This window comes from Shinella curvata, assembly GCF_022899935.1.
In the GTDB taxonomy this organism is placed as follows: domain Bacteria; phylum Pseudomonadota; class Alphaproteobacteria; order Rhizobiales; family Rhizobiaceae; genus Shinella; species Shinella curvata.
The window spans coordinates 285,870-399,337 of record NZ_JALJCJ010000005.1 but is presented as its reverse complement, the minus strand read 5'-3'; the positions used below and the strand labels follow the sequence as shown (position 1 = coordinate 399,337).

Sequence of the window (113,468 nt, the reverse complement as noted above, 5' to 3'; positions counted from 1 at the left end):
GCCTCGATCGCCATTGCCGGCGTGCTGCTGGGCACGGGCACCGGCCGCCAGGTTGCCGGGTCGGCGCTGAAGCTCGGTAGTCTCGCGGCGATCGCCGGCCTCGGCTACCAGGCCTACAAGAATTACAAGGCCGGGCAGGATCCGGTCGACACGACGCAGGCCGGCACACCCGAGCTTCTGCCTCCGCCGACCGATTCCGGTTTCCACCCCGAAGCCGTCAGCACGGATTTCGCGCTCATCCTCGTGCGCGCCATGATTGCTGCCTCGCGCGCCGATGGTCATATCGACGATGCCGAGCGTGCGCGCATCATGGACAAGCTCAAGGTTTCCGGCCTTGGCGCGGATGCCGCGCAGTTCCTGGAAGACGAGCTTGCCAATCCGATCGACCTCGACGCTATCGTTGCTGCGGCCTCGACAGAAGAACAGCGCGTCGAACTCTACACGGCATCGCGCCTTGCCATCGAGCCGAAGACGCGCGCCGAGCGTGGCTATCTCGATCTGCTCGCCGGGCGCCTTGGTCTTGCCGACGCGCTGGTCGATCATATCGAGGCAACGGTTTCCGCCGCCACGGTCTGAGCATTCGGGGAGCGGCCGAACGCCGCTCCCCGCTTTCCACATTGCTTCGCGCCGTGCGCTGTTCTATCCCTTCGGCAAGACCGAAGGAGGATTTTTCATGCGCGATCTCACGGATTGGAAAGGGTGCCCGCCGCCGGCACCCGTGGTGCTCGAAGGGCGCTATGTGCGCCTGGAGCCCTATGATCGTGCAAAACACCTTCAGCCTCTCTGGGATACCTTTGGCGGTATGCAGATCAATCCGCTGCTGCGCTATTTCGCCCAGGCTGATTTCACCGGCATCGAGGGTTTCGATGCATGGTCGGAAGCCGTCATCAAATCGGGCTGGGTGCGGGAAGTGATCGTAGACAAGGCGAGCGGCAAGCCTGTCGGCATGGCGCATTACATGCGGCCGGATCCGGCAAACGGCGTCGTCGAAATCGGTGGCATTGCCCATGGCGGGGGCATGTCGCGCTCGCCGCTTTCCACCGAGGCGCAGTACCTGCTTGCCAAGCACGTCTTCGAGGACCTCGGTTACCGTCGCTATGAATGGAAATGCCACAACGGGAACGAGCCGAGCAAGCGCACGGCTGCCCGCTTGGGCTTCAGCTTCGAGGGGGTTTTCCGCCAGCACATGCTTTCCAAGGGGGAGAACCGCGATACCGCATGGTTCTCGATCATCGATGGCGAGTGGCCCATCGTCGCCAAGGCGTTCGACGCCTGGCTGTCGCCCGATAATTTCGACGCCGACGGACAGCAGAAGCGCAAGCTGGAAGACATCCGCGCCGAGATCACCAAGGCGGACGCGACATGAGCGAGGAAAGCAAGGGAAAGTCTGCCGCGCTTGCGGCACTGGTCATTCTCATCGGCACGGGCGTGGTGTTCTACTTCCTGCCGCGCGTCATGATCGCGATCGGCGGCTTCTCGCCGTGGCTTGCCGGTCTGTTCGGCGCGTTGCTGGTGCTCGGTTTCTTCCTGCTGTTCTGGCTGCGTGCCCGCTACCAGCGCAACCGCGGCAACTAGATCTGCAGCGAAGCGCCGAGCAGCAATAGCCCCAGGACCATGACCATCAGTGCACCGCCGATCTCGATGGCGGTGCCGACGCGGGCGGCGGCCGAGCCGTTGCCGGCAAAGCGCAGAGCCGCCCCCTTCGCCGTGACGGCAAGCGTGGCCAGCGTCGAGACGGTAATGGCCGTGCCGATCGACATGGCGAGGACGGCAAGAACACCGCCGAAGTAGAGGCCGTTGAGGAGCGCGAAGCTCAAGACGATCAGCGCCCCCGAGCAGGGGCGAAGGCCGACGGCCACGATGGCCGACCAGGCTTCACGCAGCGCAAAACGGTCGCCCTTCAACAGAGCGGGATCCGGCGCATGGGCGTGCCCGCATGTCGAACAAACCTCTCCGGCATGATGGTGGTGAACATGGCCATGATGGTCGCGCGTGCCATGCACCTCGACGGCCTGTGCGCCAAGCGCCGAAGCGCGGCGTTCGGCGGGTCGCAGTTTCTTGAAGAGCAGCCAGGCGCCGAAGAGGGCGATGAGGGCATAGCTGCCCGTTTCGAGCGCGCGTGTGGCGTCGGTCATCGACACCGTGGTGCCGCGCAGGAAGAGATAGGCCGCTCCGACGAGCAGGATCGCCACGATGCCCTGCAGGATGGAGGAGAGGAAGGAAAGAAGCACGCCCCGTTTAAGCTCCACCTCATTGGCGAGCATGTAGGAGGAAATGACCGCCTTGCCATGGCCGGGACCTGCGGCATGGAAGACACCATAGGCGAAGGACAGGCCGACAAGCGTCGAGGCCGCCCATGGGGTCTCGCGCATGTCCTTCAGCGCACCCGTCATCAGACGGTAAAAACCCTGCTGCTGGGCATTGATCCAGCCGAAGAGGCTGCCGAATGTGCCTGATGTGTTGAAGCCCGGTTCCGCAGAGCCGATGCCGAGCGGGGAGGCGGCATGGGCGAGGCCCGCCGTGATGACAACGGCTGCGGTCAGCGTGAGGAGCGCAAGCGTGCGGTTGCGGGTCAGCATGTCATCTCCAGGCGAGTGGCGAAGAGCTTCGTCATGTCGGTGCCGGACGGGTCGTTGAAGAAGGCGTCGGTCAGGCTGTCCTGGTTCTGCGCCAGCACCTCGTCGGCATCGGGCCGGACGACGGCGCGCTTGCAGGCGGAAAACCTGTCGCCGACGGCGACAAGATCGTCATCCGAGGCGAAGTCCATAGACGCGTACATGGTCGGGTCATAGACGCCGAAGGTGAGCTTGCCCTTGAGCGGCATGGCTTCGCCGGGCTTAACGGTGAAGAACATCAGGAGCTGGCCGTCCTTATAATCGACATTGATGGCGTCGGGCTTGGCGACCTTCACGGTTTTTCCGTCCTCGGTGATCGACGTGTAGTAGTCGAATTCCTCCAGCGATTCGAGCACCGTCCTGCCGACCTCTGCGAGTTCGTCGGGGTCTAGCTGCGCGTTGCTGTTCTTGTCGAAATCCATCACGACGCTGGCGGAAAACATTTCGTCGAAGCGCCAGACATTGCGTAACTCGCTGACCGTGCCGTCCTCGCCGGCAACCACTTCCAGCCGCGCCTCCGCGAAAATATGCGGATGAGCAAACGCCGCAGCGGGGGCGAAAAGGGCGGCGCCTGCGGCGAGAAGAGGGAGGAATCGCATCAGTTTCAAGCCTCTTGCAGCATGGAAGCGGGCGTGTTGGAGTCGACTGTTTGAATGGGGTTGAAATGGGTCGGAATTGGGACCTTGTCAGGCCTCGATACCGGGATGGCGGCGAAACCACGCATGCAGAAAATCGACGAAGGTACGCACCTTCGCCGGCAGGTAGCGCCGGTGCGGATAGATCGCGTAGATGCCGCGGTCGGTCGGAAGATACTCCTCGAGGATCGAGACGATGCGGCCGGAATCCAGACAGGAACGGGCGATGAAGGCGGGCACCGAAGCGACGCCGAGACCGCTGGCCGCCGCCCGCACGGCGGCTGTCGGGCTGTTCACCTCGATATGCCCGCTGACCGGAACGGAAAAGCCGCCACCCTTTTCGTCGATGAAGCGCCAGTTGCTGTGCGACTTGCCATTGGTATCTATGATGCAGGGCAGGCGGGCGAGATCGCTCGGGTGGTTGATGGGGCCGACCCGGTCGAGAAACTCCTGGCTGACGCACATCTTCAGATAAAAATCGCCGATCTTGCGGGCGATGAGCGCCGAATCCTCGAGGCGCGTGATGCGCACGGCAACGTCGAAGCCTTCCTCGACCAGATCCACGAAGCGGTCGTCGGAAACGATTTCAAGCGAGAGTTCCGGATGTTCCTTGCCGAAATCGATCAGCGACTGGCCGATATCGGCATCGACGAAGGTGCGTGGAGCCGAAACCTTCAGCTTGCCGCGCAGGTCGGTGTTCTTCTCGCGCACGAGATCAGCGAGATTGTCGATTTCCTTGAGGATGTCGGAAGCGGTGCGGTAATAGGTGTGGCCGGGCTCGGTCATCGAGAACTGGCGGGTGGTGCGATTGAGCAGCAGTGCGCCGAGTTCGTCTTCGAGTTCGCGCACATATTTGGACAGAAGCGCCTTCGACCGGCCGGTCTTGCGTGATGCTGCGGAAAAGCCTTCGGCGTCGACGACGTCGATGAAGGCCCGGATTCGGGTCAGTGTATCCATGTGTCCCCACTCGAATGGTGCGCGGCAAAGGCCTGTTTTCAGGGTTGCCGCGCTTGCCTGGCGTCTCGGTGGCCTGGCGTAGAAAAGGAATGCGACGAAAACCAGTTCCGCGAATGTCGTGGCTTGGAGAATATTTTCAATAGCACGCCGCAAAAAACCTCTTGATTACGACAGCGATTCTTCTTATCTCACCCCTGCCCAAAGTCGCACGTGCCTGTGGGTGTCCGCCGACCCTCGATTTGGTGAGGAACTCGGTAAGGTACCTGGAACTAACCCCTCCAGTCGTTTCTCCGGCCAACCGGAAGAGCGAGGACATCTTGAAGCAACGACGGTGCGGGCCTTTCTGGTGTCTGCCGGCTTTCCAACAGCCGGGGTTACTGAAGAGGCACACCTTCATTGCCGGACGTGCGGTCGGGTTCTCCCACCAATCAATGGCAGACAAAGCGAATTGAAGCCTAGGCGGGCTTCGGTTCATCGTTCGCGCATGATGCGCATGCTTGGTTCCGGGGTCTCCACCGGCTGGTTCCATCGCATGCACGCATCTGCCCTTTGTCCTCTGGGATTGTTCCCGGAGCAACCTGGATATGGGGAATACCGAGATGGCTTCTGCACGTATTATCGACTTCCTGAACACCCGACGTCCCGACGGTCCGTGCCTCGTGGTCGATCTCGATGTCGTGCGCGACAATTTCAAGGCGTTCCGCCACGCGCTGCCCGACAGCTCGATCTATTATGCCGTCAAGGCCAACCCGGCGCCGGAAGTCCTGCGCCTGCTCGCCTCCATGGGCTCCAACTTCGATTGCGCGTCCGTCGCTGAAATCGAAATGGCGCTCGACGCCGGCGCGACCCCGTCGCGCATTTCATTCGGCAACACGATCAAGAAGGAACGCGACGTTGCCAAGGCGCATGCGCTCGGCGTTTCGCTCTTCGCCGTCGACAGCCATGAGGAAGTCGAGAAGATCGGCCGTGCCGCTCCGGGTGCCCGCGTGTTCTGCCGCGTCCTGACGGATGGCGAAGGTGCCGAATGGCCGCTGTCGCGCAAGTTCGGCTGCGTGCCGCAGATGGCTGTCGACGTGCTCGTCTACGCTCACCAGAACGGTCTCGTCTCCTACGGCGTGTCGTTCCACGTCGGCTCGCAGATGACGAAGGTTGATGCCTGGGATTCGGCTCTTGCCGATGCCAAGCGCGTCTTCGTGCAGCTGAAGAAGCAGGGCATCGAGCTCAAGATGGTCAATATGGGTGGCGGCTTCCCGACGAAGTACCTGCGCGACGTGCCCTCGGCCGAAGCCTATGGCAAGGCGATCTTCGGCGCGCTGAAGAAGCACTTCGGCAACCAGATCCCGGAAACCATCATCGAGCCGGGCCGCGGCATGGTCGGCAATGCGGGTGTCATCAAGGCGGAAGTCGTTCTCGTCTCGAAGAAGTCCGACAACGACAACCATCGCTGGGTCTTCCTCGACATCGGCAAGTTCGGCGGTCTCGCCGAAACCATGGACGAGGCGATCCGCTACCCGATCCGCACTGCGCGCGATCAGGACGAAATGGAGCCCTGCGTGCTCGCCGGCCCGACCTGCGATTCGGCCGACGTGATGTACGAAAAGAACATGTATCCGCTGCCGATCACGCTTTCGATCGGCGACGAGGTTCTGATCGAGGGCACCGGTGCCTACACGACGACCTACTCGGCCGTCGCCTTCAACGGCTTCGAGCCGCTCAAGGCCTACGTCATCTGAAAGTGGTTTCACGCGGGACATCCGCGTGAAACAGATCGCTTCCAGATTGCCTTCGCCTGCCCTTGACGGGGCAGGCATTCATCCATGTCCGGGAGGCCGCTCGTGGCGGCCATTAAGTGCGGGAGGCCGGGATGGCCACTGTTCTTGACTCTGTTCGCGCGTTTTTCGCGCAGGCCGTCTTCACCATCGACCAGGAAAACGCTGGCGATATCGTCGCGCGCGAGCGCCTGCTTGACCGCGTCATGGGCGAGGCCCGCTTCCGCAAGTCGTCGGAAAAGATCCGCCGCGGCCGCCTGCCGGCCGAAGGCCTGGCGTTGGTTGCGCGTGATCCGCATGGCCATGTCATCGGTACGGTTCGTCTGTGGAATATCGAGGCGGGCGTGGATGCCGATGGCAATGCGGTATCCGCCCTTCTTCTCGGTCCGCTCGCCGTCGATTGCGCGCACGAGGGCAAGGGTATCGGTGGCGCGCTGATGCGGGCGGCCCTTACCGAGGCGCGGGATCTGGGCCACGGTGCGGTGCTGCTCGTTGGCGACCCCGAATACTATGAACGTTTCGGCTTCTTTGCCGACAAGGCGCAGCACCTCGTCATGCCCGGCCCGTTCGAGCGTCGCCGTTTTCTGGCGTTGGAACTGAGGGAAGGATGGCTTTCCGGTGCGGCCGGCGTCCTCGTCGCAAGCGGCCGTCGCCTGGTGTCGGACCAGCGCAAGGCCGCGTGAGCCTCGGTATCGATCCGCCACCCTTTTGATGCTTGTCATTGTTTTGATTGGGCAATCGTCAATTCTTATGCACATTTTGGGGAGGCCGGGATTTTGTCCGGCCTCTTTTGATTCATCTCAAACGACACCGTGCGGTGCCGCTCCATAGTCGCCTCGCAAACACGAGTCGTGACGATGGAGAGATGGCATGAAGAAGAGTGGCGTGGTGCTGGGCGCGGTTGTCCTGGGTCTGGCGGCCTGTGGTGGCCCGGCGCTGGCGGCGGATCTTGAAGAGCGCATGGCGCCGCCGGAGGCGGCGGTGGATTTCGCCACGCAAAGCCCGTGGCAGGTTCGCGTGCGTGGTCTTGGCGTGATCACCAGCGACAAGGGGTTCGTCGATGGTATCGCCGGTTCCGGTCTGTCCTATTCGGATACGGTGGTTCCCGAGCTCGATATCTCCTATTTCTTCACCGACAACATCGCGGCCGAGCTCATTTTGGGCACGACCTATGCGAATATCGAAGGGGATGGGTCGATCGCCGGTCTCGGCAAGGTGGGCAAGACCTGGCTGCTGCCGCCGACCGTGACATTGCAGTATCATTTCACCGATTTCGGCGCCTTCAAACCCTATGTCGGCGCAGGTGTGAACTACACGCTGTTCTATAACCAGTCCGGATCCGGCGCCTTCACCAATCTCGACGTGAAAAACAAGTTTGGCGCGGCCCTGCAGGTCGGCTTCGACTACATGCTGGACAAACACTGGGGCGTGAACTTCGACGTGAAGAAACTCTTCCTCGAGCCCGAATGGAAGGTCGATTTCAACGGCGCGCCGCTCACGGGCAAGGCGAAATTGAACCCTTGGCTCGTGGGCGCTGGCGTCACCTATCGTTTCTGAGCAAAGACGAAGCCCGCTCCGGCAGGGGCGGGCTTCAGCCTGCCGCGCGGCGATAGAAGGCAAGCGAACCTGCAAGTGCGAGCAGGGCACCGCCGCAGATCCGGTCGAGCCATACGGCGCCTGATGTTTTCAGCATGCGTACCGCCTGCGCACCGAGCGTGGCATAGGCGAACATCACGACGAAATCGATGGCCGCGAAGACCAGGGCGAGCAGCATGTATTGTTCGGCTTGCGGAGCCGCGGGATCGATGAACTGCGGCAGGAAGGCAGAGAAGAAAAGATAGCCCTTGGGATTGGTGACCGCGACGAGAAGGCTCTTGGCGAAGATGGGGCCCGGTGCGCCGACACTCGGGCTTGCATTGTCAAGCGCCTTGCCAAGCGAGCCATTGGCGCGCAGCATCTGCACACCGAGAAAGGCGAGATAGCCTGCGCCCAGCCATTTGACGACGGAGAACCAGAATTCGGAGGCTGCCAGCAGCGCGCCTAATCCGAGTGCGACCGCGCCGATCAGTACGAAATCCGACAGAACGGCGCCGATCATGCCGGGAAGCGCCCGTCGGATGCCATAACGCGAGCCATTGGTGAGTGCGAGAAGTACGGTCGGGCCTGGCGTGGCAATGCCGATGAAGGCGACGGCGGCGAAGGCGATGAGGGTGACGGACGTCATGGCGGTTCCTCCCAGCACTTGCTCCCACGCCTGCGGCCGCCATGCAAGGTGGGATTTGACGAAACGAGAGGGAAGGCCTATATGCGGGGCAGGGTGAGAGCCCCCGCCGTCCGCGAGCGCAAGCTTTGGTGAAGTCTCTCGTTTTCAAAAATCGGTCTTCCAGCTTTTGGCATGCGAACCGGTGGCAATGCGGGCTCCCTCCGAAATGACGCATGCAACGACTGGAGTTCCGACATGCGTTCGACATCGACGCCCCTGCCATCCCTTGATGCCCTGAAAGATCAGGCGAAGCGTTTGCGTGCACGCTTTGCCGCCGACGGTGACGCGGTTTCCCATTCGCGCGCGCTCGAACTGATCGCCGCGCAATACGGTTATCGCGACTGGAACACGTTACACGCGGCCGCAGGCAACCGGCCGCCGTTCAATCCCTGGATGCTGGGCTCGCGTGTGCGTGGCCATTATCTGGGGCAGCCCTTCGATGCGCGGATACTCGGCGTACAGGCGCTGACCAGCCAGCCCGGCCGCTACCGCATGACCCTGCATTTCGACGAACCTGTGGATGTGGTGACCTTCGACAGCTTTTCCGCTTTCCGCCAGCGCGTGAACTGCACCGTCGACGAGACGGGACGCACCGCAGACAAGACCTCGGATGGACGGCCGCATCTGGAACTGGAGTGGTGAGCCGTCAGAACGAGCCCATGATCCTCGCCGCAAGGCCGTCGACTTTAAAATCGGCGGCCTCGTCGCTTTCGCGGCGCACGAGACGGCTGTATTCCAGTGCCAGCGTGGCGTCCTTGGCGAGCGTGTAGCTCAATGTTGCCGTCGCGGTTTTCGTCCGCGTGCGGTAGTCGTAATAGAGCCAGTCGCTATAGGCGTGCTCGTAGGCGAGCGTCAGCTTCAGCTTCTCCGTCAATGCCTTTTCAAGCGAGAGACCGATCGTACGGACGTCCTCGCCCAGCGCATCGTCGATATCGGCGAGCTGGATGTCGCGCCCGACCTTCGCCTTCAATACGGCTTCGCGTGGCAGCTGCCACCCGGCCTCACCCTTCAGGAAGGGGCGCAGGCGCTGCACGCTCTTGCCGAGATTGGCGCTTGCGACCCCGACCACGCCGGCCTCTGCCAGCAGCGTGAGGTTTCCGAAAACGCGGCCATAGGCGAGCGAGCCGCGCAGCGTCTCGGCGGGAAACCGCCCGAAAGTCTTTTGCTCGGACCGGTCGATGTGGTTGGTGCGGTATTGCAGCATCGCTCCCACTTCGCCGCCGAAGAGCGGGCGGATATGACCTGCCGTCAGGTCATAGAGCCGGTTGCCGGCTTCGAGCTGCGTGGGGCGCAGGCCAGCCAGGGTGAAATGCGCTCGTCCGCGGTCCAGACTGGAAAGCGAAGCGGTGATATGGCTGTTGCCGCCATTGTGCTTGACGGTAACGCCGATGCTTCCCGCAGCCGCGATATCGGCCTTGCGATAGCCGATCAGCAGGCCCGGCAAGGCAAGGAAGATATCACCAGAGCGCCGGTGCTCGATGCCGCCCTTGATGGTCAGCTTGATGGCCTCGCCGATGTCCCTGGTAAGTCCGAGCTCTACCCCTGCCGTGCTTTGGCTTGCGAAGGGATATTTCGCCACACGCTGCACACTTGCTGCAAGCCCATAGGCGAGCTGGGCATCTTCCAGCGCAAGCGAACCCCGCAACCCCACCTTCGCTTCGCCGAAAACGGTCGAAAGTGTCGTCGGGTCTTTAAAAATATTCGAGGACCAGCCGCTACCGATGCTGTAATCTATGGTTGAATCGGCATTTGCCTGGTTGTGTTGAGCCAGGAGAAACGCCGCGCAGGCCAGGCCTTGAAGAGAACGCATCGGAAACCGCCATTGTCCGTTAATGGAACAGAATCCTACGGTTGCATGGTTAAAAATTCTCTCAATGGTTGATTTTCGCGTCGTTGATGCAATTTTTCATACTAAAAGTTGTATGCGGTCAGGAATCGTTAAACTTGTCTTTGTTATGGTTAACTCTTTGCTATGACTGCCAAATCCGGTTGAGTAAATCGCGGCTTATATTACCTTTGATTGTGCATCAACAAGGTGCACAACCGAAGGAGAGAGACCATGAACAAGACCCGCATCATCGCAATCGCTGCCGTCATTGCTCTCGCCGGTGCCGGCCAGGCATCCGCCGGGGGCCTGCTCGGCCTCGGCATTCTCGGCAACAAGACCGGCGGCATCGTCATTGCCCCGAGCGTTGGCGTTGGTGTCGGCGATATCCTCACCGACAATGACGGCAACACGATCCTGAACGGCGTTCTCAACAACAACCTGAACGGCACCCTGTCGGGTGTGCTCAATGGCAACGTTCTCGGCATCCTCAGCGGTGGCGGCAGCAACTGCGGCTGCAAGAAGCGCAATCACTGACCGCACCATCCCCGCCCTTGCGGTCGGTGGGCCCGGGAGAGCGCCGCTCTTCCGGGCTTGCTCTATTCCAGGTTCAGTTGCCAGGAAATGCCGAAGCGATCCTGCACCCAGGTGAACAGGCGGCTGAAACCGTAATTATCGACCGGCATCAGGTCCGCACCGTCGGTTCCAAGGGCCGCGTGCAGTTCCCGCAGGCGGGTTTCCGACTCGCATTCGACGAAGAAGGAAAAGGACGGCGTGAAGGTGAAGCCATGCGCAGCCGGACTGTCGATGCATATGACAGCCTGGCGGCCAAGGTTGAAGCGGGCGCGGAAGACGGAGCCCTCCTTACCGGCCTCGCCCGGTCCGTAGCGCTGGATGTCCTCGATACGGCTGTCCGGGAAAAGGCCGGTATAGAAGGTCATCGCCTCCTCGGCGCGACCTTCGAACATCAGGAACGGGGTGATCGATGAGACCATGACAACCTCCTTCAGGGAGGCGGCATTATCCGGCGATGTCGATCACACCGCAATCGCCGGCTTCGCTGGCAAAGGCAATAAGCTTGCCGCTCTTGCTCCAGGCCATGGACGTCACCGCACCCTTGCCGGGGCGGCGCAACAGCACTTCACGGCTGTCGGCGAAGCGGGCGGCGAGCACCATGCCGTCGGAATAGCCGATGGCGACGACCTCTTCGGCCGGGTGGCAGGCGACGGCCGTGACCATGACATCGGCGCGGGTGCCGAGTTCCAGCGGCGGTTTGCCCATCGGGCCATCCTTGGCCGAGAAGGGCCAGACGATAGCGGCCGGCGCGCCCGAAGAGGCGAGCCATTTGCCCTTGGCGGACCAGGAAAGCGACTTCACCTTGGCGGGATAGCCGGTCATGCGCATGTGGCGTGTATCGGCGCCCACCTTGGTGTCGAGTTTCCAGCCGTGCAGGGCGTTTTCCTGCATGCTGGTCACGACGAAGCGGCCGTCCGGTGAGAAGGTGACGCCGGTATGGGCCCCCTTCCACTCGAGATCGACCGGCTGACCGGCCATCGCCACCCAATGCAGCGAGACGCCGTTATAGCGCGCGATGCCAAGCCGCAACCCCTTGGGCGCGAAGGCGATACCTTCCACCGAACGGGTCTCGGTGAATTCCTTGATCGTGCCATCGGCGAGACGCACGCGCGCCGTGCGCCCCTCGGCAAAACCCACCGCGCCCTGCGGGCCGGGCGCCACGACGGAGATCCACTTGCGCGGCACCTCGGCGATGAGCGTCACGCTGCCATCGGCGGCGATACGCTGCACCTTGCCGTCCTCGCCGCCTGTTATCAGCGTGTCGTTCGCCTCGTCGCGCACGCAGGCCAGCAACCCGTCATGCGCCTCCTTGACCTTCTGGCCATGATCGAGGCGGTGCACCGCGCCGGTGGCGGAGGCGAAGAACGGCACATCGCCGAGAAAGGCGGCCGCGACGACGTGGCCGTCGAGATCAAGAGGCGCGACTGTCGGCATCAGTAGTTTTCTTTCTTGCGCATGACGTTGTTCGAAAACCGCTGCACACTTTTCGGCGTCATGCTTTTTGCGCCTCGCAGGCCTTGAACGAACGTTCGATCTTCTCGCGATCGAGGTCGCGGCCGATGAAGACGAGGCGGCTTTCACGCTTCTCGCCGTCCTTCCAGGCGCGCTGATGGTCGCCTTCGACGATCATGTGCACGCCCTGCACGACATAGCGCTCCTCGTCGCCGGCAAAGGCGATGATGCCCTTCAGGCGCAGGATGTTGGGGCCCTCCGTCTGAGTGATTTTCTGGATCCACTGGAAGAAGCGGTCCGGATTCATCTCGCCGCCGCGCAGCGAGATCGACTGCACCGTCACGTCATGGATCGGCGAGACGCCGTGATCATGGTTGTGATCGTGATGATGGTCATGATCATGGTGGTGATCGTGGTCGTGATGATGATGATGATCGTGATCACGGTGGTGGTGATCATGGCCATGATGATGGTGGTCGTGGCCGCAATCGGGACCGCAGACATGGTCCGGATGATCGTGGTCGAGGAAATGCGGATCGTTTTCGAGCGCCCGTTCCAGGTTGAACGCGCCCTGGTCGAGAACCTTGGTGAGGTCGATCTCCGAACGGGTGGTGCGGTGTATTCGGGCGGACGGGTTGATGACGCGCACCGTCGCCTCGATTCTCGCCAGTTCCTCGGGGCTGACGAGATCCGTCTTGTTGATCAGCACGACATCGGCGAAGGCGATCTGATCCTCGGCCTCACGGCTGTCCTTCAGGCGCAGCGGCAGATGCTTGGCATCCACGAGAGCCACGACTGCGTCGAGTTCGGTCTTCTGGCGCACATCGTCGTCCATGAAGAAGGTCTGGGCGACCGGCACCGGATCGGCAAGGCCCGTCGTTTCGACGATGATGGCGTCGAAGCGGCCGGGGCGGCGCATCAGGCCTTCCACCACGCGGATCAGGTCGCCGCGCACGGTGCAGCAGATGCAGCCGTTGTTCATTTCGTAGATTTCCTCATCGGATTCCACGATGAGGTCATTGTCGATGCCGATCTCGCCGAACTCGTTGACGATAACGGCGTATTTCTTGCCGTGGTTGCCGGTGAGGATGCGGTTCAGGAGCGTCGTCTTGCCGGCGCCGAGATAACCGGTAAGCACGGTGACGGGAATGGGCTTGGGGAGGGCTGTTTCGGTCATGGGAACCTCGAACAAGGACGGGGACGCCTGAAAGCGTCCGGTTGGGTCTGATATAGGAGATCGGATGGGCCAGCGCAAATGCCGGATGCGGCTATAAAAGGGACTTTGCGTCGAAGGCAGCGACATCCTCGAGAAGCCCGACAAGGCCGTGCACGGCATGGGCGATGAGCCGTTCGCCCTTTTCCGCCGTCGCCGCGCTGGCATCACCCGCTACGCCTTTGGGGTTGAGATCGGCCATTTTCCATCCGAAGGCATGCGGGCCATAGGCGCGCAAATGTCCGAAACGGGCGGCGAATTCCGACTGGCGCGAGCCGAAACGCTCGGCCTTGGTCATATCGACCACGTCGGGCTGAAGCGCCAGCATGACGGAGGTCTCGATATCGCCGCCATGGATGTCGATGGCCTTGTCTTCGGGCGAGATCCAGCCCTCCGGCTGGCCGAAGCGCGTCCAGGCGGTGGCGACGACGAGCATGCCGAACTGCACGCGTGCCTCCGTCGCCACGATGGTCATCAGAGGCGAATTGCCGCCATGGGCGTTAAGCAGCACGAGCTTGCGGATGCCGAAGCGGTTGAGGTCTTCCGCGATGCGCAGCCAGCGGTCGATCGCCTCGGCGTAGCCCAGGGAACGCGTGCCCGGCACATCGAGGTGTTCGGGCGAATAACCGACGGGTTCCACAGGCAGGATCGTGACGGGCAGGTGTGCCGGCAGCACGGTCGACAGCCGTTCTGCAATGCCCTCCACAATCAGCGTATCGGTTTCGAGCGGAAGGTGCGGGCCATGGCCCTCATGGGCGCCAAGCGGCAGGACCGCGATCCAGTCGGCCCGATCCTGCGCCGTCAGCATCGGGTCGTTTTCGGTCCATCGCATCGCGGGATGCGCCCTGGAGCGGGACATGTCGATCCTCCCTTGCCGCCAGCCTTCTTCCTCTGTCATACAGAGCCGGGCCCGTGATGCAAGGCGTATCGGGGCGCGGTGCAGGAGGCGATGGATGGGCAAGAAGCACAAGGACGGCAAGGACGGAAAGAAGAGCAAGAAGAAGAAATCGCACGAGGATGTTTCCGGTGCGGGGCTTGCTGCCGCCGTCGTCAATGCCGCCCGGTCCATGCGCACCGTGCTTTCTCGCAACCTTCTCGCCACCGGGCTCTATGCCGGACAGGACGGCGTGATCCTCGCGCTTTCGCAGGAGGGCGGGCTGACGGCGGGCTCTCTCGCCACCCGTCTCGGGGTCAAGGCGCCGACCATGACCCGTACGATCGGACGGCTGGAAGCCCAGGGGTTCGTCGAGCGGCGTCCCGACGAGACGGACGGGCGGCTGACGGTGGTGCATCTGACCGAGGCGGGCAGGGCCTCCATCGACCATATTTCCGAAGCCGGCCGGCTCAGCGAACGTCAGGCGGCCGAGGGGCTCAGTGAGAAGGACGTGCGCCATCTCCTCAAGCTGCTTCGCCTCATGGATGAAAATCTCCATGTCTCCGTGTCAGATGCGCTTGATAGTGCCGCAAAGCCTGTTGCCGACGAGATTTAAACTGTTTAAATAAACTGTTTTAAAGATCGTTGCTGCGGGAGGGGTCGTGGCGCAGAAAATCAAGCTTTCCACCATCGCGGATACGCTCGGCGTTTCCACAGCGACGGTATCGCTTGCGCTGAGAGACAGTCCGCTCGTCGCCGCCGCGACGCGGGACCGGATCAAGGAGCAGGCGCGGGCGCTCGGCTATATCTACAACCGCCGGGCCGCCAGCCTGCGCACTTCCCGCTCCGGCATTATCGGCGTCGTGGTGCATGACATCATGAACCCGTTCTACGCGGAAATCCTGAAGTCGATCGAAAGCGAGCTCGATCGCGACCGTCAGACCTTCATCCTGTCCAATCACTACGATTCCGTCGAAAAGCAGCGCAATTTCATCGAGACGCTTTTGCAGCTCGGCGGCGACGGCGTCATCATGTCGCCGGCCATCGGCACGCCGCCGGAGGATATCCAGCTTGCCGAGGACAACGGCATGCCGGCGATCCTGATCGCACGTTCCATCGACGGGCTCGACGTGCCGATCTTCCGCGGCGATGACAGCTACGGCATTTCGCTGGCGACGAACCATCTTATCGGGCTTGGTCACCGAACCATTGCGATGGTCGGCGGCACGGACCAGACATCGACCGGTCGCGATCGCTATCAGGGTTATGTCAACGCGCTGCGCAAGGCCAATATCGAGGTCGATCCGAGCTTGCGCATTCCCGGCCCCCGCACCAAGCAGGGCGGTTTCGAGGCGGCGGTGCATTTCCTGTCGCTGCCGCAAAAGCCGACGGCGGCCGTCTGCTGGAACGATCTCGTCGCCATCGGCCTGATGAACGGCATCGCCCGGGCCGGCCTCGTGCCCGGCCGCGACGTCTCCGTCACCGGCTATGACGACCTCGAGGAGGCGGCGATCGCGACGCCGGCGCTCACCACGGTCTGGAACGGTCAGTCGGAGGTCGGCCGCAACGCCGCCCGCGCGCTGCTCGACAAGCTCTCGGGCAGCCACGAGCCTGACGGAATCCATCTCATCAAGCCGGAAATGCGCATCCGGCAATCCACCGGACCGCTGAAGCCGCATCCCGAAGGCTGAGGTCATCAAGGCCAGCGAGGTTTCCCATGTCGGCAAAGACACGCATTCTCGTGCCCGGAGCCATCCGCGAACGGGTGCTGGAACGGTTGCAGGAGCGGTTCGACGTGGTGCGGATCGAGCGGGCCGACCCGTCGCTGATTACCCGCGCGGAGGCGGCGGACATTTTCGGGGCCGCCGTATCCGGGCGCTTCGATGCCGCGCTGATCGAGCACCTTCCGGCATTGGAAATCATCGCGAGCTTCGGTGTCGGCTATGATGGCGTCGACGTCTCCGCTGCCGCGGCGCGCGGCGTCGCCGTCACCAACACGCCCGATGTCCTGAACGACGAGGTGGCCGACACCGCCATCGGCCTGCTGCTCAACACGGTACGCCGACTTCCGCAGGCCGAGATGTGGCTGCGGGAAGGGCGCTGGGTCCGCGAAGGCGCCTTTCCGCTGACACCGCTCAGCCTGCGCGGCCGCAAAGCCGGCATCTACGGCCTTGGCCGTATCGGCCTTGCGATAGCCGAGCGGCTGAAGGGTTTTGGCGTCGAGATCGCCTATCACACGCGCCGTCCGCGTGCCGATGTGCCCTATACCTATTATCCCTCGCTGACGGAACTGGCCGAGGCGGTCGACACCTTGATCGCCATCGTACCGAAGACACCGGAGACACACCGGACCATCGACGCGACGGTGCTGCGGTCGCTTGGGCCTCAGGGTGTGCTGATCAATGTCGGACGTGGCTGGACGGTCGACGAGGATGCGCTCGCTGCGGCTTTGAAGGATGGTGTCATCGCTGCCGCCGGCCTCGACGTGTTTTACGACGAGCCGCATGTGCCGCAGGCGCTGCTCGACCTGCCGAATGTCTCGCTGCTACCGCATGTCGCCTCGGCATCCGTTGCGACACGCGATGCGATGGCCGATCTCGTGGCGGACAATCTCCATGCCTGGTTCGACACGGGGGCGGCGCTGACCCCAGTGCCGGAGACACCCTTTACGCGAAAAACCGGGTAGGCGCTGGAAAGCCTTCGTTAACCCTTCGGCAAGTTTGCCGGCGCATGATCTCTCCGACGAGTCGTTGCTGAAGGAGAGTGCCATGAAGACGCTGATGATGGTTGCCGTAGCCGGTGTAGCCTCGTTCGGCCTCTGGAGCGTCGCCGTGCATGACGCGCCGCAGCTCGATCCGGTCGTGTCGAACTCGATCTCCCCGCGGGTCGCCAACCATGCCTATACGATCTCGAACGTCGTCGCGAACACGGCCTGTCTTGCCGAACGCGGCACGCGGATTTCCGGCCGCAGCGAGCGCTTTTCGGCAGGCGCGGATTGTGATGCGGTCTGGCCGGGTCTGTCGACAGCGCGGACCTGGATCGACAATGGCGACGGCACGGTGGTCGTCGCCGATGCGCGCGGGGAGCCGATCCTGACGGTCGTCGACGGCGACGGGATCGCCTATGAGACGGTGGAGCCCGCCGACGCCATGGTCACGATGATTTCGGCGGACTGACTGTCTATTCCGCAGCCGTCTGATGCAGGCGGCCCTGCTTGGCGGCGGCATAGTCGCGCACGGCTTCGCCAAAGGCGGCGAAGAGGCTGTTCGACGGCTGGTCGGAACCGACCCAGTACTCCGGATGCCATTGTACGCCGACCGCAAAGGCCTTTGCGCCGATGACGGAGACGGCCTCGATCGTACCGTCCTCAGCGACAGCCTCCACGGCAAGACGCGGCGCCTTGTCGGAAATGGCCTGGCGGTGCAGCGAGTTCACCTGCACCTCGCCCGCGCCGACGATGCCGGCAAGGCAGCTGCCCTCCTTGACCTTCACCGTCTGGCGGATGCCGTAGGCGACGTCGAGAACGGTCGTATCCGGCTTGCGATGGTCCCATACGCCCGGCTGATCCTGGATCTCGTTGGCGAGCGTGCCGCCAAGCACGACGTTCAGCTCCTGGATGCCGCGGCAGATGGCGAGCAGCGGAATGCCCCGCTCGAGCGCCCGCTGGATGAGCGGCAGGCTGGTCGCGTCGCGTGCCCGGTCATAGGGACCTTCCGCGTCGGTGGCTTCCTTGCCGTAGAGCGAGGGGTGCACATTGGTGCGCGAGCCGCTGACGAGAAGCCCGTCCACCCTGTCGAGAATACCGTCGAAATCGTTGTCGGCTTCGAGTGCCGGAACAAGGAAGACGGTGACGTCGGCGCCCTTCACGGCGGCGCGGACATACTGGTTCGGGGTGGCCTGCCAGACGTTGCCTTCGATTTCCCTGATATCGGCGGGAATGGCGACGACGGGTTTCGACATGATGGGCTCCAAAAAAGAAATACCAAAACAGGATTTGCTATCAAATCCCACGTCAGTCAATTCCCCCTTTCAGGCGAAATGACGACGAAACCGCCGAAAGAGGCGGTACGGAGTCTAGGCGCGCACTGCGGAACTAACAAGATTTGATGATATGTAATGTGCAGGCTGTTAACCACGCAATTGCAAACAGCGATTGCAGGCTTCAGAATTCTTTGCGGCGAGTTCACGCAATACTGTGTCGCCTTGGAGTCAGGAAGTTGCGCGTATGGCCTATGATAAGTTGAGTCGGAAGCCAGGAATTGCCGCTTCCTGCAATATTGGGTTGAATGGCTCTTCCCTCGGTTGAGCAAGCGTGCAACAATGCCCCGGGATACCCTCGTTATTGGGTAATTTCCCGAAATCATTCATTAAATGTTGGCCGGTAACCCTCACTCGTCATAGGGAGTGCCGAGTCCATGAAGGATAAGGGTCAAAACACACTGCCAGCTGATGTGTATCTTTCGTTCGTCAGCTCGTTGTACGGGAACCGCCAGACCCTTTTCGTGGGCATGATTTCGCATGTCATCACGTTCTCCTTCGTTTACGCCAAGACCGCCGATCCTTTCTTCCTCGCCTGCAGCGCGCTCGTCGTGCTCGTCTGGTCGCTGCGTGCGATGGGCATGCGCCGCTTCGACCGCGTGGATACCGCGTCTCTCGACATGGATGGCATTCGTTACTGGGAGAACTGGTACAATGCCGGCGCCGTCGGCACGACGCTCGTGCTCGGTTCCGCCTGCGGCTACAGCCTGCTCTTCAGTCGCGACAGCTTTGCCGAACTCGCCTCCATCTCGGTGACGCTCGCCACCATGGTCTCCGTCGTCGGACGCAATTACGGTTCACGGCGAGCGGTGGACTACATCACGCTGTCGGCCTGTATTCCGATGGTGCTCGGCTTCCTCGGTCTGGGAGATTTCTACCATGCGGTGCTGGCCGTCCTTATTCTGCCCTTCATCCTGACGACGCGCATGATGGCGAACGGCGTGCGTGCGTTCCTCTACGAGAACGTGCTTGCCGCCCGCAAGATCGCGACGATCGCCGATCGCTTCGACACGGCGCTGAACAACATGCCGCATGGCCTGTTCATGCTGGATGCCGATCATCGCATCCTGGTCGCGAACCGCCGCGCCTGCGAGCTCCTGCATCTCGGCAGCCAGGAACGGCTGAAGGATTGTCATCTCGACGTCGTCCTGCGGTTTGGCGTGCGCAACACGTTCTTCAATGCCGATCAGAGCAAGGCGATCCTGCGCCAGCTCGACGAGCTCCTGAAAGGGGAGCGTTCGCGGGCACTCGTGCAGGTGACGGATGGGCTCTATCTGGAGTTCACGGCCTCCACGCGGGAGAACGGCGGCGCTGTGCTGATCTTCGAAGACGTCACGGCGCGGGTTCGGGCAGAAAACAAGATCCTGCACATGGTGCGCTACGACAGCCTCACCGGCCTGCCGAACCGCACCTATTTCGCCGATCTCGTGCAGGATTCGCTTGCCGAGCGCAAGAAGCCCGGCACGGTCGGCTTCATGGTGCTCGATGTCGACGACTTCAAGCATGTCAACGACATGAAGGGGCACGTCACCGGCGACCGGTTGCTCTGCGCCATCGCCGAGCGCGTGCGCCGCCTTGCCGGCGAAAAGGTGCTGGCCGCCCATCTGATGGGCGACGAATTCATTCTGTTCTTCCCCAACGAGAACAATCGCCGTGACCTCGAAACGCGCATGCGTCGTGTCCACGAACAGCTGCGTGGGGCCTATGCCGTCGATGGCATGACGCTCCAGGTTTCGTTCTCCGCCGGTGGCGTTACCGTGCCGAGTGCGGATTTCCGGTTGGAGGAAATGCAGATCCGCGCCGACCTGGCGTTGTTCGAGACCAAGTCGCGTGCCAAGGGCGGCTTCACCCTGTTCGAACAGGAGATGGACGCACGTTATGTCGACCGGCAGAAGCTGAAGGACGACCTGCGCAAGGCACTCACCGAAAACGCGCTGTCGGTCGCCTATCAGCCGATGTTCGTGCCCGACGGCTCGCGCATCGAATGCTGCGAGGCCCTGTCGCGCTGGACGCATCCGGAACGCGGCCCCGTTGCGCCGAACGTCTTCATCCAGATCGCCGAGGAAATCGGCATTGTCTCCGACATCACCCGCTTCATGATCATGCGGGCCTGTGCCGACTGCGCGACCTGGCCGGCGCATATGAGCGTTTCGGTCAATCTTTCGGTCCAGGACCTGCGCGGAACCGGCATCATCGATCTCGTCGCCGAGGCGCTGGAGGCCTCCGGTCTCGAGCCGCACCGGCTGCATCTTGAGGTCACCGAAAGCTGCCTGATGGAAGAGCCCGTCAAGGTGCAGGCGATCCTGCAGGAACTGCGCGCCCGTGGCATCACCATTGCCATCGACGATTTCGGCACGGGGTATTCGAGCCTCAGCTATCTCGACCAGCTGCCGCTGGATCTCATCAAGATCGACCGGTCCTTCGTGCGCAATATCGGCGAGGATGCGCGGCGCTTCAAACTGCTGCGCGGCACGGTTAACCTGTCGCGGGAGCTTGGCCTTCGCATCGTCATCGAAGGTGTCGAGACACAGGAGCAACTGGCGCTCATCAACAAGTATGAGTGTGCCGATCTCGTGCAGGGTTACGTCTTCGCGGCGCCCATGTCGCTTGGGGCGTTGCGTGATCTCTACGAAAGCCTCGGCGGCACGCCGGGCGATTCTCGCCGCCGCGGTCGCCGCGTCGCCTGATTTTCCTCGATTTTTCCAACAATGAACGCAATCGATACTTTATATCATCATCTTCAAAATTAGCGTTAACCATCTATTAAGGTTAATGAATGGTATTTTACACAAATTGTCGTATATCGACGATTGTGATGATGGCAGCGCGGTGGCTGCCTGATTTCAATCGGGGATGTGCGCGCAATGGCGAGCGTGGATACGGCGACCAATCGTTTTTCGGACAAGCTTCTGGAACTGCTCGACCGGGTGGAATACCGCCGGGTGGAAACGGGCGAGGACATGGAAGAGGTCGCGCGCATCCGCTTCAAGGCCTACAAGATGGCCGACATCCTGCCGCTCAAGGGCAACACGCTGATCGATGACATCGACTTCGACAGCCACGCCTATGTCTTCGGCATCTATTATGAAGAGCGCCTGATCTCGACGGTGCGTCTGCACCATGTGACGCCGGAGCACCGCGTCAGCTCATCGGGCTCGATCTTCCCGAAGGAGATCAATGCATTCCTGGATGCCGGCATGTCGCTGATCGATCCGGTGCGCCTTGCCGCCGATCCGCTGGTTCTGCGCGAGATGCCGGCGATCCCGTATCTGACGCTGCGCATCGCCACCATGGCGACGGATTATTTCGCCGTCGACCGCTGCCTGCAGCTCGTCAAGCCGCAGCATGCTGCCTTCTACAAGCGCGTCTTCGATGCCGACACGATCGTCGAGCCGCAGAAGGATTGCGGTGATTACAACATCGATCTCACGCTGATGGCGACCCGCACCAAGGAAACGCTGCCGCCGCTTTACAAGCGCTTCCCCTTCTTCAAGTCAGAAGCCTATGAACGCCGCATGATGTTTGCGCGTGGCGGCGACATGCCGTTCAGCCCGTTGACCGTGCGACCGACTGCGCGGCGCGCCCATTTTGGCCATGGCCAAATCGAGATTTCGGGCAACGCCTACGCCGGTTGATGCTTGTGCAATGATGTCGCTGACAGGCCGGTTTCTCAAGAAACCGGCCTGTTCTGTTTCGGAAACGATACAGGTGTAAAACGACCTCCGCCCTTGCCGTTGCGCTTTGCCCGTCCATTGTGTATGGCCTGAAAGACGCAGCGCTTACGCGCTTGAGGGAAAGCCGGGCCGTTATGGCGCCGGGAAAGTTTAAGCGCTCATCGGATGGAGAGTTCCGGCTGGCGGGTGCAGGTGCTTAGGAGAGGTACTATGGCTGAACATCATTCCGGACCGGTCGAAATGGGCGCTCCGATGGATTATCCCGAGCACGAGAAGACCTACAATCTGTTCGTCAACGGCGCCAAGTACGGCACGCTGTTCTGCGTCGCCCTGTTGGTCGCCATGGCCGCCGGTTTCTTCACCGGCGCCGGCTTCTTCAGCGCGCTTCTGCTGCTCATCATTCTCAACGTTCTGGGCTTCATCGTCCTTCGTTGATCTGAACATCTGCATTTGATTTTGCAGTTTGTCGCGGCGCCATCCGGCGCCGTGATCCTACACGGCCAGTCTCGGGGGGAGGACCACGGTTTGAGTCAGTGTGTTTTTATAGCACGGGAAAGTGATGCAGCGGAGGGCCGCGTCGCGGGTTCCGTTGAAACAGTCAAGAAAATGAAGAGCCTGGGGCTCGACGTGCTCGTCGAGACCGGCGCGGGCCTCCGGTCCCGGATCCTGGATGCCGATTATGAGGCCGCCGGGGCGCGTATCGTGGGGGCGGGCGAGGCGAATGCCGCCGACGTCGTCCTGAAGGTGCGAAGGCCGACATCGGCTGAGATCGCCACCTACAAATCCGGCGCCATCGTCATCGCCACGATGGATCCCTACGGCAATGAGGCCGCCATCGCCGAGATGGCCAATGCCGGTCTCACCACCTTCGCCATGGAGTTGATGCCGCGCATCACGCGAGCCCAGTCGATGGACATCCTGTCCTCGCAGGCCAACCTTGCCGGCTATCAGGCCGTCATCGACGCGGCCCATGAATTCGACCGCGCCATGCCGATGATGATGACCGCAGCCGGCACCGTTCCGGCTGCCAAGGTCTTCGTCATGGGGGCGGGCGTTGCCGGTCTTCAGGCCATCGCCACCGCCCGTCGCCTTGGTGCTGCCGTCTCCGCAACGGACGTGCGCCCGGCCGCCAAGGAGCAGGTTGCCTCGCTTGGCGCGAAGTTCATCGCCGTCGAGGACGACGAGTTCAAGGCCGCCGAAACCGCCGGCGGCTATGCGAAAGAGATGTCGAAAGAATATCAGGCGAAGCAGGCGGCCCTCGTGGCCGAGCATATCGCCAAACAGGACATCGTCATTACGACGGCGCTCATTCCCGGCCGTCCGGCGCCGCGTCTCGTGACGCGTCAGATGCTGTCGGCCATGCGCACCGGCTCCGTCGTCGTCGACCTCGCGGTCGAGCGTGGTGGCAATATCGAGGGCTCTGAACCCGGCAAGGTCGCCGAAGTCGAAGGCGTCAGGGTCATCGGCTATCTTAACGTGGCGGGCCGCATCGCGGCTTCCGCATCTGCTCTCTACGCCAAGAACCTCATCACCTTCCTCGAGACCATGGTCGACAAGGAAACGAAATCGGTTTCGGTCAATGTCGAGGATGAACTCGTCAAGGCGACGATGCTGACCAACGGCGGCGCCGTGGTGCATCCGAACTTCGGCGGCTCTGTTCAGCAAGGGGAGGGTAAGTGATGGCGAACGAACTTCTCGACAAGGCAATCACCGATCTCGAACGTGCTGTCGAAGCCGTTCGCGCGGCGTCCGAATATGTGCCGGATGCGGCCGCAGCCGCAGCCCATGGCGTTTCCGGCGGTGCGATCGATCCCTTCGTCTTCCGTCTGGCGATCTTCGTGCTGTCGATCTTCGTCGGCTACTACGTCGTCTGGTCGGTGACGCCGGCGCTGCATACGCCGCTGATGGCCGTCACCAACGCGATTTCTTCCGTTATCGTGGTCGGTGCGCTGCTCGCCGTCGGTATCTCGCTCTCGGGTGTGGCGACCGGATTCGGCTTCGTTGCGCTCATCCTCGCCTCCGTCAACATCTTTGGCGGCTTCCTCGTCACCCAGCGCATGCTGGCGATGTACAAGAAAAAAGAGAAGTGAGGGCGGCCCGATGAACGCAAACTTTGCAGCCTTCCTCTACCTCGTTTCCGGGGTCCTCTTCATCATGGCCTTGCGCGGCCTGTCGCATCCGACGACCAGCCGCCGCGGCAACATGCTCGGCATGATCGGCATGGGCATCGCCATCGGCACGACGCTGCTTCTGGCAACGCCGTCCTTCGGCGGCCTCGTGCTCATCGTGCTCGGGCTTGCCATCGGTGGTGGTGCCGGCGCCTACATCGCCCGTTCGATCCCGATGACCTCGATGCCGCAGCTCGTCGCTGGCTTCCACTCGCTCGTCGGCCTTGCCGCCGTGCTGGTCGCCGCTGCCGCGCTCTACTCGCCTGTGTCCTTCGGCATCGGCCAGGTGGGCGAAATCCACGGCCAGGCGCTCGTCGAAATGGCGCTCGGTGCCGCCATCGGTGCGATCACCTTCACCGGCTCGATCATCGCATTCCTGAAGCTCGACGGGCGCATGTCCGGCAAGCCGATCATGCTGCCCTACCGGCATGTCATCAACATCGTGCTGCTTGCCGCGATCGTCTTCTTCATCGTCGGCCTGACGCTGTCGGAAAGCCATTTTGACTTCTGGCTGATCGTCGTGCTGGCGCTGGCGCTCGGCGTGCTGCTCATCGTGCCGATCGGTGGCGCCGACATGCCCGTCGTCGTCTCCATGCTCAATTCATATTCGGGTTGGGCTGCGGCCGGCATCGGCTTCACGCTCGGCAACCTCGCGCTCATCATCACCGGCGCACTTGTCGGTTCCTCGGGTGCGATTCTGTCCTACATCATGTGCAAGGGCATGAACCGCTCCTTCATCTCGGTCATCCTGGGCGGCTTCGGCGGCGATAGCGGTGCCGCGGCGAGCGACGATGGCGTGCAGCGCACGGTCAAGCAGGGTTCGGCCGATGACGCTGCCTTCCTGATGGCGAACGCCTCCAAGGTCATCATCGTGCCGGGCTACGGCATGGCGGTGGCGCAGGCGCAGCATGCGGTTCGCGAATTGGCCGATGCGCTGAAGAAGAACGGCGTCGAGGTGAAATACGCGATCCACCCGGTCGCCGGCCGTATGCCCGGCCATATGAACGTGCTGCTCGCCGAGGCGAACGTGCCCTATGACGAAGTGTTCGAGCTTGAGGACATCAACTCGGAATTCGCCCAGGCCGATGTCGCCTATGTTATTGGCGCCAACGACGTGACGAACCCGGCGGCGCGCGACGGCAAGTCCTCGCCGATCTACGGCATGCCGATTCTCGATGTCGACAAGGCCAAGACCTGCCTCTTCGTCAAGCGTTCGCTCGGCTCCGGCTATGCCGGCATCGACAACACGCTGTTCTACAAGGACGGCACGATGATGCTGCTCGGAGACGCAAAGAAGATGACGGACGATATCGTCAAGGCCATGAACCATTAAGGCATAACCGACGCCGCAGCATCGCTTCGGCGTCGGGTCAGGCAAAACGGAATGCTCCGAAATGAAAAAAAGCCCGCGAGACGATCGCGGGCTTTTTTATGTACGTTCATCGCGCCTGATATCAGCTCGGCTGGGCGCCGCCCTTTGCGCGCGCGAGGCCGGCCTTGGCCGGGGCATAGTTCGGGTCGAGGCGGAGCGCCTGCGCATAGGACTTCGACGCCTTGTTCATCTCGCCACGGCGCTCATAGATCAGCGCCTGGTTCGCCCAGGATTCGGAAAGCTTGCCGTCGAGATTGATGGCAGTGTTGAAATCCTGGAATGCGTTGTCGTCGTCGCCCTTCGCGGCATAGGAAATGCCGCGGCCGTTATAGGGCTCGGCCGAGTTCGGCGAGAGCGAGATCGCCCGCGAGAAGTCCTCGATCGCCTTGTCGTGCTGGCGGCGTGCCTGATAGATCAGGCCGCGATTGTGATAGGCACGCGGATCGGTCGTATCGAGTTCGATCGCCTTGTTGAAATCGCGGAAGGCTTCGTCGAGACGGCCGGCCTGACGGTAGAGATTGCCGCGGCCGATATAGGCGACGTCGTAGCTCGGGTTGATCTGCAGCGCCGTGTTGTAGTCAGCGGCTGCCTGCGCCTGGTCGCCCATGCTGCGCTCGACGAGCGCGCGGTTGGCATAAGCCTGGTAGAAACGCGGCTTGAGTTCGATGGCGCGGTTAAAGTCTTCCAGTGCCCGGCGATGCTCGCCGGCGCGGCCATAGGCCGAGCCGCGCACGTTGTAGGCTTCCGGATCCTGCGGATTGGCGGAAATCACGGCGGAGAGCGAGGAGATGTTCTCCTGCGAACCCTGGGCGCGCTCGACCTTCAGGACGTCCGTCGAAGTGGTCGACTGGCACCCTGTCAGGAGAAGTGCCAGCGATGTGGCGGCGACGGCGGCCATCAGGGGGCGGCGCAAACGGGCGGTCGCGGAGGGGAGACGATTGGTCGGGAACCCGGTCGATGCAGCCATGTCCAAGTGCTAATCCTCAAAATGGGCTTCTTCCACGCTTCATGCGTGAAGAATACGCTACAGCCTTGAAAGCAACTCAGGCAAGAGTGTAGCGGCATTGCCCGGAATTGCACGGGAAGTCTTTCACTTCGGTGAAAGCTTCCCGGTCACATGAAAAAAGGCGGCGGCGAAATGTTCGCCCCCGCCCGGTCTTGCATCCGAAAGCGTCGAAATGACGTCCGATTAACGGGCGCCCGGACGGCCGCTGACGAGGCCTTCGCGCTGGGCGCGCTTGCGGGCCAGCTTGCGAACGCGACGAACGGCTTCAGCCTTTTCACGTGCACGCTTCTCAGACGGCTTTTCGAAATAGTCGCGCATCTTCATTTCACGGAAAATGCCTTCACGCTGCATCTTCTTCTTGAGAGCGCGGAGAGCCTGATCAACGTTGTTATCGCGGACAAGTACCTGCACGAGAATCCCGTTCCTTTGGTTTTGTAAGCCTGCGAGCAGAGGTCGCCAGGCAAATAGATTGCGTTCGCTCAGCCCGCAGGCTGGCAATTGGGGCGTCCGATATCAGATGCGGGTAGGGAAGTCCAGCCCGAAGCGCCGCCTGTTAAGGATATTTGAGCTGAAGGCCCGCAGGCCGGGTGCATAGGGGTGCTGATCTGTCTTGTCTGTGCTTTGAAGGCAAACATCAAACACGCGACACCGGTCATGTCGCATGTGGTACAAGGTGCGCCTGAATGCGTCGCAAAGGATACGGCGAAAGACGTCAGGATTTGCTTTCTATCGGGGCAGGAAACAGCCGGCTGCGGCCGGCGAGCGTTTGAGGATACGGGATGCGCAAATATTCGGTTTTCGCCGTGGCCCGAGAGGCGATGCGTGGCCACAAGGGATGGGAGGCACAATGGACCTCGCCCGAGCCGCGCAAGGAATACGACGTGATCATCGTCGGCGGCGGCGGTCACGGTCTGGGTGCGGCCTACTATCTCGCCAAGGAGCACGGCATCACCAATATCGCCGTGATCGAGAAGGGCTGGCTCGGCGGCGGCAATACCGGCCGCAACACGACGATCATCCGCTCGAACTATCTCTATGATGAGAGCATGGACATCTACGAGCATTCCCTGAAGCTCTGGGAAGGCTTGAGCCAGGATCTCAACTACAACGTCATGTACTCGCCGCGTGGCGTGATGATGTTGTCGCACAATGTGCACGACAAACAGTCCTTCCAGCGCCACGTCCATGCCAACCGCCTCTACGGCATCGACAACGAATGGCTGACGCCGCAGCAGGCGAAGGAGTTCGTGCCGGTTCTCGATATCTCGGCCTCCGCCCGTTACCCGATCAACGGTGCCGCCCTGCAGCGCCGCGGCGGCACGGCCCGCCACGACGCCGTTGCCTGGGGGTATGCCCGTGCGGCCTCCGATCGCGGCGTGCATGTCATCCAGAACTGCGAAGTGAAGGGCATCCGTCGCGGCCCCGATGGTGCGGTCACCGGTGTGGAGACGTCGAAGGGTTTCATCGGCGCCAAGAAGGTCGCCGTCTCGGCCTCCGGCCATAACTCGGTCATCCTCTCGATGGCTGACGTCAAGCTGCCGCTGCACTCCGTTCCGCTCCAGGCGCTCGTGTCCGAGCCGATGAAGCCGATCTTTCCCTGCGTGGTCATGTCCAATTCGGTACATGCCTATATCTCGCAGTCGGACAAGGGCGAGCTCGTCATCGGCGCGGGTACGGACCAGTACAACTCGTATTCCCAGACCGGCGGCCTGCAGATCATCACGCACACGCTCGACGCCATCTGCGAGCTCTTCCCGATGTTCCGCCGCGTCAAGATGATGCGCCAGTGGGGCGGCATCACCGACAACACGCCGGACCGTTCGGCGATCCAGGGCGTGACGCCGGTCAAGAACCTCTTCGTCAATTGCGGCTGGGGCACCGGCGGCTTCAAGGCGACGCCGGGTTCGGCCCATCTGTTCGCGCATCTGATCGCCAAGGGCGAGCCGCATCGGCTGGCCGCCGGCCTGACGCTCGACCGCTTCCGCACCGGCCGCCTCATCGACGAGGCAGCTGCGGCGGCCGTGGCACACTGATGAATGGCGCGCTCGTCGCCGGATTTCTGATGGCGGCCGGCGTCATGCCGGTCGGAAACGTCTTCCCCGAGGCCGGGGACTTCCGTTTCCAGAAAATCCGCAAGGCGGCGAGCGAGACGAACTGGCCCTTCATCGCAGAGAGCGGCTTGTTGGGGTGTACGAAGATACTTGGCGCACGGTCGGTCTATTTCGTTCCCGACGAAACCGACATGAACCGCGCCTTTCTTCTCGACGTCGACATCTTTGCGATGAGCATGGTCAATTTTGGAGTGACAGACATTCTGGCCCCCTATGACGATACCGAGCAACTCATTCACCGGATTGCTCCTTTCTTCACGATGGGCCAGCGACTTTGCGATCAGGACCCCGGCACGCTCGTGACGGAACCAGAGCTTTAAACAGGTAGGAAAAAATGCTGCTGATCTACTGCCCCTACTGCGAGGAAGAGCGCTCCGAGCTCGAATTCCGCCACGGCGGCGACGCGCACGTCGCCCGGCCGACCAATATGGCCGACATCTCTGACGAAGAGTTCCAGGAGTTCTTCTTCCTGCGCGACAATCCGAAGGGCCTGATCTTCGAACGCTGGCGCCACATCCATGGCTGCGGCCGCTTCTTCAATGCGGCGCGCGATACGGTGAGCGACAAGTTCTACAGGAGCTACAAGGCCGGTGAACCGAAGCCGGATATTCCCGGCGTGACCACCGCCACCGAGAAAACCGTCGAAACCTATGAAGCCACGGAAGGAACCGCGAAATGAGCGGCGCCAATCGCATTGCCGGTCAGGGCCGCCTGACGCCCGCCAAGACGGCACGTTTCACCTTCGACGGAAAGACCATCGATGCGCTTGAGGGCGATACCGTCGCCTCCGCGCTGCTCGCCAACGGCGTGCATCTCGTCGGCCGTTCGTTCAAGTATCACCGCCCGCGCGGCATTCTTTCGGCTGGTCCGGAAGAGCCGAACGCGCTGATCGACGTCTCCCGCGACGCTGCCCGCCGCCAGCCGAACGTGCGTGCGCCGGTGCAGGAAGTCTTCGACGGCATGAAGGTGGAATCGCAGAACCGTTGGCCGTCGCTCGCCTTCGACATCGGCGGTATCAACAACCTGATGTCGCCGTTCTTCGCCGCCGGCTTCTACTACAAGACCTTCATGTGGCCGAAGGCCGCCTGGGAAAAGGTCTACGAGCCCTTCATCCGCAAGGCCGCCGGTCTCGGTGTTTCGCCGACGGAAGAGGATCCTGACCATTACGCCAGCCGCTACGCCTATTGCGACGTACTGGTTGCCGGTGCCGGTGTAGCCGGTCTTTCCGCAGCCCTTGCCGCCGCTGAAGCTGGCGCTCGCGTCATTCTCGTCGACGAGCAGCCGGAAGTCGGCGGTGCACTGCACTACGACCTGTCGGTGAAGATCGATGGCCAGAACGGCTATGACTGGGCGCAGGCGACCGCCGCAAAGCTGAAGGCGATGGAGAACGTCACCGTTCTTACCCGCACGACTGCGTTCGGCTACTACAACCACAATTTCGTCGGCCTGGTCGAACGCGTCACCGATCACCTCACCAGGCCCGACAAGAAGCTGCCGCGCGAGCGTTTGTGGCAGGTCCGTGCCAAACGCGTCGTGTTGGCGACGGGTTCGATCGAGCGCCACATGGTGTTCGCCAACAACGACCGTCCGGGCATCATGCTCGCCTCGGCCGCGCGCACCTATCTCAACCATTTCGGCGTCGCCGTCGGCCGCAAGGTCGGCGTCTATACGGCGAGCGATTCTGCCTATGAAGCGGCCTTCGACCTGAAGCGGGCCGGGGTCACCATCGCCGCCATCGTCGATAACCGCGAAAAGCCCGGCGATGCCGTGCTGACGGAAGCCCGCAAGCTCGGCATCGAGGTTCTGACCGGTCACTCGGTCATCGACACCAAGGGCAAGCTTCGCGTCTCCTCGATCTCGGTCGCCCGCAATGGTGGCGGTTCGGCACGCTCGATCCCGGTCGATGCGCTGTTGATGTCCGCCGGCTGGACGCCCTCCGTCCACCTGTTCTCGCAGTCGCGCGGCAAGGTGGCCTATGACGCCGCCTCCGGCCGCTTTCTGCCGGGCACCTATGCGCAGGATTGCCTTTCGGTCGGTTCGTGCAACGGCACGGACGGCCTGCAGGCCACCATCGAGGAATCGCTGGCGGCCGGCGAGCTGATGGCGCGCGCCACCGGCAATGAAGGCGGCAGCAAGGTCGAGCTTCGCGGCGAAAACGCCTTCGAATGGACCGGTGGCATGGCGGGTGCGGCCGAGGGCGCTGGCGTCGATACGACGGTCAAGGCCTTTGTCGACTTCCAGAACGACGTCTGTGCCAAGGACATCCGCCTCGCCGTGCGCGAAGGCATGCACTCGATCGAACACATCAAGCGCTTCACCACCAATGGCATGGCGACGGACCAGGGCAAGCTGTCCAACATCCACGGCCTCGCCATCGCATCCGAAGTGCTGAACCGCGAGATCCCGAAGATCGGCCTCACCACCTTCCGTGCGCCCTATACGCCGGTCACTTTCGGTGCGCTGATCAGCCATTCACGCGGCGAACTGTTCGACCCGGCCCGCAAGACGCCGATGCACGCCTGGGAAGAAGCGCATGGCGCCGTCTTCGAAGACGTCGGCAACTGGAAGCGCGCCTGGTACTATCCGCGTTCGGGCGAGACGATGCACGATGCGGTCAACCGCGAGTGCCGCACGGTGCGTAACGCTGCCGGCCTGTTCGATGCCTCGACGCTCGGCAAGATCGAAGTCGTCGGCCCCGATGCCGCCGAGTTCCTGAACCTGATGTACACCAATGCCTGGGACACGCTGAAGCCTGGCCGCTGCCGCTACGGCATCATGCTGCGCGAAGACGGCTTCGTCTATGATGACGGCGTCGTCGGTCGCCTGGCGGAAGATCGTTTCCATGTGACCACCACGACGGGCGGTGCGCCGCGCGTCATGAACCATATGGAAGACTATCTCCAGACGGAATTCCCGCATCTCAAGGTCTGGCTGACCTCGACCACCGAACAGTGGGCGGTGATCGCGGTGCAGGGCCCGAAGGCGCGCGAAATCCTCGCGCCGCTGGTCGAAGGCATCGACATCTCGAACGAAGCCTTCCCGCATATGAGTGTTCGCGAAGGCAAGATCTGCGGCGTGCCGACCAGGCTCTTCCGCATGTCCTTCACCGGTGAAGCGGGTTACGAAGTCAATGTGCCCGCCGATTACGGCCAGGCCGTGTGGGAAGCCATCTGGGCCCGTGCCGAACCGCTCGGTGCCTGCGCCTATGGCACTGAGACCATGCACGTGCTGCGCGCTGAAAAGGGCTACATCATCGTCGGCCAGGATACGGACGGCACGGTGACCCCGCATGATGCGAGCCTGAGCTGGGCCGTCTCCAAGAAGAAGACGGATTTCGTCGGCATCCGCGGCCTGAAGCGTCCCGATCTCGTCAAGGAAGGCCGCAAACAGCTTGTCGGCCTGCTGACGAAGGACCCGAATGTGGTTCTGGAGGAGGGCGCGCAGATCGTCGCCGATCCGAACGAGCCCAAGCCGATGAAGATGCTCGGCCATGTGACCTCGTCCTACTGGTCGGAAAACTGCGGCCGGTCGATTGCCATGGCGCTCGTCGCCGGTGGTCAGGCGCGTCTCGGCCAGACGCTCTACGTGCCGATGCCCGACCGCACGATTGCGGTCGAGGTCAGTGAAATGGTCTTTGTGGACAAGGAAGGAGGACGCCTCAATGGCTGATCAAGCTCTTCGCAAGGCGCCGCTCGCCGGCCGTCATGGTGGTTCCTCCGGTGCGCGCGTTACGCCCGCCGGCCCCGCAACCCGCCTGGCGCTGCGCGCCGGTTCGGATGCCATCGGCACGTTGTCGCTGGCCTTCGGTCTCGAACTGCCGCAGCGCCCGAAAACCTCGGCCTCCGTCACCGGCCGTCACGCGCTCTGGCTTGGCCCGGACGAATGGCTGCTGATCGACGAGAATGGCGCGGACCTGTTGGGCATCGCCTCGGGCGTCTCTGCGCTGCATTCGGCGACCGACGTTTCCCACCGCAACACGACGATCCTCGTCTCCGGTCCTGACGCTGCGGCCGCCATCGCCGCGGCCTGCCCGCTTGATCTCGGCACCTCGGTCTTCCCGGTGGGTGCCGCGGCCCGCACCGTTCTTGGCAAGATCGAGATCGTGCTGCTGCGCACGGGGAAAGAGGATTACCGCGTCGAATGCTGGCGCTCGTTCTCGCCCTATGCCTTCGGCATGCTGGTCGAAGGCGCGGAAGACGCCGGTCTCTGATCTCAGAGAAAGCGGTAGAAAAACAGGGCTGTCTCCCGCGTGCCGGGGGACAGCCCTTCGTATAGGTGCCGGTCGAAGCCGCCGAGGGTAAAACCCTGGCGCAGATAGAAGCGGCAGGCTGCGACATTATTCGTCTGTGTTTCCAGCCGGATGCCGAGCAGGGCTTTTTCGCCTGCCCACTGGATGGCTTGCTGCATCAGCCGTTGCGCTGCACCCGTGCCGCGCCATTCGGCATCCACGGCGATATCGTCGATGAGGGCGAAGCGGTTCCAACCCACAGACAGCGCCAGATAGCCGACGGGTGTCTCATCGCCGAGAATGACGAACAACGCCTCGTCTTCGGCGGACAAGGTCTCCTCCAACTCCGCCGGATCGAAGCCGTAGCTCTTGGGATAGGGTTCGACCGGCCGCGCATGCGCCAGCCAGTCGCCCTTGTAGGGCGGCATGGCCTCGCGCGTCACGAGGAAGGAAAAGTCGCAGGCCTGAAGGACCGGCAGGTCCTCGGCCGCGGCAGGACGGACCTTCACACGTCCTCCGGTCGATCCTTGGGATCGAACTGGATGATGGTAATCCAGTCGGCCGTCAGTGCCGGCTTGGTCTCGTCCTCGATTTCGACGGATACGTCATAGCGGATCGTCACCATGCCGGCGCCCCTGAAGCGGGCTTCGGCGAGCACGAAACGGCCGCGCACACGCGCCCCGCTCTTCACCGGCGCCATGAAGCGCACTTTCTCGAAGCCGTAATTGATGCCCATCGTCTGCTCGATGATGCGCGGCACGCAATCGTAGTTCATCGCCGACAGCAGGGAGAGCGTCAGGAAACCATGGGCGATCGTGCCACCGAACGGGGTTTCGGCAGCGGCGCGCACCGGGTCGGTATGGATGAACTGATGGTCTTCCGTCGCCACGGCGAAGCGGTCGATCATGGTCTGGTCGACGGTAAACCAGCGCGACAGGCCGAGTTCCGTGGCGACGAGGGCGGAAATATCTTTCAGATGTATGTCTGCGGGCATAGGGCTTTCCTGCCGTTCGATTCGCGGCCTTTCTACGAAGACGTTTTGTCCGGGCAATGAATTTCAGTATTTTTCGACAAAAATCTCGACGCTGCGGGGAAAAAGCAGGCCGACGGGCGGTTGGTTGACGGAAATGAGGCTTACCCAGCCATGCCCTTCGGAGGGCGGCAGAGCCAGCGCCTGCTCACCGTGCGTGCGGTTGATGGCGATTGCGAGGCGGACGCTCTGTTGCTGTTGAAGATCCGCCGTCCTGAAAAGGGCCAGCAGCGTGCCGTTGAAGGGGGCTTCCCAGTCGGCGACGCTCATCGGGTGGCCGGAAAGTGTGAGCCATTCCACATCGCCGTCCCGCAGAAATGCGGTTTCGGAAAGGGCGGGAAACCGCTTGCGGATCGTCGACAGCATGGCCGCGTGTTCGATCAAGCCATCATCCAGCCGGTCCCAGTGCATCCAGGTGATCGCATTGTCCTGGCAATAGGCATTGTTGTTGCCGCCCTGGCTGCGGCCGCCCTCGTCGCCGGCCGTCAGCATGATGGTGCCGCGCGAGAGGAAGAGGCTGGAGATGAGGGCCTTCACATCGGCGCGGCGGGCAGAGAGCACGGCGCCATCGGTCGTGGCGCCCTCCGCACCGTTGTTCCAGGAGTGGTTCTCGTTGTGGCCGTCCCGATTGTCCTCGCCGTTTGCGCCGTTGTGCTTCACGGTGTGGGAGACGAGATCCATCAGGGTGAAACCGTCATGGGCAGCGAGGAAGTTGACGCTGCGCGTCTCCTCCCCGCCGTGACGCGAGAAGATATCCGATGAGCCGGCGAAGGCGGTGACGAAGGCGCCGAGGCGGTGGCTGTCGCCGCGCCAGAAGGTTCTGGTGTCGTCGCGGTAGCGGTCGTTCCATTCCAGGAAGGGCGTGGGGAAATTGCCGAGCTGGTAACCGCCGGGGCCGATGTCCCAGGGTTCGGCGATCAGCACGCGGTCTTTCAGCAGGGGATCGGCGCAAATTTCCGACAGCAGGGCCGAGCCGGCGGAAAAGCCGTCCGCCTCGCGACCGAGAATGGTGGCGAGGTCGAAGCGGAAGCCGTCGACGCCGGCATGGCGCACGAAATGGCGCAGGCTGTCGAGCACGAGCTGGCGCACGACCGGGTGTTCGCCGGCAATGGTGTTGCCGCAGCCGGTATCGTTGATCAGCTCGCCGGGCCGGTCCGGCACGTGGCGGTAATAGGTGAGGTTGTCGAGGCCGCGCATGGAGAGCGTGGCACCATGGCGGTCGCTTTCGCCGGAATGGTTGAAGACGAGATCAAGGATCACGCCGATGTTCTCGGCACGCAAGGCTGCGACCGTGTCAGCCAGTTCCTTCATGCCGCCGGGCACGAGGCGCGGGTCGAGCGCCATCAGGGCGATCGGATTATAGCCCCAGCTGTTGGAAAGGCCGAGCGGCGGCAGGTGGCGCTCGTCGATCCAGGCGGTGATGGGCATCAGTTCGACGGCATCGACGCCGAGGCGTTTCAGATGGGCGAGCACGGCGGGATGGGCCAGCGCGGCGACAGTGCCACGCATCGCCTCGGGCACCTCGGGATGAAGCATGGTGAAGCTGCGTACGGCGACCTCGTAGACGAAGCCACCGGGGCGGAAGATCGGCGGCTCTATCGCGACGGGCCGGTCCCTGACGACGACCGCCTTCGGCACGATATCCGCCGTGTCGATGCTAAAGACGGCAAGGCGGCCATCGTGCCGGAAGGCGCGGTCCAGTTGCTTGGCATAGGGATCGACCAGCAGCTTCGCGGGGTCGAACCACAGGCCATGGTCCGGCGAATAGATGCCGTCGGCGCGAAAACCGTAGCGCGTGCCCTCCGTGGCGCCTTCGACGAAGACCCGGTGGAAGCCGCTTTCGTCTCGCCCCATGGCGAGACGGGCGAGTTCCTTGGCGCCGTCATTGTCGAATAGGCAGAGTTCGACGCGGGCGGCATCGCGGGAATAGACCGCGAATTCCACCCCGTCCCCGGAGAGCGTGGCGCCCGGTGCGAAGGAGGGGGCGGTGATGGTCATGTCAGGTGATCACCGTTGGTTCATTGCGGCCGGTTCGTGTCTTGATGCCGGCGATCTCGTCGGCAACGGCGATGAGATCGGCCAGCGCCTCCTGCGTGTCGATGGCGTGGCGCGCGGCATCGGGCTCGAAGCGTTCGATATAGACGCGCAGCGTCGCGCCGGACGTGCCGGTGCCGGAGAGGCGGAAGACGACGCGGGAGCCGCCGACGAAGAGGATGCGGATGCCCTGGTTCTTGCTGACGGATTGATCGACCGGGTCGTTATAGGCGAAATCGTCCGCGGTCTCGACGATGAGCGCGCCGAAGGACTTGCCGGGCAGCGTGGCGAGCTGATCGCGCAGGTTGGCCATCAGGCCGTTCGCCGCTTCGGTGTCGACTTCCTCGTAATCGTGGCGGGAATAGTAGTTGCGGCCATAGGTCGCCCAGTGCTGCTCGACGATGGCAAGCGTGCTTTCCTTGCGCACCGCGAGGATGTTCAGCCAGAGCAGCACGGCCCAGAGACCGTCCTTCTCGCGCACATGGTTGGAACCGGTGCCCGCACTTTCCTCGCCGCAGATCGTCGCGAGGCCGGCGTCGAGCAGGTTTCCGAAGAACTTCCAGCCGGTCGGCGTCTCGTAGATGCCGATGCCAAGTTTCTTGGCGACGCGGTCGGCCGCACCCGAGGTCGGCATGGAGCGGGCGATGCCGGCAAGGCCCTTGGCGTAGCCGGGCGCCAGATGGGCGTTGGCGGCAAGCATCGCCAGGCTATCGGAGGGGGTGACGAAGATGCCCTTGCCGATGATCAGGTTGCGGTCGCCGTCGCCGTCGGAGGCAGCACCGAAATCCGGCGCATCATCGGCCATCATCGTCTCGTAGAGCGCGCGGGCATGCACGAGGTTAGGATCAGGATGGTGGCCGCCGAAGTCCGGCAACGGCATGAAGTTGAGGACCGAGCCCTTGGCGGCGCCGAGGCGGTTTTCCAGGATCTCCTTGGCATAGGGGCCGGTGACGGCGCTCATCGCGTCGAAGACGATGCGGAAGCCGCCGGCCAGATGCTGGCGGATCGCGTCGAAATCGAACAGGCTTTCCATCAGTTCGGTATAGTCGGCGACGGGATCGATGACCGTGACCGTCATGCCCTCGATCTCATGGCTGCCTTCCAGGTCGAGATTGAGATCGCTGGCATCGGATATCTTGTAGCTGTCGATGGTGTTTGTGCGCGCAAAGATCGCGTCGGTGATCTTTTCCGGTGCCGGGCCGCCATTGCCGATATTGTACTTGATACCGAAGTCTTCCGTCGGGCCGCCCGGATTGTGGCTGGCCGAGAGAACGATGCCGCCGAAGGCCTTGTATTGGCGGATGACGTTCGATGCGGCGGGCGTCGAAAGAATGCCGCCGCGGCCGACCAGCACGTGGCCGAAGCCGTTGGCGGCCGCCATCTTGATGGCGAGCTGGATGACTTCGCGATTGTAGAAACGGCCGTCGCCACCGATGACCAGCGTCTGGCCCGCAAAGCCTTCCAGGCTGTCGAAAATCGACTGGATGAAGTTCTCCGCGTAATTCTTCTGCTGGAAGACGGGGACCTTCTTGCGCAGGCCCGACGTGCCGGGCTTCTGGTCGCTATAGGGCGTGGTCGAGACGGTCTTGATGGTCATTGCTTACACTCGCGAAAGAAGGCTGGAATAGAGGTCGGCGTAGCGCGCGGCGCTGTTTTCCCAGGAAACGTCTGACTTCATGCCCTGGTTCTGGATGCGACCCCAGATTTTCGGTTCGTTATAGGCTTTGAACACCCGGCGTAGTGCCTGGCGTAGCCCGTCGGCATTGATGGGCGTGAACTGGAAGCCCGTGGCGACGCGGGCGGAAAGGGCCGCCTCGTTGGCGTCGATGACGGTGTCGGCAAGGCCGCCGGTGCGTGCGACGACGGGAATGCAGCCGTAACGCAGGCCATAGAGCTGGGTCAGGCCGCAGGGCTCGAAGCGTGACGGGATGAGGATGGCGTCGCTGCCGGCCTGCATGAGGTGGGACAGCGGCTCGTTATAGCCGATGACGATGCCGATGCGGCCGCGATGGCGCGAGGCGGCGGCCAGCAGAGCGCCTTCCAGCGCCTGGTCTCCGGAGCCGAGTACGGCAAGCTTGCCGCCCTGTTCGACGATCCAGTCGGCGATTTCCGCAATCAGATCGATACCCTTCTGCCAGGTCAGCCGGCTGATGACGCAGAAGATCGGGCCGGTGTCGTCCTCCAGGCTGAAGCGCTCGGCGACGGCCTGCCGGTTGACGGAACGCTGCTTCAGCGAGCCGGCGGCATAGGGGCGGGCAATGTTGGCGTCGGTCTCCGGGTTCCAGACGGCGGTGTCGATGCCGTTGACGATGCCGACGAGATCGGTTCCGCGGGCATTGATCAGGCCCTCGAGGCCCATGCCGTATTCCGCCGTCATGATTTCGTGCGCGTAGGTCGGGCTGACCGTGGTGATCGACCAGGCGGTGCGCAGCCCGCCCTTGAGGTAGCCGACATCGCCGTAATATTCGAGCCCGTCCATGGTGAAGGCCTCGGGCGGCAGCGCAAGCCCCTCGAAGACATCGGCGCCGAACTGGCCCTGGAAAGCGAGGTTGTGCACCGTGAGGACCGTGGGAATGTGCTGCAATCCGGTATAGCGCATGTAGACGGCGGTCATCGCCGCCTGCCAATCATGCGCATGCACAATATCCGGCCGCCAGTCGGGCAGCAGGCCGCGGGCGATTTCGGCGCCCGCGAAGGAGAGCGCGGCAAAGCGCCGCCAGTTGTCGGTGAAATCCTTGCCTGTGGCATCCACATACGGACCGCCCGGCCGGTCGTAATAGGCCGGCGCGTCGAGCACGAGGATATCGAGGCCCTCATGCGTGGCAGCGAGAATGCGTGCGGGTTCGCCGAGCAGGTCGTCGAAACCGGCGACCACCTCGACCTTGCCGAGCCGCTGCATGACCGCGGGATAGCCGGGCATGAGCGTGCGCATATGCATGCCATGCCCGGCAAGCGCGATCGGCAGCGCGCCGGCGACGTCGGCGAGGCCTCCCGTCTTGATGAGCGGGAATACTTCGGATGCCACCGAAAGGATGTTCATGACCCGGCTAGAGCTCCAGCTTGTCGATCATCGGTTGGGTGATGAGGCAGATGCCGTTTTCCGAGCGGCGGAAGCGGCGGGCATCGAGCTCCGGATCCTCGCCGACGACAAGGCCTTCGGGGATGATCACGCGGCTGTCGATGACGACGTTCTTGAGATTGGCATGGCGGCCGATCATGACATTCGGCAGCACGACGGCCCCTTCCAGGCGGGAATAGGAATTCGCCCTGACCCCGGTGAACAGCATGCTGCGGTTCAGCGAGGCGCCGGAGATGATGCAATCGCCCGAGACAAGCGAGGAGATTGCCGACCCGCGGCGGTTCTCGTCGTCATGCACGAATTTGGCTGGCGGCTTGATCTCCGCAAAGGTCCAGATCGGCCAGGAACTGTCGTAGATATCGAGTTCCGGGGTGATGTGGGTCAGGTCGATATTGGCCTGCCAGTAGGCGTCGATCGTGCCGACATCGCGCCAGTAGGCTTCGCGCTCGAAATTCGAGCGCACGCAGGATGCGTTGAAGCGGTGGGCGACGGCTTTGCCGTTCTGCACGATGTAGGGAATGATGTCCTTGCCGAAGTCGCGGCTCGACGTCGGGTCGGCCGCGTCACGGCGCAAAAGGTCCATCAGGAATTTGGTGTGGAAGACGTAGATGCCCATGGAGGCAAGCGCCATGTCGGGATTGCCGGGGATACCAGGCGGATCGGCCGGCTTTTCCACGAAGGCGATGATCTGGTCCTTGTCATCGACATGCATGACGCCGAAGCCGGTCGCTTCCATGCGCGGCACTTCCAGGCAGCCGATCGTCACCTGCGCACCGGAATCCACGTGCTGCTGGAGCATCAGCTCGTAGTCCATCTTGTAGATATGGTCGCCGGCCAGGATGACCATGTATTCGACGCCGTAATCCTCGATGATATCGATGTTCTGGTAGACGGCGTCGGCGGTGCCTTCGTACCACTGCGTCTCCGAGACGCGCTGGGAGGCGGGGAGGATGTCGAAGCTCTCGTTGCGTTCGGGGCGGAAGAAATTCCAGCCGCGCTGCATGTGGCGGATCAGCGAGTGCGCCTTGTACTGGGTGGCGACGCCGATGCGGCGGATACCGGAGTTGAGTGCATTGGAGAGTGCGAAGTCGATGATGCGCGCCTTGCCGCCGAAATGCACGGCCGGCTTTGCGCGCCGGTCGGTCAGTTCCTTGAGGCGGCTGCCGCGTCCGCCAGCGAGAACATAGGCCATCGCGTCACGGGCGAGGGGTTGAATGCGCTTTTGCTCCATAGGGTCTCCTCCCGATTGTCTTTTGTCTCACACGGTTCCAGCGACATCGTTGCGTGTTTTCGCTGGAACCGCTCCGTCACGCATCCAGCTCAAGCATCAATGTCGCCAGGGGCGGCAGCGTGATGTTGGCTGTAATTCTTCCATCGGCGTGTTTTTTTGCCTGAACGGCACCGCCATTCCCCTTGCCGCTGCCGCCGTAGATCTCGGCGTCGGTATTCAATATTTCACGCCACCGGCCCTCGACCGGCAACGGCACCCCGTAGTTCTCGCGGTAAACAGGGGTAAAATTGGTGACGACGGCGATCGGCTTTTCGCCGGGCGCCTTGCGCAGCCAGGCGAAGACCGAGTTCTCGCGGTCGTCGGCAATCAGCCATTCGAAGCCGTCGCCCTCGCAGTCACGCGCATGCAGCGCAGCCTTGCGGCGATAGGTGCCGTTCAGGTCGCGCACCAGCCGGCGCATGCCTTCGTGCAGCGGGTACTCGAGCAGGTTCCAGTCGAGCGACTTGGCCTCGCTCCATTCCTGCCACTGGGCGAACTCCTGCCCCATGAACAGCAGTTTCTTCCCCGGATAGCCCCACATGAAACCGTAATAGGCGCGCAGGTTGGCGAACTTCTGCCAGTCGTCGCCGGCCATTTTGGCAATCAGCGAGCCCTTGCCGTGCACGACCTCGTCATGGCTGAGCGGCAGCACGAAGTTTTCCGTGAAGGCGTAAAGCAGGCCGAAGGTCATGTCGTTGTGGTGGAACTTGCGGTGCACCGGCTCGCGCGACAGATATTGCAGCGTGTCGTGCATGAAGCCCATGTTCCACTTGAAACCGAAGCCGAGGCCGCCATCGTGCACGGGCGCCGAGACCTTCGGCCAGGAGGTGGATTCCTCGGCGATCGTCAGGATGCCGGGATGGGCGGCATAAACCCGGCTGTTCATCGATTGCAGGAAGCGCACCGCCTCGAGGTTCTCGTTGCCGCCATATTCGTTCGGCACCCATTCGCCGTGTTTGCGCGAATAGTCGAGGTAGAGCATCGAGGCGACCGCATCGACGCGCAGGCCGTCGAGATGGAATTTCTCCGACCAGTAGAGCGCGTTGTTGATGAGGTAGGACAGAACCTCGGCACGGCCGAAATTGTAGATCGCGGTGTTCCAGTCGGGGTGAAACCCCTGGCGCGGATCCTCGTGCTCGTAGAGCGCGGTGCCGTCGAATTTTCCGAGGCCATGGGCGTCGGTCGGGAAATGCGCCGGTACCCAGTCGAGGATGACGCCTATGCCGACCTTGTGGCAACCGTTGACGAAGCGGGCGAAGCCGTCGGGCTCGCCGAAGCGGGCGGTCGGCGCATAAAGGCCGGTCGTCTGGTAGCCCCAGGACGGATCGAAAGGGAATTCGGAGATCGGCAGGAACTCGATATGGGAAAAGCCCATGTCGACGCAGTAGGGGATCAACCGGTCGGCGAGCTCGTCCCAGGTGAGGAAGTCGCCGCTGTCGTTACGTTGCCAGGAGCCGGCATGGACCTCGTAGATGGAGATCGGCTGGCGGCGGGCATCGGTGGTCGCCCAATGCTGCAGATGCGCCTCGTCTTCCCATTTCTGGTTAATCGGACCCGTCGTCATCGAGGCATTGTTGGGGCGCAGCTCCGAGCGGCGCGCGAACGGGTCGGCCTTCAGCGGCAGGACTTCGCCGTCGATGCCGACGATCTCGTATTTGTAGGCGTGGCCCGCGGTGATGCCGGGGAGAAAAATCTCCCAGATGCCGGTATCGCGGCGAAGGCGCATTGCATTGCGCCGTCCGTCCCATTCGTTGAAGTTGCCGACGACGGAGACGCGCTTGGCATTCGGCGCCCAGACGGCGAAGTGGAACCCCTCGATGCCGTCGAGCGCCATCGGGTGGGCGCCCAGCTTGTCGAACAGGCGCAGGTGCGAGCCCTCGCGGATGTAATAGTCGTCCATCGGCCCAAGCACCGGGCCGAAGCTGTAGGGATCGATCACCACCCACTCGCCGTCCGCATTGCGGGCGCGGTAGCGGATCGGCTGCAGTTTCTTGACTGAAATCTCGCCGGCGAAGATGCCGGCCTCGTGCAGTTGCTTGAGATCGCCGATGGCCTTGCCGGCGAGTGTCTCGGCCGTCACTTCGGCTGCACCCGGCAGAAAGCAGCGGGCGATGTACTTGTCGCCGGTCGCGTGAAGACCCAGCACTGCGAACGGGTCCCAGTGCCGGCTTTCCAAGATCGCGTCGATGTCCGCCTTCGCCAGAAGATCTGACGGTTGTTCCGTCGTGCCTTTGTTTGGCGGTGCGGTCATCAGGCCCTCCAGATTTCCTTGGCGTATTGGCGAATGGTGCGGTCGGAGGAGAACCAGCCCATGCGGGCAGTGTTCCGGATGGTTTTCGAATACCAGGCGGTTTTGTCCGTCCAAATGCCATCGACCTGGCGCTGGGCCTTGGCATAGGCGTCGAAATCGGCCGCCACCATGAACCAGTCGTGATTATAGATGCCATCGACCAGGCCGGCGAAACGGTTGCGGTCATCGGGCGAGAAGACGCCGGACGAGATCGCGGCGAGCGCCTGCGACAATTCCTTCGACTGCTCGATGATGGCGCGGGGATTGTGTCCCTCGGAGCGCACCTTAGACACTTCCTCCGCCGTCATGCCGAAGATCACGATGTTCTCTTCGCCGACATGATCGCGCATCTCGACATTGGCCCCGTCGAGCGTGCCGATGGTCAGCGCGCCGTTCAACGCGAACTTCATGTTACCCGTGCCGGAGGCTTCCATGCCGGCGGTCGAGATCTGCTCGGAAAGGTCGGCGGCGGGAACCATGATCTCGGCAAGCGACACGTTGTAGTTCGGCACGAAGACCACCTTGAGCAGGCCGCGCACGGAAGGATCATTGTTGATCACGCGCGCCACGTCGTTGGCGAGTTTGATGATCAGCTTGGCATTGTGGTAGCTCGGCGCCGCCTTGCCCGCGAAGAGTTTGACACGGGGGACCCAGTCCAGTTCGGGGTGCGAGCGGATTTGGTCATAGAGCGCCACGGCCTCGATGATGTTGAGGAGCTGGCGCTTGTATTCATGGATGCGCTTGATCTGGATGTCGAACATCGCCGAAGGGTCGATGCGCACGCCCATGCGGCTGCCGACAAGATTGGCAAGACGGTTCTTGTTCTCCCGCTTGATCGCGGCAAAACGCGTCTGGAAATCCTTGTCGTCGGCAAAGGCGTCGAGCGCGCTCAGCGCCTCGGCGTCGTCCATGAAGCCTTCGCCGATGGCTTCGCGGATGAGGTTGAACAGACCCGGATTGCACTGCATCAGCCAGCGGCGCGGCGTGATGCCATTCGTCTTGTTGTTGATACGGTCCGGGTAGAGCCTGTGCAGGTCGGCGAAGACCGTTTCCTTCATCAGCTCTGTATGCAGCGCCGACACGCCGTTGATCGAATGGGAGCCGACGAAGGCGAGATTGCCCATGCGCACGCGCCGTTCGCCCGATTCCTCGATCAGCGAGATGTTGCGGATGCGCTCGTCCTCGATGCCTTTTTCCTTGCGGGCCTCGATAAGGATCTTTGCGTTGATCGCGTAGACGATCTGCATGTGGCGGGGCAGCAGCCGCTCGAACAGCGGCACGGACCAGCTTTCCAGCGCCTCGGGAAGAAGCGTGTGATTGGTGTAGGAGAAGGTGCGGCGACCGATATCCCAGGCGACGTCGAAATCCAGTCCGTGTACGTCCGTCAGGAGACGCACGAGTTCGGCGACGGAGACGGCGGGGTGCGTGTCGTTGAGCTGGATCGCGACGGCATCCGGCAGGGACGTGAAATCAGGATACTGCTGGAGATGACGGCGCAGGATGTCCTGCAGCGAGGCGGAGCAGAAGAAGAATTCCTGGCGCAGGCGCAGTTCCTGGCCAGCGGGCGTTGCATCGGCCGGGTAGAGAACGCGTGTCAGACTTTCCGCCCTGTTGCTTTCCTTCAGCGCGCCGATGTGGTCGCCGGCATTGAACGCTTCGAGCAGGATCGGATCGATCGGGTTTGCCGCCCACAGGCGCAACGTGTTGACGCGCTTGGCGCGCCAGCCGACGGCGGGCGTGTCATAGGCCGTCGCGATGACGCGCTCGGCCGGCTTCCAGACGAAGCGCTGCTTGTCCTCACCGATATTGATCGTCTCGACGCCGCCGCCGAAGCCGATTTCGTAGGAGCTTTCGCGGCGCTCGAATTCCCAAGGATTGCCGTGGGCGAGCCAGGTCTCCGGCAGCTCCACCTGCCAGCCATCGGCCATCTGCTGGCGGAAAAGACCGTGGACGTAGCGGATGCCGTAGCCGTAGGCCGGGACATCGACCGTCGCCATGCTCTCCATGAAACAGGCGGCAAGGCGTCCTAGGCCGCCGTTGCCGAGGGCCGCGTCCGGTTCCAGTTCGGCGATGACGTCGATATCGACGCCGTGCATGGCGAGCGCCTGGCGCATCTCGTCCATGATGCCGGTATTGGTCATCGCATCGCGCATAAGGCGGCCGATGAGAAACTCGAGCGATAGGTAATAGACGCGCTTTGCGCCCGTCGCGTAGGTGCGCCGGGTGCTGTCCATCCACTTGTCGGTGATGCGATCGCGTGCGACCAGGATTGCCGCGGTCAGCCAGTCATGCGGCTTGGCGACTTTCGGGTCCTTGCCGATGCGGTATTTAAGGCGTTCTAGAAGCTCCGTCGCGAGCTGTTCGACATCCGAGGATCGTAGGGCGGGTGCGAGATCGTTGTTGGTAACCCGGTTCATCATCGGTGAACTTTGCCCCCTCGCATTCAATGCGTTCGTTCGTGCGAAATCGCGTTTAAATCAATTTATGCATCTATCCGAAGCGCTTGCAATATGCCTTTTCAAGAAACGCCCCATGCATTTTCGACATGTCTGAAACACGGCGAAAATGCTAAAAAACCCGCTGCGTTCGACGCAGCGGGTTCGGTTTTTCGGCGTGGGACGCGAATTATTTCGTCAGGCGGGAGACCACGGCGGACGTGCGCTCGCCGATCACCTTGAAGGCTGCGACGAGGGCCGCCATGTTCTCGGCCTCGAAGTAATGCGAGGTGTCCGTTGCACACGCCTTCAGCAGGTTCTGGCCGGCGGTCGGCGCCATGAAGGCGACGCTGTAGACTTCGATGCCTGCGGCCTTGGCGCTGACGCAGGTGGCCTTGGTGCTGGTGTCGTCGGCGGACGAATTGTTGGCGCCATCGGTCATCAGCACGAGATACTTCGTCGGCACCTGGCCGTTCTTGGCCTTGTGCGCGGTGTTTTCCGACGCGGCGATCAGCTTGTTGTATGCGATTTTCGTCGCATTGCCCGAGGCGGTGCCGCCATCCGCTTTGAGCAGGTTGACATAGGCGAGCGACGTCGTGGATCCCCAGGTGAGTTCGCTTGGCGTATAGGTTGTCGAATCGTAGGCGATGGTTCCCGTGCGCACGAAGGTGTTCGTCGGGTCCGCGATGGTGAACTGCGTGAAGAGGCTGGCGACCGCGAGTTTCAGGGCGGCCATCTTGGAAACATAGCAGGGGCTTGTCGCCTTGGTCTTGGTGTTGCCCCAGTTCTGTTCCGTCCAGTTGATGCAGGACGTCAGCGTCTTGTCTTTCTCGTTGGTGATCCAGGCCATCGAGCCGGACTTGTCGAGGACCAGGAACATCGAGAGGGCGTTCTTCGATTCCGTCGCGCTCTCGGCCGTGCTCTTCGCCTTCAGTTCCGTCGATTTCTGGCCGAGCAGCCGCGTGAAGGCATTGAAGTTGAGGGTGTGCTTGGTGGAGATGTCCACCTTGAAGGACTTGCCGTTGCCGAGCATGGCCGTCTCCGTGATGGAGATCTGCGTGCCCGATTCGAATTCACTTGCGCCGTTGTCCGAAGGATCGACGTTGCCGCCGGTGCCGCCGTACATCTGCGTTTTGAGGAACTGCATGGCGAGCAGCTTGGCTTCGGCCTTGCTTTTGGCGTCGTTGGCAAGCGCCGATGCGGCGGCAAGCGCTGCCGAATCGGCGGCGTCCTGCAAGTTCGCTCGCGTCATCACGATATTGGTGAGATCGATCGCCACGCCCCCGGCCGCCAGGATAAGCGGGCAGACGATTGCCGTCATCATCGCAAAATTGCCGCAGCGGTCGCCGATGAGCCGCGCGAACAGGCTCCGTTTTTCAGTCTTCGTCGTCATGAGACTTCACCCACCATCTTCATAATGTGGGCAGAAGCTAGCAATGAAGTGTTATTTAACGGTTCGAAGCCGTGGTATAGTTTTCGTAAAATTCTACCGACCCTGAAATTCCGGCATTTCCCGCTGTTTCCAATCGGGATTTCATGCCGTCTGGCGCACCGGAATGACGTCCACCGCTTGGCTCGTCTTGTGCTGGCCGTATCCCTTGAGCACGCCGATGACGGGGGCGACATCCGCATAGTCGCGACCATAGGCGACGACGATATGGTCGGTGCCGGCGGGGATGTCGTTGGTCGGGTCGAGTTCCATCCAGCCGTTCACCCGGCCGCACCAGTAGCGCACCCAGGCGTGCATGGCGTCCGCCCCTTCCAGCCGCTCCTTGCCCGGCGGCGGGATGGTGCGCAGGAAACCGCTGACATAGCCGGCGGGAATGCCAAGACTGCGCAGCGCCACGATCATCACATGGGAAAAATCCTGGCACACGCCGCGCTTTAGTTTGAAGGCTTCGCGCGGGGTCGTATCGACATTCGTCGCCTTCGGATCGTAGGTGAAATCCTTGTGGATGCGCGCGCAGATCGCCGCTGCGATCGCGCGGACCGTCATGTCGGGTTTGGCGATCGAGCGGGCGTATTCGGCGATATCAGGGCATTCTTTCAGCCGCGGACTTGGACCCGTATAGTGGTGCGGCGAGCCGGCATCGAGCGACCAGTAGCCGGCGATATCCTCCGGCAGATTCGCCACGCGCGGTGAAAAGTCGGCCGCCGGCTCCGGCACGTCGACATGCACGCGCGCCTGCATGCGGATATCCAGCCGTTCATGCGCGTTGCGAAAGAGGATCGCGCTCATCGGGTTTTCGAAGAAATCGTTGTGATCGACCCGTTCGCCCGGCCCGGGCGTGACGCCCACCGTGCCGGCGACGAGCCGCTGACGCCCGCCGATCGAAAGCGGCAGCACGCGCACGATGTGCCGCCCGCCGGAGACCGGCGTGTCGTAGAGATAGCTGATATGAAGGTTGACGTCGTAGAGCATGGTTTGCGCGCCTCCCCTTCGCTCAGCTCAGATAGGTTTGCGCAAGAATGTCCGAGAGCTTTTCGAGCTCCGCCTCGAAGCGCTGGTAGACCGCATCCGTCATCGCTTCCGGCGTCATCACCGCCAGCCCCGCGTGAAGGCGCATGGCCTCTCGATAGAAAGGCGACATCTGGCCGTTGGAATAGGCGTTCGGCAGCTGCTCGACCTCGTTCTTGATCTCGTTCAGCTGATAGAGGATCGAGCGCGGGTTGAGCGGGTCGAGCGCGAGCAGGTCGGTGACGGTGAGACGCGCGGTCGCCACATTGTAGCGGCGGCGGTGGGTCATCACGCTGTCGCCGATCTCCAGCAGCATGTCGAGCGCGCCGTCGGGCGCATCCTCGCCGGACATGTGGCCGAGCAGGCGCGTCATGTGCAGGCCGCGCTCAAGATAGCGGCCGATGGAGAGGAAGCGCCAGCCGGTGAAGCGGTACATGTTTTCATGCACGAGACCGGCAAAGCCCGCGAGCTTTCGCAACAGCACGGTCATGGCGCGCGTCGCGTCGTCGCCCGGCTGGATGCTGACATGGAAGCGTCGCGCGGTTTTCGCCAGATCGTTGAGGGCGAGCCAGCCGTCCGGCGAGAAACGGTCGCGGATATTGCTGGCGGAGAAGACGGCGCTGTCGATGCTGCGGATGAGGGTCGACGGCACGGCTTCCGACGTGTCGATGTCGAGCGCTTCGAGATAGTCGCTGACATCCTTCAGGAGCGGTTGCTCGGGATCGGCATATTCGGCGTAGCGGCCGTGCCAGGCGCGCAGGATGCGCAATGCGCCTTCTGCCCGCTCGATATAGCGGCCGAGCCAGAAGAGGTTGTCGGCCGCGCGGCTCGGCAGGCTGCCGGGCATGTTGCGGGTGAAGACTTCCTCGGCCGGCAGGAGCGATGTGCGCTCGACGGGCTTCCGGCTGACGATCCAGACGTCTGCCGCCGAGCCGCCTTCCTGCATGGCGATGGCCGAGACGTTGTCGCCGGCGCCGATGCGGGCGAAGCCGCCGGGCATGATCTGCCAGCCGTCGCGGGTGCGGGCGGCGAAGACGCGCAGCGACATCGGCCGAGGCACCAGCTTGCCGTCGACGAAGGCCGGGGTCGTGGAGAGCGTCACCGCCTCCTGGCCGACCAGCTTGGTGCCGTCGCTGGCCAGCCATTCGGCGATCGACTGCTTGGCCGTGTCGCGCAGCGTCGAGCCGAGCACGGACTGTTCGTTGTCGTCGAAGAACGGGCGCGTGGAATAGGCCGGGCCGATGACCATGCGCTCGATATTGGCGGCGACGTGCTCGCGCTCCTCCTTTTGGCCGCACCACCAGGTGGCGATGGAGGGGAGGCGCTGCTCCTCGCCGAGCAATTGCCGACAGATGTTGGGCAGGAAGGCGAGCATGGCGCGCGTCTCGACGATGCCGGCGCCGAGCGCATTGACGAAGGTGACGGAGCCGGAGCGCAGCGCCTCGACCATGCCGGGCGTACCGATATGGGAGTTCTGGTTGAGTTCTAGCGGATCGGCGAAAGCGGCATCGAGCCGGCGCCAGAGCACGCCGACGGGTTTCAGACCGGCGACCGTGCGCACCATGACCTTGCCGCCGACGACCGTCAGGTCCTCGCCCTCCAGGAGCATGAAGCCGAGGTAGCGGGCGATATAGGCGTGTTCGAAATAGGTTTCGTTGGCAAGGCCGGGTGTAAGGACGGCGATGCGGTCTTCGGCCGATTTTTCGGCCTGCAGTGTCTCGCGAAACGCGCCGAAGAAGCCGGCGAGGCGGTGTGCGTGGGTCGCTGCATAGACATCGGAGAAGGCGCGCGTCGTGGCGACGCGGTTTTCCAGCGCGAAGCCGGCGCCTGACGGTGCCTGCGTGCGGTCGGACAGCACCCACCAGTTGCCGTCGGGGCCGCGGCCGATCTCGAAGGAGACGAAATGCAGGAAATGCTGACCATGCGGCTGCACCCCGACGAGAGGGCGCAGGAATTCGCTGTTGGAGGCGACGAGGGCCGGCGGCAGCAGGCCGTTGGCGACCAGTTCGTTCTTGCCGTAGATGTCGGCGACGACGGCTTCCAGCAGCTCGGCGCGCTGGGTGAGGCCACGGGCGAGATCCTCCCACTCGGCCTCGTCGATGAGCACGGGAATATGGGAAAGCGGCCAGGCGCGGTCGCTGTTGGCCTCCTTGCCATAGGCGCGATAGAAGACGCCGGCATCGCGCAGATAGCGGTCGGCGCGGGCGAAGCGGCCGGCGAGGTCCGTCTCGTCCATGCGTTCGAGCGCGGAGAGGAAATGCCGCCAGACCGGGCGCACGTCACCCTGCGTGTCGACCATCTCGTCGGCGACGTCGGGAAGCGGGGCGTAGGCACGGGCAGGCGCCTGCGCCGCCTGGACCTCGATCTGCTCTTTTGCCTCCACACTCGTGGTCTTCAATCACTGTCTCCTAGGGGGCTAGATGCCGGGCGGCCTGCGCAAATCCAGCGTCAGCGGAAAATCCGCCGGCGGAATTTCCTGCTGCAAGAGATAGCCGCCCGTCCTGTGCCCCCAGGGCTCGAACCGCGCCAGCCGGCGCGCCTCGGCCTCGTTTCCGTTTACCGGGAAGGTGTCATAGTTGCGTCCGCCCGGATGGGCAACGTGGTAAATGCAGCCCCCGATCGCTCGCTTCGACCATGTATCATAAATGTCGAAAGTAAGCGGTGTGTTGACGGGCAGCACCGGATGTAACCCAGATGCGGGCTGCCAGGCCTTGTAGCGCACGCCGGCGACCGAGACGCCCCTGGTGCCCGTGCTTTTCAGCGGGACCGGGCGACCGTTGCAGGCCACGGTGTAGCGTTCGGGATTGACGGTCTCCAGCGTCACCTGAAGCCGCTCGACCGACGAGTCGACATAGCGGACGGTGCCGCCGATCGCGCCCTCCTCGCCCATGACATGCCAGGGCTCCAGCGCTTGGCGCACTTCGAGATTGGCACCCTCGTATTCGACCTCGCCGCAGAAGGGGAAGCGGAATTCGAGCTGGGCGGCAAACCATTCGGGCCTGAGCTCGAAGCCGTTCGCCCGGAGGTCGGCGAGCACATCCAGAAAATCCTGCCAGACATAATGCGGCAGCATGAAGCGGTCATGCAGTGTCGTGCCCCAGCGCACGAAGCCGCCCTCAGCCGGGTTCAGCCAGAAGCGGGCGATGAGGGCGCGGATCAGCAGCTGCTGGGCAAGGCTCATGCGGGCATTCGGCGGCATTTCGAAGCCGCGGAACTCGACGAGCCCGAGCCGGCCGGTCGGTCCGTCCGGGGAGAACAGCTTGTCGATGCAGATTTCCGAGCGGTGCGTGTTGCCGGTTACGTCGGTCAGGAGGTTGCGGAACAGCCGATCGACGAGCCAGGGCAGCGGTGGAGCACCCTCGCTGGGCGCAGGCACCTGCGACAGGGCGATCTCCAGCTCGTAGAGGCTATCGTGCCGCGCTTCGTCGAAACGCGGCGCCTGGCTGGTCGGGCCGATGAACATGCCGGAGAACAGATAGGAGAGCGACGGGTGACGCTGCCAGTGGAGCACGAGGCTTTTCAGCAAATCCGGCCGGCGCAGGAACGGGCTGTCGTTCGGGTTCTTGCCGCCGACGACCACATGGTTACCGCCGCCGGTGCCGGTGTGGCGGCCGTCGATCATGAACTTGTCGGCGCCGAGGCGCGACTGGCGCGCCTCCTCGTAGACGGCGGTGGTGATGTCGACGCAATCCTGCCAGTTCGACGCCGGATGGATGTTGACTTCGATGACACCCGGATCGGGCGCGACGCGGATGACGTTGAGGCGCTCGTCCTGCGGCGGTGCATAGCCCTCGATATGGACGGCCAGACCAAGCCGCTCGGCGGCACGCTCGGCAGCCGTCACCAGCTCGAGATAGTCCTCGACACGCTCGACGGGCGGCATGAAGATGCAGAGCCGCCCGTCGCGCGCCTCGACGCTCATCGCCGTGCGCACGGTGCCGACGATCTCGCTGCGCACCTGTTCGATGCGATCCTGCCCCGCTTCGCTCGCTTGAAACGAGGCTTCCGCCATCGTGCGGCCGGTTTTGGCGAAATCCGGCAGTGGCGGTTTGTCCTCGGAGGGATCGGCCGGATTGATGTAGGGATAGTTCGAGGGCGAAAGGTAGGGCAGGGCGCCGAGCGGCAGGCGGTAGCCCACAGGGCTGTCACCGGGCACGAGGAAGATCTTGCCGCGGCGCGTGCGCCATCTTTCGCTGATCCAGCGTTTGCCGTCAGCCTTCGCATTCCATGCCTGAACCGGCAGGATATGGCCGGTCGGCGCGGTCAGGCCGCGTTCGAAGACGCGGGCGATGCGGTTGCGCTCTTCGGGGTCTTCCAGCTTGGAATTCGAGGGATCGACATTCTCGGGAAGATTGCCCTCCTTGATGGTCCATTCGGCCGGGTCTTCATAGGCGGGCTGGACCATGTCGGCGGCGATGCCGAGCTCTCCGGCGATGCCCGCAAGCACCGCCGCGGCATCGGCTTCGCTGACGTCGGCATCGCTGCCTTCCTCGGCGATGAGCGCAGGGTTCTGCCAGATCGGCTTACCGTCGCGCCGCCAGTAGAGCGAGAAGGTCCAGCGCGGCAGGCTTTCACCGGGATACCACTTGCCCTGGCCGTAATGCAGGAAACCGCCGGGCGCGAATTTTTCGCGCAGGCGCCGGATCAGCGTGTCGGCCTTTTCGCGCTTGGTCGGGCCGACGGCGGCGGTGTTCCATTCGGCGGATTCGAAATCGTCGATCGAGACGAAGGTCGGCTCGCCGCCCATGGTGAGACGCACGTCATTGGCGGCCAGCACCGTATCCACGTCACGGCCGAGCGCGTTCAGCGCATTCCAGCTCTCGTCGGAAAAGGGTTTGGTGATGCGGGGATGTTCGGCGACGCGGGTCACCGTCATGGCAAAGTCGAATTCGGTGTTTGCTTCGCCGAAATATCCGCCGCTGATCGGCGCGGCATTGCGGTAATGCGGCGTGGCGGCAAGCGGGATGTGGCTTTCGCCGGTCAGGAGGCCGGAGGTCGGGTCGAGGCCAATCCAGCCGGCGCCGGGCAGATAGACTTCGCACCAGGCGTGCAGGTCGGTGAAATCGACCTCGGTGCCGGAGGGGCCGTCAAGGGCCTTCAGGTCCGGCGCGAGCTGGATGAGATAGCCCGACACGAAGCGGGCGGCGAAGCCGAGATTGCGCAGGATCTGCACAAGCAGCCAGCTCGAATCGCGGCAGGAGCCGAGTGCGGTCGTCAGCGTCTGCTCGGGCGTCTGCACGCCCGGCTCCATGCGGATGACATAGCCGATCGTCTGCTGGAGCCGCGCATTGAGGCCAACGACCATGTCGACCGTGCGCTGGTGCGGCGTGCGGTCGATCGTCTTCATGAAGGCTTCGAGCGCCGGATCCATCGGCTCCGGCACGCGATAGATGTTCAGGTCTTCGCGCAGCTCCTCCGGATAGTCGAAGGGCCAGTGCTCGGCCTCCTCCTCGACGAAGAAATCGAAGGGATTGTAGACCGTCATGTCGGCGACGAGATCGACCTCGATCTTCAGTTCCGTCACCGGATCGGGAAAGACGAAGCGGGCGAGATAGTTGCCGTAGGGGTCCTGCTGCAGGTTCACGAAGTGGTTTTCGGGCGAAACCTTCAGCGAATGGCTGATCACCTTTGTCTTGGAATGCGCCGCCGGCTTCAGCCGGATGATCTGGGGTCCGAGGCGGACCGGTTTGTCGTAGATGTAATAGGTGAGGTGGTAGATACCGGCCTTGATCGACATGCGCTCTCTTGTTCCCCTCGGGCGGTCTTGAGCCGCCATCGGGGAGAGTTTGTGCAATGCGAAGAGAGATTGCAAGCGAGAATGGGGGCGGGGTGCCGGGGACCTTGGCACCCCGCTTGCTCGCCGGCTGGTCGTCCGTCAGCGGTGCATTGCGACCAGCGAGAAGAAGACGCCCTGTGGGTCCGTGCAGTTGATGATCCAGGCACCACCGGGCACCTCCATCGGCCCCATGACGATTGTGCCGCCGCCATCGGTGACGCGTTTTGCCGCGGCATCGAGGCCCTGGACGACGAAGTAGTAGCCCCAGAACGGCGGCGCCGGGGAGCCGGGCGGGTTTGTCATCATGCCGCCGATGGCGTTCCCGCCGCGCACGGCGAAGGTCTGGTAGATGCCCATGCCGCCTTCCGACATGTCGACGGCCATGTCCTTCGTCCAGCCGAAGGTCTTCGAATAGAAAGCCCAGGCCTCGTCGAGGTCACCGGCCATCAGCTCGTGCCAGCCGATGCGGCCGGGTTCCATCATGCCCGGTTCTCCCGGGCCTTCATCCTGCGTGGTGAAGAGCGAGAACATGGCGCCGTGTGGATCCGCGGCGACGGCGAAGCGGCCGACACCGGGAATGTCGTCCGGTGGGCGCATGATCTTGCCGCCGTTGGCAGTGATGTCGTTGCAGGTATCCTCGATCCTGTCGGTGAAGATGTAGCCGGTCCAGACCGGTGGCATGCCCTGGGCCTCCGCCGGTATCTCGCAAATGCCGGCCGCCTGTGTCTCGCCGGCAAAGGCGAGCGTGTATTTCATGCCCTCCATGCCGGAATCGCGCATCGACCAGCCGACAACCGAGGCATAAAAGCGTTCGGCGGCGGGGACGTCGGTCGTCATCAACTCGTACCAGCAGAACTTGCCATAGTCCTTATGCATGCGGGGTCTCCCTTTTTGGGTTTTGTTCAGTCGCAGCAGGAATGCGTCTTGGGGGCTTCAACATATTCGTCCTTGCGCTTGACGAAGCTCAGCGTGCCGGTCTCGTTACGGCCCTTGGGTGCCCGGTCCAGGATCATCAGGGTGCCCAAGGCTTCCTCGCCGCCGCGGGCATAGTCGGAATAGGTGTGGTAGACCGTGCCATCCTCGTCCCTGGCGAAGGCGCTGAGGCCGGGCAGTTCGTCATGCGCATCGGCGGTCGGCGTTTCGCGGTAATTGTACATCACCTTGCCGCTCGCCAGCTCCTCCTTGGTGAAGGAGACGTGGTAGTCGAAATTGAAATCGCTGCCGAAGGACGACACCCAGGGAAATGTCCAGCCCATGCGCTTCTTGTAGGCAGTCAGCTTCTCCAGCGGCGCGCGGGAGACGGCGATCATCGTGACGTCGTGGTTGTTCAGATGCGGCAGCATGCCGTCGATATGATCGGCCATGAAGGAGCAGCCGGGGCAGCCGGCCTCCCATTCTGGACCATACATGAAGTGGTAGACGATGAGCTGGCTGCGGCCGCCGAACAGTTCGGCGAGCGTCTTGCGGCCATCGGGTGTCTCGAAAGTGTAGGTCTTGTCGACCTTGACCCAGGGGAGGGTGAGACGTTCGGCGCGCACCTTGTCGCGCAGCTTCGTTTCCTCCTTCTCCATGGCCAGCAGCGCCTTGCGGGCCGTCAACCATTCCTCCCGGGATACGATCTCGTGGTTCGGTCTCATGCTCGGAACTCCTCTTTCTCGGGCTTGCGACAAATGCGTTGGTATCAACATTTTTAGCGCGTGTCAAAGCGCAAGCCGGTCTCACCCTTCCGGCACGGACTGTTTCTCAACGGCCTGTAACGCGGCAATGACGGTGTGCGTTGCCTCAGCGATTTCTTTTTTTCCGAGTATCTCGCCCAGCGCGTTGGCCCAGACGGCCTGTCGTGCCTGGATCGCCGCGAGCGCCGCCTTGCCGCTCTCGGTCAGCGCCATCAGCTTGGCGCGCTGGTGGGCCGGATTGTCGGCGTAGAGGATAAGACCGTCCTTCTCGAGCAGGTCGGCGATGCGTTGAACGCCCTGCCGCGTCATGCCGAGCGCCCGCCCGGCATCGGCGACGGACATCGGTGCGTGATCGGCTGCGGCCAGAACCTGCCAGCGGGCGCTCGTCTGGCCAGTCGGTTTGGCCAGCGCATCGCCGGCATTCTGCAGATGGCCGGCAAGGCGCAGGACGGAAATGGCGAAGGCGGCGAAGGCGTCGCCGGCGGGGGTGCGATCCGATTTCATATTGACAGCATGTTGTCGTTTTGCAATGGTTCTTTTGACAGTATATTGTCATTTAACGCCTGATGACGCAAGCGAGGAGAGCGTGATGCTGAAGACCTACAAGGGAAGCTGCCACTGCGGGAAGATCCAGTACGAGGCGGATATCGATCTCGAAGCTGGTACAGGCCGCTGCAATTGCTCGATCTGCTCGAAGAAGCGGTATTGGGGCGCCCAGATCAAGCCGGATGCCTTTCGCCTGCAATGCGACGAGGCCGATCTCGGCGACTACCAGTTCGGCACGATGAGCGGCCACCACCGTTTCTGCAAGAATTGCGGCGTCTCGGCCTTCGGGCACGGTTATATCGAGGCAATCGGCGGGGATTATGTTTCGATCAATGTCGCCTGCCTCGATAACATCGAGCAAAGCGAACTGGCGGAGTTGCCGATCCAGTATTTCGACGGACGAAACAATGCCTGGTGGAACACGCCCGAGGTGACAAGGCACCTCTGAAAAGCAGGCCGGGCGCGAAAAGGATTTCCGCGCCCGGCAAAAGCTTATTCCGGCAGGATGCGCACGGCGCCCTTGTCGGCGCTGGCGGCGAAGGCGGCATAGGCCTTCAGCGCCGTCGTGACATTGCGCTTGCGGGGGGCGGCCGGCTTCCAGCCGAGCTTGTCCTGTTCGGCGCGGCGAGCGGCAAGTTCGGCTTCCGGAACTGCGAGGTTGATCGTGCGGTTCGGGATGTCGATCTCGATGGTGTCGCCATCGCGTACGAGGCCGATCGTGCCGCCCTGTGCCGCTTCCGGCGAGGCATGGCCGATCGACAGACCGGATGTGCCGCCGGAGAAGCGACCGTCGGTGACGAGCGCGCAGGCCTTTCCGAGACCCTTCGACTTCAGATAGCTCGTCGGATAGAGCATTTCCTGCATGCCGGGGCCGCCCTTCGGGCCTTCGTAGCGGATGACGACGACGTCGCCGGCCTTGACTTCATTGCCGAGGATGCCCTTCACCGCCGCATCTTGGCTTTCGAAGACGACCGCGGGACCGGTGAACTTCAGGATCGATTCATCGACGCCGGCCGTCTTCACGATGCAGCCGTCGAGCGCGATGTTGCCCGAGAGAACGGCAAGGCCGCCGTCCTTCGAGAACGGGTGTTCGACGGAGCGGATGACGCCGTTTTCGCCATCGGTATCCAGTTCGTCCCAGCGGGCTTCCTGGCTGAAGGCGACCTGGGTCGGGATGCCGCCGGGTGCTGCGCGGAAGAAGGTGCGCACCGTCTCGCTGGTCGTGCGGGTGATGTCCCAGCGGTCGATGGCGTGGCCGAGCGTTTCGGAATGCACGGTCGGCGTGTCGCGGTGGATGAGGCCGCCGCGATCGAGTTCGCCGAGGATGCGCATGATGCCGCCGGCGCGGTGCACGTCTTCCATGTGAACGTCCTGCTTGGCGGGCGCCACCTTGGAAAGGCAGGGAACGCGGCGCGACAGCTGGTCGATATCATCAAGGTCGAAATCGATGCCGCCTTCATAGGCAGCCGCCAGGATGTGCAACACCGTGTTGGTCGAGCCGCCCATGGCCACGTCGAGCGACATGGCGTTTTCAAAGGCGCGCTTGTTGGCGACGTTGCGCGGCAGGATGCTGTCGTCTTCCTGCTCGTAATAGCGGCGCGCGAGATCGACGATCAGGTGGCCGGCCTCGACGAAGAGGCGCTTGCGGTCGGCATGGGTGGCGAGCGTCGAGCCGTTGCCGGGCAGCGACAGGCCCAGAGCCTCGGTCAGACAGTTCATCGAATTGGCCGTGAACATGCCGGAGCAGGAGCCGCAGGTCGGGCAGGCGGAGCGCTCGATGACCTTGACGTCCTCGTCGGAGATCTTGTCATCGGCGGCAGCGACCATGGCATCGACGAGGTCGAGCGCGTGGGTCTTGCCGTGCAACACGACCTTGCCGGCTTCCATCGGGCCGCCGGAAACGAAGACGGCGGGGATGTTGAGGCGCATGGCGGCATTCAGCATGCCGGGCGTGATCTTGTCGCAGTTCGAGATGCAGACCATGGCGTCGGCGCAATGCGCGTTGACCATGTACTCGACCGAGTCGGCGATGATTTCGCGCGACGGCAGCGAATAGAGCATGCCGTCATGGCCCATGGCGATACCGTCGTCGACGGCGATCGTGTTGAATTCCTTGGCGACGCCGCCGGCTTTTTCGATCTCGCGGGCGACGAGTTGGCCAAGGTCCTTCAGGTGCACGTGGCCGGGCACGAACTGGGTAAAGGAGTTCACCACCGCGATAATCGGCTTGCCGAAATCCGAATCCTTCATGCCGGTCGCGCGCCAGAGGCCGCGGGCACCGGCCATGTTGCGGCCGTGGGTGGTGGTTCGGGAGCGATATGCGGGCATGGTCAATTCCTCGAGGTGGACGTGGCTGGCATATGGGCGTGTTGAAGCCGGATTGCGAGCCTTACGAGGGTTTCCCTAGCGCAAAACGCCCCGCACGTCACGAAAGGAATGACGATTTTTTGACGGTGCGACGCAATTTCCTTGCCGGCCGCGTTCGTCATCACGACCGTTGTCGGCATGGTGCATTCATGCCATGGTCCGCGCCATGAATGGCACGGGACAGGATTTGGCGGAAGCGGGCGCTGACGGCGCGGAGGCCGGGCTCGACAAGAGCCCGCTCTATCTGCGCATCCGCGACGTGCTGGCGCAGGCGATTTCCGCCGGCCGCCTGCCGAAGGGCGCGTTGCTGCTCGAAGGCCCCGTCGCGACCCTCTTTGCCTCCACCCGCACGCCGGTGCGCCAGGCGCTCGTCCTCCTGGAAGAGGGCGGCATGGTCAGGCGCTTCGACGGGCGGGGCTTTCTGGTCGGACAGGGGCGGAGCGGACCGAAGCGCGTGGCGCTGACGCCTGACATGCTCGGGCTGAGCGAGGAAGCGCCGGGGCTGCGCAAGGCGCCAGGCTGGGAGGCGATCTATGAGAGCCTGGAGCGGGAGATGGTGCATCTCTCCGTCTTCGGCCGCCATCGCATCAATGAAGTGGAGCTGGCGCGCGCCCGCGGCGTCGGCCGGCAGGTGGCGCGCGATGCGCTGACGCGGCTCGAAGCGCTCGGCATCGTCGAGAAGGACGAGCGCATGCGCTGGACGCTGGTGCCGCTCGATGAGAGCCGCATGCGCGACCTGCACGATATCCGCGTCGCGCTGGAACCCGTGGCGCTGATGCAGGCCGCCCCCTTCATTCCGCCCGCCGAGCGCGGCATGATGAGCGACCGGCTGGAGGAGGCGCTGGCCGCCTACCCCGACCTGTCGGTCCAGGCGATGGACGATCTCGAAACCGACCTGCACATTACCTGCCTCGGCTATTGCCCGAACCGGGAGCTGCTGATCGCCTTGCGCCGCGCGCGCTTCATGCTGAATGTCAGCAAGCACATCATCGGCGTGTCGCATCGCATGCCCGCCGCAGAGCCCTTCATTGCCGAGCATCTTGCCGTGTTCCGGGCGCTTGATGTCGATGATATCGCGCGGGCGGCCGAGACGCTGCGCCATCACATCGTCGTCTCGCTGCCCAAGGTGATTAGCCGCGTCGCGGAACTGCGCGAGGCGCATCGTCCCGCCATTCCCGCTTATGCCACCCCGGTCGCCCGCTGAGGAGTTTCCATGAAGGTCAAACGCATCGTCGCCAATATTGAGACGGCCGATCCGGGCGTGGTCGCCCGTTTCTATGCGGATGTGCTCGGATTGGATCTGCTGATGGACCATGGCTGGATCGCCACCTATGGCAATGACGACACCATGCCGTTGCAGGTGAGTTTTGCCTCGGAGGGCGGATCCGGCACGCCGGTGCCGGGGCTTTCGGTCGAGGTCGATGATGTCGAGGCGGCCTATCAGGCGGTGCTCGCCGGCAAATATCCCGTGGAATACGGTCCGGCGGACGAGCCATGGGGCGTGCGGCGTTTCTTTGTACGCGACCCCGCCGGCACGCTCGTCAATATCGTTATGCACACGCAATAATCAGGTAATCGCGCCGACCTGCCAGGGCACAAATTCGTTGTCGCCGTAATCGAAGGCTTCGCTGGCCGTCTTGCGGCCGGAGGCGGTGTCGATGACGAAGTCGAAGATGCGGCGGCCGGCTTGTTCGATGGTCTCGGTGCCGTCGACTATCGTGCCGCAATTGATGTCCATGTCTTCCTTGATATGCTCGTACATCGGCGTGTTGGTGGCGATCTTGATGCAGGGCGCCGGCTTGTAGCCGGAGACCGAGCCGCGACCGGTGGTGAAGGCGACGAGGTTGCAGCCGCCGGCGATCTGGCCTGTCACCGCGGCGGGATCGTAGCCGGGCGTGTCCATGAAGACGAAGCCGGGCTCCGTCACCTCCTCGGCATATTCATAGACGGCATTGAGCGGCATCGAGCCGCCCTTGGCCACCGCGCCGAGCGATTTTTCCAGAATGGTGGTCAGGCCGCCAGCTTTGTTGCCGAAGGAGGGATTGTTGTTGAGTTCGGCGTCGTTTTTCGCGGTGTACTCCCGCCACCACTCTATGCGGGCAAGCAGTTTTTCCGCCACTGCGGGTCGGGCGGCGCGGCGGGTGAGGAGATGTTCCGCACCATAGATTTCCGGTGTCTCGGACAGCACGGTGGTAGCGCCTTCCTGTACGAGGAGGTCGGAGGCGATGCCGAGCGCCGGGTTGGCGGAAATGCCGGAATAGCCGTCCGAGCCGCCGCATTCGAGCGCCAGCTTGATGCCGGAGAGCGGCTGCGGCGTGCGGCGGATGCGGCCGACATCCGGCAGCATGTCGTCGATCATGGCGCAGGCCGCCTCGATCGTCTTGCGCGTGCCGCCCTGTTCCTGGATCATCATCTTGCGGAAGGTTTTTCCCTCCTCCAGCCCGGCCTCCTCGATCAGCGGGCCGTACTGGAACGTCTCGCAGCCCAGCCCGATCATCAGGATGCCGCCGAAATTCGGGTTGCGGGCGTAGCCCTTGAAGGTGCGCGTCAGGATGCGCCCGCCCTCGGATTTGAGGTTGAGTGCGCAGCCGCCGCCATAGGTCAGCGCCACCACGCCGTCGATATTGTCATGACCGGTCTCGCGGAATTTGCGGGCATAGTGTTCGGCCACGTAACGCGAGACCGTGGCGGAACAGTTCACCGTCGAGAGGATGCCGATATAGTTACGCGTGCCGATGCGGCCATTGCCGCGGTCGTAGCCATCGAAGGTGCGCCGTTCGGCTTCGGGCACCATGACGGGCGGGGCATTGTCGACGCAGAACTCGTGTTTGAGGGCGACGTCGAGAATGGCGAGGTTCTGCAGGTGGACATGTTCACCGGGGCGGATCGCCTTTGTCGCATAGCCGATGATCTGGCCGTATTTCAGCACCGGCGCGTTTTCGGCAATCGCCGCGATCGCGACCTTGTGGCCGCGCGGGACGCGCTCGACTGCAGTTACCCCGTTCACCAGCGCCCGGCCGGCATCGACATTGGCCGGCACCACGCCAACATTGTCTTTCGGGTTGAGCACGAGAATGGCGGGAAGGTCGGCGAGCATGGCGGGTCCTCCTGAGGGATCGGCGCATTATGCACTTTGCCGGCAGAAGTCAATCATCGGAATTTTCACCGCCTTGAAGAGAAGGGCCATGGTCTCCACCGTTAATTTGTCATATCATTATTGCGTAATTGTACGATGATTTGAGCTGCGGATCGGGAGGTTGCGTGCCGGAGAAAGCAAGGAGACAGGCCCAACGGCCTTTGTCGCGCCGTCCGCGCGTGCGCCACAATGTGACGGCGGCGATCGGTACGGACATTTGCGGCGGGCGGTTTCCGCCGGGAACGGTTCTGCCGCGCGAAAGCGACCTTTGCGAGACCTATGGCGTCAGCCGCACCGTCATCCGCGAATCCCTGAAGGTTCTGGAAACCAAGGGTCTCGTGCGCGGTCGCCCCCGGGTCGGCACGCTGGTCTGCGACCGTGCGGACTGGAACGTGCTGGACGCGCAGATCCTCGAATGGATGGGGCCGGATGTGCTGTCGGCCGAACTTCTGGGTTCCATTCTGGAAGCGCGCCGCACCGTCGAGCCGGCCGCCGCCTTCCTCGCCGCCTCGCGCGCCACCGCGCAGGAAATCGCCGATCTCGAACGCGCCTGTGACGAGATGGGCGAGGCGGAGGGCGATCTCGAAACCTTCACCGCGGCGGATGCCCGTTTCCACGAGACCCTGCTCCGGGCAAGCCACAACAAGGTCTTTCACCAGCTGTCGTCGATCATCCATGCTGCACTTTCCTATGCGCTGCACGCCTCCAACCGGGCGTCGGCAAAACGAGACGAGGCGCTGGATGTGCACCGCGATCTCGTGGACGCGCTGCGGCTTCGCGACGGTGTGCGGGCGGAAACCTGTTCGCGCCACATTCTCGATCTCGCTGCGCGCGACCTTTCGGCGCTGATGGGCAAGGCGGACGAAACCTGACGACTGTCGCGGGAAGAAGAGGCCCGCGATGCAGATAAACTGACGAGGGATGGACTACCATGAAGATCACCAAGCTCACCACCTATGTCGTGCCGCCGCGCTGGCTGTTCGTGAAGGTGGAGACGGACGAGGGCATCGTCGGCTGGGGCGAGCCGGTCGTCGAAGGCCGCGCTTTGACCGTCGAAGCCGCCGTGCATGAACTCTCCGACTATCTCGTCGGCAAGGATCCGCTGCTGATCGAGGACCATTGGCAGGTCATGTATCGGGGCGGCTTCTATCGCGGCGGTGCGGTACACATGTCGGCGCTTGCCGGCATCGATCAGGCGCTGTGGGACATCAAGGGCAAGGCCTATGGCCAGCCGGTCCACGCGCTGCTCGGCGGCCAGGTGCGCGACAAGATCAAGGTCTATAGCTGGATCGGCGGCGACCGCCCGTCCGACGTCGCCAACAATGCGCGTGAGGTCGTCGCCCGCGGCTTCAAGGCGATCAAGCTCAACGGTTGCGAGGAAATGCAGATCGTCGACACCTGGGACAAGGTGGAGAAGGCCGTCGAGACCATCGCGACGATCCGCGAGGCGATCGGCCCCTATATCGGCATCGGCGTCGATTTCCATGGCCGCGTGCATCGGCCGATGGCCAAGGTGCTCGCCAAGGAACTGGAACAGTTCAAGCTGCTTTTCATCGAAGAGCCGGTCTTGTCCGAGAATCACGAGGCGCTGAAGGAGATCGCGAACCATTGCTCGACGCCGATCGCGCTCGGGGAACGGCTCTATTCGCGCTGGGATTTCAAGTCGGTGCTGTCGGACGGCTATGTCGATATCCTCCAGCCCGACCTGTCGCATGCCGGCGGCATCACGGAATGCCGCAAGATCGCAGCGATGGCGGAAGCCTATGACGTGGCGCTCGCCCCGCATTGCCCGCTCGGGCCGATCGCGCTTGCCGCCTGCCTGCAGGTTGACGCCGTCTCCTACAATGCCTTCATCCAGGAGCAGAGCCTCGGCATCCACTACAACAAGGGCAACGACATCCTCGACTACATCTCCAACAAGGAGGTCTTCCAGTACGCGGACGGCTTTGTCTCGATCCCGCAGGGACCGGGTCTCGGTATCGAGGTGGACGAGCAGTATGTCATCGAGCGCGCCAAGGAAGGCCATCGCTGGCGCAACCCCGTCTGGCGCCATGAGGACGGCAGCGTTGCCGAGTGGTGATCTAAACGACTGATGTAAAGCCGGGCGATGTCCGGCTTCTGCCGTTCGTGCACCCTTGTCAGCTGCTCGGCAGGCCCTGGGCATGTTCCATGGTCTCGTCGAGCGTGACCCAACCATGTTTGGATTGCTCGAAGACCGAGAGGCTCGGCGGGGCAAAGGCCGGGTCGGCGAAGGCGCCGACCGCCACGCCGATCCAAAACGGTGCGGCTTCCGCCTTCCAGAAAACGGTCGAGCCGCAGGTCGGGCAGAAATACATGCGGACGCTGCGTTCGCTTTCGGCGGTGCGGACAAATTCCGTGCTCGGCCCTGAGATTTCGACGCAATCGATCGCATAGAAGGCGTTGGCGCTGAAAGGTGCACCGGTTCGCCGCTGGCAGGCCAGGCAATGGCAAAGTGCCGTCAGTTGCGGCGGTTCGCGGAATGTCAGTCTGAGCGCGCCACAGGCGCATCGGGCATCGGCCATGGAAAGTCCTCCCGTTTACACGGTTCAAAGTCGTTGGAGTGGGTGCTGAAGGTGCAGGCCTGCGACGCAGGCGGTGCGAAGGGGCAGAGGCCTGAATGATCTCAGGCGCGCCGAATTTCCAGATAGGGCAGGAGAGGCCGAAGTCCAGTCGGTGGCCGTTTCCAGGCGTGGCCCGACTTTTCGCCTGCCGTTGCGGTGGACGGAATCACCTGCGGCCCCTATCTCTTACGGGCACTATCCAAGGAGAGATTCATGCGCCCCACTTCCGGTTTCATCATTGCCGCACTCGCTGTCCTGGCGCTTGCCGGCTGCAGCACAACGGCCGCCGACAACACGACCTATGCTCGCCCGGCCGCGTCGGGCGGCGCGATTTCCATCCCGCTGAACTGATCGCGCTGCTGTCGAGGACCTGAATGTACCTCAAGCTTTGCGGAGCGGCAGGCTGATGGCGGCCCGGTAGCGGCCGCCGTTCACCGGGCCTGACACGAACTGCCACCGTTTACCGAAGCGGGCTTGCAGTCGATCGGCGATATTCCTCAGCCCAATGCCCATGCCGGCCGGTTTGCGATCCGGCTGGTCCGGCGGCAGATCGTTTTCGACGCTCAACACCAGACGATCCGCCTCCTGTCGCGCTTCAAGCACGATGGTGACGCGTCTGCTTGATGGCCCGACGCCGTGTTTGACCGCGTTTTCAATCAATGGCTGAAGAATGAGGTTCGGCACCAGCGCGGTGTCAAGCTCCGCCGGAAGGCGGATCTCGAAAGCCATGCGCTGCCCGAATCGTTCGCGTTCAATTTCGAGATAATCGCGTTGCAGCGCGATCTCCTGCGCGAGCGGCACGTCGTGCAGCGGGTTGAGCGACAGGGTCGTTTGCAGGAAGCGCGACAGGGACAGTATCATGCGGTCGGCCCGTCCTGCCGATCCCTCCTCGATGAGGCCTGCAATGGAATTCAGCGTGTTGAAGAGAAAATGCGGGTTGAGCTCGTAGCGCAGCGCCCGCATTTCCGCGTCGATCTTGCGGCGTTGCGCATTGAGCAGCGAAAGTGCTGCCGCGTAGAAACCGAAGACGATGACGTTCCAGATCATGCTGAAGCGGAACTGCAGGAGGGCTTTTTCCCACGTATTGGCGATCGCAAATCCGGGTACGCTCTGGCCGCCGGGAAAAACATGCGGGCCGGCCAGCATGATGATGGCGATATCGAGCATCGCCTGGCTCATGCCGGCCAGGACGACGGCGAGGATGCCGAAACCGATGGCCAGTCCTTTCGGCTGGTTTTGAAGGTGCTGGAGTATTCTTGCAAGAACGAGGGCGAGCATAATGCTGCTCAGCCAGCCGGGGGCGATGAGCGGCAGACCGCCCGGCAGCATCAGGATGTCGTTGATGGACAGCGCCGTCCACAGGGTCACGGCCAGAACAAGGGCCTCGCGCCCACTCAATATGCCTGCCATGCCTGCTCCCCAAGTATCGGCTTCTATTGACGAAAACGCGGCACACGTTTCGTCACGCCCTGGAAGTAGGATGGGAAAACGCCGAAGCAAGCCGTCGGCACGAAAAACCCGGCCTGGATGCAGGCCGGGTTTTGTCGAACGTCCGTGGGGTTAGTGCGAGTCGGCCATGCGGGCCGCCTCGACCGCGGAGGACTGGTTGAATCCGACGCCGTTGAAGAAAGCATTGAGGACAACCGCGACGATCGAGGCGAGAACGATGCCCGATTCGATGATCGGATGAATCGCATGCGGCATCCACATCAGGTAGTTCGGCGCCAACAGCGGAATGAGACCGAAGCCCACGGAGACGGCAACCACGAAGAGGTTGTTGCGCGAGGACTTGAAATCGACATTGGCGAGGATGCGAACACCGGTTGCGGCAACCATACCGAACATGACCAGGCCCGCGCCGCCGAGCACGAAGGTCGGCACGGCTTCGACGAGGGCACCCATTTTCGGAATGAGGCCGAGGATGATCATGATCACGCCGGCCGCAACACAGACATAGCGGCTCTTGACGCCGGTGACGCCGACGAGGCCGACATTCTGGGAGAAGCTCGTATAGGGGAAGGTGTTGAACAGACCGCCGATCATCGTGCCGACGCCGTCAACGCGCAGGCCCGCCGTCAGCTGCTGCTGGCCGATCGGCCGATCGGTGATTTCGCCGAGTGCGAGGAACATGCCGGTCGATTCGATCATCACCACGATCATGACGAGCGCCATGGTCGCGATCAGCACGGGCTCGAAAATCGGCATGCCGAAGCGCAACGGCGTGACGACGGCAAACCAGCCGGCTTCGCTGACCTGGTCGAAATGCATCATGCCGAAAATCGTGGCCGCGATGCAGCCGATGACGACGCCGGCAAGCACCGCGATATTGCTGATCAGGCCCTTGCCAAAGCGAGCGATGAGCAGGATCGAGATCAGCACGAGGGCCGAAAGCGCAATATGGCTCGGTTCGGCATAGACAGGGTTGGAAATGCTCGGTGCGATGGCAAGCCCATCGGGAACGGCGGGGCCGCCGGTCTTGGCGAGTTCCTTCATCTGCGTCAGCCACGTGGCGTGCGCCGGGTCGATCAGCTTGGGCGCGGTCGGGCCGAAAGGATTGCCGAAAGTCCAGTTGATGCCCACGCGCATCAGCGACACGCCGATGACGAGGATGATCGTGCCGGTCACGACGGGCGGGAAGAACCGCAGCAGGCGTCCCATGAGCGGTGCCAGCAGCAAGGCGATGAAGCCGGCTCCGATGATGGCGCCGAAGATCATGCGCGCACCTTCCTGGCCGGGGTTGAGCGTCGCCATGGAGACCATCGGGCCGACGGAAGCGAAGGTGACACCCATCATGACCGGCAGGCGAATGCCGACATGGCGGCCGACGCCGAGCGACTGGATGATGGTGACGAGGCCGCAGACGAAGAGGTCGGCGGAAATGAGGAACGCCACGTCCTGCGGGCTGAGTTGCAGCGCCCGGCCGACGATCAGCGGCACGGCGACGGCGCCGCCATACATCACAAGGACATGTTGGATGCCCAGCGTCGCGAGCCTGCCCACGGGCAGTTTCTCGTCCACCGGGTGTATGCTGGATGCGTCGCTCATGGATACTCCTCCTATCACGTCGACCCTACCTGCCCCGTCCTCCAACGGGGTGCGCCATCCTTCGCACCGCGGGAGTGGGCTGCAAGTATAGCCAGGCAATAAACACTTTACGCATTCCTGGGGTAATCGTGCGGTGGGAAGTTCTCGCCGTTCGCCGCTTGCAATCGGGATTTCAACGCCTTTTCATAGGATTGGTGTGTGTCTCCGAGGCGATGGGCGGCTTGTCCCTGCCAGCATTTGAGCGCAAGAGACGGGGCGCCGTCAACTGTTTCCCCCACGGCATATCTGTATTGCCGCCTCGCCCCCTGCCGCCTCGCAAATGCACCTGAAACCCCGCCAAATGCCCAAGAAACAGCCCGAGAATTGGCGGGAGGCCTAGGCTCTCACCCCGAGGCGGGAGGAGATGGAGGCGGGAGTTGCCGACGACGCGATGATGCTATCGTGCACCGGATGGCGGCCTCTACGTGTACCGTTGCTCATCTGCCCAGGGTCGACATCGCCCGTGCCGGTGGGAGACGTATGTCTACGTTCGATTCTCGTCATACTGCGCCGCGCCCTCGATGGCGCGCAGCCAAGGCTCGCGACGCCGGACCCAGAGTTCGTAGCTTGGGACAAGCCCGGTTGGGGCCAGCGACAGGATGCCGAGCTTGATCTCCGCCTCGTCGCCTTCGAGCGAGAACACCCGCGCGCCGCAATGGGAGCAGAAGCGCTGCCCGCGAAACGCGGACGGTTCGCCCGTGCATTCGAACGTGTCGGCAGGCCAAACGCCGTAATAGGTAAAGGCCGAGCCGCTTTCCTTCCGGCAGTCCATACAGTGGCATAGGCCGACCCGAAGCGGTTCGCCCCGAACGGAAACCGCAATGCGCCCGCACAGGCATGTGCCCGAAACCCTGGTCATGGCCGAAACCTCCCCGATCGGTTTGCCGTTGAAACGGTAAATGCAACACCGGCTTCCCAGCGAAGCGTGTCGTCAGAATAAGCGCAGGTTCGGGGCAGGGAATAGCCCGAAAAGAACGTCGAGGCCGAATACAAGAAAGGCCTCAGCGGTTTCCCGATGAGGCCTTGAATTCGAATGGTGGGCGTGACAGGGATTGAACCTGTGACCCCTACGATGTCAACGTAGTGCTCTCCCGCTGAGCTACACGCCCATCCGATGAGGGGCATAGACCACAAAACATCCGGCGGCGTCAATAGGCTTTTTGAAGCTTTTTTTACACGCCGTTTTTGTGGTCTTTTCCGGGGCTTAGGCGGCCAGCATCTTGTTGACCTCATCGACGAGGTCACGCAGGTGGAACGGCTTGGAGAGGACCTTCGCGTCCTTCGGGGCCTTGGAATCCGGATTGAGCGCGACGGCGGCGAAGCCGGTGATGAACATGACCTTGAGGTCCGGATCAAGCTCGGTGGCGCGGCGTGCCAGTTCGATGCCGTCCATCTCCGGCATCACGATGTCGGTGAGCAGCAGCGAGAAGGGTTCTTCGCGAAGCCGGTCGTAGGCGCTGGCGCCGTTGTCGTAAGACAGCACCTGGTAGCCTGCCTTTTCGAGCGCTTTCACAAGGAAGCGGCGCATGTCGTTGTCGTCTTCGGCGAGGAGAATCTTGGGTGTCATGGAATTCGGGAACCATTGCTGAAGGTTGTCGGCCCGCGGACGGGCGGTTCTGATACACAATCGTATTCCGGTAAATATCCGGTGAATGTGGCAGGGCAAGGCTTGTGCCCAATGTTCTCAGTATGGACACGCGGGCATGCCGCTGGCAACATGGGCGACGCAATGACTTTCAGGCATGGTAAAGGACGGCAATGGCGGGGGCCTCAAGCGAAAACAGCCACTTCGAAGTGCTGGAGCCGGTTTCGCAAAGCGTGCCCCTCGTCTTCAACTCGCCCCATAGCGGCCGCCGTTATCCACAGGGTTTCCTTGCGCAGTCGCGGCTGGACGCACTGGGTATTCGCCGTTCGGAAGATCATTATGTCGATGAACTCTTCTCGGTAGCGCCAGCGCTTGGCGCGCCGATGCTGATCGCGCATTTTCCCCGCGCCTGGCTCGACGTCAACCGCGAGCCCTATGAACTCGATCCACGCATGTTCGACGGCGCGCTGCCGTCCTATGCCAATATCAGTTCCATCCGCGTCGCCGGTGGCCTGGGCACCGTGCCGCGCGTGGTGGCCGAGAACATGGAGATCTATCGCCAACGTTTTCCCGTCGAAGAGGCGCTGGAACGGGTCGAGACGGTTTACAAGCCATATCACGACTGCCTGCGCCGGCTCGTCGTGCGCACGCATCTCGCCTTCGGCTTTTCGGTTCTGATCGATTGCCATTCGATGCCGGGTAATATCCGCGTCGCAGGCTCGGGGTTGAGGCCGGATTTCATCATCGGCGACCGCTACGGCACCAGCGCCTCGGCTGAGCTTTCGCGAACCGCCATGCGGCTTCTGGACGACATGGGCTTCACCGTCGTGCGCAACAAGCCCTACGCGGGCGGTTTCATCACCGAGCACTACGGCCGGCCCGCCAAGGGGTTGCATGCGCTGCAGATCGAGGTGAACCGCGCGCTCTATGTCGATGAGACGACGCTTGCCAAGCGGCCCGACTTCGCCGTGCTGCAGACGGCGATTTCCGCGTTCCTGCAGGACTTCTCCGAGCATGTCGAGGAATATGCAGCAGACCGGGCGCTTGCCGCCGAATAGGCCTGCTTCCCTTTCAAAAAAAACCGCGCTTGTGGCGCGGTTCAAGTCTAGGGAGGAAACACCCAAGGAGGGTATTTACAGTCGGTGAAGACTGTAAGGAAAAGATAATGTTGCGGCGCACAAGAGTCAAGCGCAACTGCGAGATAAGTTTGCGATCCGTCAAGCAACAATGTTGCGCCCGCCGTTGGTGTCCCTCACGTCAATCTGGTTCCGTTTTGCCTTTCGATGCAGTAATGAAAGGCGTCAGAAATCCCTCCGAGAGAGCCTCATGTTGCCTGATCGCGCCTTTTTCGACCTTCTTGCCGATGCGGCAGCGAAGGAAACCCTGCCGCGCTTCCGCGTCGGCGCCGATGTCGTCAACAAGGAGGCTGCCGGTTTCGATCCCGTCACGGAGGGCGACCGTAACGCTGAGACAGCGATTCGCGCATTGATCGAGCGGCATTTCCCCGATCACGGCATTCTCGGTGAGGAGCACGGCTCCGTCGGTCTTGATCGCGAATATGTCTGGGTCATCGATCCGATCGACGGCACGCGCGCCTTCATTTCCGGCGTGCCGGTCTGGGGCACCCTGATCGGGCTCTACCGCAACGGCGACGCGGTGATGGGGCTTATCGACCAGCCGTTTACGAAGGAACGCTATTTCGCCGATGGCAAGGTCTCGCATTACGCCGGTCCTGACGGGAAGAAGGTGCTCTCGACGCGGGCCTGCAATAATCTGTCGGACGCGATCATGTTCACGACGTCGCCGCATCTTTTCAAGGATAGCGGCAAGACCCGCTTCGAGACCGTGCAGGACAAGGTACGCCTGTTCCGCTACGGCGTCGATTGTTATGCCTATGCGCTTTTGGCTGCTGGCCACGTCGATCTTGTCGTGGAATGCGGGTTGAAGCCCTATGATGTCGGCGGGCTCATCCCCGTCATCGAGCAGGCTGGCGGCATCATCACCACATGGGACGGTGGCTCGGCGGAGAACGGTGGCGAAATCATCGCGGCCGGCAGCCGCGCCGTCTATGACCAGGCGATGGCCATTTTGAAGGCTTGAGGCGCTCAGGCGCCGAGGTTGGTGTCCTCGGCGTCGCTGCCCGGGATGAAGGCATCGATCGCTGCCAACGCCTGCGCGCGAAACCGGTCGTCTTCCTGGAACAGTTCGTGGCGCGCGCCGTCGATCTCGATGAGACGGGCGGCGCGGAAGATGCGGGCGAGATTGTTCATCGCCTTGCGCGGCACCAGCTTGTCGGCCGTGGGGCAAAGGATGAGGGTCGGGATGCGGATGCGCGTCAGGTGATCCTGATGCGTCACGCGCGCCATGATCTTCAGCGTCTCGTTCAGCCAGCGAGCGCTTGGCCAGCTGATCGAAAGCTCTGGGTGTTCGGTGAAAATGGCTGTGTTGCGAGCAAAGCGGCGTTCGTCTGACGTCACGACGTTGCGTTGAAAATCAAGTGATGGATCGCCCCTGCGGAAGGTGCGTTTGCCGAGCCCGAAGAGCGATGCGAGGCGGGCAATGATCGTGATCTTGCGCTGGCTCATCGACTGGCCGTCGAGTGCGATGAAGGGAGCGGCGAGCACTATGCGCTCGATGCGGTTTTCAAGCTCTGGTGCCAGGGAGAGCGCGACGAGCGCGCCCGTCGAATGGGCGACGATGAAGAAGGGCAGGCGAGCATCCGGCAGAACGATCTTCTCCAGGAAGAGTGTCAGGTCTGCCTCATAGTCGGAAAAGCGGGCGATGTGGCCAGCGCGGCTGCCCGGTATCAATCGGTCCGAGCCACCCTGACCGCGCCAGTCGAATGTGGCGACCCAGAGGCCCCGTGCCGTCAGGTCGTTGATCGTCTCGAAATATTTCTCGATGCATTCGCTGCGCCCGCCGAGCAGCACCACCGTGCCCTTGGCTTCGCGCTGTTCGGAGCGGAACACGGCATAGCGGATCTTCACGCCGCTGCGGCCTTCCATGAAGCCGGCGAAGTGGTTTTCCGGAACCGGATTGTCGGTGGTGGCGTGGAGGATGGAATCCATCAGACGGGCGATCTCGGATTGGTTGTCTGATGGATAGGCGCTGATCCCGCAGCCGTCAAAGAAAAAAGCCGGATGCATGTGGCAACGGGGGTGGCACACATGCAGCCGGCGCAATTTAACCGGGGAGGAAGGGACGTTACACCCCGGTCGTCAGAAGTTTTCGCTTCCGATGTTGCGGTTCTAGCAGCGGCAAGCTGAACGCTGTCCGAAGCGGCCGTTCATCCGCCGTTCATCTGCCGGAAGATTCCAGGCTGCGATGATGTCAGCCGCTGGCCCGGTCCGTGCGCAGCAGTTCGTACCAGACTTCGCCCTGTTCGCTACCGGGAATGGGATCGGGCCATTCGGCGTGTTCGGTTCGCGTATGGTGCATGCCGATCTTTTCCATCACACGCCGCGAGCCGTGGTTGACCGCCATCGTGGTTGCGATCACCTTGTCATAGCCGGCCTTTTCGAAGCCCCATTGGATCAATGCGCAGGCTCCTTCCGTAGCCAGGCCCTGTCCCCAGCCTGCCCGGCGCAGGCGATATCCGAGTTCGGCCACGGTCTCGGTTTCCGGCCACAGGCAGAACCAGCCGATAAAGACGCCATCGGTTGTGCGGCGTGCCGTCCAGACATGGGGCTCCGTTCCGTTCGGCATCAGGAACGTCGCGTTCGGATCGACCTTTTCACGATCGACCGCGTATCCGCCGTTGAGAAAGCGCATGACCTCCGGATCGCGCTCGAGAGCGATGAAATCGGCGCGGTCTTCCGGTGTGCAGGGAGTGAGCGTCAGCCGTGCCGTCTGCAATGCGATCATTGTCGTTTCCCCTCCATCGCCTGGTCACTATGCCGAGATTTGCGCGCGGTTCCAGCGGGCAGGCAAATCGGATGAAGACCTCTTGAACCCTCGCAAAAGCGTTCCCATTTCATCTTCACGGGCGCCGAAAGGGTCCGTCGAGGTTTCCGTCGCCAGAAAGGGGCGGAGGCCGGTTGAACCGGGCCGTACCCTTCGGAAATCAGGGGCGGCACTTAGAAAATCGCTATCGTTGCTCTGAAGGAGGACACCATGCGTCACGTCGATTTCTCCCCCCTTTACCGTTCCACCGTCGGTTTCGACCGTCTCTTCACCATGCTCGACAGCCTCGGTCAGCCTGACCAGGCCCAGAGCTATCCGCCCTACAACATCGAACGCACCGGCGAAAACACCTATCGCATCACCATGGCGGTGGCCGGTTTCGACGAGAGCGAACTGTCGATCGAAGCACGTGAACACGCGCTGACCGTCAAGGGCGAGAAGAAGGACGAAACGGCTGAAGAAAGCCAGTATCTCTACCGCGGCATTGCCAAGCGCGCCTTCGAGCGCCGCTTCCAGCTCGCCGATCATGTGGAAGTCCGCGCCGCTTCGTTGAAGAACGGCCTTCTCCACATCGATCTTCTTCGCGAGATTCCGGAAGCCGCCAAGCCGCGCCGTATCGAGATCGCTGCCGTCAGCCGTGAAGCCAAGCAGATCGAAGCCCAGAGCAACTAAGCTCGGCCTCTTGATCGGGAATGAGGAGGGCGGTGCCGCAAGGCACCGCCTTTTTCGTTTCAGAGCGCCGACAGGAAAGTGTCGACGTCGGCCTCTGTCGTCGCAAAGCTCGTCACGAGGCGGATCAGCGTTTCATCCTCGTGCATCGTGGCCTTCACGTCCGGGCCGGCCGGCCAGTCGTAGAAGACGGCGCCCTTGTCCTGTAAAGCCTTCATCGCGTCGTTGCGAATAATGACGAAGAGCTCGTTCGAGCCCGTGGGCCAGGCGAGGCGGGCTTTGTCGGACTTGGCGAAGCCGCTCGCGAGGCGGGCGGCCATGCCGTTTGAGTGCCGCGCGAGGGAGAGCCAGAGGTTGTCGCGGAAATAGGCATCAAACTGGGCGGCGATGAAGCGCGATTTAGAGAAGAGCTGGGCGGACCGCTTGCGCAGGAAATGCATCTGCTGCGCCTTGGACCTGTCGAAGAGCACGAGCGCTTCGGCACACCAGCAGCCATTCTTGGTGCCGCCGAAAGAGAGAATGTCGATGCCGCGTTTCCAGGTCATTTCCGCTGGCGTCGTCCCGAGATGGACGAGCGCGTTGGCAAAACGCGCGCCGTCCATGTGCAGCGGCAGGCCGGCTTTCTTAACGACTTCGGCAAGCGCCGATATTTCGTCGAGCGAATAGGCGGTGCCGGCTTCCGTCGCCTGCGTGATGGTGACGGCCATTGGCTGGCCGCCGTGCACGAAATCCGGCGGGAAACGGCCGATGGCGGCGGAGAGCGCATCCGGCGCGATCTTGCCTGCGGGGCCATCGATGGGGACGAGCTTGGAGCCGGTCGCGAAGAATTCCGGCGCGTTGCACTCGTCGACATTCACATGCGCCTCGCGGTGGCAGAAGACCTGCCCGCCGGGACGGTTGAAGCTGGCGAGCGCCAGGGAATTGGCCGCCGTGCCCGTTCCGACGAAGAAGACGGCGACATCGCGCTCGAAGATTTCCGAAAAAGTCTTTTCCACACGCTTGTCGAGGTCGCCCGTGCCATAGGCCGATGCGAAGCCACCGGCTGCGTCGACGAGACTCTTTGCAATGTCGGAATGGGCGCCAGCCCAGTTGTCGGAAGCGAAAAACATGCGGTTTCCAGTGCGATTTGGGGCTTCGGAAAGACCATAATGGAGAAATGTCGGCGATCAATCGCCTGAAACGGCCGAAAGCGCCATCCTCCCCGAGAATGAAAGGAACGGAAACAATGAGCCGCAGGCCCGTAATTTAATTTCAACCGATTGGGGGCGTGGGCAATTTTTCTTCATGAGGTGGTGATTATTTGGCATGATGGCCTTGCGGGGGAGGGGTGTTTCTGGCATAGAGCTCCTGAAATAGGACAGGGTTGCTGTCCTATTTCGGTCAAGAGACCGAGGTGGCGCCTTCCGCGATCGTGCGAAGGTGCCGAGACGGCCCGGATGGGAGCCATTCCCGTGACGTCCGAGGCCAGACGGTCCCGATGATCGCATGCTGATCGGCCGTCTCAGTGGTCGCATCAGGTTCAGGAACACACGCTCGGTGATCGGGCCTGCCGGAAGGCAGGCGGCGCGCACACGGGCGGAAACGATTGTCCGCAGGACGCGGCCCACAGGAGGAAAGAAAATGGTGAAGACCCAAGCACATGATTTGCGGCAGTCCCGGACGCAGACGACTGCGACGGCCGCCAAAACGCGCGCTTCCGTTCCGGGCCTGCCGAAAAAACAGGGACTCTATGATCCGCGCAATGAACACGATGCCTGCGGCGTCGGTTTCGTGGCGCATCTGAAAGGCAAGAAGTCGCACCAGATCGTCAAGGACGGGCTTTTCATGCTCGAGAACCTGACGCATCGCGGCGCCGTCGGCGCAGATCCGCTGATGGGTGACGGTGCAGGCATCCTTGTGCAGATTCCGGACCGCTTCTTCCGTGAGGAGATGGCAAAGCAGGGCATCACCCTGCCGAAGGCGGGCGAATATGCCGTCGGCCACATCTTCATGCCGCAGGACGAGAAGCTCGTCGATTATTTCAAGAAGGTCATCGGAGATGTCGTTGCCGAAGAGGGGCAGGTCCTCATCGGCTTCCGCGACGTGCCGGTCGACAATTCCTCGTTGTCCAAGGCGCCGGAGATCGCCGCCACCGAGCCGCGTCACGTCCAGGTCTTCGTCGGCGCCGGCCGCGAGGCCGCGACGAACGGCGAGTTCGAGCGCCGTCTCTTCACGCTGCGCAAGGTGATCTCCAACCGCATCTATGACGAATACGAGGGCGAAGAGAGCAACTTCTACCCCGTCTCGCTCTCCTCGACGACCATCGTCTACAAGGGCATGTTCCTCGCCTATCAGGTCGGCGCCTATTATAAGGACCTCGCCGATCCGCGCTTCGAGTCCGCCGTCGCCCTCGTGCATCAGCGTTTCTCGACCAACACCTTCCCGTCGTGGAAGCTGGCGCATCCCTATCGCATGGTCGCCCACAACGGCGAAATCAACACGCTGCGCGGCAACGTCAACTGGATGGCGGCCCGCCAAGCCTCCGTGTCCTCGCCGCTGTTTGGTGAAGATATCACCAAGCTCTGGCCGATCTCCTACGAGGGCCAGTCGGATACCGCCTGTTTCGATAACGCGCTCGAGTTCCTCGTGCGCGGCGGCTATTCCATGGCGCATGCCGTCATGATGCTGATCCCCGAGGCCTGGGCCGGCAACCAGCTGATGAGCCCCGAGCGGAAGGCCTTCTATGAGTACCACGCCGCCCTGATGGAGCCGTGGGACGGTCCCGCCGCCGTCGCCTTCACCGATGGCCGCCAGATCGGCGCGACGCTCGACCGTAACGGCCTGCGTCCGGCCCGTTATCTCGTGACCGACGATGACCGCGTTATCCTCGCCTCCGAAGCCGGCACCCTGCCGGTCAAGGAAGAGAGCATCATCAAGAAGTGGCGCCTGCAGCCCGGCAAGATGCTGCTGATCGACATGGAAGAGGGCCGTATCATCTCCGACGAGGAGGTAAAGTCCGCACTCGCCGCCAAACACCCCTATCGTGACTGGCTCGACAACACCCAGATCATCCTGGAAGAGCTCGGCCCTGTCGAGCCGCGCGCGCTGCGCCGCGACGTCTCGCTGCGCGACCGCCAGCAGGCCTTCGGCTACACCCAGGAAGACACCAAGCTCTTGATGTCGCCGATGGCGACGACGGGGCAGGAGGCGATCGGCTCCATGGGTACGGACACGCCGATCTCGGCCATGTCCGACAAGACCAAGCTGCTTTACACCTATTTCAAGCAGAACTTCGCGCAGGTGACGAACCCGCCCATCGACCCGATCCGTGAGGAACTGGTCATGAGCCTCGTCTCCTTCATCGGCCCGCGTCCGAACATTCTCGACCATGGTGGCGCGGCCAAGGCCAAGCGCATGGAAGTGCGTCAGCCGATTCTTACCAATGGCGACCTCGAGAAGATCCGCTCGATCGGCCATGTGGAGGATCTCTTCGATACCAAGACGCTCGACTTCACCTATGACGTCGCGCGCGGTGCCGAAAGCATGCCTGAGATGCTCGACCGTCTTTGCGAGCGCGCCGAGCAGGCCGTCGGCAGCGGCTACAACATCATCGTGCTTTCCGACCGCCAGATCGGGCCGGACCGCGTGGCGATCCCCGCGCTGCTGGCAACCGCCGCTGTCCACCACCACCTGATTCGCAAGGGGCTTCGCACCTCGGTCGGCCTCGTCGTGGAAACCGGCGAGCCGCGTGAAGTGCACCATTTCTGCCTGCTCGCCGGCTATGGTGCGGAAGCGATCAACCCGTATCTCGCCTTCGACACGCTTACCGACATGCACAAGCGCGGTGAATTCCCGAAGGAAGTGGATTCCGAGGAAATCGTTTATCGCTACATCAAGGCGATCGGGAAGGGCATCCTGAAGGTCATGTCCAAGATGGGCATCTCGACCTATCAGTCTTATTGCGGTGCGCAGATCTTCGACGCCATAGGCCTGTCGTCCGAGCTGGTCGACAAGTTCTTCTTCGGCACGGCGACGACAATCGAGGGTATTGGCCTCGAGGCGATCGCCCAGGAGACCTTCAACCGCCACAAGGCCGCCTTCGGTCGCGATCCGCTGCTCGCCAACACGCTCGATATCGGCGGCGAATATGCCTATCGCATGCGCGGCGAAGACCATGCCTGGACGCCTGATGTCATCGCCTCGCTGCAGCATGCCGTTCGCGGCAATGCGGCCGACCGCTATAAGGAATTCGCCGAGCTGGTGAACGCCTCGTCGCTGCGCATGAACACGATCCGGGGCCTGTTCTCGATCAAGGGCGCGGAAGCGGCCGGCCGCAAGCCGATCTCGATCGACGAGGTCGAGCCGGCGGTTGATATCGTCAAGCGCTTCTCGACGGGCGCGATGTCCTTCGGCTCGATTTCCCGCGAGGCCCACACGACGCTCGCCGTCGCCATGAACCGGATCGGCGGCAAATCCAACACCGGTGAGGGCGGCGAGGAAGCCGACCGCTACCTGCCGCTGCCGGATGGCTCGTCGAACCCCGAACGTTCCGCGATCAAGCAGATCGCGTCCGGCCGTTTCGGTGTGACCACCGAATACCTCGTCAATGCGGACATGCTGCAGATCAAGGTCGCGCAGGGTGCCAAGCCCGGCGAAGGCGGTCAGCTGCCCGGCCACAAGGTGGATGCGACGGTTGCCAAGACCCGTCACTCCACGCCGGGCGTCGGCCTCATCTCGCCGCCGCCGCACCATGACATCTATTCGATCGAAGATCTGGCGCAGCTCATCTACGATCTGAAGAACGTCAACCCGGAAGCCGATATCTCGGTCAAGCTCGTCTCGGAAGTCGGCGTCGGTACGGTTGCCGCCGGCGTCGCCAAGGCGCGCGCCGACCATATCACGATCGCCGGCTTTGACGGCGGCACGGGCGCTTCGCCGCTCACCTCGCTGAAGCATGCCGGCTCCCCCTGGGAAATCGGCCTTGCCGAGACGCATCAGACGCTCGTGCTCAACAAGCTGCGGTCGCGCATCGCGTTGCAGGTCGACGGTGGCCTGAAGACCGGCCGCGACGTGGTGATCGGTGCGCTGCTCGGTGCCGACGAATTCGGTTTTGCGACGGCTCCGCTGATTGCGGCCGGCTGCATCATGATGCGCAAATGCCACCTCAACACCTGTCCGGTCGGCGTTGCGACGCAGGATCCGGTCCTGCGCAAGCGCTTCAAGGGCGCGCCCGAGCATGTCATCAACTACTTCTTCTTCGTTGCCGAAGAGGTGCGCGAAATCCTGGCCTCGCTCGGCGTTCGCTCGCTGAACGAGATCATCGGCGCCTCTGAGCTTCTTGAGAAGGAGACGATGATCTCGCACTGGAAGGCCAATGGTCTCGATTTCAGCCGCATCTTCCACAAGGTCGATGCGCCGAAGGAAGCGACCTACTGGACCGAACGCCAGGATCATCCGATCCACGACGTGCTCGACCGCAAGCTGATCGAGCAGGCAAAGCCCGCGCTCGAGACGAAGACGCCCGTCGCCTTCGAGGTCGATATCAAGAACGTTGACCGTTCGGCCGGCGCCATGCTGTCGGGTGAAGTCGCCAAGCGTTATGGCTTCAAGGGCCTGAAGGACGACACGATCTCCGTGAAGCTGCACGGCACGGCGGGCCAGTCCTTCGGCGCGTTCCTGGCGCGCGGGGTCACTTTCGATCTGGTGGGCGCGGGCAACGACTATGTCGGCAAGGGTCTTTCGGGTGGCCGTATCGTCGTGCGTCCGCCGGAAGGCAACCGCGCGGTGCCGCATGAATCGATCATCGTCGGCAACACCGTGCTCTACGGTGCGATCTCCGGCGAGTGCTACTTCAACGGCGTGGCCGGCGAACGTTTCGCGGTGCGCAACTCCGGTGCCGTCGCCGTCGTCGAGGGCGTGGGCGACCACGGCTGCGAATACATGACCGGCGGTGTCGTCGTCGTCATCGGCCAGACCGGCCGTAACTTCGCGGCCGGCATGTCGGGCGGCGTCGCCTATGTGCTGGATGAAGCGGGTGATTTCGCCCGTCGCTGCAACATGGCGATGGTCGAGCTCGAGCCGGTGCCGGAAGAGGACGACATGCTGGAGAAGCTGCATCACCACGGTGGCGATCTCATGCACAAGGGCATGGTTGACGTGTCCGATGACATGACACGCCACGATGAGGAGCGGCTCTACCAGCTGGTCTCGAACCACCTGCACTATACGGGCTCGCCGCGGGCCAAGGAGATCCTCGACCAGTGGGCCGAGTATCGTCCGAAATTCCGCAAGGTGATGCCGGTCGAGTACCGCCGCGCGCTCGAAGAGATGGAGCGCATGAGGATGGGGATCGCTGCCGAATAAGGCGGCGGTCCATCTCCCTTCACTGACCGGCTGCGCGCAAGCGGCAACCGGATCGAATTCATCTTAACCGGCGCGACAGCGGAGCTGCGCACCGGTCCGGGGCCGCAAGGCACCGTCTTGAGCAAGGATTATTGACGTGGGCAAGGTTACTGGTTTCATGGAAATCGACCGGCAGGTGGCGAAGTATCAGCCGGCCTCCGACCGCATCCGCCACTTCCGCGAATTCACCATCCCGATGTCGGACCCCGAGGTCCAGAAGCAGGCCGCGCGCTGCATGGACTGCGGTATTCCCTATTGCCACGGCCCGACCGGGTGTCCGGTGCATAACCAGATCCCCGACTGGAACGATCTGGTCTACAACGGCAACTGGGAAGACGCGATCCGCAACCTGCATTCGACCAACAACTTCCCGGAATTCACCGGCCGCGTCTGCCCCGCACCCTGCGAGGAGGCCTGCACGCTGAACCTCGAGGATGCGCCTGTTTCGATCAAGACCGTCGAGCAGGCGATCGCCGACAAGGCCTATGAGATGGGCTATATCGTGCCGCAGCCGGCAACGGTGAAGACCGGCAAGAAGGTCGCCGTCATCGGTTCCGGCCCCGCCGGCATGGCTGCTGCCCAGCAGCTCGCCCGCGCCGGCCATGAAGTGCATCTCTTCGAGCGCGAATCCAAGGCCGGCGGCCTGCTGCGCTACGGCATTCCGGACTTCAAGATGGAGAAGAACTTCATCGACCGTCGCGTCGACCAGATGCGCGGCGAGGGCGTGACTTTCCATTACGGCGTCAATGTCGGCGTCGACAAGCCGATGGACGAGATGCTCGCCGAGCATGATGCCGTGCTCTATTGCGGCGGCTCGGAAACCCCGCGCGATGCCGGCATTCCTGGCGTCGATTTTGCCGGCGTGCATGATGCCATGCCCTATCTCGTGCAGCAGAACCGTCGCGTCGGCCGCGAAAACATCGACAGCGTCGGCTGGCCGTCGGATCCGATCGTCGCCGGCGGCAAGCACATCGTCGTCGTCGGCGGTGGCGATACGGCCTCGGACTGCGTCGGCACGGCATTCCGCCAGGGCGCCGTCAAGGTCACGCAGCTCGACATCCGCCCGCAGCCGCCGGAAAAGGAAGACAAGCTCGCCGTCTGGCCGTTCTGGGCGACGAAGATGCGCACCTCCTCCTCGCAGGCCGAGGGTGCCGTGCGAGAGTTCCAGGTCGGCACGCTCGAATTCGTCGGCGACGAGGACGGTGTTCTGACCGGCGTGAAGTGCTGCCAGGTGGATGATCGCCGCAAACCGATTGCCGGCACGGAATTCATCATCAAGGCCGACCTCGCCTTCATCGCCATCGGCTTCCGCGGTCCCTTTACCGACAGCGTGCTGAAGGACCTCGGCAGCAAGCTTGCCATCAACACCGACAAGCGCGGTTCGTCCAATGTCATCGCCAATGACCGCGACTACAAGACCTCGGTCGACAAGCTCTGGACGGCCGGCGACGTGCGTCGCGGTCAGTCGCTGGTTGTCTGGGCGATCCGCGAAGGCCGCCAGGCCGCGCGCGCCATCGACGAGGCCCTGATGGGGGCGACCACGCTGCCGCGCTAAGCTGCCCGGGAATACGAAGAAGGGCGCGCCGGGAAGCCGGCGCGCCCTTTTTGCTTTTGCAAGGGGGCTTAGACGAAGAGGAAGTCGGAGGCGGAGAGGTTGGCGAGCTTGGTATCTTCGAGGCGAAGTTCCTGTTTACCGAAGTCGAAGACCAGGTCTTCACCGCCATCGGCGGTGCGGGCGAATGCGGCGAGATCGTTAAAGTCGGTGGCGCCGAGCGATTTTGCAATCTCGATCTTGTCGTAGCCTATCTGGAAATCCTCGATTTCGGACTTGCCCGTCATGAAGACGAAGGTATCCCGGCCGGCGCCGCCCTCGAGTTCGTTGATGCCCGAGCCGCCATAGAGCCGATCGTTGCCGGCACCGCCGTCGAGATCGTCATTGCCGGCGCTGCCTGCAAGATAGTCGTTGCCCGAGCCACCGTTCAGCCGATCGTTGCCATCGCCGCCATAGAGCTTATCGTTGCCGGCATCGCCGTTCAGCCTGTCGTTGCCGCCCAGGCCCTGGAGCTTGTCGTTTCCGTCACCGCCGGAAATCGTGTTGGCCTTGTTGTTGCCGATGCGCGTATCATTGCCCGACAGCGCGTCCTTCGGCTCGGTGGTATCGACGTTCTGGAAGACGAAATGGCCTGCCTTCAGGCTGGCAAGTTTGGTGTCCTCGAGTGTCAGGGTGTTGCCCTTGCCGAAGTCGAAACGCACGTCTTCGCCGTTGTCGATAACCCTGGCAGTCTTCATCAGATCGGCGAAGGACGTGACGCCGAGCTTGGTGTCGATGACGATCTTGTCGTCGCGGCTGGAGAAGTCGTCGATCTCGTCCCGGCCGCTGGAGAAGATGAAGGTGTCGCGGCCGGCTCCGCCGGTCAGTTCGTCGTCACCCGTGCCACCGGACAGCCGGTCGTTGCCTGCGCCGCCATTCAGGTCGTCGTCGCCACCGAAGCCGAACAACTTGTCATTGCCGGCGTAGCCGTAGATGTCGTCAGCGGTAGACTTGCCCTTGAGCGTGTTTGCGGCGGAGGTGCCGGTGATCTTTGCCATGAGAATTATCCTTTATGAATGAATGCGTTCGGGGAGTGAGGATCAGTGCTTGCGCTCGAGGCGCAGGATTTCGCCGGTGTAGCCGTCGATCTTGGCTTCGCTGACGATGTTTTTGGGGTCGACCACGGTCGCTTCGAAATGACCGTCGTCCATTTCGATCTCGCGGATCGCATACCCCTTGGCGGAGAGTTCCGTGACCACCTGTTCCAGCGTTTTGCGGCTGGGTGCGGTCTCGGCCGAGACGGGGGCGGCAATGGCGAAGCCCGCGAGGCTCGCGGCGAGAAGGCCGATCGTTATGGTGCGCATGGGCAGGTCCTTTCCTGTGATGTCGAAAAGGGGTTTGCCATGCAGCGCCTGTCGCTTCCCTGACAGCGCCTGTCAGCGATTTGTCAGCTTCATCCGCGTATGACAGTAATATGATCAAGAAGCTTCTTTCTCCCCTTCCGACGGCTCTCGTCTTTCTGCTGGCCTTTTCGCTTGCCCCTTCCATCGGTGCGCCGGTGGATGGCAACAGCGATGACGACGATGACGCGCTGGAGCACGAGCAGGCGCGGCTCGCGCTCGAGCAGGGGCTCGTACGTCCCCTGGAGGAGATCATTGCGGAGGCCCGCAAACACGTTCAGGGCGATCTGATCGAAGTCGAGCTTGAGCGTGAGGATGGGCGCTATATATACGAACTGGAATTCATCCAGCCGTCCGGCCAGATCATCGAACTGCAGCTCGATGCCAAGTCGATGGCGATCATCGAGGACGATGCCGACTGATGCGCCTGCTTCTCGTCGAGGACGATGCCCGTATAGCAGCCGACATTTCCGCCGTTCTGACGGGAGCCGGCTACACCGTCGAGACCGCGTCCGACGGTGAGGACGCCTGGTTCCTGGGCGATACCGAAGATTATGACCTCGTCGTGCTCGATCTCGGCCTGCCGGGTCTGGACGGCATGTCGGTTCTGAAGCGCTGGCGCGGCAACGGTCGCCATATGCCGGTGCTCGTGCTGACGGCGCGGGGCAGCTGGGCCGAGCGTGTCGAGGGGATCGACGCAGGCGCGGACGACTATCTGCCGAAACCCTTCCAGTTCGAGGAACTGCTGGCCCGGGCGCGGGCGCTGATCCGCCGTTCCGTCGGGCTTGGTGCCGCGACGATCGCCGTCGGGCCGCTGACGATCGATACGCGCGCCATGCGCGTCAGCGTCAATGGTGTGCCGCAAACCTTGACGCCGCTTGAATACCGCCTCGTCAGCTATCTCGGCCACCACCGGGATCGCATCGTGCCGCCGACGGAATTGCAGGAGCACCTCTACGGCGATGATTTTTCGCGCGACGCCAATGCGCTCGAGGCGCTGGTCGCGCGGCTGCGCAAGAAGCTGGGCGCGGTGGCGATCGGCACGCGCCGGGGCTTCGGCTACTATATGGGCGAAAGCGCGCCATGACGCGCCGTTCCCTGCGCCTGCGGCTTGCGCTTGCGGGTGCTGCTTCCATCATCGCCGCCCTCGTGGCGGCTTTCTTCGTTCTTTCCACCCTGTTCGAACGGCATGTGGAGCGGCGCATCGGCGCCGAGCTGGTTCTGCATCTCAACCAGATCATCGCCGGCCTTGCCGAGCAGCCGGGCTCGGCGCTCGATCTCGTCAAGCCGCCGGTCGATCCGCGCTTCGACCGGCCCCTCTCCGGCCTCTACTGGCAGATCGAGGGTGAGGGAAAGCGCCTGCGCTCGCGTTCGCTATGGGACGACGTGCTCACCCTGCCGGATGTCGCTGTCGGTGGCGTTCATATGGAAACCGTCGCCGGCCCCGGCGACGCCACGCTCCTGCTGGTCGAGCGCGCGGTGGTGACACCGGCGCGGGCCGGCGCAAAGCCGCTACGGGTCGCGGTCGCTATTGACCGGTCCGATATTTCCCGCGCAACCGATGAATTCGAAGGCGATCTGCTGCCCTATCTCCAGGCGCTTGCGGCTCTGCTGCTGGCCGCGAGCCTTGTGCAGATCGTCGTCGGCCTCAGGCCTCTGGCAACGCTGACGCAGCGGCTTTCCGCCATCCGCGCCGGCAAGGCGGAGCGGCTTGGAAGTGATTTTCCGGATGAGGTCCTGCCGCTGACCGGCGAGGTGGATGCGCTTCTGCAATCGCGCGAAAACCAGCTGCGCAAGGCGCGTGAACGCGCAGCCGATCTGGCGCACGGTTTCAAGACGCCGCTCCAGATCCTGTCCGGCGATGTGCTGAGGCTGCGCGAGCGCGGCGAGGAAGGGGTCGCGCGCGATATCGAGGCGATCATCCTGCGCATGCGCCGCCATGTAGACCATGAAATGGCGCGTGCGCGCCAGGCCGAGCGCGGTCACACGGCCCGCAGCGATCTTGGCCGGGTCGCCGGGCAGGTGGTGAGTGTGGTCTCGCGCACGCCGGCCGGCCGGGATCTCGACTGGCAGCAGGAGATCGAGCCGGGGCTGCTTGTGCGGATCGATGCCGAGGACCTCGCGGAAATCCTCGGCAGCCTCGCGGAGAACGCCGCCCGCTATGCGCGCACGACCGTGTGCATTTCCGGCAGCACGGACGAGGGCCTCGCGATCATCGAGGTCACCGACGACGGCCCTGGCATACCGGAAAGCGAGATCGGTTTCGTGCTGAAGCGTGGCGGCCGCCTGGATACGACCAGCGAGGGCGCGGGACTGGGGCTTGCCATCGTTGAAAGCTTTGTCGAGGAGGCGAACGGCACGCTGCTGCTCGAAAATCGCAATCCGGGTCTGCGCGCCCGGATCACGCTGCCGCGGATTGTCACCTAGATCAGGGTGTTGCGGTTTTTTTCACGCGAAAATCATCGACGCGGCCCAGCGGCGCATCGGCGATTTCGCCCTTTTCGACCAGCTTTTCGCGCAGGCTCTTGCCATTGCCCTTGAGAACCGCGCCGCCGAGCAATGCGGTGCCGCTGTCGAGGGCGGGGTCGGCAAGGCCGATGGGTTGCGTCTTGGTGATTTCCGCATCTTCCGCCGATGGTGTCGCGACGATGAGGTCCTTGAGGTCACCCTGCTGACTGACGCCGGAGGCGGCATCGCCGAGCACGCGGCGGATCTCCTTTTCCACATAGAAGGCAAGTTTGCGCTTGCCGGCCTTGGTGAAATTGATGCCGTCGGAGCCGCGCAGGCGCACTTGCTGGCCGTTGATGTCGGAACCCGACGTGATGAACTTGCCGTTCTCGTCGACGAACCCGTCCCAGATGTCGATGAACTCCCCGCCCGTCTTCTCCACGCCGGCGCGATAGAGGTTGTTGAGCGTCGTCATGTCGGCGGTCTGTGCGGAAGACTGGAAGGCGGGCATGCCGATCCAGAGCAGCGGCTTGCCATCCTTGCGCACCAGGCCTGCGATACGGTCTACCCGGGCCTCGTATTCCTTCGTCCAGGCGTCGGAGCGGAACTTTTCCTTCGCGCCGGCGACAGCCATCTGCTGACGGTCGTTTGCACCCATGCTGACGACGACAAGGGCAGGTTTGGTTTCCGACAGAAGGCCGGGCAACATGGCAGGCCAGTCGTAATAGTCGTCACGCACGATGCCGGAGGAGCCGTTCGTGCGGCGCTCGACGACGATGCCGGGTGTTTCCTCGAAAGCGGCGATCAGGCCTTCGCCAAGGCTGCCGGCGATGAAATCGCCCACGACGAGAACCACCTTGGCATCCGGCAGCTTCTCGACGGCGGCCGGCTGGGGCGTCGTTGCGACGGCGGCTGGCTGCTTTTTCTTGCGGTTGACGGCGCGTGGTTTTCTGATTTGCGGCTCTGGTTCGATTTCCCGGCGCTTCGGCGTCCCGAAGAGAAGCTGGAGAATCGATTTGCGCTGTACGCGCTCCTGGGCGCTCGCAGGCACGACCGGTGTTGCAACGCTTGCCGCAACGGCAAAAGCGAGAATGAGGCGCACAATCCGGGTCGTCGTCATGCTCATCGCGAACGTCTCTCGTCTTCTCCACGATCCTGCCGAAGCGTGGTGGCGGCATGATGGCAAAAGCCGGCGGCAAGAGGAAGCGCCTGAAAGCAAAAGGGGCGCCGAAGCGCCCCGATTTCGTCTGTGCGTAAAATTATCGGCGCAGGACCTTCAGCAGCTTCTGGCTCGGCTCGCCATCGGCGTCCATGCCCATGCGGTTCTGGAAGGCCTGGATTGCTGCCTTCGAACCGGAGCCGAAATTGCCGTCGACCTCGCCTTCATAGTAGCCGAGTTCCTTCAGGCGCGTCTGCAGCTCGAACTTCTCCGTCATGTCCAGCGTGCCGTCCGGGCGGGGCCAGCGCTGCTTGACGCCGCTGTATCCGGCGATCTGGTCGGCCAGCATGCCGACGCCCATGGCGTAGGAATCCGACGCATTGTAGCGCTTGATCACGAAGAAATTCTTGGTCATCAGGAAGCCCGGTCCGCCATTGGCAGGCAGTTTCAGCTCGGCACGGTCGGAACCGTTCTTGAAGCCGCTGCCGTTCGGACGCAGGAAGCCGAGCTTGGCCCACTGGGCGAGCGTCTTGGTCTGGCCGGAATATTTGCTGCCGCCCGTGGGCACGACGATCTCGTAGCCCCAGGTCTTGCCGCCCTGCCAGCCGTTCTTGGCAAGCAGGTTGGCGGCCGTCGCCAGCGCATCGGGAATCGAGTTCCAGATGTCGCGGTGGCCGTTGCCATCGGCGTCGATGGCATAAAGCAGATAGCTCGTCGGGATGAACTGGGTGTGGCCCATGGCGCCGGCCCAGGAGCCGGTCATGTCGCCGGCAGCGATATCGCCGCGCTGGATGATCTTCAGCGCCGCGATCAGCTGCGTGCGGGCATATTTTCCGCGCTTCTTGTCGGCATAGGCGAGCGTCGCCAGCGCACGAGGCACATAGTGCAGCCGGTCGTCCTTCTTCAGCACTTCGCCGTAGTTCGATTCCATCGACCAGATGGCGAGCAGGATGTTGCGATCGACGCCGAAATGACGCTCGAGGGCCGCCAGCGTGCGGCCGTGTTTGGCGGCCATTTCCTGGCCGATGCGCACGGTATAGGGGTTGACGCGCGAATCGAGATAATCCCAGATCTTGTGCTTGAATTCCGGCTGGTAGGCCGCCTTTTCGAGCACGTCGGGATCAGGCGTCTTCACGCCGGAAAAGGCGCGCTGATAGGTCGATTTGCTGATGCCGGCGTCCGACGCCGTCTGGTAGAAGTCGGCGATCCATTTCTGGAAGCCGGCATCGGCGCGGGCGACGGTCGCCTGGGCGAAAAGCCCCGCCGAGAGGAGCAAGGTAAGCGCAGATCGGCGCAGAACGGTCTTCAGATTCTGTGTCATCGGCTGTCGTGTCCGTTTCTCAAATTTCGGTACGATGGCGCGGAACCACCGGCTGAACGCAAAACTTATAAAAACGAAGTCAACAAATTCTTTACCATCAAACTTTTGTCTCGTCTCTCTTTGCAAAAAAATAGCAATTGGATTCTAATTCCACAGATATGGATCCCGGCCATGACGGCGGCGGGCTCGAAGAGGTGAAAAATGTCGCAGACACGTAAGGTTCGCAAAGCAGTGTTTCCAGTGGCCGGTCTCGGCACCCGCTTCCTCCCGGCCACCAAGGCCGTGCCGAAGGAGATGCTGACCGTCGTGGACAAGCCTGTCATCCAGTACGTCGTCGACGAGGCACTGGACGCCGGCATCGAACACCTCATCTTCGTCACCGGCCGCTCCAAAGCGGTCATCGAGGACTATTTCGATATCCAGGTGGAGCTGGAGCAGACGCTGCGCCAGCGCAACAAGACCGCCGAACTGACATTGCTGGAAAGCATCCTTCCGGTGGCGGGCTCGACGAGCTTCACGCGCCAGCAGGAGCCGCTTGGTCTCGGCCATGCCGTCTGGTGCGCCCGTGAGCTGGTCGGCAACGAACCTTTCGCGCTGCTTTTGCCCGACATGATCATGAAGGCCGAGAAGGGCTGCATGAAGGGCATGGTCGAACTGTTCGAGCATAGCGGCGCGAACGTCATCGCCGTCGAGGAATGCGCGCCCGACCAGGCCCACAAATACGGCATCGTCGGTGTCGGGGAGAAGGTCGGTGATGGCTTCGCCATAACGAAGATGGTCGAGAAGCCGGCGCCGGGCACCGCGCCCTCCAATTTCTTCATCAACGGCCGCTACATCCTCCAGCCGGAGATCTTTCCGATTCTTGCCAATCAGGAGCGCGGCGCCGGCAATGAGATCCAGCTGACGGATGCCATGGTGCGGCTTGCAAACGACCAGCAGTTCGCCGCCTATCACTTCCGCGGCGAGACCTATGACTGCGGCGCCAAGGATGGCTTCATTCTTGCCAATATCGCCTTTGCGCTGGCGCGCGCCGATATCCGCCCGTCGGTTGAAGGCCCGCTGAAGCAGCTTGTTGCCAGCCTGAAATAGTCAGCGGCGCAGCACAAGCCCGATGCCGGCGCGCGTGACGCCGGTGTCGGATGCTCTCGCCTGGCGGGTCAGCTCGTAGGAGACGTCGCCGGTCACGGCGAGCCAGCGATTGATGTTCCAGGTCAGGCCCGTGCCGATCAGGTAGATGTTCTGGTCGGGACCGAGTTCCGTCGGCAGATTGCGCCACGTATAGGCCGCGCTGAGGCGGGCGACGAGATTGTCGCGCAGTTCGTGCGTCAGTTCCGCATTCGCCGCGTAGCTGACATAGCCGCTCTGGCCGCCGGCCGTCGAGGGTTCGATCTGCGTCTGCAGGCCGAGCCGGAGATCCGTGCCGCGCTGCGGTGACCAGAAGACCGATCCGTCGACCGTCAGGGCGCGGATCGTATCAAGGCGGTTGTCGTCGAACGAGGCCTGCTCGTAGCCGAGGCCGAGATCGCCGCGCAGTTTTTCCCCAAGGTCCACTTCCACGCCGGCGCGCGCGCCCAGAGTGGTGGCCGAGCGCTCGTAGCCGAGCGAATCGGTCTTGTCGTCGTAGAACGAGCGTCCGACGGAAGCCTCCAGATACGGAATGAGGGCGGGTGAAAGCTCGTAGCCGATGCGGCCCGTCACGGTCGCTTCCGTATAGTTGCGGTCGGAAAGATCGAGCCTGCTGCCGTCGCTCAGCGTTGCTGAGCCATAGGTCCGGCGCTCGAGTTCCGTGCCGAGCGTGCCGCGGATGAGGCCGAAATCGCGCGTGACGCGCGCGCCGCCCGTCAGGGTCTGCACGCCGGACTGGGCGCTGGCCCCATCGACGGCGTTGGGATCGTTGGAGCTTTCCCGTTCGAAGGCGTAACCGCCGGTAATGTTGACGATCGTATCGTCGCTGAGGTCGAGCCTGAGGTCGCCGTTGATGCGCAGCTGCGGCTCGGTTTCGCCGGTGCCGCTGAGATTGCGCTGGTAGATGCCATCGGCATCGATGGTGAGCTGGTGACGCGACCAGTCAGAGGTCAGCGAACCCCGGATGCCGGTCTGGGAGAAGGTGCGGCTCGTCGCGGTGCTGCCGGAGCGGTTGCGTTCATATCCCAGGCCCTGTGTCAGGGAGGGTTTCAGCACGAAGGTACCGAGGCGGATGCCGGTCGGCTCGTAGGGATCGCCGTCGGGGCTGCGCACATTGTCGACGGTCCCTTCCGGCAGATTCAGCCGCTCGGCTTCCGGATCGGTGCGCCGGATCGCTCCGGTCAGATCGTCGTCGGCCGCTGCGGCCTGCTGATCGGCGATAAGGGCGGGTTGCGCCGCCGTCCCGGCCGTTGTTTCCGTGGCGATGGCGCCCGTGCCGGCCTGGACCTGAATCTGGTTCGGCAGCGGGTTGCTGAAAGTATCGGCGGTGCTCGTGGCATCCTGGGCAAGGGCGGGCATGGCTGCAAGCATCGTTCCGGCGAGCAGAAGCCCGGCCAGACGCCGCGATTGGCGGGACTGGGCAGTCCCGCGATCCATTCCGTGTGCCTCTGCCATGATTGCGGCCTGCGATCTTTCCGAATTTCCTAAGCGAACGTAAACCGTTGTGGTTAACGCTTGGTTGAGAAAGCGGGATTCACCTGCCGTAACGGGCTGCCTTCATTCGTGCATGGACAATGACAGACAAAGGGTCTAACGAGGCCGAATGATCAAGAGACAGGCAAAAGTTGACGGCAACGGCGCTATTGCGTCCGCAATCCGTACCGTCGAAACCGAAAAAGCAGGGCTTGTCGCCCTTTCGGCCGCGCTCCAGGGCGGGCTCTATGACGCTTTCTGCGAGGCGGTACGCCAGATCGGCGATATCAGCGGGCGTGTCGTGGTGACAGGCATCGGTAAATCGGGCCATATCGGCGCGAAGATCGCGGCGACTTTCGCCTCGACCGGTACTCCGTCCTTTTTCGTGCATCCTGTCGAAGCCAACCATGGCGATCTCGGCATGATCGCGCGCGACGACGTCATCCTCGCCATGTCGTGGAGCGGTGAAAGCGCCGAGCTTCAGGGCATCATCAACTATTCCCGCCGCTTCCAGATCCCGTTGATCGCCATCACCTCCGGCGAGCGCTCGGCGCTGGCGCGGGAGGCCGATACGCTTCTCCTGCTGCCGAAGGAACAGGAAGCCTGCCCGCATGGGCTTGCGCCGACGACCTCGACGCTGATGCAGCTTGCACTCGGCGATGCGCTCGCGGTTGCCCTGCTCGAAGCCCGCGGTTTCAGCGCGACGGATTTCAAAACCTTCCATCCCGGCGGCAAGCTGGGGGCGAGCCTCTCGCATGTCGGCGATATCATGCACAGCGGCGAGAACATGCCGTTGGTGGCCCTCGGCACATCCATGCCGGATGCCGTCATGACGCTCGCCCAGAAGCGTTACGGTTGCGTCGGCGTCGTCAATGACCAAGGCATCCTGGTCGGCATCGTCACGGATGGCGACATTGCCCGCAATCTGACGCGCAATCTTGCCGAGCTTGATGTCGACGACGTGATGACGCGCAATCCGAAGACGGTGAAGCCTGCGACGCTGGCGACATCGGCCCTCGGCCTGCTCAACCAGCACAACATTTCCGCACTGCTGGTCACCGATGAGGCGTTCCGCCCCATCGGCGTCGTGCATTTCCACGACCTGCTCAGGATCGGCGTCGCCTGATCCCTATAGCGGCTCGACCGTGAGATCGCGGCCATTGCTTGCCGTGACCCGCACGCGTGTGCCGACCGGCAGGTCCGGCCCCTGAACGCTCCACATCGTATCATCGAGACGGATGCGGCCGCGCCCTTCGGTGAGCGGCTGCTCCAGCGTCGCCGTGCGCCCGACGAGGCTTTGGCCGCGCTGGTTCAGGTGCGGCTGGTCGGAGGCCAGGCGGGCGCTGACGATCCGGCGGCCGATGAACAGCGACACGAGTGAAAGGGCCGCGAAAACCAGCCACTGAACATGCCATGTCCAGAATCCTGCTTCCCACAGCAGCAGCGAAAGCGCGCCGGTGATGATCGCCGCAACGCCGATCCAGACCAGGAAAACGCCGGGCATCAGCACTTCGAGGATCAGAAGGACGATCCCCAGAACCCACCATGCCCAGGGACCGAGTTCCGTGACTATGCGCTGGATCATGCTCACGTTCCCTGCGGCGGCGTGTCGAACGGGCTGCGGAAGGCGGGTGTGGAGGCGGTCGTGGTCGTGACCGGCGTCTGGCGCGCGCGCGCTGTGTTGACCGGCTGAGCGGCAGAGCCGTCACCGCCGAAGACTTCCCGCGCGATGGCGCCGATGCCGCCGAGTGAGCCGATCAGCGAGGAGGCTTCCATCGGCATCAGCACGATCTTGGAATTGTTCGCCTTGCCGATAGCGGCCATGGCCTCGGTGTATTTCTGCGCGACGAAGTAGTTGATCGCCTGCACGTTGCCGGCGGCGATGGCTTCCGAGACCATCTTCGTCGCCTTGGCTTCGGCCTCGGCGAGACGTTCGCGCGCCTCGGCGTCGCGGAAGGCGGCTTCGCGCGTGCCTTCGGCCTCGAGGATGGCGGACTGCTTGGCGCCCTCGGCGCGGAGAATCTGCGCGTTGCGCGAACCCTCTGCTTCCAGCACCTGCGCGCGCTTCTCGCGCTCGGCCTTCATCTGGCGGGCCATCGAATCGACGAGATCCTTCGGCGGCGCGATGTCCTTGATCTCGACGCGGGTGATCTTCACGCCCCACGGATGGGCGGCTTCATCGACGACGCGCAGCAGCTGGTCGTTGATCTTGTCGCGGTTGGACAGGAGCTCGTCGAGATCCATCGAGCCCATGACCGAGCGGATGTTGGTCATGGTGAGGTTGATGATGGCGTGCTGCAGATTGGCGACCTGATAGGCGGCCTGGGCGGGGTTGAGGATCTGGTAGAAGGCGACCGCATCGGAGGCGACGCTGGCATTGTCGCGGGTGATGACTTCCTGCTGGGGAATGTCCAGCACCTGTTCCATGACATTCATCTTGGCGCCGATGCTGTCGATGAGCGGCACGATGAAATTGAGGCCGGGCTGTAGGGTGCTGGTATATCGGCCGAAGCGCTCCACCGTGTACTGATAGCCTTGAGGCACGGTCTTGATCCCCTTGAACAGCAGGAAGAGGACAAAAAGCACGATGACGATGACGAAAATATCCGGGCCGGACAGTTCCATGTTTTCTTTCTCCAACAGACAACGATGCGGCGCGGCGCCACTCTAGGGAATACGGCTCGCGATGCCAGTCTATTTGGACGGGAAAAGGATTTATCCCGGATCAGATCCAGCCGGCGAGTTCGCGCCGCACGACTTTCTCCAGAACAGCCATGCCTTCAGCAGAATCGTTCAGACAGGGAATATGGGCGAATTTCTCGCCGCCATTGTGCAGGAAGCTTTCGGCCGCCTGCTCGGCGATCTCTTCCAGCGTTTCCAGGCAATCGGAAACGAAGCCGGGATTGAGCACGGCGATGCGCTTGATGCCGTCCTGCGCCAGCTTCTCGACCGTCTTGTCCGTATAGGGCTGCAGCCATTCTTCCGGTCCAAAGCGGGACTGGAAGGTGATCACCAGCTTCTCCTCCGACCAGCCGAGCCGTTCGCGCAACAGGCGCGCGGTCTTCTGGCACTGACAGTAATAGGGATCGCCCTTGTCGAAATAGCTTTGCGGAATGCCATGGAAGGAAGTCAGCACGCGCTCCGGTTCCCAGTCGAGCGTCGCCAGGTGCTTTTCGATCGAGACGGCGAGCGCGTCGATATAGGTCGGGTCGTCGTGATAGGGCGGCACGGTGCGCAGCGCCGGCTGCCAGCGCTGCTTGAGCAGGAATTCGAAGGCCTTGTCGTTGACGGTGGCGGTCGTCGCTGCCGCATATTGCGGATAGAGCGGGAAGACCAGGATGCGTTCGCAGCCCTGCTTCTGGAGAACTTCCATGCGCGAGGCGATCGACGGCTGGCCGTAGCGCATGGCCCAGTCGACGACGACATGGCTGTGTTCGGCGAGCGAAGCAGCCATCAGTTCGGCCTGGCTGCGGGTATAGGTGCGCAGGTAGCTCTCGTTCCGGTCCTTGTTCCAGATCATCTCGTAGGCCTTGCCGACCTTGCCGGGGCGCGTGTTGAGCACGATGCCGAACAGGATCGGATACCAGGCGATCTTCGGCCATTCGATGACGCGCTTGTCCGTCAGGAATTCCTTCAGGTAGCGGCGCATGGAGGTGTAGTCGGTTCCGTCGGGCGTGCCGAGATTGACGAGCAGGACGCCGACCTTGCCGTGCTTGACGGGCGGATGGCTGGCGGGCTTGGCGGCGATGTCCTGCATGTTTCGGTCCTGTGCGTGCGGGGTTTCGGTCAGTGTTCTTCTACGCGGCGAGGAGCCGTTCGGTTCGGAATGTTTCTAAAAAGAAATGCCGGTCCGGGAAAGCCCGGACCGGCAGAAATAGTGGAGACAAATTGTCCTTATTCGCCGGGCCCTATTTTGCGGGGATGGAAAGCTCATTGCCGACATGCAGCGCGCGCGGACGCGGATTGCCGTTGGCTTCCGCGATCTTGCGCCACAGCGTGCCGTCGCCATAGGCGGCCTTGGCGAGGTCCCACAGCGTGTCGCCGCGCGCGATAATATGCTTGCCGCCCGCCGTTGCTGCTTCGCTTGTCGTCGTGGTCGCCGTCCCCTCGGTCGCAGACTTCGCAGTCGTGTCGGTCGAGGCCGCGGGTTTGGCTTCAGTCGTTGTTGCGGCGTCGGAAGCGGCGTCACCGGTCGTTGCAGCTCCCTCCGTCGATTTTGCAGCCGTCTCCGTCGATGTGGCCGGCTTTGCCTCGGTGCCGGTCGCGGCGTCGACCGTCGCAGGTGTCGACGCGGCAACTTCGGTTATGCGACCATCCGTGTAAGGCTTGTAGGGCTGGTGCGCGGCGAGATAGTCGGCGACGACCAGCTCCAGGTTCGGGCCGAAATCATAGGCGTTCTGGCCGAATTTCGCGAAGACCGAATAGCCGTCACCGCCCGAGCGCATATAGTTGTTCGAGACGACGCCGTAGATCTTGGCCGGATCGAGCGGTACGAAGGCATCGCCTTCTTTCACCTCGACGGAAACGACACGGCTGCCCGCCGGCTTCGACTTGTCGAAGGAATATTTCAGGCCGGAGACCTGCGGGAAGCGACCGGCACCCTCTTCGATCTGGCTAAGACCGTTTTCGAGGGCGGCGACGAGGTCGGAGCCCTTGAGCTGGAAGGTCGCGACCGTGTTCTGGAAGGGCAGGACGGAGATCACTTCGCCCATCGAGACCGGGCCGCCGTCGATGGAGGCGCGCAGACCGCCACCATTGGTGATGGCGATGGTGATGCCCTGATCCTTGGTGCGGTCGAGGATCGCGTCCGTCACGAGGTTGCCCATGGCGCATTCGGCGGCACGGCAGGTTTCGCGCGAGCCGTCGATCGGGGCTGAACTTTCCGCGACGATCTTATTCTTCAGCTCCTCGATCGGGCCGGAGAGTTCCTTGATGCGGGCGAGCACGGCTTCGTCCGGCTTGATCTTGGAATCGATCAGGATCGGCTCGCCGGAGGCTTCCTTCACCACGCCGGCATCGTCGAAGACGACCTTGAGATTGCCGAGATATTTCGTATAGGCGCCGGCCTGTACGACGGGCACCTTGTAACCACCGGGATTGTCGACCAGCGTCGGATAGGGGCCTTCCGCCTTGTCCGAGGTGTTGGACAGGAATGTGTTGGTGTGGCCGCCGACGACCACGTCGATGTCGGGGATCTTGGCGATCGCCGCAAGATCGCGCGGATAGCCGACATGGGTGAGTGCGATGATCTTGTCGACGCCCTGCTTCTTCAGTTCGGCGACGGCGGCGGTGATATCGGCGACGTCGTCGCCGATCAGCACGTTCGGGCCGGGCGAGGAGAGTTCCGCCGTATCGTTGGCGACCGCGCCGACGATGCCGATCTTCTGGCCGCCCTGATCCAGCACGATGAAAGGTTTGATGCGGTCGCCGAGCTTCGAGCCCGCCCCGGCGGCGACATTGGCGGTGACGACAGGGAACTGGACCTTGTCGAGGAAGGTGGCGAGGCCGTCCTCGCTGTCGTCGAATTCATGGTTGCCGACGGTCATGGCGTCGAACTTCATGAGATTGAGGAATTCCGCTTCGGCCGCCCCCTTGTAGGTCGTGTAGAAGAGCGAACCCTGGAAATTGTCGCCGGCATTGAGGAGGAGCACGTTCTTGCCGGACAGCGCCTGGCGCTGGGCATCGATCGCAGCCTTCAGGCGTGCCACGCCGCCGAAGCATTCGCCCTTGCCCTCTTCTTCGGCCGAGCAGGTCGAATCGAACTTGTTGATCGCCTCGATGCGCGAATGCAGGTCGTTGATATGCAGGATGTTCAGCTCGTAGTCGGCGAGTGCCGAGCCGCTGGAGAGCGCGATGATGGAGGCGGCGAGAAAGCCGGATCGGAAAATCGTCATGGTCCTCATCTCCCTGTTTGTGCCGGCGCTGGAGAGCGCGGCAGGGGCCGTCCGTTGCTCCCTGAAGCGGAAACGGGACAGCCGGCCGAGCGGATGTTTTCACCGCTCGACGGCAACTTCAAGAGAAAAGAGGGTGGAGCGAAACCGGGCGAGGCTTATCAGCGGAAACGAAAAAAGGGCCTTGCGGCCCTTTCGTTCGATCTCTGCTTGACGTTACGCGCGGCGGGCGAGCGAGAACTGTGCGCCTTCGGCTGTCGTGCAGTTCAGCTGGCGCTGGCTGACGAGCGCGCAATTGACCTTGGACTGGGTGTTGCGCACCAGCGAGGTCATGTTGATCTCGACCAGCGTCGGTGACGTGTTGACATAGGTGCCGGATGCCAGCAGCTGGTTGGTATCCGTCGTGCGCGTCGAGAAGGTGCCAGCCTGGAAGGTGGAGACGATGCCGTTCGGATCGACCCAGGCACCCTCGACACCGGTCTGCTGCGGTTGCTGGATGGGAGGCAGATCGCGCGGTGCGCGGTCCGACTGGCAGGCGGCAAGCGCAACGGCGGCAGTCAGCAGGCTGAGGACTGTGATCGGCTTCATAGGGGTCTCCAGGGTCACGGCGGCAAGCCGCCCGTCCAATTCGGCAAACCATGCCGTGAAGAGCCTGCGAAAGCAAGATACGCCTGGTAGCGAACGGGCATTATCCCATTGAAAGCGAAGACGCCCGCGGTTTGGCCGCGGGCGTCTGGCATTCGGTTTTACAGGCCGGTTCAGCGAACGAGGATGTTCTTGAACTGCCACGGATCCTTCGTGTCGAGGTCTTCCGGGAAGAGGCCCGGACGGCCGTCGAGCGGGGTCCAGTCGGTGTAGTGGCCTTCGACCGGGCCGAGATAGGGCGTCTGCACTTCGAGGCAACGCTTGTAATCGACCTCGTCGGCCTCGACGATGCCGGCCTTCGGGTTTTCCAGCGCCCAGACCATGCCGGCGAGAACGGCCGACGTTACCTGCAGGCCTGTCGCATTCTGGTAGGGGGCGATGCGGCGGGTTTCTTCCAGCGACAGGCGCGAACCGTACCAGTAGGCGTTCTTGTCGTGGCCGTAGAGCAGCACGCCGAGTTCGTCGACGCCGTCGACCAGCTCGTTCTCGTCGAGAACGTGCAGGACCGGCTGCTGATTGCCGCCGTTGCCGAACATTTCGTGCAGCGAGATCACGGCATCATTGGCCGGGTGATAGGCATAGTGGCAGGTCGGACGGAAGGTGACGTGGCCGTCCTTGTCGCGCACCGTGAAGAAGTCGGCAATCGAGATCGACTCATTGTGAGTGACGAGGAAGCCGTATTGCGGGCCGGGCGTCGGGCACCAGGAGCGCACGCGCGTGTTGGCGCCGGGCTGCTCGAGATAGATCGCGGCCTTGCAGCCCTTCTTGTGCTTCTTGGCGTTCTTCGGCATCCATTCTTCATGGGTGCCCCAGCCGAGTTCGGCCGGCTGCAGGCCTTCCGAGATGAAGCCCTCGACCGACCAGGTGTTCCAGAAGGTGTTGAACGGCTTCGGGTTCTTGGTGCGCTGGGTGTCGCGTTCGGCGATGTGGATGCCCTTGACGCCGACCTTCTTCATCAGCTTTGCCCAGCCTTCGCGATCGTCCTGCGCGGGCTCTTCGAACTTGATGTCGAGATCGTTGGCGAGGTTCAGCAGCGCCTGCTTGACGAACCAGGAGACCATGCCGGGATTGGCGCCGCAGGTCGAAACGGCGGTGGTGCCGCCCGGGTTCTTTTCCTTCTCCTTGCGCAGCGTTTCGCGCAGGGCATAGTTCGTGCGGTCGGCGTTCTTCATGTCCTTGTCGAAATAGAAGCCGAGCCAGGGCTCGACGACCGTATCGATATAGAGAACGTCGAGCTTGCGGCACAGCTTCATCAGGTCGACGGAGCCGGTGTCGACCGACAGGTTGACGCAGAAACCCTGGCCTTCGCCTTCGGTCAGCAACGGCTTCAGCAGTTCCTTGTAGTTGTCCTTGGTGACATGGGCCTTGATGTGGCGCACGCCGTGGCGGGCATAGATTTCGGCGTCGGCGGCGTCTTCGCGCGGCTCGATGACGATCAGCCGGTTCCGGTCATACTTGAAGTGGCGCTCGATGAGCGGCAGGGTGCCGCGTCCGATCGAACCGAAGCCGATCATCACGATCGGGCCGGTGATTTCGCCATGTACCGGATAGGTGCTGTCTGCCATTTGGTTCTCCTGCGGACGGCCGCTTTGCGCTAAAATCGGGGCTTTGACGCGCCCCATAGCATAATGGCAGCGCTAGAGCACAGATTTCTGTCACAATAAAGGGAAAGCACGGTTTTCTGTAGCGCTATTCTTAACCGGCGTTAACCGCTCGGACAAACACGGCAGGGATGAGGCCGCGCAGCGAATTGCCGGCGAAGATTCGACCTTCCGAAAGGTCCTCCGGCCGCAGCCTCTTCTCGACGGCCATGCCTTTTTCGATGAGCTCCGCGCGCAGCACGCCAGCCAGCAGGCCGGCTGCCAGCGGCGGGGTTTTCAGAACGCCCGAACCGTCATCGACGAAAAGCGAGGTGATCGTTCCCTCGCAGAGATCGCCGTATTCGTTGAGAAGAATCACTTCGTCGGCCTCGAGCCCCGAAAACTCGGCGCGCGCCTGCATATAGACGTCGCGGCGGGAGGTCTTGTGACGCAGCAGCGGATCGGTTGAGGCAAGGCGGGTTTCGGCGATCTTCAGTTTCCATATCGTGCCGGGCGGCAGGGGCGTGAAGACGGCGGTCTGCACCTCGATCCGGCCATTGGGGAAGAGTTCGAGGCGAATGCGCAGGGGTGTCTCAGAGTGTGCAAGTCCGGACAGCGCGGCTTTTGCCTTTTCGGCGCCCTCCATTCCAAGGAGGTCCGCCGAATGTGCCAGCCGTGCCAGATGGCGTTCCAGCCGCACGAAGCCGGCCACGGGCTCCCAGCGCAGGGTCTCGATCAGCGAGAAATCCATTGGTCCCCCACGGCAAAGCGCGCCTTCAGCAGGCATTCCTCATATTCCGCCTCGGCGGTGGAATCGAACACGATGCCGCCGCCGACATTGAAGACGGCCTTGCCGTCCTCGAAAATCGATATGGTGCGGATGGCGACGTTGAAGCGCATCGTGCCGTCGGGTGCGATCATGCCGATGGCGCCGCAATAGGCGTCGCGCGGGCCGTCCTCCAGATCGTGCAGGATCTTCATGGCGCTCATCTTCGGTGCGCCGGTGATCGAGCCGCAGGGGAAGAGGGCGGCAAAGATATCGCGGATGGAGATGCCGGGCAGCAGCTTTGCCCGCACATGGCTCACCATCTGATGCACGGTCGGGTAGGTCTCGACAGCGAAGAGTTTGGGCACGTGAAGCGTGCCGACCTCCGAGATGCGCGAGATATCGTTGCGCAGGAGATCGACGATCATGCGGTTTTCCGCCTGCGACTTCGGATCGGCCTGCATGGCGGCGATGATGTCCGCATCTTCCGCCGGGTTTGCCCCGCGCGGCGCTGTGCCCTTCATCGGATGCGTCTCGATCCAGCCGTCTTTGTCGATGTCGAAGAACAGTTCCGGCGAGCGCGACAAGAGAAGCGGCCCGTCGAGCGAGACGAAGGCGCCGTAGCGCACCGGCTGGCGCTCGATCAGCGACCAGAAGGCGGCGAGCGGGTCGCCGGTCCAGCGGGCGCGGATCGGCATGGTGAGGTTCGCCTGGTAACAATCCCCCTCGCGCAGATGCCGATGCAGCCGATCGAAGCGGCTGCGATAGGTCTCGAAATCCCAATGCGCTTTCGGCTCGGTCAGGAACGGCTCGTTCTCGATGCGCTGGCGCGGCCTTGCCAGCGGATGGTCGTCCACAGGCTTTTCGAAAATCCCAAAGCTCATCAGCGGCGTCGGGCGGTTTTCCTCGGCGAAGGGAGCGAGCTTCTCCTCGAAGAGATGGCCGGCCTCATAGCTCATGAAGCCGGCGATCCAGTGGCCGTTGTCATGGGCCGCTTGCAGCGCCGCGAAGGCGGGTTCGAAGCCGGCGCGATCGCGCACGGTGACGACGGCGAGCGGATCGGCGAAAACCACCGTCCGGTCCTCGCGGTCGTCCCTGAGGAGCACAAAGCGTTCGCGATCGGTCATGCTGATGTCCGGCTTCTTTTAAGGGGAGGCCTTATCAAGCGCTTCCAACTCGTCGATTAGCCCCTCGATCATCGACAGTCCCTTGCTCCAGAACGACGGATCGCTGGCATCGAGGCCGAAGGGCTTCAGGAGCTCCGAGTGATGCTTCGTGCCGCCGGCCTTGAGCAGGTCGAAATACTTCGCCTGGAAGCCCGCATCGGCCTTTTGGTAGACGGCGTAGAGCGAGTTCACCAGGCAATCGCCGAAGGCGTAGGCATAGACGTAGAAGGGCGAGTGGATGAAGTGGGGGATATAGGCCCAGTAGGTCTCGTAGCCCTCGGAAATGCGGATCGCCGGGCCGAGGCTTTCGCCCTGCACGGAGAGCCAGAGTTCACCGATCTGTTCGGCGGTCAGCTCGCCCTCCTTGCGGGCAGTGTGCACCTTGCGCTCGAATTCGTAGAAGGCGATCTGGCGCACGACCGTGTTGATCATGTCCTCGACCTTCTGGGCGAGCATGGCCTTGCGTTCGCGCTTGTCCTTCGTCTTGTCGAGCAGGCTGCGGAAGGTCAGCATCTCGCCGAAGACGGAGGCGGTTTCGGCGAGCGTCAGCGGTGTGGAGGCCATCAGCGCACCCTGGCCGCCGGCCAGCACCTGATGCACGCCATGGCCGAGCTCATGGGCGAGCGTCATCACGTCGCGCGGCTTGCCCATGTAGTTGACGAGAACATAGGGGTGCGCGGAGGGCACCGTCGGATGGGCGAAAGCGCCGGGCGCCTTGCCGGGGCGGACCGGCGCGTCGATCCAGCCCTTGTCGAAGAACTTTTTCGCGATGTCGGCCATTTCGGGCGCGAAAGCGCCGTAGGCGGAGAGCACGGTGTCGCGCGCCTCGGTCCACGGGATCACCGCATCGGGTGTCTCGGGAAGGGGCGCATTGCGATCCCAGAACTCCATCTGCTCCATTCCGAGCCACTTCGCCTTCATCGCATAGTAGCGGTGCGACAGGCGCGGATACGCTTCGCGCACGGCTTCCGCCAGCGCCGCGACCACTTCCGGCTCGACGCGGTTGGCCAGATGGCGGCTGTCGGCGATGTCCTCGAAGCCGCGCCAGCGGTCGGAGATTTCCTTGTCCTTGGCAAGCGTGTTGGTGATCAACGAGAAGGTGCGGATGTTGTCCTGGAAGGTTTTTGCCAGCGCCTGCGCGGCCTCGCGGCGCGCCTCCCGGTCGGGCGACTGGAGCTGGTTGAGGGCGATTTCGAGCGGCAGTTCCTCGCCGTCGATCGTGTAGCGCAGCGAGGCCATGGTTTCGTCGAACAGGCGGTTCCAGGCGGCGGCACCGGTCATCGACTTTTCGAGGAAGAGCTGCTCGGTCTTGTCGTCGAGCTGGTAGGGCTTGTCCTTGCGCAGGTCCTCGATCCACGGGCGGTAGTGTGCCGCCAGAGCGTCGTTGGTCAGCGCCGCTTCGATGCGCTCGTCCGCTATCCTGTTGAGTTCAAGCGAGAAAAACAGGAGATGCGCGCCGAGATCGGTCAGCTTCGCCTGCACGTCACCATAGAATTTGCCGTTGGCGGGTTCGGTCGTGTTGGTGAAATAGGTGAGGCCGGCGAAGGAGATGAGGCGACCCATCACGTCTTCCAGCGCCTCGAATTCCTTGACGGCCGCGCCGATGCCCTCATCGCCATTTTTTTCCGTGGCGGCGTCGAGCTTGCCCTTCCACCTGGCTTCGAAGGCGAGGGTTTCCGCCTCGGCCTTCTTCATGTCGCCGGTAAATTCCGCAGAGGTCTGCGAAGGATAGAGATCGCCAAGGTTCCAACCGGGGAGGTCGCCCAGCTCGGCGCTTGCGGCGGCGTCCGCCGGAGCGAAGGTGATCCGGGGTGCGGGGAAATTACGCGTCATCTCTATCTCTCTTCCTGGTGGGCAGATCGGCCCCTTGCTTGCGTCGGCATTGGTTAAAATGCAAGCCTTTCTCAAAACGGCATGTTCAACCCTTCCTGTCATGGTCCGCTGGTGTTCAGTTCCCTTCGGCGTGCATGACGCACGCCTGGGCAAGGAGGTTCCAGTGACGGCCCATATTCTTGTCATCGACGATGATCCTGTCCAGCGCAGGCTGTTGAAGAACATGATCGAGCGCTCCGGCCACGTCGCCCATATGGCGGAAAACGGTCGCGCGGGGCTCGACATGCTCGATCGCAAGGGCGGTCTGATCAATGTCATCCTGCTCGACCTGATGATGCCGGAAATGAACGGTTCGGCCTTTCTCGACGCGCTCGCCGAGCGCGAGAACACGATCCCGGTGATCGTGCAGACGGGACAGGGCGGCATCGAGACCGTCGTCATGGCCATGCGCGCCGGCGCCTTCGACTTCGTGGTGAAGCCGGTTTCTCCCGAACGCCTCGGCGTTGCCATCGGAAATGCCTTGAAGGTCGACCAGCGCGAGGGCCGCGGCCGCGGCGGGCGCCGTGGACGCAGCGAGACCGTGCAGTTCGATGACATCGTTTCGGCAAGCTCCGAAATGCTGCGCGTCATCGAGCTCGGCCGCCGCGCCGCCCAGTCGAACATTCCCGTCGTGCTGGAAGGTGAATCGGGCGTCGGCAAGGAAATGGTGGCCCGCGCCATCCAGGCCGGCAGCGACCGCGCCCACAAGCCTTTCGTCACCGTCAATTGCGGTGCGATCCCGCATAATCTCGTCGAAAGCATTCTTTTCGGCCACGAGAAGGGCGCCTTTACGGGGGCCACGGAGCGCCACACGGGCAAGTTCATGGAGGCCGACGGCGGCACGCTGTTCCTCGACGAGATCGGCGATCTGCCGCTCGACGTGCAGGTCAAGCTCCTGCGCGCCGTGCAGCAGGGCGAGATCGAGACGATCGGCGCGCGTTTCCCGCAGAAGGTCAACGTCCGCCTCATCTCGGCGACCAATCGCGACCTCATCAACGAGGTGCGCGAAGGTCGCTTCCGTGAAGACCTCTATTATCGCCTCAACGTCTTCCCGATCACCATCCCGGCGTTGCGCAAGCGCAAGGAGGACATTCCGGTCCTGGTGCGCGCCTTCGTGCAGCGGTTTGCCGGCGAGCAGAAACTCGCCCGCCCGCTCAGCGTTTCGGCCGGCGCGATGGCGCTTCTGACGGCCTATGACTGGCCGGGCAACATCCGCCAGCTGGAAAACGCCATCTTCCGCGCGGTCGTGCTTTCCGAGGGGGCGGAACTCAATGCCGCCGACTTCCCGCAGATCGCAGCGCAGGTACCGGGCTACGGCCTTGCCGAAGACGGCGCGGTGACCTGGGAAGCGGCATCCACACGCCCCTCGGAGCCCTCAAGCGACACCCGCCTGCCGAGTGTCTATCCGGATTTCCGGCCGAACGAATCAGCCTCAACCGATGTTCACGGCGCGCCCGACAATGCCATTCCGAGCGTCGACAAAGGCGGCCACGTACGCAAACTCGCCGATGTGGAGGAGGAACTCATCCGTTTTGCCTTGAAATTCTATCATGGCCAGATGAGCCAGGTTGCCCGCAAATTGGGCATCGGCCGCTCGACCCTCTATCGCAAACTCAAGGATTACGGCATCGATCCGGACAATCCGTTGAAGGAAGCTGCGTAAAAACCGTTGGAATCCCGGCCGTTTGAGATTTCGCGATTGCCGTTTATTCCCTGTTAGTGGATTGTTCACTATAACGGGTGCGCGTTGAAGAGTGTGGCGGATTTGCCATGCTCTCACCGCAATTGATAGGCATCTGGAATAACGGACGTTCGTTGTCCTTCGGACGGGGAAAGAGTTGGCAAATTTGTTCGCATCGATGAAGCGCCCGGGGACCGCCCTTGGCAGCCTCTGCAAGACAGTGTTGCAAAAGCTGCCCAGGGCTTTGACCACGGCTGTGCTCTCTGCTGCCCTCATCCTGCCAACGGCCATTCCCGCGACGGTCCAGGCCGAGAGCGGCAACCGTACGCTCAAGCTCTATTTCATTCACACCAAGGAAAAGGCCGAGATCACCTTCAAGCGCAACGGTCGTTTCGACCAGCGCGGCCTGAAGCAGCTCAACACGTTCCTGCGCGATTGGCGCCGTAACGAGCCGACGCGCATGGATCCGCGCCTTTTCGATCTTGTATGGGAAGTTTACCAGAAGGTCGGCGGCAAGGGGTACATCAACGTCGTCTCCGCCTATCGCTCGCCGGCGACGAACGGCATGTTGCGCTCGCGCTCCAAGGGGGTCGCCAAGAAGAGCCAGCACATGCTCGGCAAGGCGATGGACTTCTACATTCCGGGCGTGAAGCTTGCCAACCTGCGTGCCGCCGCGATGAAGTTCCAGGTTGGCGGCGTCGGTTTCTATCCGACATCCGGATCGCCTTTCGTGCATCTCGACGTCGGAAGCGTGCGCGCCTGGCCGCGCATGAGCCGCCAGGAGCTCGTTCGCCTTTTCCCGGATGGCAAGACCATGCATGTGCCGACGGACGGCAAGCCGCTGCCGGGCTACCAGCAGGCCGTTGCCGACTACAAGCGTCGCGTCGGCGCGGACGCCATCCAGGTTGCCGGCGGCGGTTCCACGCCGACGGCGTCGAAGCGCAAGGGCGGCTTCCTCGCCGCGCTCTTCGGTGGCGGTGGCGACGAAGATGAAGAACCAGAAATGATCGCGAGCAGCAAGGTCACGATCGCCGACTCCTTCGATGAGGGCGGCGAATCGGGCGGGGCTCCGGCAAAGGCCGTTGCCGAGGAAAAGCCGGTTGCGACGGAAGCCGAGACCGAACTTGCCTTCAATGCGCCGGTTCCGGGCAGCCGACCCGCCTTCAAGGCGGCCGAGACGGCCAGCGAACTTGCCCTTGTCGCACCGACGACGAGCGGCGCTGTTGCGGCCCTCGAAGCGGCGACGACGACCGAAGAGCAGAAGCCTGAATTCGAAGATCTGTCGGCCTACAAGGTTCCCTTGCCGGTCATGCTTGGTGCCCGCACCCAGGCTGGCGACGCGCAGCCCGGCGAGACCATGACGGCGGCAGTTGCCGAGACGGCGGTTGCCGCGGCTGAAGACGGCGAGGAGCTGGCGATGGTGCCGGTCCCCGGGCTTCGCCCGCAGGTCGAGCTCGACCAGTCGCAGACCGCGCTGATGGCGGCCGCCGAGGCCAAGGTCGCGCTTCCGTCCTCTGCTGATCGTTCGGGGCTCGCAGCCCTTGCCGATCCGACGACGGGCGACGATCAGGGCAATCCGGTCGAGATGGCGGCGCTGGTTTCCAGCAATTCCGGTGCTACGCGCTCGCTGGCGGGTGTCGATGCGTTCGACGGCACGTCGGTCGAGGAGACGCCGTCGAAGGGTGGACGTCCGAAGAAGAAGGATGCCGATGCCGCAAGCCGTGGCGCGATCCGCACCGAGCCGAAGCTGACGCAGAAGATCATCTCGCAATGGGCGCTCGAGCAGGGCAATATGGCAACGCTCTCCAAGCCGGTCAAAGCGCCGCGCTTCGTGAGCCGCAAGCTGCGCGCCGCACCGACGACCGTCTACATGGCCGGCTTCCAGTCGCAAGGCAAATCGATCGATGCCGGCCGCTTCAGCGGCAACGCGGTGAACTTCATGGAAGTTCGCAAGTTCGATTGAGCCAGAGGACAGAGATTTAAAAAGCCCGCCGGAGCGATCCGGCGGGCTTTTTCTTTGGGTTATTGGAGCGTCGGCAACGGTTCTATCTATCTAAGGCCGATAAGAGGTGGAGCGGGGCCGAGGCGTATCCCTGAGCCGAAGTGGGCTGGAATTTTTACTCCACCCCACCGAGTTACCGACTGTAGTCAGACATCAGCATGAGAGCCGCTACCAGGGAAGGCTACATCATTTCCAGCTCTGATAGTCCGCAGCCGTGCAGCCGAAGGGTGCGGGGCCATCGCCGAAACGGCTTTGCAGCTGGCTGCAACCCCAACGGTTGAGCGCTTCGGGCATCATGTTGTTGATGTCCATTCCCGGCGAATTGTATTGCGAGGGCGCGCTGGTCACGTACCAAAGCCAGTAGCCGAAAATACCGCCGACGATGAGCAGAATAAGCAGCAGGAACAGGGCGAGCCTGCGCGCCAGCGACATGCCCTTCTTGACCGGAGCAAGCGCGGCGGCCGTCTGGTGGCCATCTGATGCGGCGGCATGAAGCGGGGCGAGTGCATCCGCCCGCTCCTGCGCGGTCAGGTCGATGCGCTCCAGCCGGTCATCGAGCAGCACGGGAAGCGCGGTCTTGCCGTGCCAGACGGCAAGGGCAACCGCGTTGTTGCCGGCATCACCGACGATGATCGGCTCTTCGCCGGTCTCGAAGCGGGTGAAGGCGACGCGCTTGGTCTTCCGCTCGCTCAGCCTGTCGGCATAGGTGACCGAAAGGCGGCCGCGCTTCTTGTCGATCCCGGTGATTTCGACGGGAATGACGGTGAGAGCCGCCGGGTGGCGCAGCTGGCCGCGGACGCGCAGGATGCGCAATGCAAGGAAGATCATCGCAAGACCCCCGCCGCCAAGCAGAATCGTGAAGGCCGACAGTGTGATGATCCGGTTCCACAGCATATCCAGCCCGAGGCTGATCGTGGCGAGATCAGGATGGTCGGCCGAGATGACGAGACCGGTTTCGTAGTCGCCGGTGTGGAAATCGACGAACATCACCTCGACCTCCTTCTCGTAGCGCTGGCCGCCATGCTCGTATGAAAGGTCCACTTCGCAGGTCGTGAAGACGGCTTTGCGCGTCGTGCAATTGCCATCGATATTCCCGTCGATGGCGAGCGGATTCTGGCTGATCGTATAGTCGCGCAGAATGCCCGGCGCTTCCGTCATCCCCATGAAGACCGCGATGGCCAGCAGGATGGGGATGGAGAAATAGTAGGCAAAGGGAATTGAAATGACCCCGCCCTTGATGGCGAGGGGGCGGGCTGGAAGCTTGATTGTGGGGAAGGTCATAGTCTGCCTGAAAGTGATTGCGCTGAAAGGGGTGATAGAGGAGGGACGGCACAGGCCGACCGTTCATTCGCAATGAAATGCTGAGCCGCGGCACGATCATTGAAGTGTGGTGCGTATCGCCCTCACTCGGCGGCGGCGCGTTCGGGTGCATGAAGAGCCGTGTCGAAAGGGCGGCGCAGGTTGCCGGCAAGAGCCATCAGCCGCGTCTGTTCTTTGGACAGCAGGGCATCTCCAGAGGAAAACCGGGATTGCTGATTGGCCCTGATGGCCTCACGACACAAATCGTCAGGCGCGTGGCGCGATTGGCCATCGGTTTCGGGACATCGGCTTCAATGCTCAAGGTCTGTCCATGCTCCATGCCCTCAAGGCAGTGAAACTCTGAAGCCGCTACGGATCGCTGCGAGGTTCAGGCGTGAGCAAAGAAAAGGGGCGCATCGCGCCCCTTCATCTCACGTCTGACGATCGTTTCGCCTTATTCGGCGTCCTGCGGCAGATCGATCATGCCCAGCGCCTGCAGGTAGGTGTCGAGGATCGCTTCCTGCTCCATGCGCTCGTCCTTGTCCTGCTTGCGGATCTGGATGACCTTGCGCAGGATCTTGGTGTCGAAGCCGGTGCCCTTGGCTTCGCCATAGACGTCCTTGATATCGTCCGCGATGGTTTTCTTTTCCTCTTCGAGGCGCTCGATGCGCTCGATGAATGCGCGAAGCTGGTCGCGTGCGACGCCGTGGGCATCCGACATGGTCTTCTCCTTGGGTGGACTGGGTATCGGCAAAAATTCGAAGGCCGTGACTTGCCGCGAACTTCCGGCAAGATCAAGGCCTATCGCACGGCGTTTCGGTTTTTCACGCCGTTGCCGCTCATTCTTTCGGGCGGTTGACCTCGAAAGCCGCCTTCTGCGCGTCGCTCGCTTCGCGCTGGTAGCGTCCGCGCCATTCCTCGTAGGGCATGCCGTAGACGATCTCGCGCGAGGCGTCCTTGTCGAGAGGAATGCCCGCCTCGTTGGCCGCGTCGCGATACCAGTTGGAGAGGCAGTTGCGACAGAAGCCGGCGAGATTCATCATGTCGATGTTCTGCACATCCGTGCGCTCGCGCAGGTGCTTGACGAGGCGGCGGAAGGCGGCGGCCTCGAATTCGGTCTGCTGCTCTTTGGAGAGTTCGGTCATCGGCTCGGTCTCAATAGGGTCCGGTGCGGGAGGTGTGTATCTCGTATGTGTGCAGGGCGGGATCGGCATTCAACCGCGAAAAGATCGGCGCGAGGCGATCGACCCAGCGGACAATGCCGGCATTGTCGCCGATCTCGTCCTGGCGGATTTCGATGAGGGCATGCGCGATGCCGGGCTTCATGCAGTGACGGAACATGGTGTCGCCGCGCAGCGCACCGTCATAGGGCTCGTTGTCGCCGACGATGACATCGCCGAGAGCCTCAAGTTCGCAAAGCAAGGGGCCGACGGCGCGATAGTCGCTGTCCCACAGCACCGTCACCTGCCAGGGGCGGGCGGCTCCCTTCCAGGCGGGTGTGAAGGAGTGCATGGACATGACGAGCGGCGCCTTGCCCGTTTTTTCAGCCACCGCAGCGATCGTGCGGGACACGGCATCGTGATAGGGGCGATGATAGGTATCCAGCCGGTATTGCCATTCTTCTGATGTGATTGGGTGATTGCCTGGAATGATCGCACCGTCGGAAATACGCATGACGAGTGTCGGGTCGTCCTCGCCGCGGTTGGGGTCGATCAGCAGGCGGGAAAAGCGGCTCATCACCACCGGCGCATTCAGCCGGGCATTGAGCCCGCGCACCACGCCCTCGACACCTATATCGTAGGCGATGTGGCGCTCGAAGGCGCTTTCCGGCAGGCCGAGGCGGCCGTAGCGCTCAGGCAGGAAATTGGTGGCATGGTCCGCCAGGATGACGAGCCCCAGGCCGGGGTCGCCGTCGATAATCTCGAAGGAAGGATGATTGTGCATGCCCATTGCCGAAGTTATGCCGCTCAGATCGACTGATCGCATGAGGCGACCCGGCCCGCAAGGCGCGGGGCCTGTGGTTGCGGGAAAGATTCCCTCTCCTTTTGTGAAATTGTAATCGATTAGTGTTGCGTTGACATTCATGCCCCGTCGTCGCAAGAAAGCGCATATTCAAATCAACGGAGTTCCATTGGAAACCGTGCGAGCCAAGAGCCATAGCCCCTTCTTCCCGAAAGCCACGCGCCTTCTGCCGGCCGTCCTTTTCTCCTGTGCGGGTTTCCTTGCCCTTTCCGTGCCCAACGAAGCGAGAGCGGAGTTTCGTGTCTGCAACGGCACGCAGAACCTCGTTGGCGTCGCCATCGGCTACCGCGCCAAGGAAGGTTGGATGACGGAAGGCTGGTGGCAGGTGCCGGCCACGACCTGCGCCACCTTGATCGAAGGCGAACTGCAGTCGCGCTACTACTATCTCTATGCCGAAGATGCCGCCCGCGGCGGCCGCTGGACCGGTGACGTCAACATGTGCGTCGCCGAGAACGAGTTCAAGATCACCGGCGTGCAGGACTGCTTTGCCCGCGGTTTCCAGCGCATGGGCTTCAAGGAATATGACACGGGCCGACAGGGAAGCTGGATGGTGCAGCTTTCCGACACGCCAGGGACCCAGGAAAGCCAGAACTGATGAGACGGAACAGAAAAGTCAAAATCCTCGCCACGCTCGGACCCGCATCCTCCGACGAGCAGATGATCCAGAAGCTGCATGAGGCGGGAGCAGACCTGTTCCGCATCAATATGAGCCATGCCAGCCACGACGTGATGCGCACGCTGATCAGCCGCATCCGCGCCGTAGAGGCCCGCTGTGGCCGTCCCATCGGCATCCTCGCCGACCTTCAGGGCCCGAAGCTGCGCGTCGGCAAGTTCGCCAACGGCTCGGAAGAGCTGAAGCCCGGCCAGACCTTCACGCTCGACAACAAGGAGGAGCCCGGCGACAACAGCCGCGTCTTCCTGCCCCATCCGGAAATCCTGGAATCGGTCAAGCCCGGCCATCGCCTGCTGATCGACGACGGCAAGCTGCATCTGCGCGCCGAAAAGTGCGACGGCAAGTCGATCGTCTGCACCGTCGTTTCGGGCACCAAGATTTCCGACCGCAAGGGCGTCAGCCTGCCTGATACGCTGCTCGGCGTCGGCGCGCTGACCGAGAAGGACCGTGTCGACCTTGATGCCGTTCTGGCGACCGGCAGTGTCGATTGGGTCGCTCTCTCCTTCATCCAGCGTCCGGAAGACCTCGCCGAAGTGCGTAAGATTTCGCGTGGCCGTGTCGGTCTGATGTCGAAGATCGAGAAGCCGCAGGCCATCGAGCGCATCGACGAGATCATCGATCTCTCGGACGCCCTGATGGTCGCCCGTGGCGACCTTGGCGTGGAAATGCCGCTGGAAGCCGTTCCGGGCCTGCAGAAGCAGCTCATCCGCGCCTGCCGCCGCGCCGGCAAGCCGGTCGTCGTGGCGACCCAGATGCTGGAATCGATGATTTCGGCCCCGGTGCCGACGCGTGCAGAAGTGTCCGACGTGGCGACTGCCGTCTTCGAAGGCGCCGATGCCGTCATGCTGTCGGCCGAATCCGCCTCGGGCGATTATCCGGTCGAAGCCGTCTCCACCATGGCGTCTATCGCCAGCAAGGTCGAGCGCGACCCGCACTATCCGGGCATCATCTACGCCCAGCGCACGCCGCCGGAAGCAACCGGTGCCGACGCTATCTCGCTTGCCGCCCACCAGATCGCCGAGACGCTGAAGCTCGCGGCTATCGTCTGTTACACCTCGTCGGGCACGACTGGCCTGCGTGCCGCGCGTGAGCGGCCGGAAGTGCCGATCCTGGCGCTCTCGCCGGTCATCGAGACGGCGCGCCGCCTATCGGTCGTCTGGGGCCTGCACTGCGTCGTCACCGGTGACGCGGAAGATCTCGACGACATGGTGAACCGCGCCTGCCGCATCGTGGTGGCGGAAGAGTTCGGCAAGCCGGGCGACCGCATCATCATTTCGGCCGGCGTGCCGCTGCGCACCCCCGGCGGCACGAACATGCTGCGCATCGCCTATATCGGCGCAGACGGCGTCAGCGGCGTCTGAGGCCTGAGTTACTTTTCGTGATCTTTCGCAAGGCGGGCTTCGGCCCGCCTTGCTGATTCCTGGAGGTCGCGTTTCGCGCCCGCAATCTGCTCGATCGCCTCGACCGCAAGGTCCGTCACCACGTAATCCGGCTTGTGACCGAGATTGTGGATCCAGACGAGTTCAGAGCCATCGATGTCACGCGCCAGCCCGCGCGAATGGATTTCCTCATAGACGACGCCATCCGTGTCGCCGGTGACGATCACCGTCGGTGTATGGATTTCGTGATAGCGCAGCTGCACGCGACGAACGTATTCCAGGAGATTGGCGACGTCGGTGGCATTGTTGCGGAAGGCGGCGGGGCGCAGCACCAGGGCGGGTGCGGTCGCATCGATATAGTCGTTCGGCCGCGGGTTCGGGGCAAAGACGAAACGGGTGCCGCTCTCGATGCGTGACAGGCCCACCGGCAGTGCCACGATGCGCGTGAACAGCCAGCCGACAAAAGGCGCTCTGGCGAGATCGTAATACCAGTCGACGCCACCCGGCCAGGGATGGGTGGCCGGGGCGAGGAACAGCAGGCCGGCGGTCTTTTCCGGGTGCTCCAGCGCAAAGCTTGCGGCAATCGCGCCGCCGAAGGAATGCGCGACGATGATCGCCTTGTCGATGCCGCGCTTTTCCATCAGGCGGGCAATGGCGTTCGCCTGCCCGTCCGGCCAGGCATTTTCCGGCCCGCCGCGCTCGGAATAGCCATGGCCCGGCCGATCGACGAAGAGCAGGGCCGCACGTCCCTCGAGCTTCGCGCGGAAGGCATGCATCTGATCGCGCAGGTTACCGCTTGCGCCATGGATGAAGACGATGGGCGGCAGATCGGCCTTCACGCCTGCCGGCACCAGCACGCTGTTCAGGCGAAAGCCGCTGACGTCAATCATCTCGCCGACATTGGGGAACTGTTGCTCGATCGCACGGGCCTTCCAGGCGGTGAAGGCGTAGCCGGAGAGCGCGAGGGCGAAGGGGGTGGCGAGAAGGGCTGTCAGCATGAGGCGGAGCGGGGAGGGCAAGGAAGGGTCCGGTCGACGATGGAGATAGCTGATCTACGCAGGTGGCACCATGCCGGTTCACCTGAACGGGAATCAGGTGCGCTGGCCGGTCAGCTTTTCCGCGAGATCGCCCATTTCCTTCTGTGCCTGCCGTTCGGTCGGGTAGACGTCGAGGAAACGCTCCCAGGCCTTCATGGCAAGCTCGTCGCGGCCGCTCTGGGCCAGGATGGCTGCCATGCCGGCGAGCGCGCCGAAGTGGCGTGGCTCGATCTTCAGCACCTGGTTGATGTCGGACATCGACTTGCGATAGTTGCCCATCTTGAAATGCAGCGTCGCCCTGCGGTTCCAGCCCTCGACATAATCGGGTCGCAGGCGGATAGCCTCGTCTAGGAAGTCAAGCGCGGCGGCATTCTTGTCTTCACCCATGGCTTTGTCGGCCCACTGGATCAGCAGATTGATGCTGGCACTGCCGGAATCCTGCCATTCGCGGCGAATCTGGTTGGCAATGCCGGTCGCGGCATCCGGATCGGCTTCGCGCTTCAGCTCGCCGAACAGCTTGTCCAGCCGCTGCGCTTGCGTGTTGAAGGCACTGGAGGACGTGTCGAGCGAAGCCTTGTCCGCCGTCTGCCCGATGGCAACAGAGGGTGCGGCCACGGCGAGAGCAAGGGGGAGATAAAGTGCGGAAAGCATGAAAAAGCGCATGGCGGTTATGGTAAACCGCCATGCGCTCAACTTCAATTGTATTTCTCGATCAACACTGCCCTTCAGTCAGGCAGGCAACCGCGACGCCGTATCAGCCCTGACGAGCCTTGAAGCGCGGGTTCTGCTTGTTGATGATGTAGATGCGGCCCTTGCGGCGAACAAGGCGGTTTTCGCGGTGGCGAGCCTTGAGCGACTTGAGCGAATTCTTGATCTTCATGTTTTCGATCCGCGTATTGCAGGGCGACACGAGTTCGCCGGATTTCTTCAATCAAAAACGCGCCGTTTCGGGCGCGCTTTCACGTTGGGCAGGCATGTAACCCGTGACATTTGCGCTGTCAACCATATGCGGCGGGTTTTCCGCCGCTGTGTCCGGTTTTCCAGCCTGTCTCAGCCGAAAACCTGGGTAATATGCCCCATCTTGCGGCCCGGACGGGCTTCCGTCTTGCCGTAGAGGTGGACGAGCACGCCGGGCTTGGCAAGCCAGGCCGGCACATCGTCGATATCGTCGCCGATCAGATTCTGCATCACGCAGTCCGAATGGCGGCGCGGATCGCCGAGCGTGTGGCCGGCAACGGCACGGATATGCTGTTCGAACTGCGAGACGACGCAGGCCGCCTCCGTCCAGTGGCCGGAATTGTGCACACGCGGCGCGATCTCGTTGGCGACGAGCGCGCCATCCGGCAGCACGAAGAATTCCACGCCGATGACGCCGACATAGCCGAGGCTGTCGAGGATGGCGCGGGCCGCCTTGCGGGCCTGGTCGGCCGTCGCCTCACTGACGCTCGCCGGCAGCGTCGAGGTGTGCAGGATGCCGTTGAGGTGGACGTTCTCGGCCGGGTCGTAGCAGGCGATGGTGCCGTCGCTGTCGCGCGCGGCGATGATCGAGACCTCGCGCTCGAAGGGCACGAGGCTTTCGAGGATCAGCGGCACGCCGCCCAGCGCTTCGAAGGCGCCCTCGCGGCTTTCGGCCGGTGAGCGGAAGAGCCGCTGGCCCTTGCCGTCATAACCGAGCCGACGGGTCTTCAATACGCCGACGCCGCCGAAGCGGTCGAGCGCCGCCTCAAGATCGGGCTGGCTGTCAATTGCCGCAAAATCGGCGGTAAGGATGCCGCAGTCGCGAATAAAACTCTTTTCGACGAGGCGGTCCTGTGAGACTTCCAGCGCGCGCGGCGGCGGATAGACCGGCACGGCCTTTGCCAGTGCAGCGGCCGCCGCGACAGGCACGTTCTCGAATTCGTAGGTTACGACATCGCAGATG

Annotated in this window: 101 protein-coding genes, 1 tRNA gene and 1 pseudogene (2 of these 103 cut by a window edge); 43 read left to right on the top strand and 60 right to left on the bottom strand. The window is 62.9% G+C overall.

What is annotated here, in order from left to right:
- The 3 genes from MUU55_RS19920 to MUU55_RS19910 all read left to right on the top strand — a co-directional run.
- Nucleotides 1–576: the 3' portion of a tellurite resistance TerB family protein gene (locus MUU55_RS19920; protein ID WP_244762508.1), read on the top strand. The gene continues 117 nt to the left of window position 1, outside the view; only the last 576 of its 693 coding nucleotides appear in the window; the start codon falls outside the window, past its left edge; it ends in the stop codon at nt 574–576.
- A gap of 97 nt (nt 577–673) precedes the next feature.
- Complete coding sequence (locus MUU55_RS19915) at nt 674–1,366, top strand: GNAT family N-acetyltransferase (protein ID WP_244762507.1); 693 nt, start codon at nt 674–676, stop codon at nt 1,364–1,366.
- Entirely contained in the window at nt 1,363–1,575 is a 213-nt protein-coding gene (locus MUU55_RS19910; RefSeq protein ID WP_244762506.1) for a hypothetical protein, read from the top strand. Before MUU55_RS19915 ends, MUU55_RS19910 begins: the two co-directional genes overlap by 4 nt.
- Here the strand turns inward: MUU55_RS19910 and MUU55_RS19905 are convergent.
- The 3 genes from MUU55_RS19905 to MUU55_RS19895 form a co-directional block, all read right to left on the bottom strand.
- Entirely contained in the window at nt 1,572–2,579 is a 1,008-nt protein-coding gene (locus MUU55_RS19905) for a nickel/cobalt transporter (protein ID WP_244762505.1), read from the bottom strand. The two genes, MUU55_RS19910 and MUU55_RS19905, sit on opposite strands and share 4 nt — an antisense overlap.
- Entirely contained in the window at nt 2,573–3,214 is a 642-nt protein-coding gene (locus MUU55_RS19900; RefSeq protein ID WP_244762504.1) for a DUF1007 family protein, read from the bottom strand. Before MUU55_RS19900 ends, MUU55_RS19905 begins: the two co-directional genes overlap by 7 nt.
- A gap of 87 nt (nt 3,215–3,301) precedes the next feature.
- The gene (locus tag MUU55_RS19895; RefSeq protein ID WP_244762503.1) at nt 3,302–4,207 is read right to left on the bottom strand and encodes a LysR family transcriptional regulator; all 906 of its coding nucleotides are present in this window, start codon (nt 4,205–4,207) and stop codon (nt 3,302–3,304) included.
- A 599-nt stretch (nt 4,208–4,806) separates the two neighbouring features.
- Between MUU55_RS19895 and odc2 the strand changes: the two genes are divergently transcribed.
- From odc2 to MUU55_RS19880, 3 genes are all read left to right on the top strand, one after another.
- Nucleotides 4,807–5,940: an ornithine/lysine decarboxylase gene (odc2, locus tag MUU55_RS19890; protein WP_244762502.1), complete on the top strand. Its 1,134-nt coding sequence runs from the start codon at nt 4,807–4,809 to the stop codon at nt 5,938–5,940.
- A 131-nt stretch (nt 5,941–6,071) separates the two neighbouring features.
- A complete protein-coding gene (locus tag MUU55_RS19885) occupies nt 6,072–6,659 on the top strand; it encodes a GNAT family N-acetyltransferase (RefSeq protein ID WP_244762501.1) in 588 nt (195 codons plus the stop codon).
- Between the two features lie 187 nt (nt 6,660–6,846).
- Nucleotides 6,847–7,533 (top strand): OmpW/AlkL family protein, encoded by a 687-nt coding sequence (locus tag MUU55_RS19880; RefSeq protein ID WP_244762500.1) that lies wholly within the window; start codon nt 6,847–6,849, stop codon nt 7,531–7,533.
- Nucleotides 7,534–7,567: 34 nt separating this feature from the next.
- On the opposite strand, the gene MUU55_RS19875 is transcribed toward MUU55_RS19880, so the two are convergent.
- Entirely contained in the window at nt 7,568–8,200 is a 633-nt protein-coding gene (locus tag MUU55_RS19875) for a LysE family translocator (protein WP_244762499.1), read from the bottom strand.
- Nucleotides 8,201–8,434: 234 nt separating this feature from the next.
- Here MUU55_RS19875 and MUU55_RS19870 point away from each other — a divergent pair, with 234 nt between their 5' ends.
- Nucleotides 8,435–8,881, top strand: coding sequence for a glyoxalase superfamily protein (locus tag MUU55_RS19870; RefSeq protein ID WP_244762498.1), 447 nt, complete (start codon nt 8,435–8,437; stop codon nt 8,879–8,881).
- Between the two features lie 4 nt (nt 8,882–8,885).
- Here MUU55_RS19870 and MUU55_RS19865 read toward each other — a convergent pair whose 3' ends face one another.
- Nucleotides 8,886–10,049: a hypothetical protein gene (locus tag MUU55_RS19865; protein ID WP_244762497.1), complete on the bottom strand. Its 1,164-nt coding sequence runs from the start codon at nt 10,047–10,049 to the stop codon at nt 8,886–8,888.
- Nucleotides 10,050–10,298: 249 nt separating this feature from the next.
- On the opposite strand from MUU55_RS19865, the gene MUU55_RS19860 reads away from it, so the two are divergent.
- Nucleotides 10,299–10,601, top strand: coding sequence for a hypothetical protein (locus tag MUU55_RS19860; RefSeq protein WP_244762496.1), 303 nt, complete (start codon nt 10,299–10,301; stop codon nt 10,599–10,601).
- Between the two features lie 62 nt (nt 10,602–10,663).
- Here the strand turns inward: MUU55_RS19860 and MUU55_RS19855 are convergent, their stop codons facing one another.
- The 4 genes from MUU55_RS19855 to MUU55_RS19840 form a co-directional block, all read right to left on the bottom strand.
- Complete coding sequence (locus MUU55_RS19855) at nt 10,664–11,059, bottom strand: VOC family protein (RefSeq protein ID WP_244762495.1); 396 nt, start codon at nt 11,057–11,059, stop codon at nt 10,664–10,666.
- A gap of 25 nt (nt 11,060–11,084) precedes the next feature.
- Nucleotides 11,085–12,074, bottom strand: coding sequence for a WD40 repeat domain-containing protein (locus MUU55_RS19850; RefSeq protein WP_244762494.1), 990 nt, complete (start codon nt 12,072–12,074; stop codon nt 11,085–11,087).
- Nucleotides 12,075–12,132: 58 nt separating this feature from the next.
- Nucleotides 12,133–13,269 (bottom strand): CobW family GTP-binding protein, encoded by a 1,137-nt coding sequence (locus MUU55_RS19845; protein WP_244762493.1) that lies wholly within the window; start codon nt 13,267–13,269, stop codon nt 12,133–12,135.
- Between the two features lie 91 nt (nt 13,270–13,360).
- Nucleotides 13,361–14,164, bottom strand: a complete 804-nt coding sequence (locus MUU55_RS19840) for a creatininase family protein (RefSeq protein WP_425314202.1) — start codon at nt 14,162–14,164, stop codon at nt 13,361–13,363.
- Nucleotides 14,165–14,258: 94 nt separating this feature from the next.
- On the opposite strand from MUU55_RS19840, the gene MUU55_RS19835 reads away from it, so the two are divergent.
- The 4 genes from MUU55_RS19835 to MUU55_RS19820 all read left to right on the top strand — a co-directional run bounded on the left by MUU55_RS19835 (nt 14,259) and on the right by MUU55_RS19820 (nt 17,355).
- A complete protein-coding gene (locus MUU55_RS19835; protein ID WP_244762492.1) occupies nt 14,259–14,795 on the top strand; it encodes a MarR family winged helix-turn-helix transcriptional regulator in 537 nt (178 codons plus the stop codon).
- 46 nt (nt 14,796–14,841) lie between these two features.
- Nucleotides 14,842–15,870, top strand: a complete 1,029-nt coding sequence (locus MUU55_RS19830; protein WP_244762491.1) for a LacI family DNA-binding transcriptional regulator — start codon at nt 14,842–14,844, stop codon at nt 15,868–15,870.
- Between the two features lie 26 nt (nt 15,871–15,896).
- The gene (locus MUU55_RS19825) at nt 15,897–16,865 is read left to right on the top strand and encodes a 2-hydroxyacid dehydrogenase (protein WP_244762490.1); all 969 of its coding nucleotides are present in this window, start codon (nt 15,897–15,899) and stop codon (nt 16,863–16,865) included.
- Between the two features lie 82 nt (nt 16,866–16,947).
- A complete protein-coding gene (locus MUU55_RS19820; RefSeq protein WP_244762489.1) occupies nt 16,948–17,355 on the top strand; it encodes a hypothetical protein in 408 nt (135 codons plus the stop codon).
- A gap of 4 nt (nt 17,356–17,359) precedes the next feature.
- Here MUU55_RS19820 and MUU55_RS19815 read toward each other — a convergent pair whose 3' ends face one another.
- A complete protein-coding gene (locus MUU55_RS19815) occupies nt 17,360–18,139 on the bottom strand; it encodes a gamma-glutamyl-gamma-aminobutyrate hydrolase family protein (RefSeq protein ID WP_244762488.1) in 780 nt (259 codons plus the stop codon).
- A gap of 455 nt (nt 18,140–18,594) precedes the next feature.
- Between MUU55_RS19815 and MUU55_RS19810 the strand changes: the two genes are divergently transcribed.
- The 6 genes from MUU55_RS19810 (at nt 18,595) to MUU55_RS19785 (ending at nt 25,392) form a co-directional block, all read left to right on the top strand.
- Nucleotides 18,595–20,904, top strand: a complete 2,310-nt coding sequence (locus MUU55_RS19810) for a putative bifunctional diguanylate cyclase/phosphodiesterase (RefSeq protein WP_244762487.1) — start codon at nt 18,595–18,597, stop codon at nt 20,902–20,904.
- 177 nt (nt 20,905–21,081) lie between these two features.
- Nucleotides 21,082–21,852: an N-acyl amino acid synthase FeeM domain-containing protein gene (locus tag MUU55_RS19805; RefSeq protein ID WP_244762486.1), complete on the top strand. Its 771-nt coding sequence runs from the start codon at nt 21,082–21,084 to the stop codon at nt 21,850–21,852.
- 249 nt (nt 21,853–22,101) lie between these two features.
- Nucleotides 22,102–22,326, top strand: coding sequence for an aa3-type cytochrome c oxidase subunit IV (locus MUU55_RS19800; protein ID WP_244762485.1), 225 nt, complete (start codon nt 22,102–22,104; stop codon nt 22,324–22,326).
- A gap of 90 nt (nt 22,327–22,416) precedes the next feature.
- Entirely contained in the window at nt 22,417–23,571 is a 1,155-nt protein-coding gene (locus MUU55_RS19795; protein WP_244762484.1) for a Re/Si-specific NAD(P)(+) transhydrogenase subunit alpha, read from the top strand.
- Complete coding sequence (locus tag MUU55_RS19790) at nt 23,571–23,981, top strand: NAD(P) transhydrogenase subunit alpha part 2 (RefSeq protein ID WP_023515780.1); 411 nt, start codon at nt 23,571–23,573, stop codon at nt 23,979–23,981. The genes MUU55_RS19795 and MUU55_RS19790 overlap by 1 nt, the downstream gene beginning before the upstream one ends.
- Nucleotides 23,982–23,991: 10 nt before the next feature.
- A complete protein-coding gene (locus MUU55_RS19785; RefSeq protein WP_244762483.1) occupies nt 23,992–25,392 on the top strand; it encodes an NAD(P)(+) transhydrogenase (Re/Si-specific) subunit beta in 1,401 nt (466 codons plus the stop codon).
- A 121-nt stretch (nt 25,393–25,513) separates the two neighbouring features.
- On the opposite strand, the gene MUU55_RS19780 is transcribed toward MUU55_RS19785, so the two are convergent.
- Complete coding sequence (locus tag MUU55_RS19780) at nt 25,514–26,398, bottom strand: tetratricopeptide repeat protein (protein ID WP_425314201.1); 885 nt, start codon at nt 26,396–26,398, stop codon at nt 25,514–25,516.
- A 222-nt stretch (nt 26,399–26,620) separates the two neighbouring features.
- The gene (gene rpsU / locus MUU55_RS19775; RefSeq protein WP_244762482.1) at nt 26,621–26,848 is read right to left on the bottom strand and encodes a 30S ribosomal protein S21; all 228 of its coding nucleotides are present in this window, start codon (nt 26,846–26,848) and stop codon (nt 26,621–26,623) included.
- 368 nt (nt 26,849–27,216) lie between these two features.
- Between rpsU and MUU55_RS19770 the strand changes: the two genes are divergently transcribed.
- From MUU55_RS19770 to MUU55_RS19750, 5 genes are read left to right on the top strand one after another with little or no spacing between them, the layout of a single operon-like run.
- On the top strand, nt 27,217–28,470 hold the full coding sequence (locus tag MUU55_RS19770) for a sarcosine oxidase subunit beta family protein (protein ID WP_244762481.1): 1,254 nt from the start codon (nt 27,217–27,219) through the stop codon (nt 28,468–28,470).
- Nucleotides 28,471–28,499: 29 nt separating this feature from the next.
- Nucleotides 28,500–28,868 carry a hypothetical protein gene (locus MUU55_RS19765; RefSeq protein WP_244762480.1) on the top strand — a complete coding sequence of 123 codons (369 nt, stop codon included), beginning with the start codon at nt 28,500–28,502 and terminating at the stop codon, nt 28,866–28,868.
- 14 nt (nt 28,869–28,882) lie between these two features.
- Entirely contained in the window at nt 28,883–29,227 is a 345-nt protein-coding gene (locus MUU55_RS19760; protein ID WP_244762479.1) for a sarcosine oxidase subunit delta, read from the top strand.
- Nucleotides 29,224–32,217 (top strand): sarcosine oxidase subunit alpha, encoded by a 2,994-nt coding sequence (locus MUU55_RS19755; protein ID WP_244762478.1) that lies wholly within the window; start codon nt 29,224–29,226, stop codon nt 32,215–32,217. Before MUU55_RS19760 ends, MUU55_RS19755 begins: the two co-directional genes overlap by 4 nt.
- Nucleotides 32,210–32,758 (top strand): sarcosine oxidase subunit gamma, encoded by a 549-nt coding sequence (locus tag MUU55_RS19750; protein ID WP_244762477.1) that lies wholly within the window; start codon nt 32,210–32,212, stop codon nt 32,756–32,758. The genes MUU55_RS19755 and MUU55_RS19750 overlap by 8 nt, the downstream gene beginning before the upstream one ends.
- A 2-nt stretch (nt 32,759–32,760) precedes the next feature.
- Here the strand turns inward: MUU55_RS19750 and MUU55_RS19745 are convergent, their stop codons facing one another.
- The 15 genes from MUU55_RS19745 to MUU55_RS19675 all read right to left on the bottom strand — a co-directional run bounded on the left by MUU55_RS19745 (nt 32,761) and on the right by MUU55_RS19675 (nt 55,328).
- Nucleotides 32,761–33,285 (bottom strand): GNAT family N-acetyltransferase, encoded by a 525-nt coding sequence (locus MUU55_RS19745; protein WP_244762476.1) that lies wholly within the window; start codon nt 33,283–33,285, stop codon nt 32,761–32,763.
- The gene (locus MUU55_RS19740) at nt 33,282–33,770 is read right to left on the bottom strand and encodes a MaoC family dehydratase (protein WP_244762475.1); all 489 of its coding nucleotides are present in this window, start codon (nt 33,768–33,770) and stop codon (nt 33,282–33,284) included. The genes MUU55_RS19745 and MUU55_RS19740 overlap by 4 nt, the downstream gene beginning before the upstream one ends.
- A 63-nt stretch (nt 33,771–33,833) precedes the next feature.
- Nucleotides 33,834–35,804: a glycogen debranching protein GlgX gene (gene glgX / locus MUU55_RS19735; protein ID WP_244762474.1), complete on the bottom strand. Its 1,971-nt coding sequence runs from the start codon at nt 35,802–35,804 to the stop codon at nt 33,834–33,836.
- Nucleotide 35,805: 1 nt separating this feature from the next.
- Nucleotides 35,806–37,437 (bottom strand): alpha-D-glucose phosphate-specific phosphoglucomutase, encoded by a 1,632-nt coding sequence (locus MUU55_RS19730; protein ID WP_244762473.1) that lies wholly within the window; start codon nt 37,435–37,437, stop codon nt 35,806–35,808.
- Nucleotides 37,438–37,440: 3 nt separating this feature from the next.
- Nucleotides 37,441–38,880 (bottom strand): glycogen synthase GlgA, encoded by a 1,440-nt coding sequence (glgA, locus tag MUU55_RS19725; protein WP_244762472.1) that lies wholly within the window; start codon nt 38,878–38,880, stop codon nt 37,441–37,443.
- 7 nt (nt 38,881–38,887) lie between these two features.
- The gene (glgC, locus tag MUU55_RS19720) at nt 38,888–40,150 is read right to left on the bottom strand and encodes a glucose-1-phosphate adenylyltransferase (protein ID WP_244762471.1); all 1,263 of its coding nucleotides are present in this window, start codon (nt 40,148–40,150) and stop codon (nt 38,888–38,890) included.
- Between the two features lie 76 nt (nt 40,151–40,226).
- Nucleotides 40,227–42,440: a 1,4-alpha-glucan branching protein GlgB gene (glgB, locus tag MUU55_RS19715; RefSeq protein WP_244762470.1), complete on the bottom strand. Its 2,214-nt coding sequence runs from the start codon at nt 42,438–42,440 to the stop codon at nt 40,227–40,229.
- On the bottom strand, nt 42,440–44,899 hold the full coding sequence (locus MUU55_RS19710; protein WP_425314200.1) for a glycogen/starch/alpha-glucan phosphorylase: 2,460 nt from the start codon (nt 44,897–44,899) through the stop codon (nt 42,440–42,442). Before MUU55_RS19710 ends, glgB begins: the two co-directional genes overlap by 1 nt.
- A 205-nt stretch (nt 44,900–45,104) precedes the next feature.
- A complete protein-coding gene (locus tag MUU55_RS19705) occupies nt 45,105–46,307 on the bottom strand; it encodes a vWA domain-containing protein (RefSeq protein WP_244762469.1) in 1,203 nt (400 codons plus the stop codon).
- Between the two features lie 141 nt (nt 46,308–46,448).
- Complete coding sequence (locus MUU55_RS19700; RefSeq protein WP_244762468.1) at nt 46,449–47,336, bottom strand: transglutaminase family protein; 888 nt, start codon at nt 47,334–47,336, stop codon at nt 46,449–46,451.
- A gap of 22 nt (nt 47,337–47,358) precedes the next feature.
- Nucleotides 47,359–49,755 (bottom strand): circularly permuted type 2 ATP-grasp protein, encoded by a 2,397-nt coding sequence (locus MUU55_RS19695; RefSeq protein ID WP_425314208.1) that lies wholly within the window; start codon nt 49,753–49,755, stop codon nt 47,359–47,361.
- A gap of 33 nt (nt 49,756–49,788) precedes the next feature.
- On the bottom strand, nt 49,789–53,109 hold the full coding sequence (locus MUU55_RS19690; RefSeq protein WP_244762467.1) for a transglutaminase family protein: 3,321 nt from the start codon (nt 53,107–53,109) through the stop codon (nt 49,789–49,791).
- Nucleotides 53,110–53,247: 138 nt separating this feature from the next.
- Entirely contained in the window at nt 53,248–54,024 is a 777-nt protein-coding gene (locus MUU55_RS19685; RefSeq protein ID WP_244762466.1) for a VOC family protein, read from the bottom strand.
- Nucleotides 54,025–54,050: 26 nt separating this feature from the next.
- Nucleotides 54,051–54,785: a DUF899 domain-containing protein gene (locus tag MUU55_RS19680; RefSeq protein ID WP_244762465.1), complete on the bottom strand. Its 735-nt coding sequence runs from the start codon at nt 54,783–54,785 to the stop codon at nt 54,051–54,053.
- A gap of 81 nt (nt 54,786–54,866) precedes the next feature.
- Nucleotides 54,867–55,328 carry a MarR family winged helix-turn-helix transcriptional regulator gene (locus MUU55_RS19675; RefSeq protein ID WP_244762464.1) on the bottom strand — a complete coding sequence of 154 codons (462 nt, stop codon included), beginning with the start codon at nt 55,326–55,328 and terminating at the stop codon, nt 54,867–54,869.
- Between the two features lie 85 nt (nt 55,329–55,413).
- Between MUU55_RS19675 and MUU55_RS19670 the strand changes: the two genes are divergently transcribed.
- Nucleotides 55,414–55,818, top strand: a complete 405-nt coding sequence (locus MUU55_RS19670; protein ID WP_244762463.1) for a GFA family protein — start codon at nt 55,414–55,416, stop codon at nt 55,816–55,818.
- A 44-nt stretch (nt 55,819–55,862) separates the two neighbouring features.
- Here MUU55_RS19670 and ilvD read toward each other — a convergent pair whose 3' ends face one another.
- Nucleotides 55,863–57,698 (bottom strand): dihydroxy-acid dehydratase, encoded by a 1,836-nt coding sequence (ilvD, locus tag MUU55_RS19665; protein ID WP_244762462.1) that lies wholly within the window; start codon nt 57,696–57,698, stop codon nt 55,863–55,865.
- A gap of 205 nt (nt 57,699–57,903) precedes the next feature.
- Here ilvD and MUU55_RS19660 point away from each other — a divergent pair, with 205 nt between their 5' ends.
- Both MUU55_RS19660 and MUU55_RS19655 read left to right on the top strand, forming a co-directional pair.
- Nucleotides 57,904–58,941, top strand: coding sequence for a GntR family transcriptional regulator (locus MUU55_RS19660; protein WP_244762461.1), 1,038 nt, complete (start codon nt 57,904–57,906; stop codon nt 58,939–58,941).
- 9 nt (nt 58,942–58,950) lie between these two features.
- A complete protein-coding gene (locus tag MUU55_RS19655) occupies nt 58,951–59,304 on the top strand; it encodes a VOC family protein (RefSeq protein WP_244762460.1) in 354 nt (117 codons plus the stop codon).
- On the opposite strand, the gene MUU55_RS19650 is transcribed toward MUU55_RS19655, so the two are convergent.
- A complete protein-coding gene (locus MUU55_RS19650; protein WP_244762459.1) occupies nt 59,305–60,834 on the bottom strand; it encodes a UxaA family hydrolase in 1,530 nt (509 codons plus the stop codon).
- Between the two features lie 164 nt (nt 60,835–60,998).
- Between MUU55_RS19650 and MUU55_RS19645 the strand changes: the two genes are divergently transcribed.
- Nucleotides 60,999–61,745 (top strand): FadR/GntR family transcriptional regulator, encoded by a 747-nt coding sequence (locus tag MUU55_RS19645; protein WP_244762458.1) that lies wholly within the window; start codon nt 60,999–61,001, stop codon nt 61,743–61,745.
- 59 nt (nt 61,746–61,804) lie between these two features.
- Complete coding sequence (gene dgoD / locus MUU55_RS19640) at nt 61,805–62,953, top strand: galactonate dehydratase (RefSeq protein ID WP_244762457.1); 1,149 nt, start codon at nt 61,805–61,807, stop codon at nt 62,951–62,953.
- Between the two features lie 58 nt (nt 62,954–63,011).
- On the opposite strand, the gene MUU55_RS19635 is transcribed toward dgoD, so the two are convergent.
- Entirely contained in the window at nt 63,012–63,416 is a 405-nt protein-coding gene (locus MUU55_RS19635; RefSeq protein ID WP_244762456.1) for a GFA family protein, read from the bottom strand.
- A gap of 252 nt (nt 63,417–63,668) precedes the next feature.
- Here MUU55_RS19635 and MUU55_RS19630 point away from each other — a divergent pair, with 252 nt between their 5' ends.
- Entirely contained in the window at nt 63,669–63,806 is a 138-nt protein-coding gene (locus MUU55_RS19630) for a lipoprotein (RefSeq protein ID WP_244762455.1), read from the top strand.
- Nucleotides 63,807–63,836: 30 nt separating this feature from the next.
- Here the strand turns inward: MUU55_RS19630 and MUU55_RS19625 are convergent, their stop codons facing one another.
- The 5 genes from MUU55_RS19625 to cpdR1 form a co-directional block, all read right to left on the bottom strand.
- Nucleotides 63,837–64,865 (bottom strand): sensor histidine kinase, encoded by a 1,029-nt coding sequence (locus tag MUU55_RS19625; RefSeq protein WP_244762454.1) that lies wholly within the window; start codon nt 64,863–64,865, stop codon nt 63,837–63,839.
- A 150-nt stretch (nt 64,866–65,015) separates the two neighbouring features.
- A complete protein-coding gene (locus MUU55_RS19620; protein WP_244762453.1) occupies nt 65,016–66,500 on the bottom strand; it encodes a nucleobase:cation symporter-2 family protein in 1,485 nt (494 codons plus the stop codon).
- 523 nt (nt 66,501–67,023) lie between these two features.
- A complete protein-coding gene (locus tag MUU55_RS19615) occupies nt 67,024–67,398 on the bottom strand; it encodes a GFA family protein (RefSeq protein WP_244762452.1) in 375 nt (124 codons plus the stop codon).
- A gap of 175 nt (nt 67,399–67,573) precedes the next feature.
- A tRNA-Val gene (locus MUU55_RS19610) sits at nt 67,574–67,648 on the bottom strand.
- Between the two features lie 95 nt (nt 67,649–67,743).
- Nucleotides 67,744–68,106 (bottom strand): response regulator CpdR1, encoded by a 363-nt coding sequence (gene cpdR1 / locus MUU55_RS19605; RefSeq protein WP_069061148.1) that lies wholly within the window; start codon nt 68,104–68,106, stop codon nt 67,744–67,746.
- A 191-nt stretch (nt 68,107–68,297) separates the two neighbouring features.
- Between cpdR1 and MUU55_RS19600 the strand changes: the two genes are divergently transcribed.
- Nucleotides 68,298–69,182 carry an N-formylglutamate amidohydrolase gene (locus MUU55_RS19600; RefSeq protein ID WP_244762451.1) on the top strand — a complete coding sequence of 295 codons (885 nt, stop codon included), beginning with the start codon at nt 68,298–68,300 and terminating at the stop codon, nt 69,180–69,182.
- 268 nt (nt 69,183–69,450) lie between these two features.
- A complete protein-coding gene (gene hisN, locus MUU55_RS19595) occupies nt 69,451–70,224 on the top strand; it encodes a histidinol-phosphatase (protein WP_244762450.1) in 774 nt (257 codons plus the stop codon).
- A 5-nt stretch (nt 70,225–70,229) separates the two neighbouring features.
- On the opposite strand, the gene MUU55_RS19590 is transcribed toward hisN, so the two are convergent.
- Nucleotides 70,230–71,195: an alpha/beta fold hydrolase gene (locus MUU55_RS19590; protein WP_425314207.1), complete on the bottom strand. Its 966-nt coding sequence runs from the start codon at nt 71,193–71,195 to the stop codon at nt 70,230–70,232.
- Nucleotides 71,196–71,454: 259 nt separating this feature from the next.
- On the bottom strand, nt 71,455–71,988 hold the full coding sequence (locus tag MUU55_RS19585; RefSeq protein ID WP_244762448.1) for a GNAT family N-acetyltransferase: 534 nt from the start codon (nt 71,986–71,988) through the stop codon (nt 71,455–71,457).
- Between the two features lie 249 nt (nt 71,989–72,237).
- On the opposite strand from MUU55_RS19585, the gene MUU55_RS19580 reads away from it, so the two are divergent.
- Nucleotides 72,238–72,699 (top strand): Hsp20 family protein, encoded by a 462-nt coding sequence (locus MUU55_RS19580; protein WP_244762447.1) that lies wholly within the window; start codon nt 72,238–72,240, stop codon nt 72,697–72,699.
- 59 nt (nt 72,700–72,758) lie between these two features.
- Here the strand turns inward: MUU55_RS19580 and MUU55_RS19575 are convergent, their stop codons facing one another.
- Nucleotides 72,759–73,805 carry a threonine aldolase family protein gene (locus MUU55_RS19575; protein WP_244762446.1) on the bottom strand — a complete coding sequence of 349 codons (1,047 nt, stop codon included), beginning with the start codon at nt 73,803–73,805 and terminating at the stop codon, nt 72,759–72,761.
- 511 nt (nt 73,806–74,316) lie between these two features.
- Here MUU55_RS19575 and gltB point away from each other — a divergent pair.
- Both gltB and MUU55_RS19565 read left to right on the top strand, forming a co-directional pair.
- Nucleotides 74,317–79,038: a glutamate synthase large subunit gene (gltB, locus tag MUU55_RS19570; RefSeq protein WP_244762445.1), complete on the top strand. Its 4,722-nt coding sequence runs from the start codon at nt 74,317–74,319 to the stop codon at nt 79,036–79,038.
- A gap of 136 nt (nt 79,039–79,174) precedes the next feature.
- Nucleotides 79,175–80,632: a glutamate synthase subunit beta gene (locus MUU55_RS19565; protein ID WP_244762444.1), complete on the top strand. Its 1,458-nt coding sequence runs from the start codon at nt 79,175–79,177 to the stop codon at nt 80,630–80,632.
- Between the two features lie 68 nt (nt 80,633–80,700).
- On the opposite strand, the gene MUU55_RS19560 is transcribed toward MUU55_RS19565, so the two are convergent.
- Together MUU55_RS19560 and MUU55_RS19555 are read right to left on the bottom strand one after the other, a co-directional pair.
- Entirely contained in the window at nt 80,701–81,666 is a 966-nt protein-coding gene (locus tag MUU55_RS19560; protein ID WP_244762443.1) for a calcium-binding protein, read from the bottom strand.
- A gap of 42 nt (nt 81,667–81,708) precedes the next feature.
- Nucleotides 81,709–81,972 (bottom strand): PepSY domain-containing protein, encoded by a 264-nt coding sequence (locus tag MUU55_RS19555; RefSeq protein WP_244762442.1) that lies wholly within the window; start codon nt 81,970–81,972, stop codon nt 81,709–81,711.
- Nucleotides 81,973–82,082: 110 nt separating this feature from the next.
- Between MUU55_RS19555 and MUU55_RS19550 the strand changes: the two genes are divergently transcribed.
- Genes MUU55_RS19550 through MUU55_RS19540 form a run of 3 tightly spaced genes read left to right on the top strand, consistent with a single transcriptional unit; the run spans nt 82,083 to nt 84,435 of the window.
- Nucleotides 82,083–82,430 (top strand): PepSY domain-containing protein, encoded by a 348-nt coding sequence (locus tag MUU55_RS19550; RefSeq protein ID WP_244762441.1) that lies wholly within the window; start codon nt 82,083–82,085, stop codon nt 82,428–82,430.
- The gene (locus tag MUU55_RS19545; RefSeq protein WP_244762440.1) at nt 82,430–83,095 is read left to right on the top strand and encodes a response regulator transcription factor; all 666 of its coding nucleotides are present in this window, start codon (nt 82,430–82,432) and stop codon (nt 83,093–83,095) included. Before MUU55_RS19550 ends, MUU55_RS19545 begins: the two co-directional genes overlap by 1 nt.
- Nucleotides 83,092–84,435, top strand: coding sequence for a sensor histidine kinase (locus MUU55_RS19540; protein WP_244762439.1), 1,344 nt, complete (start codon nt 83,092–83,094; stop codon nt 84,433–84,435). The genes MUU55_RS19545 and MUU55_RS19540 overlap by 4 nt, the downstream gene beginning before the upstream one ends.
- A 1-nt stretch (nt 84,436) precedes the next feature.
- On the opposite strand, the gene MUU55_RS19535 is transcribed toward MUU55_RS19540, so the two are convergent.
- Together MUU55_RS19535 and MUU55_RS19530 are read right to left on the bottom strand one after the other, a co-directional pair.
- A complete protein-coding gene (locus MUU55_RS19535) occupies nt 84,437–85,582 on the bottom strand; it encodes an SGNH/GDSL hydrolase family protein (RefSeq protein WP_244762438.1) in 1,146 nt (381 codons plus the stop codon).
- Between the two features lie 133 nt (nt 85,583–85,715).
- The gene (locus MUU55_RS19530) at nt 85,716–86,936 is read right to left on the bottom strand and encodes a lytic murein transglycosylase (protein WP_244762437.1); all 1,221 of its coding nucleotides are present in this window, start codon (nt 86,934–86,936) and stop codon (nt 85,716–85,718) included.
- Nucleotides 86,937–87,137: 201 nt separating this feature from the next.
- On the opposite strand from MUU55_RS19530, the gene galU reads away from it, so the two are divergent.
- Nucleotides 87,138–88,025: a UTP--glucose-1-phosphate uridylyltransferase GalU gene (galU, locus tag MUU55_RS19525; RefSeq protein WP_244762436.1), complete on the top strand. Its 888-nt coding sequence runs from the start codon at nt 87,138–87,140 to the stop codon at nt 88,023–88,025.
- On the opposite strand, the gene MUU55_RS19520 is transcribed toward galU, so the two are convergent.
- Nucleotides 88,026–89,516, bottom strand: coding sequence for an outer membrane beta-barrel protein (locus tag MUU55_RS19520; protein WP_244762435.1), 1,491 nt, complete (start codon nt 89,514–89,516; stop codon nt 88,026–88,028). It lies immediately after the preceding gene.
- Nucleotides 89,517–89,664: 148 nt separating this feature from the next.
- Here MUU55_RS19520 and MUU55_RS19515 point away from each other — a divergent pair, with 148 nt between their 5' ends.
- Nucleotides 89,665–90,660, top strand: coding sequence for a KpsF/GutQ family sugar-phosphate isomerase (locus MUU55_RS19515; RefSeq protein ID WP_244762434.1), 996 nt, complete (start codon nt 89,665–89,667; stop codon nt 90,658–90,660).
- Between the two features lie 3 nt (nt 90,661–90,663).
- Here MUU55_RS19515 and MUU55_RS19510 read toward each other — a convergent pair whose 3' ends face one another.
- The 9 genes from MUU55_RS19510 to MUU55_RS19470 all read right to left on the bottom strand — a co-directional run bounded on the left by MUU55_RS19510 (nt 90,664) and on the right by MUU55_RS19470 (nt 101,415).
- The gene (locus MUU55_RS19510; RefSeq protein ID WP_244762433.1) at nt 90,664–91,119 is read right to left on the bottom strand and encodes an NfeD family protein; all 456 of its coding nucleotides are present in this window, start codon (nt 91,117–91,119) and stop codon (nt 90,664–90,666) included.
- Between the two features lie 2 nt (nt 91,120–91,121).
- A complete protein-coding gene (locus MUU55_RS19505; RefSeq protein WP_244762432.1) occupies nt 91,122–92,159 on the bottom strand; it encodes an SPFH domain-containing protein in 1,038 nt (345 codons plus the stop codon).
- Between the two features lie 100 nt (nt 92,160–92,259).
- Nucleotides 92,260–93,291: a ferrochelatase gene (hemH, locus tag MUU55_RS19500; RefSeq protein WP_244762431.1), complete on the bottom strand. Its 1,032-nt coding sequence runs from the start codon at nt 93,289–93,291 to the stop codon at nt 92,260–92,262.
- 151 nt (nt 93,292–93,442) lie between these two features.
- Nucleotides 93,443–95,437: a 5'-nucleotidase C-terminal domain-containing protein gene (locus MUU55_RS19495; protein ID WP_425314199.1), complete on the bottom strand. Its 1,995-nt coding sequence runs from the start codon at nt 95,435–95,437 to the stop codon at nt 93,443–93,445.
- Nucleotides 95,438–95,641: 204 nt separating this feature from the next.
- Nucleotides 95,642–96,013 (bottom strand): outer membrane lipoprotein Omp10, encoded by a 372-nt coding sequence (omp10, locus tag MUU55_RS19490; protein ID WP_244762429.1) that lies wholly within the window; start codon nt 96,011–96,013, stop codon nt 95,642–95,644.
- 170 nt (nt 96,014–96,183) lie between these two features.
- Complete coding sequence (locus MUU55_RS19485) at nt 96,184–97,635, bottom strand: homospermidine synthase (protein ID WP_244762428.1); 1,452 nt, start codon at nt 97,633–97,635, stop codon at nt 96,184–96,186.
- 130 nt (nt 97,636–97,765) lie between these two features.
- A complete protein-coding gene (locus tag MUU55_RS19480) occupies nt 97,766–98,401 on the bottom strand; it encodes an aminotransferase class IV family protein (protein ID WP_244762427.1) in 636 nt (211 codons plus the stop codon).
- Nucleotides 98,386–99,543 carry an aminodeoxychorismate synthase component I gene (locus MUU55_RS19475; RefSeq protein ID WP_244762426.1) on the bottom strand — a complete coding sequence of 386 codons (1,158 nt, stop codon included), beginning with the start codon at nt 99,541–99,543 and terminating at the stop codon, nt 98,386–98,388. The genes MUU55_RS19480 and MUU55_RS19475 overlap by 16 nt, the downstream gene beginning before the upstream one ends.
- An 18-nt stretch (nt 99,544–99,561) precedes the next feature.
- Complete coding sequence (locus tag MUU55_RS19470; RefSeq protein ID WP_244762425.1) at nt 99,562–101,415, bottom strand: M3 family oligoendopeptidase; 1,854 nt, start codon at nt 101,413–101,415, stop codon at nt 99,562–99,564.
- 163 nt (nt 101,416–101,578) lie between these two features.
- Here MUU55_RS19470 and MUU55_RS19465 point away from each other — a divergent pair, with 163 nt between their 5' ends.
- Both MUU55_RS19465 and mepK read left to right on the top strand, forming a co-directional pair.
- Nucleotides 101,579–103,117 carry a sigma-54-dependent transcriptional regulator gene (locus MUU55_RS19465; protein WP_244762424.1) on the top strand — a complete coding sequence of 513 codons (1,539 nt, stop codon included), beginning with the start codon at nt 101,579–101,581 and terminating at the stop codon, nt 103,115–103,117.
- A 175-nt stretch (nt 103,118–103,292) separates the two neighbouring features.
- Entirely contained in the window at nt 103,293–105,098 is a 1,806-nt protein-coding gene (gene mepK, locus MUU55_RS19460) for a peptidoglycan L,D-endopeptidase MepK (protein ID WP_425314198.1), read from the top strand.
- A 225-nt stretch (nt 105,099–105,323) separates the two neighbouring features.
- Here the strand turns inward: mepK and MUU55_RS19455 are convergent, their stop codons facing one another.
- The 4 genes from MUU55_RS19455 to MUU55_RS19440 all read right to left on the bottom strand — a co-directional run bounded on the left by MUU55_RS19455 (nt 105,324) and on the right by MUU55_RS19440 (nt 108,380).
- Nucleotides 105,324–106,418, bottom strand: a complete 1,095-nt coding sequence (locus tag MUU55_RS19455; protein WP_244762423.1) for a hypothetical protein — start codon at nt 106,416–106,418, stop codon at nt 105,324–105,326.
- 472 nt (nt 106,419–106,890) lie between these two features.
- The gene (locus MUU55_RS19450; protein ID WP_244762422.1) at nt 106,891–107,157 is read right to left on the bottom strand and encodes a DUF2312 domain-containing protein; all 267 of its coding nucleotides are present in this window, start codon (nt 107,155–107,157) and stop codon (nt 106,891–106,893) included.
- Nucleotides 107,158–107,275: 118 nt separating this feature from the next.
- Nucleotides 107,276–107,581, bottom strand: a complete 306-nt coding sequence (locus MUU55_RS19445; RefSeq protein WP_244762421.1) for a DUF1244 domain-containing protein — start codon at nt 107,579–107,581, stop codon at nt 107,276–107,278.
- Nucleotides 107,582–107,591: 10 nt separating this feature from the next.
- A complete protein-coding gene (locus MUU55_RS19440) occupies nt 107,592–108,380 on the bottom strand; it encodes an N-formylglutamate amidohydrolase (RefSeq protein ID WP_244762420.1) in 789 nt (262 codons plus the stop codon).
- 298 nt (nt 108,381–108,678) lie between these two features.
- On the opposite strand from MUU55_RS19440, the pseudogene MUU55_RS19435 reads away from it, so the two are divergent.
- Both MUU55_RS19435 and pyk read left to right on the top strand, forming a co-directional pair.
- Nucleotides 108,679–109,053 (top strand): annotated as a pseudogene (locus MUU55_RS19435) (DUF1036 domain-containing protein); the annotation flags it as partial.
- Complete coding sequence (gene pyk, locus MUU55_RS19430; RefSeq protein ID WP_244762418.1) at nt 109,053–110,492, top strand: pyruvate kinase; 1,440 nt, start codon at nt 109,053–109,055, stop codon at nt 110,490–110,492. The pseudogene MUU55_RS19435 and the gene pyk, both read left to right, overlap by 1 nt.
- A gap of 8 nt (nt 110,493–110,500) precedes the next feature.
- Here the strand turns inward: pyk and MUU55_RS19425 are convergent, their stop codons facing one another.
- The 4 genes from MUU55_RS19425 to MUU55_RS19410 all read right to left on the bottom strand — a co-directional run.
- Entirely contained in the window at nt 110,501–111,508 is a 1,008-nt protein-coding gene (locus tag MUU55_RS19425) for an alpha/beta fold hydrolase (protein ID WP_244762688.1), read from the bottom strand.
- A gap of 93 nt (nt 111,509–111,601) precedes the next feature.
- On the bottom strand, nt 111,602–112,219 hold the full coding sequence (locus MUU55_RS19420) for a tetratricopeptide repeat protein (protein ID WP_244762687.1): 618 nt from the start codon (nt 112,217–112,219) through the stop codon (nt 111,602–111,604).
- A gap of 82 nt (nt 112,220–112,301) precedes the next feature.
- Complete coding sequence (ykgO, locus tag MUU55_RS19415; RefSeq protein WP_024271182.1) at nt 112,302–112,427, bottom strand: type B 50S ribosomal protein L36; 126 nt, start codon at nt 112,425–112,427, stop codon at nt 112,302–112,304.
- Between the two features lie 170 nt (nt 112,428–112,597).
- On the bottom strand, nt 112,598–113,468 hold the 3' portion of the coding sequence (locus tag MUU55_RS19410) for a 5-(carboxyamino)imidazole ribonucleotide synthase (RefSeq protein WP_244762417.1). Its footprint extends 188 nt past the window's final position; 871 of the gene's 1,059 nt are visible here — the last part of the coding sequence; its start codon lies beyond the right edge, outside the window — the gene reads right to left on this strand; the stop codon is at nt 112,598–112,600.

Bases quoted from the DNA above. Each gene is read 5' to 3' on its own strand.
- MUU55_RS19915 (WP_244762507.1), top strand. From the start codon at position 674: ATGCGCGATCTCACGGATTGGAAAGGGTGCCCGCCGCCGGCACCCGTG.
- MUU55_RS19910 (WP_244762506.1), top strand. From the start codon at position 1,363: ATGAGCGAGGAAAGCAAGGGAAAGTCTGCCGCGCTTGCGGCACTGGTC.
- MUU55_RS19905 (WP_244762505.1), bottom strand. From the start codon at position 2,579: ATGCTGACCCGCAACCGCACGCTTGCGCTCCTCACGCTGACCGCAGCC.
- MUU55_RS19900 (WP_244762504.1), bottom strand. From the start codon at position 3,214: ATGCGATTCCTCCCTCTTCTCGCCGCAGGCGCCGCCCTTTTCGCCCCC.
- MUU55_RS19895 (WP_244762503.1), bottom strand. From the start codon at position 4,207: ATGGATACACTGACCCGAATCCGGGCCTTCATCGACGTCGTCGACGCC.
- odc2 (WP_244762502.1), top strand. From the start codon at position 4,807: ATGGCTTCTGCACGTATTATCGACTTCCTGAACACCCGACGTCCCGAC.
- MUU55_RS19885 (WP_244762501.1), top strand. From the start codon at position 6,072: ATGGCCACTGTTCTTGACTCTGTTCGCGCGTTTTTCGCGCAGGCCGTC.
- MUU55_RS19880 (WP_244762500.1), top strand. From the start codon at position 6,847: ATGAAGAAGAGTGGCGTGGTGCTGGGCGCGGTTGTCCTGGGTCTGGCG.
- MUU55_RS19875 (WP_244762499.1), bottom strand. From the start codon at position 8,200: ATGACGTCCGTCACCCTCATCGCCTTCGCCGCCGTCGCCTTCATCGGC.
- MUU55_RS19870 (WP_244762498.1), top strand. From the start codon at position 8,435: ATGCGTTCGACATCGACGCCCCTGCCATCCCTTGATGCCCTGAAAGAT.
- MUU55_RS19865 (WP_244762497.1), bottom strand. From the start codon at position 10,049: ATGCGTTCTCTTCAAGGCCTGGCCTGCGCGGCGTTTCTCCTGGCTCAA.
- MUU55_RS19860 (WP_244762496.1), top strand. From the start codon at position 10,299: ATGAACAAGACCCGCATCATCGCAATCGCTGCCGTCATTGCTCTCGCC.
- MUU55_RS19855 (WP_244762495.1), bottom strand. From the start codon at position 11,059: ATGGTCTCATCGATCACCCCGTTCCTGATGTTCGAAGGTCGCGCCGAG.
- MUU55_RS19850 (WP_244762494.1), bottom strand. From the start codon at position 12,074: ATGCCGACAGTCGCGCCTCTTGATCTCGACGGCCACGTCGTCGCGGCC.
- MUU55_RS19845 (WP_244762493.1), bottom strand. From the start codon at position 13,269: ATGACCGAAACAGCCCTCCCCAAGCCCATTCCCGTCACCGTGCTTACC.
- MUU55_RS19840 (WP_425314202.1), bottom strand. From the start codon at position 14,164: ATGTCCCGCTCCAGGGCGCATCCCGCGATGCGATGGACCGAAAACGAC.
- MUU55_RS19835 (WP_244762492.1), top strand. From the start codon at position 14,259: ATGGGCAAGAAGCACAAGGACGGCAAGGACGGAAAGAAGAGCAAGAAG.
- MUU55_RS19825 (WP_244762490.1), top strand. From the start codon at position 15,897: ATGTCGGCAAAGACACGCATTCTCGTGCCCGGAGCCATCCGCGAACGG.
- MUU55_RS19820 (WP_244762489.1), top strand. From the start codon at position 16,948: ATGAAGACGCTGATGATGGTTGCCGTAGCCGGTGTAGCCTCGTTCGGC.
- MUU55_RS19815 (WP_244762488.1), bottom strand. From the start codon at position 18,139: ATGTCGAAACCCGTCGTCGCCATTCCCGCCGATATCAGGGAAATCGAA.
- MUU55_RS19810 (WP_244762487.1), top strand. From the start codon at position 18,595: ATGAAGGATAAGGGTCAAAACACACTGCCAGCTGATGTGTATCTTTCG.
- MUU55_RS19805 (WP_244762486.1), top strand. From the start codon at position 21,082: ATGGCGAGCGTGGATACGGCGACCAATCGTTTTTCGGACAAGCTTCTG.
- MUU55_RS19800 (WP_244762485.1), top strand. From the start codon at position 22,102: ATGGCTGAACATCATTCCGGACCGGTCGAAATGGGCGCTCCGATGGAT.
- MUU55_RS19790 (WP_023515780.1), top strand. From the start codon at position 23,571: ATGGCGAACGAACTTCTCGACAAGGCAATCACCGATCTCGAACGTGCT.
- MUU55_RS19785 (WP_244762483.1), top strand. From the start codon at position 23,992: ATGAACGCAAACTTTGCAGCCTTCCTCTACCTCGTTTCCGGGGTCCTC.
- MUU55_RS19780 (WP_425314201.1), bottom strand. From the start codon at position 26,398: ATGGCTGCATCGACCGGGTTCCCGACCAATCGTCTCCCCTCCGCGACC.
- MUU55_RS19770 (WP_244762481.1), top strand. From the start codon at position 27,217: ATGCGCAAATATTCGGTTTTCGCCGTGGCCCGAGAGGCGATGCGTGGC.
- MUU55_RS19765 (WP_244762480.1), top strand. From the start codon at position 28,500: ATGGCGGCCGGCGTCATGCCGGTCGGAAACGTCTTCCCCGAGGCCGGG.
- MUU55_RS19760 (WP_244762479.1), top strand. From the start codon at position 28,883: ATGCTGCTGATCTACTGCCCCTACTGCGAGGAAGAGCGCTCCGAGCTC.
- MUU55_RS19755 (WP_244762478.1), top strand. From the start codon at position 29,224: ATGAGCGGCGCCAATCGCATTGCCGGTCAGGGCCGCCTGACGCCCGCC.
- MUU55_RS19750 (WP_244762477.1), top strand. From the start codon at position 32,210: ATGGCTGATCAAGCTCTTCGCAAGGCGCCGCTCGCCGGCCGTCATGGT.
- MUU55_RS19740 (WP_244762475.1), bottom strand. From the start codon at position 33,770: ATGCCCGCAGACATACATCTGAAAGATATTTCCGCCCTCGTCGCCACG.
- glgX (WP_244762474.1), bottom strand. From the start codon at position 35,804: ATGACCATCACCGCCCCCTCCTTCGCACCGGGCGCCACGCTCTCCGGG.
- MUU55_RS19730 (WP_244762473.1), bottom strand. From the start codon at position 37,437: ATGACCATCAAGACCGTCTCGACCACGCCCTATAGCGACCAGAAGCCC.
- glgA (WP_244762472.1), bottom strand. From the start codon at position 38,880: ATGAACATCCTTTCGGTGGCATCCGAAGTATTCCCGCTCATCAAGACG.
- glgC (WP_244762471.1), bottom strand. From the start codon at position 40,150: ATGGAGCAAAAGCGCATTCAACCCCTCGCCCGTGACGCGATGGCCTAT.
- glgB (WP_244762470.1), bottom strand. From the start codon at position 42,440: ATGACCGCACCGCCAAACAAAGGCACGACGGAACAACCGTCAGATCTT.
- MUU55_RS19710 (WP_425314200.1), bottom strand. From the start codon at position 44,899: ATGATGAACCGGGTTACCAACAACGATCTCGCACCCGCCCTACGATCC.
- MUU55_RS19705 (WP_244762469.1), bottom strand. From the start codon at position 46,307: ATGACGACGAAGACTGAAAAACGGAGCCTGTTCGCGCGGCTCATCGGC.
- MUU55_RS19700 (WP_244762468.1), bottom strand. From the start codon at position 47,336: ATGCTCTACGACGTCAACCTTCATATCAGCTATCTCTACGACACGCCG.
- MUU55_RS19690 (WP_244762467.1), bottom strand. From the start codon at position 53,109: ATGTCGATCAAGGCCGGTATCTACCACCTCACCTATTACATCTACGAC.
- MUU55_RS19685 (WP_244762466.1), bottom strand. From the start codon at position 54,024: ATGCATAAGGACTATGGCAAGTTCTGCTGGTACGAGTTGATGACGACC.
- MUU55_RS19680 (WP_244762465.1), bottom strand. From the start codon at position 54,785: ATGAGACCGAACCACGAGATCGTATCCCGGGAGGAATGGTTGACGGCC.
- MUU55_RS19675 (WP_244762464.1), bottom strand. From the start codon at position 55,328: ATGAAATCGGATCGCACCCCCGCCGGCGACGCCTTCGCCGCCTTCGCC.
- MUU55_RS19670 (WP_244762463.1), top strand. From the start codon at position 55,414: ATGCTGAAGACCTACAAGGGAAGCTGCCACTGCGGGAAGATCCAGTAC.
- ilvD (WP_244762462.1), bottom strand. From the start codon at position 57,698: ATGCCCGCATATCGCTCCCGAACCACCACCCACGGCCGCAACATGGCC.
- MUU55_RS19660 (WP_244762461.1), top strand. From the start codon at position 57,904: ATGAATGGCACGGGACAGGATTTGGCGGAAGCGGGCGCTGACGGCGCG.
- MUU55_RS19655 (WP_244762460.1), top strand. From the start codon at position 58,951: ATGAAGGTCAAACGCATCGTCGCCAATATTGAGACGGCCGATCCGGGC.
- MUU55_RS19650 (WP_244762459.1), bottom strand. From the start codon at position 60,834: ATGCTCGCCGACCTTCCCGCCATTCTCGTGCTCAACCCGAAAGACAAT.
- dgoD (WP_244762457.1), top strand. From the start codon at position 61,805: ATGAAGATCACCAAGCTCACCACCTATGTCGTGCCGCCGCGCTGGCTG.
- MUU55_RS19635 (WP_244762456.1), bottom strand. From the start codon at position 63,416: ATGGCCGATGCCCGATGCGCCTGTGGCGCGCTCAGACTGACATTCCGC.
- MUU55_RS19630 (WP_244762455.1), top strand. From the start codon at position 63,669: ATGCGCCCCACTTCCGGTTTCATCATTGCCGCACTCGCTGTCCTGGCG.
- MUU55_RS19625 (WP_244762454.1), bottom strand. From the start codon at position 64,865: ATGGCAGGCATATTGAGTGGGCGCGAGGCCCTTGTTCTGGCCGTGACC.
- MUU55_RS19620 (WP_244762453.1), bottom strand. From the start codon at position 66,500: ATGAGCGACGCATCCAGCATACACCCGGTGGACGAGAAACTGCCCGTG.
- MUU55_RS19615 (WP_244762452.1), bottom strand. From the start codon at position 67,398: ATGACCAGGGTTTCGGGCACATGCCTGTGCGGGCGCATTGCGGTTTCC.
- cpdR1 (WP_069061148.1), bottom strand. From the start codon at position 68,106: ATGACACCCAAGATTCTCCTCGCCGAAGACGACAACGACATGCGCCGC.
- MUU55_RS19600 (WP_244762451.1), top strand. From the start codon at position 68,298: ATGGCGGGGGCCTCAAGCGAAAACAGCCACTTCGAAGTGCTGGAGCCG.
- hisN (WP_244762450.1), top strand. From the start codon at position 69,451: ATGTTGCCTGATCGCGCCTTTTTCGACCTTCTTGCCGATGCGGCAGCG.
- MUU55_RS19585 (WP_244762448.1), bottom strand. From the start codon at position 71,988: ATGATCGCATTGCAGACGGCACGGCTGACGCTCACTCCCTGCACACCG.
- MUU55_RS19580 (WP_244762447.1), top strand. From the start codon at position 72,238: ATGCGTCACGTCGATTTCTCCCCCCTTTACCGTTCCACCGTCGGTTTC.
- MUU55_RS19575 (WP_244762446.1), bottom strand. From the start codon at position 73,805: ATGTTTTTCGCTTCCGACAACTGGGCTGGCGCCCATTCCGACATTGCA.
- gltB (WP_244762445.1), top strand. From the start codon at position 74,317: ATGGTGAAGACCCAAGCACATGATTTGCGGCAGTCCCGGACGCAGACG.
- MUU55_RS19560 (WP_244762443.1), bottom strand. From the start codon at position 81,666: ATGGCAAAGATCACCGGCACCTCCGCCGCAAACACGCTCAAGGGCAAG.
- MUU55_RS19555 (WP_244762442.1), bottom strand. From the start codon at position 81,972: ATGCGCACCATAACGATCGGCCTTCTCGCCGCGAGCCTCGCGGGCTTC.
- MUU55_RS19550 (WP_244762441.1), top strand. From the start codon at position 82,083: ATGATCAAGAAGCTTCTTTCTCCCCTTCCGACGGCTCTCGTCTTTCTG.
- MUU55_RS19545 (WP_244762440.1), top strand. From the start codon at position 82,430: ATGCGCCTGCTTCTCGTCGAGGACGATGCCCGTATAGCAGCCGACATT.
- MUU55_RS19540 (WP_244762439.1), top strand. From the start codon at position 83,092: ATGACGCGCCGTTCCCTGCGCCTGCGGCTTGCGCTTGCGGGTGCTGCT.
- MUU55_RS19535 (WP_244762438.1), bottom strand. From the start codon at position 85,582: ATGAGCATGACGACGACCCGGATTGTGCGCCTCATTCTCGCTTTTGCC.
- MUU55_RS19530 (WP_244762437.1), bottom strand. From the start codon at position 86,936: ATGACACAGAATCTGAAGACCGTTCTGCGCCGATCTGCGCTTACCTTG.
- galU (WP_244762436.1), top strand. From the start codon at position 87,138: ATGTCGCAGACACGTAAGGTTCGCAAAGCAGTGTTTCCAGTGGCCGGT.
- MUU55_RS19520 (WP_244762435.1), bottom strand. From the start codon at position 89,516: ATGGCAGAGGCACACGGAATGGATCGCGGGACTGCCCAGTCCCGCCAA.
- MUU55_RS19515 (WP_244762434.1), top strand. From the start codon at position 89,665: ATGATCAAGAGACAGGCAAAAGTTGACGGCAACGGCGCTATTGCGTCC.
- MUU55_RS19510 (WP_244762433.1), bottom strand. From the start codon at position 91,119: ATGATCCAGCGCATAGTCACGGAACTCGGTCCCTGGGCATGGTGGGTT.
- MUU55_RS19505 (WP_244762432.1), bottom strand. From the start codon at position 92,159: ATGGAACTGTCCGGCCCGGATATTTTCGTCATCGTCATCGTGCTTTTT.
- hemH (WP_244762431.1), bottom strand. From the start codon at position 93,291: ATGCAGGACATCGCCGCCAAGCCCGCCAGCCATCCGCCCGTCAAGCAC.
- MUU55_RS19495 (WP_425314199.1), bottom strand. From the start codon at position 95,437: ATGAGGACCATGACGATTTTCCGATCCGGCTTTCTCGCCGCCTCCATC.
- omp10 (WP_244762429.1), bottom strand. From the start codon at position 96,013: ATGAAGCCGATCACAGTCCTCAGCCTGCTGACTGCCGCCGTTGCGCTT.
- MUU55_RS19485 (WP_244762428.1), bottom strand. From the start codon at position 97,635: ATGGCAGACAGCACCTATCCGGTACATGGCGAAATCACCGGCCCGATC.
- MUU55_RS19480 (WP_244762427.1), bottom strand. From the start codon at position 98,401: ATGGATTTCTCGCTGATCGAGACCCTGCGCTGGGAGCCCGTGGCCGGC.
- MUU55_RS19475 (WP_244762426.1), bottom strand. From the start codon at position 99,543: ATGACCGATCGCGAACGCTTTGTGCTCCTCAGGGACGACCGCGAGGAC.
- MUU55_RS19470 (WP_244762425.1), bottom strand. From the start codon at position 101,415: ATGACGCGTAATTTCCCCGCACCCCGGATCACCTTCGCTCCGGCGGAC.
- MUU55_RS19455 (WP_244762423.1), bottom strand. From the start codon at position 106,418: ATGACCTTCCCCACAATCAAGCTTCCAGCCCGCCCCCTCGCCATCAAG.
- MUU55_RS19450 (WP_244762422.1), bottom strand. From the start codon at position 107,157: ATGTCGGATGCCCACGGCGTCGCACGCGACCAGCTTCGCGCATTCATC.
- MUU55_RS19445 (WP_244762421.1), bottom strand. From the start codon at position 107,581: ATGACCGAACTCTCCAAAGAGCAGCAGACCGAATTCGAGGCCGCCGCC.
- MUU55_RS19440 (WP_244762420.1), bottom strand. From the start codon at position 108,380: ATGCACAATCATCCTTCCTTCGAGATTATCGACGGCGACCCCGGCCTG.
- pyk (WP_244762418.1), top strand. From the start codon at position 109,053: ATGAGACGGAACAGAAAAGTCAAAATCCTCGCCACGCTCGGACCCGCA.
- MUU55_RS19425 (WP_244762688.1), bottom strand. From the start codon at position 111,508: ATGCTGACAGCCCTTCTCGCCACCCCCTTCGCCCTCGCGCTCTCCGGC.
- ykgO (WP_024271182.1), bottom strand. From the start codon at position 112,427: ATGAAGATCAAGAATTCGCTCAAGTCGCTCAAGGCTCGCCACCGCGAA.